106 protein-coding genes (2 of these 106 running past the window's edge) are annotated in these 115,343 nt (G+C 34.0%); 57 read left to right on the top strand and 49 right to left on the bottom strand.

Annotated elements, in window-relative coordinates; genetic code table 11:
• Both C1H87_RS02865 and C1H87_RS02860 read right to left on the bottom strand, forming a co-directional pair.
• On the bottom strand, positions 1 to 1,287 hold the 5' portion of the coding sequence (locus C1H87_RS02865) for a hypothetical protein (RefSeq protein WP_102754369.1). 423 nt of this gene lie to the left of the window's left edge; 1,287 of the gene's 1,710 nt are visible here — the first part of the coding sequence; the start codon lies at positions 1,285 to 1,287; the stop codon falls past the left edge of the window.
• Between the two features lie 248 nt (positions 1,288 to 1,535).
• Positions 1,536 to 3,104 (bottom strand): alpha-L-fucosidase, encoded by a 1,569-nt coding sequence (locus C1H87_RS02860; protein ID WP_102754368.1) that lies wholly within the window; start codon positions 3,102 to 3,104, stop codon positions 1,536 to 1,538.
• 283 nt (positions 3,105 to 3,387) lie between these two features.
• Here C1H87_RS02860 and C1H87_RS02855 point away from each other — a divergent pair, with 283 nt between their 5' ends.
• The 4 genes from C1H87_RS02855 (at position 3,388) to C1H87_RS02840 (ending at position 6,752) form a co-directional block, all read left to right on the top strand.
• On the top strand, positions 3,388 to 4,794 hold the full coding sequence (locus C1H87_RS02855) for a S41 family peptidase (RefSeq protein WP_102754367.1): 1,407 nt from the start codon (positions 3,388 to 3,390) through the stop codon (positions 4,792 to 4,794).
• A 341-nt stretch (positions 4,795 to 5,135) separates the two neighbouring features.
• Complete coding sequence (locus C1H87_RS02850; protein ID WP_102754366.1) at positions 5,136 to 5,711, top strand: RNA polymerase sigma factor; 576 nt, start codon at positions 5,136 to 5,138, stop codon at positions 5,709 to 5,711.
• Complete coding sequence (locus tag C1H87_RS02845) at positions 5,708 to 5,893, top strand: hypothetical protein (protein WP_233783317.1); 186 nt, start codon at positions 5,708 to 5,710, stop codon at positions 5,891 to 5,893. The genes C1H87_RS02850 and C1H87_RS02845 overlap by 4 nt, the downstream gene beginning before the upstream one ends.
• A 31-nt stretch (positions 5,894 to 5,924) precedes the next feature.
• Complete coding sequence (locus C1H87_RS02840) at positions 5,925 to 6,752, top strand: mechanosensitive ion channel family protein (RefSeq protein WP_102754364.1); 828 nt, start codon at positions 5,925 to 5,927, stop codon at positions 6,750 to 6,752.
• A 97-nt stretch (positions 6,753 to 6,849) separates the two neighbouring features.
• On the opposite strand, the gene C1H87_RS02835 is transcribed toward C1H87_RS02840, so the two are convergent.
• Both C1H87_RS02835 and C1H87_RS02830 read right to left on the bottom strand, forming a co-directional pair.
• On the bottom strand, positions 6,850 to 7,566 hold the full coding sequence (locus tag C1H87_RS02835; protein ID WP_102754363.1) for a LytR/AlgR family response regulator transcription factor: 717 nt from the start codon (positions 7,564 to 7,566) through the stop codon (positions 6,850 to 6,852).
• Positions 7,567 to 8,298, bottom strand: a complete 732-nt coding sequence (locus C1H87_RS02830) for a sensor histidine kinase (protein ID WP_233783315.1) — start codon at positions 8,296 to 8,298, stop codon at positions 7,567 to 7,569.
• Between the two features lie 520 nt (positions 8,299 to 8,818).
• Between C1H87_RS02830 and C1H87_RS02825 the strand changes: the two genes are divergently transcribed.
• The 3 genes from C1H87_RS02825 to C1H87_RS23525 all read left to right on the top strand — a co-directional run bounded on the left by C1H87_RS02825 (position 8,819) and on the right by C1H87_RS23525 (position 10,840).
• Positions 8,819 to 9,367, top strand: coding sequence for a hypothetical protein (locus C1H87_RS02825; protein ID WP_102754361.1), 549 nt, complete (start codon positions 8,819 to 8,821; stop codon positions 9,365 to 9,367).
• An 11-nt stretch (positions 9,368 to 9,378) separates the two neighbouring features.
• Positions 9,379 to 9,795 carry a MotA/TolQ/ExbB proton channel family protein gene (locus tag C1H87_RS02820; RefSeq protein WP_102754360.1) on the top strand — a complete coding sequence of 139 codons (417 nt, stop codon included), beginning with the start codon at positions 9,379 to 9,381 and terminating at the stop codon, positions 9,793 to 9,795.
• 787 nt (positions 9,796 to 10,582) lie between these two features.
• Positions 10,583 to 10,840 (top strand): MotA/TolQ/ExbB proton channel family protein, encoded by a 258-nt coding sequence (locus C1H87_RS23525; RefSeq protein WP_233783313.1) that lies wholly within the window; start codon positions 10,583 to 10,585, stop codon positions 10,838 to 10,840.
• 231 nt (positions 10,841 to 11,071) lie between these two features.
• On the opposite strand, the gene C1H87_RS02810 is transcribed toward C1H87_RS23525, so the two are convergent.
• Positions 11,072 to 12,424 (bottom strand): DEAD/DEAH box helicase, encoded by a 1,353-nt coding sequence (locus C1H87_RS02810; protein WP_102754358.1) that lies wholly within the window; start codon positions 12,422 to 12,424, stop codon positions 11,072 to 11,074.
• A 39-nt stretch (positions 12,425 to 12,463) separates the two neighbouring features.
• The gene (locus tag C1H87_RS02805) at positions 12,464 to 13,351 is read right to left on the bottom strand and encodes an aldose 1-epimerase family protein (protein WP_102754357.1); all 888 of its coding nucleotides are present in this window, start codon (positions 13,349 to 13,351) and stop codon (positions 12,464 to 12,466) included.
• A 95-nt stretch (positions 13,352 to 13,446) separates the two neighbouring features.
• Here C1H87_RS02805 and pabB point away from each other — a divergent pair, with 95 nt between their 5' ends.
• The 5 genes from pabB (at position 13,447) to C1H87_RS02780 (ending at position 19,560) form a co-directional block, all read left to right on the top strand.
• Complete coding sequence (gene pabB / locus C1H87_RS02800) at positions 13,447 to 14,757, top strand: aminodeoxychorismate synthase component I (protein ID WP_102754356.1); 1,311 nt, start codon at positions 13,447 to 13,449, stop codon at positions 14,755 to 14,757.
• A gap of 90 nt (positions 14,758 to 14,847) precedes the next feature.
• On the top strand, positions 14,848 to 15,201 hold the full coding sequence (locus C1H87_RS02795) for a four helix bundle protein (RefSeq protein ID WP_102754355.1): 354 nt from the start codon (positions 14,848 to 14,850) through the stop codon (positions 15,199 to 15,201).
• Between the two features lie 31 nt (positions 15,202 to 15,232).
• Positions 15,233 to 16,543 carry a tRNA lysidine(34) synthetase TilS gene (tilS, locus tag C1H87_RS02790; RefSeq protein ID WP_102758159.1) on the top strand — a complete coding sequence of 437 codons (1,311 nt, stop codon included), beginning with the start codon at positions 15,233 to 15,235 and terminating at the stop codon, positions 16,541 to 16,543.
• A 158-nt stretch (positions 16,544 to 16,701) separates the two neighbouring features.
• Positions 16,702 to 18,321 (top strand): adenine deaminase, encoded by a 1,620-nt coding sequence (ade, locus tag C1H87_RS02785; protein ID WP_102758158.1) that lies wholly within the window; start codon positions 16,702 to 16,704, stop codon positions 18,319 to 18,321.
• 276 nt (positions 18,322 to 18,597) lie between these two features.
• Positions 18,598 to 19,560, top strand: a complete 963-nt coding sequence (locus C1H87_RS02780) for a YheT family hydrolase (RefSeq protein ID WP_102754354.1) — start codon at positions 18,598 to 18,600, stop codon at positions 19,558 to 19,560.
• A gap of 118 nt (positions 19,561 to 19,678) precedes the next feature.
• On the opposite strand, the gene C1H87_RS02775 is transcribed toward C1H87_RS02780, so the two are convergent.
• A complete protein-coding gene (locus C1H87_RS02775; protein WP_102754353.1) occupies positions 19,679 to 20,140 on the bottom strand; it encodes an Lrp/AsnC family transcriptional regulator in 462 nt (153 codons plus the stop codon).
• A 163-nt stretch (positions 20,141 to 20,303) separates the two neighbouring features.
• On the opposite strand from C1H87_RS02775, the gene C1H87_RS02770 reads away from it, so the two are divergent.
• The 4 genes from C1H87_RS02770 to C1H87_RS02755 all read left to right on the top strand — a co-directional run bounded on the left by C1H87_RS02770 (position 20,304) and on the right by C1H87_RS02755 (position 25,431).
• Entirely contained in the window at positions 20,304 to 21,302 is a 999-nt protein-coding gene (locus C1H87_RS02770; RefSeq protein WP_102754352.1) for an NAD-dependent epimerase/dehydratase family protein, read from the top strand.
• The gene (gene kbl, locus C1H87_RS02765; RefSeq protein WP_102754351.1) at positions 21,287 to 22,474 is read left to right on the top strand and encodes a glycine C-acetyltransferase; all 1,188 of its coding nucleotides are present in this window, start codon (positions 21,287 to 21,289) and stop codon (positions 22,472 to 22,474) included. The genes C1H87_RS02770 and kbl overlap by 16 nt, the downstream gene beginning before the upstream one ends.
• 343 nt (positions 22,475 to 22,817) lie before the next feature.
• Complete coding sequence (locus C1H87_RS02760; protein WP_102754350.1) at positions 22,818 to 23,444, top strand: tellurite resistance TerB family protein; 627 nt, start codon at positions 22,818 to 22,820, stop codon at positions 23,442 to 23,444.
• Between the two features lie 49 nt (positions 23,445 to 23,493).
• Positions 23,494 to 25,431 carry a CASTOR/POLLUX-related putative ion channel gene (locus tag C1H87_RS02755; RefSeq protein ID WP_102754349.1) on the top strand — a complete coding sequence of 646 codons (1,938 nt, stop codon included), beginning with the start codon at positions 23,494 to 23,496 and terminating at the stop codon, positions 25,429 to 25,431.
• A gap of 172 nt (positions 25,432 to 25,603) precedes the next feature.
• On the opposite strand, the gene C1H87_RS23685 is transcribed toward C1H87_RS02755, so the two are convergent.
• Positions 25,604 to 26,197 carry an acyl carrier protein gene (locus tag C1H87_RS23685; protein ID WP_102758157.1) on the bottom strand — a complete coding sequence of 198 codons (594 nt, stop codon included), beginning with the start codon at positions 26,195 to 26,197 and terminating at the stop codon, positions 25,604 to 25,606.
• Positions 26,198 to 26,341: 144 nt separating this feature from the next.
• Positions 26,342 to 27,475 (bottom strand): sodium:calcium antiporter, encoded by a 1,134-nt coding sequence (locus C1H87_RS02745; protein WP_102754348.1) that lies wholly within the window; start codon positions 27,473 to 27,475, stop codon positions 26,342 to 26,344.
• A gap of 186 nt (positions 27,476 to 27,661) precedes the next feature.
• Here C1H87_RS02745 and C1H87_RS02740 point away from each other — a divergent pair, with 186 nt between their 5' ends.
• The 5 genes from C1H87_RS02740 (at position 27,662) to C1H87_RS02720 (ending at position 34,528) form a co-directional block, all read left to right on the top strand.
• On the top strand, positions 27,662 to 28,123 hold the full coding sequence (locus C1H87_RS02740; RefSeq protein WP_102754347.1) for a (2Fe-2S)-binding protein: 462 nt from the start codon (positions 27,662 to 27,664) through the stop codon (positions 28,121 to 28,123).
• 21 nt (positions 28,124 to 28,144) lie between these two features.
• Complete coding sequence (locus C1H87_RS02735; protein ID WP_102754346.1) at positions 28,145 to 30,361, top strand: xanthine dehydrogenase family protein molybdopterin-binding subunit; 2,217 nt, start codon at positions 28,145 to 28,147, stop codon at positions 30,359 to 30,361.
• Positions 30,362 to 30,370: 9 nt separating this feature from the next.
• A complete protein-coding gene (locus C1H87_RS02730; RefSeq protein WP_102754345.1) occupies positions 30,371 to 31,390 on the top strand; it encodes an XdhC family protein in 1,020 nt (339 codons plus the stop codon).
• Between the two features lie 11 nt (positions 31,391 to 31,401).
• The gene (locus C1H87_RS02725) at positions 31,402 to 32,022 is read left to right on the top strand and encodes a nucleotidyltransferase family protein (RefSeq protein ID WP_158655104.1); all 621 of its coding nucleotides are present in this window, start codon (positions 31,402 to 31,404) and stop codon (positions 32,020 to 32,022) included.
• 211 nt (positions 32,023 to 32,233) lie between these two features.
• The gene (locus tag C1H87_RS02720; protein WP_102758156.1) at positions 32,234 to 34,528 is read left to right on the top strand and encodes an FdhF/YdeP family oxidoreductase; all 2,295 of its coding nucleotides are present in this window, start codon (positions 32,234 to 32,236) and stop codon (positions 34,526 to 34,528) included.
• On the opposite strand, the gene C1H87_RS02715 is transcribed toward C1H87_RS02720, so the two are convergent.
• Together C1H87_RS02715 and C1H87_RS02710 are read right to left on the bottom strand one after the other, a co-directional pair.
• Positions 34,509 to 34,838: a type II toxin-antitoxin system RelE/ParE family toxin gene (locus tag C1H87_RS02715; RefSeq protein ID WP_102754343.1), complete on the bottom strand. Its 330-nt coding sequence runs from the start codon at positions 34,836 to 34,838 to the stop codon at positions 34,509 to 34,511. The two genes, C1H87_RS02720 and C1H87_RS02715, sit on opposite strands and share 20 nt — an antisense overlap.
• A gap of 5 nt (positions 34,839 to 34,843) precedes the next feature.
• The gene (locus C1H87_RS02710) at positions 34,844 to 35,086 is read right to left on the bottom strand and encodes a hypothetical protein (RefSeq protein ID WP_102754342.1); all 243 of its coding nucleotides are present in this window, start codon (positions 35,084 to 35,086) and stop codon (positions 34,844 to 34,846) included.
• 221 nt (positions 35,087 to 35,307) lie between these two features.
• Between C1H87_RS02710 and nirB the strand changes: the two genes are divergently transcribed.
• The 6 genes from nirB (at position 35,308) to C1H87_RS02680 (ending at position 42,012) form a co-directional block, all read left to right on the top strand.
• On the top strand, positions 35,308 to 37,827 hold the full coding sequence (gene nirB / locus C1H87_RS02705; RefSeq protein WP_102754341.1) for a nitrite reductase large subunit NirB: 2,520 nt from the start codon (positions 35,308 to 35,310) through the stop codon (positions 37,825 to 37,827).
• A gap of 144 nt (positions 37,828 to 37,971) precedes the next feature.
• A complete protein-coding gene (gene nirD / locus C1H87_RS02700) occupies positions 37,972 to 38,349 on the top strand; it encodes a nitrite reductase small subunit NirD (protein ID WP_102754340.1) in 378 nt (125 codons plus the stop codon).
• A gap of 12 nt (positions 38,350 to 38,361) precedes the next feature.
• Entirely contained in the window at positions 38,362 to 38,946 is a 585-nt protein-coding gene (locus tag C1H87_RS02695; RefSeq protein WP_102754339.1) for a DUF4202 domain-containing protein, read from the top strand.
• Between the two features lie 11 nt (positions 38,947 to 38,957).
• Entirely contained in the window at positions 38,958 to 40,763 is a 1,806-nt protein-coding gene (locus C1H87_RS02690) for an ATP-binding protein (RefSeq protein ID WP_102754338.1), read from the top strand.
• A gap of 157 nt (positions 40,764 to 40,920) precedes the next feature.
• Entirely contained in the window at positions 40,921 to 41,310 is a 390-nt protein-coding gene (locus tag C1H87_RS02685) for a RidA family protein (protein WP_102754337.1), read from the top strand.
• A 48-nt stretch (positions 41,311 to 41,358) separates the two neighbouring features.
• A complete protein-coding gene (locus C1H87_RS02680; protein WP_102754336.1) occupies positions 41,359 to 42,012 on the top strand; it encodes a response regulator transcription factor in 654 nt (217 codons plus the stop codon).
• Positions 42,013 to 42,124: 112 nt separating this feature from the next.
• Here the strand turns inward: C1H87_RS02680 and C1H87_RS02675 are convergent, their stop codons facing one another.
• From C1H87_RS02675 to C1H87_RS02585, 17 genes are all read right to left on the bottom strand, one after another.
• Positions 42,125 to 42,505: a VOC family protein gene (locus C1H87_RS02675; protein ID WP_102754335.1), complete on the bottom strand. Its 381-nt coding sequence runs from the start codon at positions 42,503 to 42,505 to the stop codon at positions 42,125 to 42,127.
• A 46-nt stretch (positions 42,506 to 42,551) separates the two neighbouring features.
• Complete coding sequence (locus C1H87_RS02670) at positions 42,552 to 44,060, bottom strand: serine hydrolase domain-containing protein (protein WP_102754334.1); 1,509 nt, start codon at positions 44,058 to 44,060, stop codon at positions 42,552 to 42,554.
• 122 nt (positions 44,061 to 44,182) lie between these two features.
• Complete coding sequence (locus tag C1H87_RS02665; RefSeq protein WP_233783309.1) at positions 44,183 to 44,554, bottom strand: n-acetylglutamate synthase; 372 nt, start codon at positions 44,552 to 44,554, stop codon at positions 44,183 to 44,185.
• Between the two features lie 233 nt (positions 44,555 to 44,787).
• Positions 44,788 to 45,741: a DUF2961 domain-containing protein gene (locus C1H87_RS02660; protein WP_158655103.1), complete on the bottom strand. Its 954-nt coding sequence runs from the start codon at positions 45,739 to 45,741 to the stop codon at positions 44,788 to 44,790.
• 368 nt (positions 45,742 to 46,109) lie between these two features.
• Positions 46,110 to 46,784: a ZIP family metal transporter gene (locus C1H87_RS02655; protein ID WP_102758155.1), complete on the bottom strand. Its 675-nt coding sequence runs from the start codon at positions 46,782 to 46,784 to the stop codon at positions 46,110 to 46,112.
• Positions 46,785 to 46,827: 43 nt separating this feature from the next.
• On the bottom strand, positions 46,828 to 47,253 hold the full coding sequence (locus C1H87_RS02650) for a nuclear transport factor 2 family protein (protein WP_102754331.1): 426 nt from the start codon (positions 47,251 to 47,253) through the stop codon (positions 46,828 to 46,830).
• A 33-nt stretch (positions 47,254 to 47,286) separates the two neighbouring features.
• Complete coding sequence (locus C1H87_RS02645) at positions 47,287 to 48,366, bottom strand: zinc-dependent alcohol dehydrogenase (protein WP_102754330.1); 1,080 nt, start codon at positions 48,364 to 48,366, stop codon at positions 47,287 to 47,289.
• A 201-nt stretch (positions 48,367 to 48,567) separates the two neighbouring features.
• Positions 48,568 to 49,143: a Crp/Fnr family transcriptional regulator gene (locus C1H87_RS02640; protein WP_102754329.1), complete on the bottom strand. Its 576-nt coding sequence runs from the start codon at positions 49,141 to 49,143 to the stop codon at positions 48,568 to 48,570.
• Positions 49,144 to 49,510: 367 nt separating this feature from the next.
• Positions 49,511 to 51,370, bottom strand: coding sequence for a hypothetical protein (locus tag C1H87_RS02635; protein ID WP_102754328.1), 1,860 nt, complete (start codon positions 51,368 to 51,370; stop codon positions 49,511 to 49,513).
• A gap of 95 nt (positions 51,371 to 51,465) precedes the next feature.
• Positions 51,466 to 52,257: a helix-turn-helix domain-containing protein gene (locus C1H87_RS02630; protein WP_102754327.1), complete on the bottom strand. Its 792-nt coding sequence runs from the start codon at positions 52,255 to 52,257 to the stop codon at positions 51,466 to 51,468.
• 73 nt (positions 52,258 to 52,330) lie between these two features.
• A complete protein-coding gene (locus C1H87_RS02625) occupies positions 52,331 to 53,017 on the bottom strand; it encodes a hypothetical protein (protein WP_102754326.1) in 687 nt (228 codons plus the stop codon).
• A 438-nt stretch (positions 53,018 to 53,455) separates the two neighbouring features.
• Positions 53,456 to 53,734, bottom strand: a complete 279-nt coding sequence (locus C1H87_RS02615) for a hypothetical protein (protein ID WP_102754324.1) — start codon at positions 53,732 to 53,734, stop codon at positions 53,456 to 53,458.
• A 72-nt stretch (positions 53,735 to 53,806) separates the two neighbouring features.
• On the bottom strand, positions 53,807 to 54,988 hold the full coding sequence (locus C1H87_RS02610; RefSeq protein ID WP_102754320.1) for an integrase core domain-containing protein: 1,182 nt from the start codon (positions 54,986 to 54,988) through the stop codon (positions 53,807 to 53,809).
• Between the two features lie 238 nt (positions 54,989 to 55,226).
• On the bottom strand, positions 55,227 to 55,937 hold the full coding sequence (locus C1H87_RS02600; protein ID WP_102754322.1) for a DUF4386 domain-containing protein: 711 nt from the start codon (positions 55,935 to 55,937) through the stop codon (positions 55,227 to 55,229).
• 154 nt (positions 55,938 to 56,091) lie between these two features.
• Positions 56,092 to 57,171, bottom strand: coding sequence for a serine hydrolase domain-containing protein (locus C1H87_RS02595; protein ID WP_102754321.1), 1,080 nt, complete (start codon positions 57,169 to 57,171; stop codon positions 56,092 to 56,094).
• Positions 57,172 to 57,279: 108 nt separating this feature from the next.
• Positions 57,280 to 58,461 (bottom strand): integrase core domain-containing protein, encoded by a 1,182-nt coding sequence (locus tag C1H87_RS02590; RefSeq protein WP_102754320.1) that lies wholly within the window; start codon positions 58,459 to 58,461, stop codon positions 57,280 to 57,282.
• 203 nt (positions 58,462 to 58,664) lie between these two features.
• Complete coding sequence (locus C1H87_RS02585) at positions 58,665 to 58,877, bottom strand: SymE family type I addiction module toxin (protein WP_102754319.1); 213 nt, start codon at positions 58,875 to 58,877, stop codon at positions 58,665 to 58,667.
• Positions 58,878 to 58,973: 96 nt separating this feature from the next.
• Between C1H87_RS02585 and C1H87_RS02580 the strand changes: the two genes are divergently transcribed.
• Complete coding sequence (locus tag C1H87_RS02580; protein WP_102758154.1) at positions 58,974 to 59,189, top strand: helix-turn-helix domain-containing protein; 216 nt, start codon at positions 58,974 to 58,976, stop codon at positions 59,187 to 59,189.
• Between the two features lie 6 nt (positions 59,190 to 59,195).
• Here the strand turns inward: C1H87_RS02580 and C1H87_RS02575 are convergent, their stop codons facing one another.
• Positions 59,196 to 59,528, bottom strand: coding sequence for a hypothetical protein (locus C1H87_RS02575; RefSeq protein WP_102754318.1), 333 nt, complete (start codon positions 59,526 to 59,528; stop codon positions 59,196 to 59,198).
• 198 nt (positions 59,529 to 59,726) lie between these two features.
• Positions 59,727 to 60,176 (bottom strand): cytochrome c oxidase assembly factor Coa1 family protein, encoded by a 450-nt coding sequence (locus C1H87_RS02570; RefSeq protein ID WP_102754317.1) that lies wholly within the window; start codon positions 60,174 to 60,176, stop codon positions 59,727 to 59,729.
• A gap of 287 nt (positions 60,177 to 60,463) precedes the next feature.
• Here C1H87_RS02570 and C1H87_RS02565 point away from each other — a divergent pair, with 287 nt between their 5' ends.
• The 3 genes from C1H87_RS02565 to C1H87_RS02555 all read left to right on the top strand — a co-directional run bounded on the left by C1H87_RS02565 (position 60,464) and on the right by C1H87_RS02555 (position 67,008).
• Positions 60,464 to 61,885: an MFS transporter gene (locus tag C1H87_RS02565; RefSeq protein ID WP_102754316.1), complete on the top strand. Its 1,422-nt coding sequence runs from the start codon at positions 60,464 to 60,466 to the stop codon at positions 61,883 to 61,885.
• A gap of 171 nt (positions 61,886 to 62,056) precedes the next feature.
• Positions 62,057 to 65,578, top strand: a complete 3,522-nt coding sequence (locus C1H87_RS02560; protein WP_102754315.1) for a nitrate reductase — start codon at positions 62,057 to 62,059, stop codon at positions 65,576 to 65,578.
• The gene (locus C1H87_RS02555; protein ID WP_102754314.1) at positions 65,578 to 67,008 is read left to right on the top strand and encodes a rubredoxin; all 1,431 of its coding nucleotides are present in this window, start codon (positions 65,578 to 65,580) and stop codon (positions 67,006 to 67,008) included. The genes C1H87_RS02560 and C1H87_RS02555 overlap by 1 nt, the downstream gene beginning before the upstream one ends.
• Before the next feature lie 412 nt (positions 67,009 to 67,420).
• Here the strand turns inward: C1H87_RS02555 and C1H87_RS02550 are convergent, their stop codons facing one another.
• Complete coding sequence (locus C1H87_RS02550) at positions 67,421 to 67,879, bottom strand: RNA methyltransferase (protein ID WP_102754313.1); 459 nt, start codon at positions 67,877 to 67,879, stop codon at positions 67,421 to 67,423.
• 239 nt (positions 67,880 to 68,118) lie between these two features.
• On the opposite strand from C1H87_RS02550, the gene C1H87_RS02545 reads away from it, so the two are divergent.
• The 10 genes from C1H87_RS02545 to C1H87_RS02500 all read left to right on the top strand — a co-directional run bounded on the left by C1H87_RS02545 (position 68,119) and on the right by C1H87_RS02500 (position 79,012).
• Positions 68,119 to 68,529, top strand: coding sequence for a response regulator (locus C1H87_RS02545; RefSeq protein ID WP_102754312.1), 411 nt, complete (start codon positions 68,119 to 68,121; stop codon positions 68,527 to 68,529).
• A gap of 52 nt (positions 68,530 to 68,581) precedes the next feature.
• Complete coding sequence (locus C1H87_RS02540) at positions 68,582 to 69,121, top strand: heme NO-binding domain-containing protein (protein ID WP_102754311.1); 540 nt, start codon at positions 68,582 to 68,584, stop codon at positions 69,119 to 69,121.
• Positions 69,121 to 71,205 (top strand): ATP-binding protein, encoded by a 2,085-nt coding sequence (locus tag C1H87_RS02535; protein WP_102754310.1) that lies wholly within the window; start codon positions 69,121 to 69,123, stop codon positions 71,203 to 71,205. The genes C1H87_RS02540 and C1H87_RS02535 overlap by 1 nt, the downstream gene beginning before the upstream one ends.
• A gap of 496 nt (positions 71,206 to 71,701) precedes the next feature.
• On the top strand, positions 71,702 to 72,835 hold the full coding sequence (locus C1H87_RS02530) for an FIST signal transduction protein (protein ID WP_102754309.1): 1,134 nt from the start codon (positions 71,702 to 71,704) through the stop codon (positions 72,833 to 72,835).
• Positions 72,835 to 73,878 (top strand): sensor histidine kinase, encoded by a 1,044-nt coding sequence (locus C1H87_RS02525; protein WP_102754308.1) that lies wholly within the window; start codon positions 72,835 to 72,837, stop codon positions 73,876 to 73,878. Before C1H87_RS02530 ends, C1H87_RS02525 begins: the two co-directional genes overlap by 1 nt.
• Positions 73,879 to 73,880: 2 nt before the next feature.
• Positions 73,881 to 74,198, top strand: a complete 318-nt coding sequence (locus C1H87_RS02520) for a histidine kinase (protein ID WP_102754307.1) — start codon at positions 73,881 to 73,883, stop codon at positions 74,196 to 74,198.
• A 13-nt stretch (positions 74,199 to 74,211) separates the two neighbouring features.
• On the top strand, positions 74,212 to 74,925 hold the full coding sequence (locus tag C1H87_RS02515; RefSeq protein ID WP_102754306.1) for a LytR/AlgR family response regulator transcription factor: 714 nt from the start codon (positions 74,212 to 74,214) through the stop codon (positions 74,923 to 74,925).
• 149 nt (positions 74,926 to 75,074) lie between these two features.
• Positions 75,075 to 77,657 carry a DUF6923 family protein gene (locus C1H87_RS02510; RefSeq protein ID WP_102754305.1) on the top strand — a complete coding sequence of 861 codons (2,583 nt, stop codon included), beginning with the start codon at positions 75,075 to 75,077 and terminating at the stop codon, positions 77,655 to 77,657.
• Between the two features lie 387 nt (positions 77,658 to 78,044).
• Positions 78,045 to 78,401: a hypothetical protein gene (locus C1H87_RS02505; protein WP_102754304.1), complete on the top strand. Its 357-nt coding sequence runs from the start codon at positions 78,045 to 78,047 to the stop codon at positions 78,399 to 78,401.
• 89 nt (positions 78,402 to 78,490) lie between these two features.
• Entirely contained in the window at positions 78,491 to 79,012 is a 522-nt protein-coding gene (locus C1H87_RS02500; protein WP_102754303.1) for a hypothetical protein, read from the top strand.
• An 86-nt stretch (positions 79,013 to 79,098) separates the two neighbouring features.
• On the opposite strand, the gene C1H87_RS02495 is transcribed toward C1H87_RS02500, so the two are convergent.
• The gene (locus C1H87_RS02495; protein ID WP_233783307.1) at positions 79,099 to 81,159 is read right to left on the bottom strand and encodes a tetratricopeptide repeat protein; all 2,061 of its coding nucleotides are present in this window, start codon (positions 81,157 to 81,159) and stop codon (positions 79,099 to 79,101) included.
• 131 nt (positions 81,160 to 81,290) lie between these two features.
• Here C1H87_RS02495 and C1H87_RS02490 point away from each other — a divergent pair, with 131 nt between their 5' ends.
• The 3 genes from C1H87_RS02490 (at position 81,291) to C1H87_RS02480 (ending at position 83,582) form a co-directional block, all read left to right on the top strand.
• Positions 81,291 to 81,590, top strand: coding sequence for an STAS domain-containing protein (locus C1H87_RS02490; protein ID WP_102754302.1), 300 nt, complete (start codon positions 81,291 to 81,293; stop codon positions 81,588 to 81,590).
• A 28-nt stretch (positions 81,591 to 81,618) separates the two neighbouring features.
• Complete coding sequence (locus C1H87_RS02485; protein ID WP_102754301.1) at positions 81,619 to 81,927, top strand: hypothetical protein; 309 nt, start codon at positions 81,619 to 81,621, stop codon at positions 81,925 to 81,927.
• Positions 81,928 to 82,364: 437 nt separating this feature from the next.
• Positions 82,365 to 83,582, top strand: a complete 1,218-nt coding sequence (locus C1H87_RS02480; RefSeq protein ID WP_102754300.1) for a glycosyltransferase — start codon at positions 82,365 to 82,367, stop codon at positions 83,580 to 83,582.
• A 324-nt stretch (positions 83,583 to 83,906) separates the two neighbouring features.
• Here the strand turns inward: C1H87_RS02480 and C1H87_RS02475 are convergent, their stop codons facing one another.
• A complete protein-coding gene (locus C1H87_RS02475) occupies positions 83,907 to 85,043 on the bottom strand; it encodes a response regulator (protein WP_102758152.1) in 1,137 nt (378 codons plus the stop codon).
• Positions 85,044 to 85,381: 338 nt separating this feature from the next.
• Here C1H87_RS02475 and C1H87_RS02470 point away from each other — a divergent pair, with 338 nt between their 5' ends.
• The gene (locus C1H87_RS02470; protein ID WP_199769325.1) at positions 85,382 to 86,626 is read left to right on the top strand and encodes an oligosaccharide flippase family protein; all 1,245 of its coding nucleotides are present in this window, start codon (positions 85,382 to 85,384) and stop codon (positions 86,624 to 86,626) included.
• A 48-nt stretch (positions 86,627 to 86,674) separates the two neighbouring features.
• Positions 86,675 to 87,868 (top strand): glycosyltransferase, encoded by a 1,194-nt coding sequence (locus C1H87_RS02465; RefSeq protein ID WP_102754299.1) that lies wholly within the window; start codon positions 86,675 to 86,677, stop codon positions 87,866 to 87,868.
• Here the strand turns inward: C1H87_RS02465 and C1H87_RS02460 are convergent.
• Genes C1H87_RS02460 through C1H87_RS02450 form a run of 3 tightly spaced genes read right to left on the bottom strand, consistent with a single transcriptional unit; the run spans position 87,865 to position 93,685 of the window.
• On the bottom strand, positions 87,865 to 89,382 hold the full coding sequence (locus C1H87_RS02460) for a glycoside hydrolase family 2 TIM barrel-domain containing protein (protein WP_102754298.1): 1,518 nt from the start codon (positions 89,380 to 89,382) through the stop codon (positions 87,865 to 87,867). The two genes, C1H87_RS02465 and C1H87_RS02460, sit on opposite strands and share 4 nt — an antisense overlap.
• Positions 89,379 to 90,596, bottom strand: coding sequence for a hypothetical protein (locus C1H87_RS02455; protein WP_233783305.1), 1,218 nt, complete (start codon positions 90,594 to 90,596; stop codon positions 89,379 to 89,381). Before C1H87_RS02455 ends, C1H87_RS02460 begins: the two co-directional genes overlap by 4 nt.
• On the bottom strand, positions 90,596 to 93,685 hold the full coding sequence (locus tag C1H87_RS02450; protein WP_102754297.1) for a hypothetical protein: 3,090 nt from the start codon (positions 93,683 to 93,685) through the stop codon (positions 90,596 to 90,598). The genes C1H87_RS02455 and C1H87_RS02450 overlap by 1 nt, the downstream gene beginning before the upstream one ends.
• Before the next feature lie 175 nt (positions 93,686 to 93,860).
• Between C1H87_RS02450 and C1H87_RS02445 the strand changes: the two genes are divergently transcribed.
• On the top strand, positions 93,861 to 94,667 hold the full coding sequence (locus C1H87_RS02445; RefSeq protein ID WP_102754296.1) for a glycosyltransferase: 807 nt from the start codon (positions 93,861 to 93,863) through the stop codon (positions 94,665 to 94,667).
• Positions 94,668 to 94,754: 87 nt separating this feature from the next.
• Here C1H87_RS02445 and C1H87_RS02440 read toward each other — a convergent pair whose 3' ends face one another.
• From C1H87_RS02440 to C1H87_RS02430, 3 genes are all read right to left on the bottom strand, one after another.
• On the bottom strand, positions 94,755 to 95,315 hold the full coding sequence (locus tag C1H87_RS02440) for a hypothetical protein (protein ID WP_102754295.1): 561 nt from the start codon (positions 95,313 to 95,315) through the stop codon (positions 94,755 to 94,757).
• A gap of 22 nt (positions 95,316 to 95,337) precedes the next feature.
• Positions 95,338 to 96,078, bottom strand: a complete 741-nt coding sequence (locus tag C1H87_RS02435; protein WP_102754294.1) for a methyltransferase family protein — start codon at positions 96,076 to 96,078, stop codon at positions 95,338 to 95,340.
• Positions 96,079 to 96,180: 102 nt separating this feature from the next.
• Positions 96,181 to 97,050, bottom strand: coding sequence for a helix-turn-helix domain-containing protein (locus C1H87_RS02430; RefSeq protein ID WP_102754293.1), 870 nt, complete (start codon positions 97,048 to 97,050; stop codon positions 96,181 to 96,183).
• Positions 97,051 to 97,192: 142 nt separating this feature from the next.
• On the opposite strand from C1H87_RS02430, the gene C1H87_RS02425 reads away from it, so the two are divergent.
• Both C1H87_RS02425 and C1H87_RS02420 read left to right on the top strand, forming a co-directional pair.
• Positions 97,193 to 98,320, top strand: coding sequence for an acyl-CoA dehydrogenase family protein (locus tag C1H87_RS02425; RefSeq protein ID WP_102754292.1), 1,128 nt, complete (start codon positions 97,193 to 97,195; stop codon positions 98,318 to 98,320).
• A gap of 239 nt (positions 98,321 to 98,559) precedes the next feature.
• Positions 98,560 to 99,075: a hypothetical protein gene (locus C1H87_RS02420; protein WP_102754291.1), complete on the top strand. Its 516-nt coding sequence runs from the start codon at positions 98,560 to 98,562 to the stop codon at positions 99,073 to 99,075.
• 18 nt (positions 99,076 to 99,093) lie between these two features.
• Here C1H87_RS02420 and moaA read toward each other — a convergent pair whose 3' ends face one another.
• The 10 genes from moaA to C1H87_RS02370 all read right to left on the bottom strand — a co-directional run bounded on the left by moaA (position 99,094) and on the right by C1H87_RS02370 (position 106,516).
• Positions 99,094 to 100,098 (bottom strand): GTP 3',8-cyclase MoaA, encoded by a 1,005-nt coding sequence (gene moaA, locus C1H87_RS02415; protein ID WP_102754290.1) that lies wholly within the window; start codon positions 100,096 to 100,098, stop codon positions 99,094 to 99,096.
• 103 nt (positions 100,099 to 100,201) lie between these two features.
• On the bottom strand, positions 100,202 to 101,113 hold the full coding sequence (moaCB, locus tag C1H87_RS02410; protein WP_102754289.1) for a bifunctional molybdenum cofactor biosynthesis protein MoaC/MoaB: 912 nt from the start codon (positions 101,111 to 101,113) through the stop codon (positions 100,202 to 100,204).
• A gap of 79 nt (positions 101,114 to 101,192) precedes the next feature.
• Positions 101,193 to 101,558 (bottom strand): four helix bundle protein, encoded by a 366-nt coding sequence (locus tag C1H87_RS02405; RefSeq protein WP_102758149.1) that lies wholly within the window; start codon positions 101,556 to 101,558, stop codon positions 101,193 to 101,195.
• Positions 101,559 to 101,597: 39 nt separating this feature from the next.
• The gene (locus C1H87_RS02400; protein ID WP_199769324.1) at positions 101,598 to 102,041 is read right to left on the bottom strand and encodes a molybdenum cofactor biosynthesis protein MoaE; all 444 of its coding nucleotides are present in this window, start codon (positions 102,039 to 102,041) and stop codon (positions 101,598 to 101,600) included.
• A gap of 72 nt (positions 102,042 to 102,113) precedes the next feature.
• The gene (moeB, locus tag C1H87_RS02395; protein ID WP_102754288.1) at positions 102,114 to 103,181 is read right to left on the bottom strand and encodes a HesA/MoeB/ThiF family protein; all 1,068 of its coding nucleotides are present in this window, start codon (positions 103,179 to 103,181) and stop codon (positions 102,114 to 102,116) included.
• Positions 103,182 to 103,395: 214 nt separating this feature from the next.
• Positions 103,396 to 103,629, bottom strand: a complete 234-nt coding sequence (locus tag C1H87_RS02390) for a MoaD/ThiS family protein (protein WP_102754287.1) — start codon at positions 103,627 to 103,629, stop codon at positions 103,396 to 103,398.
• A complete protein-coding gene (gene mobA / locus C1H87_RS02385; RefSeq protein WP_158655102.1) occupies positions 103,613 to 104,197 on the bottom strand; it encodes a molybdenum cofactor guanylyltransferase in 585 nt (194 codons plus the stop codon). The genes C1H87_RS02390 and mobA overlap by 17 nt, the downstream gene beginning before the upstream one ends.
• A gap of 1 nt (position 104,198) precedes the next feature.
• On the bottom strand, positions 104,199 to 104,939 hold the full coding sequence (locus C1H87_RS02380) for a sulfite exporter TauE/SafE family protein (protein ID WP_102754285.1): 741 nt from the start codon (positions 104,937 to 104,939) through the stop codon (positions 104,199 to 104,201).
• 50 nt (positions 104,940 to 104,989) lie between these two features.
• Positions 104,990 to 105,328, bottom strand: a complete 339-nt coding sequence (locus tag C1H87_RS02375; protein WP_102754284.1) for a winged helix-turn-helix domain-containing protein — start codon at positions 105,326 to 105,328, stop codon at positions 104,990 to 104,992.
• 9 nt (positions 105,329 to 105,337) lie between these two features.
• Positions 105,338 to 106,516: a molybdopterin molybdotransferase MoeA gene (locus C1H87_RS02370; RefSeq protein WP_102754283.1), complete on the bottom strand. Its 1,179-nt coding sequence runs from the start codon at positions 106,514 to 106,516 to the stop codon at positions 105,338 to 105,340.
• Between the two features lie 216 nt (positions 106,517 to 106,732).
• On the opposite strand from C1H87_RS02370, the gene C1H87_RS02365 reads away from it, so the two are divergent.
• The 8 genes from C1H87_RS02365 to nrfA all read left to right on the top strand — a co-directional run.
• Positions 106,733 to 106,969: a hypothetical protein gene (locus C1H87_RS02365; RefSeq protein WP_102754282.1), complete on the top strand. Its 237-nt coding sequence runs from the start codon at positions 106,733 to 106,735 to the stop codon at positions 106,967 to 106,969.
• A gap of 7 nt (positions 106,970 to 106,976) precedes the next feature.
• Positions 106,977 to 109,304 carry a molybdopterin-dependent oxidoreductase gene (locus C1H87_RS02360; protein ID WP_102754281.1) on the top strand — a complete coding sequence of 776 codons (2,328 nt, stop codon included), beginning with the start codon at positions 106,977 to 106,979 and terminating at the stop codon, positions 109,302 to 109,304.
• A gap of 2 nt (positions 109,305 to 109,306) precedes the next feature.
• Complete coding sequence (locus C1H87_RS02355) at positions 109,307 to 109,996, top strand: multiheme c-type cytochrome (RefSeq protein ID WP_102754280.1); 690 nt, start codon at positions 109,307 to 109,309, stop codon at positions 109,994 to 109,996.
• The gene (locus C1H87_RS02350) at positions 109,986 to 110,615 is read left to right on the top strand and encodes a cytochrome c3 family protein (RefSeq protein ID WP_102754279.1); all 630 of its coding nucleotides are present in this window, start codon (positions 109,986 to 109,988) and stop codon (positions 110,613 to 110,615) included. The genes C1H87_RS02355 and C1H87_RS02350 overlap by 11 nt, the downstream gene beginning before the upstream one ends.
• Before the next feature lie 34 nt (positions 110,616 to 110,649).
• Positions 110,650 to 111,780, top strand: a complete 1,131-nt coding sequence (locus C1H87_RS02345; protein ID WP_102754278.1) for a 4Fe-4S dicluster domain-containing protein — start codon at positions 110,650 to 110,652, stop codon at positions 111,778 to 111,780.
• Positions 111,781 to 111,836: 56 nt separating this feature from the next.
• Positions 111,837 to 113,054, top strand: a complete 1,218-nt coding sequence (gene dsrP / locus C1H87_RS02340; RefSeq protein ID WP_102754277.1) for a sulfate reduction electron transfer complex DsrMKJOP subunit DsrP — start codon at positions 111,837 to 111,839, stop codon at positions 113,052 to 113,054.
• Positions 113,055 to 113,381: 327 nt separating this feature from the next.
• Positions 113,382 to 113,981 (top strand): cytochrome c nitrite reductase small subunit, encoded by a 600-nt coding sequence (gene nrfH / locus C1H87_RS02335; RefSeq protein ID WP_102754276.1) that lies wholly within the window; start codon positions 113,382 to 113,384, stop codon positions 113,979 to 113,981.
• Positions 113,982 to 113,994: 13 nt separating this feature from the next.
• Positions 113,995 to 115,343: the 5' portion of an ammonia-forming cytochrome c nitrite reductase gene (gene nrfA, locus C1H87_RS02330; RefSeq protein ID WP_102754275.1), read on the top strand. It continues 148 nt past the right edge of the window; the window shows 1,349 of its 1,497 coding nt (coding positions 1-1,349); its start codon is at positions 113,995 to 113,997; its stop codon lies beyond the right edge, outside the window.

Genomic DNA, 115,343 nt, shown 5'->3' with positions numbered 1-115,343 from the left:
AAGCTCTAATAATTCTGCTTTAGCGTTATCTAAATTACCTTTTCCTAAATGCGCCATACCTTCAGCATAATGTCTAATCGCTTTAGGATATTTTAAATCATAGTTTTTTAGTTTCATATTTAAAATAGTATCCCATTTTTTAAATTTTACTGCCACATAATAAGGAATGGTATAATAATGTTGTAACGTGCCCCAACCTGGTTGTTTCATAATTTCGGGATGTACATGCTCCGATACTTTATTGGCGCCAACCATAGCCCAATGGCTATTCCCTTCGAGTGTTGCTGTGGCAGCCATAAAATGATAATTATGCGGATAATAGGCGAGTGGATAAGCGCCTTGTGCATGGCAGGTTGTAACATAAGCACTATCTGCTTTAACAGCCGCGATGTTAGACAGGGTGCCTTTGTGGTACTCGCCGGTTCTTATGTATGTATGTGAGGGCATATGCAGTAAATGTCCCGAACCGGGTACCAGGCCATCATCAAAAGCTTTGGCAGATATGTTAGAGCGCTCCGGTGTTCTGGAAGCCTCAACAGCATGAATATAAAAGTGGTGCGCCCCGGGGTGTTTAGGGTTTTGGGCTATTAGTTTTTCCAAAAGCGCTACTATTTCTACAGTCCATGGTTTTTCCGTACCATCCTTTTCATTTAAGTCCCACGGATGCAAGTTCATAAGCGATTCTGCGTATAAAGCACTAATTTCTGTGTCTTCAGGATATTGGCTGTATAAAGCCTTCATGGCTTCAGAGTATTTGGTATCCAATGTCGTTCTATCTTCGGGAGGTTCCGGAGCATAGCGTAACGCCATAGCGTTAATAAATTGCTTTTCCTTTTCGGAGGCATTTTTAGATAGTGCTTTTGCTTTTTGTATGGCTTCGTATGCACGTTCATAGTTGTCATCCTCCATTCCGGCATTGTAGTTTGGTCCCAGTACATATGCATATCCCCAAAATGCCATAGCACAATTCGGGTCTAATTTTGTGGCATAATAAAAAGAACGAGCAGCTTCTGCATGATTAAAGCCATAAGCCAATGTCATGCCTTGATTAAAATAACGTTGCACTAAAGTGTTTTTAGTGGTAATGGGATAGTTTACAACATCATAACCTTCTAAAAGAGGCGCTATGTTATCTTTTTTATACCATTCTGCATCTGTAACTTGTGGTACACAGGTATATTTGGATGACACAGTAGTTTTACTAATAAATTCTTTGGGTTGTTCATTTGTCTTTTTACAAGAAAAAAATAGATTTAGAGAGATGATTAATAAAATACCTTTTTTCATTTTGTAAAGTTTTGTGTTTCATGAATTTAATTCATACAATTTACTAAACTTTTAAATGTGTTTAAGGTGATAAAGACATAATTTGGTTTTTTAGCGTAATTCTTTCAAAGAATATTCTTGTTCATATAAATAGTGTCCTAATACATTCTTTGTTTTTTTGCTGTATTGAAAATATTGATTTATTAGTGTTTAGCCCTTGTTTGTTTTACGTTTTCATTTATACAATGAAGTTGCTAAGAACCTTCATGTTATTTAAATTCCAATTTAATAACGGTGGCTATTTCATTCATATCAGAACTTTGGGGCGTAGTAATTGTAAGTGTTTCATCATTCCTCAACCATTTTAATTGTGCATTGCTACCTACAATGGAAACATTTTTGATTGTTGCTGTTTTATTTGAATCGAAGACATGTTCGAGTTGTATGTCTGAATTTGCTTCTGGGAGACCTAAAATATAGGTATAGACTGTATTACCATCTTTAGAGGTCGTAAAACGAATATCATTTTTACTATACTCTACTACAATTGATTGTCCGCCATGATTTCCTTTCCCAGTGTTAGCATTTCCATAACCGTATGTAGCATGCACACGTGTTTCATAAACAGCTTCTTCATGTCGCTCAATCCATTTCCCGATTGCTTTAAGAATATCACGTTGTGCTTGATCAATAACTCCTGCAGCAGTTGGTGAAATATTTAAAAGAACAATTCCTTTTTTACTCCATACATCAATCATATTCCTAATAACCAAAGATGGTTCTTTGTAGTCTCTGTCATCAACATGGCTCCAAGCCCCGTCAAGGTTAATGGTGATATCTGTCATCCAGTAGTCTTCAGATATTTCGGTTTTGCCGCCTTGTTCTACATCTAAGATACTTACGGATAAAGGCAAATCTTTCTGTTTGTGAATTACCAAAGGTTCTTGATTTCTATTTACAGCAGTATTAAAATGGTGGGCAACCATCTGTTGTCTGTAATTTTCAGGAATACGATCCAACCATGAATCAAACCAGATAATGTCTGGAGCATAGTCATCAACGACCTCCTTGATTTGGTCGAGCCAATATTGATTAAACTCATCAATTTCCATATTTCCATATAGTTTTCTCAATTTTGGATCGGTGGTAGATGTAATATAGTCTGGATGATATGGATAATTGCTATCTACGCCAACATCTGGTCCATTTCCAGCCCAATTGGTGGAGTCTTTGGCATACTTTTGCCCCAAGCGTGAATGGTGAAAGGTTGCGATGGTTTTGATATTTTTTTTACCAAGGGCTTGAAATAATTCTTTTGTAATATCTTTCTTTGGTCCCATATCCTTTGAGTTCCATGGGTTTACTTTACTACCCCACATAGCAAAACCGTCATGATGTTGTGCAACCGGTCCCGCAAATTTGGCACCTGCATCTTTAAATAGGCTTGCCCAATTATCAGCATCAAATTGTTCTGCTTTAAACATGGGAATAAAATCGTGATAGTTAAATTTATCTACGCCACCGTATGTTTTTTGATGATGTGCAAAAACCTCTCCACCCCATTTTTCTCCACGATCTGGATAATACATCCATCTTGGATACCATTCGCTATCAAATGCTGGTACAGAATAGACTCCCCAATGGAAATAGATCCCTAATTTGGCATCTTTAAACCATTCTGGTTGAATTTCTATTTTTGAAAGGGATTCCCAATTTTCCTCAAATTTCAAAGGAGCTGTTTCTTTTTTTGATTCTTGTGTGGCATTTTTGGATATATCCTTACAGCCCATTAAAATGGCAACTATTCCAAATACTATAACAACTTTATTTATTTTCATGTACTATCTATTTTTTTAGCTTGGTGATGGAAGCAAACAAATGAATAAACATATATGTGTTTCCTTTTTAATATATACAAATATCATGTCTACTCATAAGTTTAAAGGGGGCTTATAGTTCAAAAAAAGGGCATATAAAAACTGTTTTGTGAAAAGGGGCTTTTTTAGTTGTTACTATATCAAAAAGCATTGTTTATTTATGTAAATGATCTCCTGAAGCAACCTCTTGATTTTTTAATTGTCATATAGATAGCAACAAATCATTAATAAAAAAATCGAGATTATGAAAGTACCTATTTTTAAGAAAGAAATGATTATAACAACAACAATAAAAATGTCCTTATGCCTGTTATTGTTTTTTTGTTTTGCCTGTAAATCGGATGATAATGGCACATTTATACCTCATAAAGACCTATTACATGGATTTTGGTTCGTGGCAGACAAAGGTTATGTTATTGAATTAGCAGAAAATAAAAACGTTATCTATAATATTTCCTCAGCTGGATGTACAGTTCTGGATAATGATTTCAATATAGAAGAATCTGGTATAGAACTAAAGGTTGTAAATGCTAACGAACTTACCGGGGTTTCTCAAATGTCACTTTCTAATCTAAAACTTACCCGATTACAAGACTTAAATGCTATTTGTCTTCCAGACCAAATTTCTAAGACGGAAGATCCAAAAATTAATTTTGAACATTTTTGGAGTTTTTTTAATGATTATTATGCCTTTTTTGACTTACGAGGTGTGAACTGGTCGACCTATAAAAATTATGGTAATCAGATTACAAAAGATAATTTTTATGATGTTTTAGAAGATTTAGTTCTATTATTTGAGGATGGCCACGTAAGTATCAGTGACGACAAAAATGATATCGATATTGAATCAGGAATACCTGTTTTAATTGAACGTTTGAATGTTAATCTGAGTGGAGACCTCATTATAGAGAGTGAAGAAGACCTTGGCGTTATTTTAGGTCAAAAAGCAACAACCATTGTAGAAAAATACCTTGAAGGAACGTTTGAAGAAGATAAAGAATGGAATATGCTATGGGGAACTATAAACAATGATATAATGTATTTAAATATTTTAGGAATGAGCGGATATGGTACCGAATTGAGTAATGAACTATCTAGTCTCAATTTAGCATTAGATGATGTAATGAATGCCATTAAAGATTCGGGGATCTCTAAGCTGATTATTGATATCCGAACCAATCAAGGAGGCTTTGATAAGGTTTCATCAGATATCGCTGCACGTTTTGTAGATCATGAACGTAACGTATTTTCAAAAAAAGCACGATTAGGAAATAGTTTTACAGAAGATCAAATAATTTCGCTAGGGCCTAAAGGTGATTTTCAGTTTACTGGTGATATTGTACTTCTTACGAGTCCTTTAACTGCTAGTGCTGCCGAAATTTTTACTTTATATGTAAAAGATCTGCCCTATGTTACCATTGTAGGAGAACATACAAATGGTGGTTTTTCAGATATATTAACGCATGTATTGCCCAATGGTGCAGAGATAGGTTTATCTAATGAAGTATATAGCGATACCAAAGGTGTTGTCTATGAAGGAATAGGAATAGGTCCTGCTGCCGAAAATAAGATCCCATTTTTATCTAATGATGATTTTATTAATGAAAAAGATAGTGGTATTGAAAGAGCAATTGAATTGTTGAATAAATAATCCATCAATTTTTAGATTAATCTTTTATGTATTGTAGCATTATTTAAGGTCAATACACAACAAGATGGTTTTTTTGTTTCTAAAATGATGGTTGAAAAGCGGCTATTATTAAGGTTAAAAGTAGATTTTTCATTTTTGTTGTTTTTGTTAATTCGCTTGATTTTAATGGCGTGTTAGTTCTTAGTAAACGGAAGAACTCAATTTACTAAACTTTTAAAATACATTTAGGACAAAACTTACTTAATTTTGTTTTACATTTATAACCCAAATTAATGAACGTTACTTTTTAAATAGTTATGTGTCTTAAATTATAACCAAACTAAAATAGCGATAAGCTACATTTGAAAACCTTAGAAGACATTAATAATCTATCCGATGAAGATCTGGTAAAAGCAATTGTAAAAGACAATAACACATTGCTGTTTGAGATATTATACGATAGGTATGCTAGGTTGGTATATAACAAATGTTTTGGTTTTGCAAAAGATGAAGATGAGGCTGAGGATTTAACACAAGATGTCTTTTTAAAGCTTTTTGTTAAGTTGGGGAGTTTTAAAGAGAAATCGAAGTTTTCCACATGGTTATATGCCTTTACTTATAACCACTGTGTAAATTACGTAACCAGAAATACAGCTAAAAAATTAGAGAAACAATCTGTAGATTATAAGGATATTGAAAACCTTTCGGAAGACGATGATGATGATCATAGTTTTCTGGATATGAAAGTTGATAAGCTAAAATTAGCTTTAGAACTAATTTCTCCAGCGGAGAAAATGATTTTGTTACTAAAATACCAGGATTTTCTTTCTATTAAAGAAATTGAAAGTGTTTTAGGAATTGGTGAAAGCGCAGTTAAAATGAGAATTAAACGTGCTAAAGATAAGTTGATAACAGTGTATAACGATAACTTTAAATGATGGAATATAACCCGTTTAAAGACATAAACAAGCCTCTTAAGCAAGTTCCAAAAGAACTTAAGTCGAAGGTTATGCGTGATATTGCCATGGCTAAATTGCTTATGGACCTGGCAGAACTGTTCTCTTACAATATCGGCGATCTTATTGAATCTGTTATGAAACAAAGAAATAATAACAAATAGCCAAACTAATAAAACCCTCATAATATTAAAAATGGAAAAAGCAGGTAGATGGAAAGATATAGCCATGGAATCTCTAAGTAAAATGTGGCTCGAAATAACCGACATATTCCCCAACATAATAGGAACCATCATAGTTCTTTTAATAGGTTGGTTGATTACTAAGCTTCTTGTAAAAATTATAAAGAAAGCTTTAAAACTAGCAAAAGTTAATAAGCTAGACAATGCTATAAATGATATTGAAATTGTTGAGGGTAAAAAACTGAATTTCGATACGGTAAAGGTCGTGTCGAGTTTTGTAAAATGGGTGATGTATATCATGCTATTGATCATGGCATCTGATATTATGAATTTAACCATGATTTCTGAGCAAATAAGTAATCTTTTGGGTTACTTGCCACAGCTGTTTACCGCATTGGTAATATTTACTGTTGGTTTAATTTTAGCAAATGTTATCAAGAAAGGTTTAAAAGCGTTTTTTGAATCTATGGATCTATCAGGGGCCAAAATTATAAGCCAGGTCGTATTTTTTATTATATTAATTTTTGTATCGATAACAGCTCTTAATCAGGCAGGTGTAAACACCGAAATTATTACAAGCAATTTAACCATGATTTTGGCAGCATTTTTGCTGTCTTTTGCTTTAGCATTCGGGTTTGGCGCACAAAAAGTTGTGGGTGAGGTTTTAAAAGCCTTTTATGCTAGAAAAACTTACGAAATAGGACAGGTTATCGAATTTAACAATATTAAAGGTGAAGTTGAGACAATAGATAGTATAACTATTACGTTAAAAACAAAAGAAGGGAAAATAGTTATTCCCATAAAAGATATTATAGAGAGCCAAGTGAAAATACAGGATTAACTTTAGTTAGGGTTAAAGTTTTGGTTGGTTACTTATCCGAAATTTTTAGCAACTCTCTATTCGTCCCTTTTCATCACAAGTGAAAAGGGACTTTTTTTTAGTACTTTTCCAAGGCAAGCAACACCTCTTTTTTATAACTCCGACTAATAGGTAGCGATTTTTTATTAATCACTATTTCTTCGTTTGTGAATGAGGTAATGTTCTTTATTGATATGATATAAGACCTGTGAATTCTAAGAAACTTTTTAACAGGTAGTTTGGCTTCTATAGCACTAATGGTTTCTCTGGTTACTATCGCTTTATTCGCTAAATGAATTTTAATGTAATCGCTGTAGCTTTCAATATAAATAATAGCATCAAAATCTATTTTAATCATCCGTCTTTCAGATCGAACAAACATAAAATCGCTACTATCTGTATTTTCTATTACCACGTTTTTTGGTTCACTATATATGTCAAAATAATTATTAACAGCTTTTAGTAAACGCTCAAACGAAATGGGTTTTAGTAAATAATCTACTGCTTGTAACTCAAAACCTTCTACAGCATAATCCCGATACGCTGTTGTAAATATAATTTTAATGTCTTTGTTAATTGATTTTGCAAAAGAGATTCCAGATATCTCAGGCATATTAATATCTAAAAAAACCAGATCAATACTATTGTTTCTTATATAACTAAAAGCCTCAATGGCGCTTCCGCAGTTACCCACTATTTTAACATCAGGTACTTTTTTAAGATGGGTTTCTATAATTTCTCTGGCTATAAGTTCGTCATCAACAATAAGGCAAGATATGTTTTTGTTTTGTGTCAATTAATCAGAGGTATTGGTATTTAAAACTAAATTTACTTTAAAAAAGTTAGTATTCTTAGTAATATCTAATATATAATTATCCTTATATAATAAGTCTAACCGCTTTTGTATATTCTCCAATCCGATACCGTTTTTATGGGGTTCAGATTGTGTACTTGTATTCTCAATATCAAAAAGAAGCATTTTGTCTTTACAGGTTAGCGTTATTTTAATTGTTAACATGCCATTTTTTATAGCGCCATGCTTAAAGCTATTTTCAATAAAAGGCAGTAAAAGCATGGGGGCAATTTTAATGTCTTTAGATATGTTTTTTGTTAAAAAAGAAATGCTAAGGGTTTCGTTAAATCGCATTTTTTCTAACTCTATATAATCTTCAATATGATCGATATCGTCGGTTAGTAAAACAAAAGGCTTGTCAACTTTATAAAGTAGATAGTCTAATAAATTGGAAAGTTTTAAAATCATTTCCGGTGCTTGATCTGCTTTTTTTAGAGCAAAGCCATACATGGTATTTAATGTGTTAAACAAAAAATGGGGATGTATTTGCATCTTTAAATAATCAAGCTGCTGTTCTTTTAGTTTAAGCTGTGTTTCTAAAATTTTGTTTTCAAGTTTATTGGTTTGTTCAACGTGTTTTAAATTAAGCTTTAACAGTTTAAATCCGCTTACAACAATAACTACTAAGTATACTGCTATAGCAACCAATAGTAAATTTCTACTAATGGGAGCCATATCTGCATACTTAAAATTTGAGAGGTAAATTAGTCCGTAAAACACAGAAACAACTATGAGGTATGCAGAAATTATGAGCGTATATAAGCTGTATAACCCAAATAGAAAGTATCGCTTTTTTATAAGGTAATCGGGTATTATCTTATAGATAAAAACGTAAGTTGTAGCAATAGTGATAGGCATTAAAAACAAAGAGAATGACAATATGTAATTAAAATCTATGCTGTCGAAACCAAAGAAATAAGTGTAAAACAAGAGAACACCACACCAAAACAATATGTGTAACAGTAATTGGCTTATTTTTTTTAATATGAAACGTTTTTTTAGCATTAACCTAAGTAACTATACAATATTAGTATATTTTTCATGAGGAGTTTGTGTTTTGTAGACGAATAACGGATTTAGTAAGGGGTTCTGCAATATGCTATATTCAATCCTAATTTGGTTATCTGTCGCATTTGGAATTTTTGAAACATAAGCCCGTATAAATTTGAGGTATTAATCATTAAACGTACAATTTATGAAACATGCACTTTTATTTCTTTACCTCATAGTGGGCTTTTCTGGGGCACAGATCAATAATATTAAATTATTAGATTCTTTTTTTGACACACTTTATTCAAATCATAAAATGATGGGTAGTGTGTCTGTTTTAAAAGAAGGAGAGTTAATATATATACCAAAATTAGAAACCGCTATAGCCTTAAATGTTAACGGCCTTGATTACGACATGATGTCGATTTTGTTTAATGCTGTAGAGGCTGTAAAGGGCAAGTACGTTATGATGCCTAATTTTAAAACTATAGAATTAACGGAAGAAGAGATAAAACAATACTCAGGCGTTTATGAGTGTAAAGGAATACCTTTTAATTTGGTATTTGAGGCTCATGGTAAAACATTAAAAGGCGGACCAGGAGGCAATGAATTACTAGAGTTATCGGCTAGACAAAAATTAGAATTTACTACACTACAGAATTTAGGAGTTGTTTTAGATTTTGATCTCAAAAATAAAACAGTGGTATTTAAGAATACCGGGCACTTACCATTATTATTCACTAAAAAACAATAAATTTAAAGATTATGAAAGCAATAATATTATTACAGAATTCAAGTATATTTTCAGAATTAGGAAAGCGTTTTAATGAAGGTGGTCCATTTTTTATGTCACTCATTTTAATATGTCTCATACTCGCGTTGGTATTTTTAGTATTAGCATTTTTAAATGTGAAAAAAGATGTAAATAAATCTAAAAAAATGATAGCTTTAGTTTCCGATGCCAGTTTGTTAGGGTTGGTTATAGGGTTTTTAGGCTCAATAATAGGTTTAATAACTGCTTTTGATACTTTTGAGTATATGTCAGGTACTACAGAAGGTGTATCTTCAGCGAGGCTGGCAGGAGGCCTAAAAGTATCATTTTTAACAACTGTATTCGGTTCCATTACTTTTATCTTGCCACGAATAGGTATCATCTTATTAAAAACACTTCAAAAGCCTTAATGCATTATCATAACATAGATTGCGTCCCTTTTTTTTTAATAAGAAGGGACATTTTTTTATACTTTTCTAAGATTTGCAATATAACTTCAGTATTAAATAACGTGAATCTTGCTTAAGAATTCAAGGTGTTCCTCCCTATTAAAAAGGGAGGAGGATCCCGATGAGATCGGGATTCGGAGGGTTATATATGTTTGTTATTTTTAATAAAACTCCTCTTTCTTCCAATTTTTATCAAAATCGAAATTCATTTCTCGGCTTTAATTTAAAGAGGAGAGCACTGTGACAGTAAAAAAATAGTTCTGAAACAAGTCTGGGACACACACCGACATAAATTCTCTTATCCAAGATTCGCGTTAAATAACAAAGCGAAAGTAGCGTTTGGTAAAAAGATAGTCTGGTATCAATTCGTATGCAGAACATAGGTTACAGATATTAAAAATGCAGAAAAAAGGAAATCAACCCTTTATAGATGAGTAGCAAGTTTAGTAAGGGTTTATACATAATGCTAAATCCGATTCTAACTTTGTTATTCGTCGTTTTTAGAATTTTTTAATGAAAATCTTGACTAGGTTTGGGTTGTATTAATTAAAAGAAATGATCAGCTATGTATTTATTCTCAATACTACTTGCACCAAAATTGTTAGTTGTAACTAATTTTTTCGTAGATAAGTTTTATGAAGGAGGGTCACTATTTATGTCATTAATTCTTATTTGTTTTTTACTATCAGTTTCCTTTATAATAACTGGCTTTTTGAGTATCAAAAAAAGTAGTTCTCTTTCTGAAAAAATGCTTAAATTAACTATGGATAGTAGCCTTCTGGGATTGGTTTTAGGTTTTTTAGGTTCTGTGATAGGAATTATTATGGCTTTTGGTTCTATTGAAGATAAAGGGGCTTTAGATTTTGTTTTTTTGGCTAGTGGACTAAAAGTATCATTAATAACAACAACATTTGGTCTTTTTACTTTTATAATATCCAGAATTGGTATTCTTGTTTTAAGAGCATTACAAAAATCTAATAAAGCTTGTATTATAAACGTATTTTAAACTCCTTTTTGTTTACGATTAAATAATTTATTGTTGATTATTCCATTTATTGTAATTCTTATCACCTTTTGGTCTTTAGGCTTTTTTGCCCTTACTGAGAAAGCAGGAATGCACTTCGAATCTAATACTTAAAAACCAATCTAAAAATCTAAATTTTGAAAACGATAATAACTGCAAACGGCCACTGAATACTGAATACTGAATACCGAGACTGAACACTAAAACTAAAAACTACTTCCGCTTATTCCGTTTATTATAATTCTTATCACCTTTTGTTTTAGGTTTTTTATACTTACTAGCAATCTTAAACTTATAAGAACCACCTAAATTTTCCTTTTGGTTTTTGGCCTTCTTTTCATGAAACGCTGGTCCCGGGGCATCTTCATCCCTTCGTTTTGTTGGATTGTTACGTTCTTTTATTTGCGGACGTTCCTCTTCAATTAGTTCAGTAGAAATTTCAACAACCTCAGGAATTTCCAATAAAGGAATCTCCATGTTCATTAAAGCTTCAATGTTTTCAATCGATTCTTGCTCAGCTTCAGTAGAAAAAGCTATCGATTTCCCTTCACGTTCTGCGCGACCTGTTCTACCAATACGATGCATGTAGTTTTCGGGGTATATAGGCGTATCAAAATTGATAACATGCGATACATTATCAATATCCAAACCACGTGCCATTACATCTGTGGCAATTAAAATACGATTGTCACCATTTCGAAACTGTTCAATACTACGTAACCTGTAATTTTGGGTCTTATTAGAATGAATCACACAGAGTTCATCATGGAATATTTCATCTAGTTTTTCAAATAAACGATCTGCCATACGTTTATAAGCAACAAAAATTAAAACCTTATTAAAGGTTTCAATATCATTTAGAAGGTTGGCTAATAAATTAACCTTAGTATAAAAATTAGGAACATTATAACGTGTTTGTAATATGTTTTCTAGAGGCGTACCCGAAACGGCAATAGAAACACGCTTGGGGCTTTTAAAGAAATCGCTAATTAAAGCATCCACATCTTCCGTCATGGTAGCCGAAAACATGATGTTTTGTCTACGTTCTGGTAGAATATCAAAAATATTGATTAATTGATGCCTAAACCCTAAATCGAGCATCACATCCACTTCATCAATAACCAATTTCTGAATCGATTTAAGCTGTAAAACCCTGCTTAAAGCCAGGTCGTATAACCTTCCCGGAGTAGCTACTAAAATATCTAAACCCTCTGCAACTGCTTGTTTTTGGGTATTAATATTAGTACCACCATAAACCCCTAAAACACGATTGTTAATGTATTTAGAAAGCTTTTCAATTTCTTCTACCACCTGTACCACTAATTCCCGTGTAGGAACCAAAACCAAAACCCGTGGGTTTTCTTGAGTGGAATACTTTAAATTTTTAAGAATAGGAAGCATATAGGCAAAGGTCTTACCAGTACCTGTTTGTGCAATACCCACCATATCTTTACCGGAACTTACTACATTAAAGGCCTGTTCCTGTATTGGTGTTGGGGTTGTAAAACCCAAATCGTCTAATGCGTTATAAAGTGGGGTGTTTAAATTTAAATCTTCGAAACTCAAAATAGTACTATTTAGTTGGCAAAGTTAAGTCTAATAAATTTATAAATGATTGTTATCAATTTCAATACTATAAGATGCCGTAAATGTTTGTTGAGGTTTTAAAGTTAAAATACCTTCCTTTTCTTTTAAGTTTTGGTTCGTGTTTTCACTGTCGGCAATACCAAGCCAAGGTTCAATGCAAACATAATCACCATCAGGTTTCGCCCAAATACCTAAATATGGAAAATCTTTATGCCTGACTGTAAGTATAGCACCGTGGGATTTACTTTTTAAAACCACCTTCTTAGATTTTAAATCTTTAAAAACAAGCGCATCTTCATTGAAAAGATCATGTTCTAACTCTAAAATATTGGTATTGTTAAAAATAGCTTTAGTCTTATTCGAAATAAGACCATTTTCCATATTTATTAAGTGTGTTTTAGAGTTTTCGGTTTGTTCGAATTCTAAGAAATAATCACTGTAATCCTCATTGTTGTAAACAGGACATTTAAAAGCAGGATGACCCCCTAAAGAGAAATACATGATTTTATCATCCAGATTTTTAATAGTGTGCGTTATGGTGATAACATTGCCAGTAAGTTGGTAGGTAATAAGAAACTCAAACTTAAAAGGATATGCCTTTAATGAATCTTCATCGTAAGCCAATTTAAAAGTTAATGAATCTTGATTTTGTTTTTGTAATGTAATTTTATCATTGTTTCTTATAAGACCATGTTTTGGTAGTTTATGGGTCTGATTTTCAAAATGATAACTACCGTCCTTTAAAGCTCCAATTATAGGGAATAAATTAGGTGCATAACTCCCCCAAACCTCTGGATTGGCATCCCACATAAAATCTATGTCCTTTTTAACCGCAGCGATTTTACATAATTCAGCACCGGTTTTTTTAACAGCTATTTTTAATTTTTCATTTTCTAAAGTGTACATAAAAGTGACATGTTATAAGTAATCAAAATGTTTAGTTTTGCAAAACTTATAATTTTTTAAGGATTCTAACTAACTTTACACATTAAATTTTATTATTGAGGACAACACAAATTCACAGTTTAGACAATGCTGACCAATTTAAAGATCAATTACTGATTTGGAGTCAGCAATTTGATGATGTCGTTTGGTTAGATTCCAATAACTACAAACAAAATCATTCTAATTACGAAGCGGTATTGGCGGTAGATGCTTTTACAAGTATTCAAACGCGTTTTGATGGAAGTTTCGACATGCTAAAAGAATATCAAACTAATGTAAACGATTGGATTTTTGGATATTTAACCTACGATTTAAAGAATGATGTAGAAAATTTAAGTTCCGATAATTTTGATGGTTTGGAGTTTCCGGATCTATACTTTTTTCAACCCAAAAAAGTGTTTCTATTTAAAGAAGATCAGGTTGAAATTCAATATTTAAACTGTGTTGATGACGAGCTAGAAGAAGATTTAAAAGAAATTCAAGGTGAAAACGAATGCCTCCCTGAGCGCAGTCGAAAGGCCACTAACGAAGCACATCAGGTAAAAATAAAACTCCGCATCCATAAAGACGAGTACTTTGAAAAAGTAAACAAAATGCTCGCACATATCCATAGAGGCGATATTTATGAAGCTAACTTTTGTCAGGAATTTTATGCGGAGAATACAGGCATTAACCCGTTGGAAACTTACACAAAACTTAACAATATTTCGAAACCACCCTTCGCTACATTTTTAAAGTATGGTGACAAATATTTAATGTCTGCATCACCAGAGCGTTATTTAAAAAAAGAAGGACATACTATAATTTCGCAGCCCATAAAAGGTACAGCAAAGCGATCGGAGAATATATTGGAAGACGAAGAGCTAAAAAAAGCCTTATCCCAAGACATAAAAGAACGCAGCGAAAACATCATGATTGTCGATTTGGTGCGCAACGACCTATCAAAAACAGCCATAAAGGGTAGTGTGGAGGTAGAGGAGTTAACTAAGGTATATACCTTCGATCAAGTACATCAAATGATTTCTACAGTAACTTCAAAAGTCGAAGAAACAACACATGCCGTCGATATTCTTAAAAGCACGTTCCCCATGGGAAGTATGACAGGAGCTCCAAAAATTTCAGCAATGCGTATTATTGAAGATTTAGAAGAAACCAAACGCGGACTATATTCCGGATCTGTGGGGTATTTTTCACCAACAGGCGATTTCGACTTTAATGTCGTTATTAGAAGTATTCTTTACAATGAAACCAAAAAGTATGTTTCCTATTCAGTAGGTAGTGCCATAACAGCAAAAAGCGATCCCTTAAAAGAGTACGAAGAGTGTCTGGTTAAAGCTAAAGCCATGCGTACGGTGCTGGAGAGTTAGTTAGTTAGTTAGTTAGTTAGTTTCTAGTCACAAGCAAAAAGGGATAAGTGAAAAAAGTTTTACAAAAGTTTAATGTTGTAAGTTTGTATTATGAAGAGTTATCGTGATTTAATTGTTTGGCAAAAATCAATGGAGGTAGTGACTTTAACATATAAACTTTTAAAACAATTTCCAGAAGATGAAAAATTTGGATTAACTTCTCAAATCAAAAGGAGTTCAGTTTCAGTTCCTTCAAATATAGCTGAAGGCTATGGGAGAAATTATAGGAAAGATTACGTTAGATTTTTAAATATTTCCAGAGGATCTCTATATGAAATGCAAACACAGTTTCAGATTGGTATGAATCTAAAATTCATAAATGAAAATGAATTAAAAGAAATAAAAGTATTATCTGTTGAGATTGAAAAAATGCTAAACTCTTTAATAAACAAACTCAAAGACTAATTTCTAATGCCTAGTGCCTATTAACTTTATTTTGTTAAGTAACTACCACAAACATATAAATAGTGAATTTCCTTTCCTAAACAGGAGCAAGCTTCTTATAGCAATTTCCGGAGGATTAGATAGTGTCGTATTAACCCATTTATGTCATCAATCAAATTTAAACATAACCCTGGCACATTGCAATTTTAACTTAAGGGGAAAAGAAAGTGATGCCGATGAAAATTTTGTGTTACAATTAGGAGAAGATTTAGGTTTAGAAGTTTTTATTGAAAGTTTCGATACCGAAAATTATTCCAAGGAAAATAAACTGTCTACCCAAATGGCAGCTCGAGAACTTCGTTATAATTGGTTTCAAGAGTTAACCGAACAACTACAATTCGATTATATTTTAACAGCTCACCATGCAGACGATAACTTGGAAACCATTTTAATCAATTTATCAAGAGGTACAGGATTGGATGGTTTAACGGGAATTCCAGAAGAAAATGATAATATTATCAGACCACTGTTGCCATTCTCAAGAGAGGCGATTGAAACCTATGCCAAAGAAAATGATTTAAAGTGGCGAGAGGACAGTAGTAACGCATCAACCAAGTATTTAAGGAATAAACTACGGCATGATGTAATTCCAGTATTAAAAGAAATCAATCCGCAGTTATTACAAAATTTCCAAAGCACACTCAATAATCTAAATGACACTAAAAGTATAGTAGATGAAAGTGTTGAACAGTTATTAAGCAAAACCCAGATAAACGAACAACATCAAACTAAGTTTAAGATTTCAGAATTTAAAAAACGGAATAACCCCAAAGCCTATTTATTTGAAGTATTTAATAATTATGGTTTTACAGAATGGAATGATATTGTTGGGTTATTAGATGCACAATCTGGAAAACAGGTATTATCCTCAACACACCGTTTAATAAAAGACAGGGAGTATCTTTTATTGAGTGAAATTGAATTGGAATCGACCGAAGATTTGGTTACCATCTTAAAAACAGATAAAAAGGTACAAACTAACTTCGGTATGCTGTATCTCGATGACGTTGATACTATTTTAGAAAAGAACAACCATACAATTTATATAGACAAGGAACGAATAGACTACCCGTTAACCGTAAGAAAATGGGAAGCTGGCGACATGTTTTACCCTTTGGGAATGTCTGGTAAAAAGAAGCTAAGCAAGTATTTTAAAGATGAGAAATTATCGTTGCTAGATAAAGAAAATATCAGGTTATTATGCTCTGGAGATGATATCGTGTGGGTAATAGGAAAACGAGCAGATAACCGTTTTAAAGTAAAAGAAAACACAAAAAGCATTCTAAAAATACAATTAAAGTAATCAGCCATGCTGAGTGTAGTCATAGTCACTGAGCGTAGTCTTGGTCACAGAGCGTAGTCTTGGTCACTGAGCGTAGTCGTGGTCACTGAGCGTAGTCGTGGTCACTGAGCGTAGTCGAAGTGAAGACAGATATAAAAAAACAATACAACACACACAATTTGAAACTACAAGGAAACATAGTCGACATTCAAAATAGTCGTATTTATAAAGGTGAAATCACTTTTCAAGATGGAAAGATTCTTTCTATTCAAGAAAAAGAACACAACGTAAACCAATACATCCTTCCAGGGTTTGTAGATGCTCATATTCACATAGAAAGTTCTATGCTGGTGCCTAGTGAGTTTGCAAGATTAGCTGTTAAGCATGGTACTGTGGCAACGGTTTCCGATCCTCATGAAATAGCTAACGTTTTGGGCGTTGAAGGTGTTGAGTTCATGATTGAAAACGGAAAAGAAGTACCCTTTAAATTCAATTTTGGAGCACCATCCTGTGTGCCGGCAACTACTTTTGAATCGGCAGGAGCTGTTATAAATTCAGAAGCTATTAAAACACTTCTTGAAAATTCGGATATCAAGTATTTGGCAGAAATGATGAATTACCCCGGAGTATTGTTTGATGATGAAGAGGTGATGAAAAAAATAGCCTGGGCAAAACATTATAACAAACCCATTGACGGGCATGCACCCGGTTTAAAAGGCGAAGATGTTACAAAATATATTAGTGCTGGTATTTCCACAGATCACGAATGTTTTACTTACGATGAAGCATTGGAAAAGCTCGAAAAAGGTATGAAAATACTAATTAGGGAAGGGAGTGCCGCAAAAAACTTTGAAGCTTTGATAGATTTATTACCAGAACATTTTGAGAAGATGATGTTTTGTAGCGACGATAAGCATCCCGACGATTTACTATTGCACCATATTAATAATTTATGTGCTAGAGCTGTCGCAAAAGGCATAGATGTTTTTAAAGTATTAAAAGCAGCATGTATTAATCCTGTAAAGCATTATAATTTAGATGTAGGTTTACTACAAGAAGGCGATTTTGCAGATTTTATAGTTGTAGAAGATTTAATCGATTTTAAAACCATTCAAACGTATATAAATGGCGAGTTGGTTTTCAATAACGAAACTTCTTTAATAAAACCAGTTGGTTTTAAGAATCTGAATAATTTCAATTGTAATAAAAAAGAAGTTTCAGATTTTAAATTTGAATCAACAGCAAAACAAATCCGTGTTATAGAAGCTCTGGAAGGGCAATTAGTAACAAACGAACTTATGGAAGAAGCTACTATTCAAGAAGGAAACTTGGTTTCAAATACAGAACATGATATCCTAAAAATGACTGTTGTAAATAGATATCAAAATCAAAAACCGGCGATTGCTTTTATTAAGAATTTTGGACTAAAAGAAGGGGCAATTGCATCTTCGGTTGGTCACGATTCGCACAATATCATAGCCGTTGGAGTTAGTGATGAAGCGATTTGCGAAGCAGTTAATTTATTAATTGAACACAAAGGAGGTATTTGCGCTGTTTCAAATTCAGAAGAAAAAACAGTGCCGCTTCCTGTAGCTGGTATTATGAGCGATAAAGATGGTGAAACCATTGGGAAACAATATGCCGAATTAGATGCTATGGCAAAGCGTTTGGGAAGTAGTCTTTACGCGCCGTATATGACATTGTCGTTTATGGCTTTATTGGTAATTCCTTCGTTAAAATTAAGTGATAAAGGATTGTTTAATGGTAGCGATTTTAAATTTACACCTTTAGAAGTTTGAAAATATGAAGTGAGCAGTATGCAGTAAGCAGTATGCAGTGGCAGTTTGCAGTTCCTATATTCAATTCATGTTATTAAGTTTTTAATAAAGAATTGCAATAGAATTTAAATCGTAGCTCAAGAAAAATACCTTTATTACTGAACACTGAACACTGAACACTGAACACTGAACACTGAACACTGAACACTGAACACTGAACACTGAACACTGAACACTGAACACTGAACACTGAACACTGAACACTGAACACTGAACACTGAACACTGAACACTGAACATGCCCATAATAGAATCAAAATACAACCCCGCTTTCTTTTTTAAAAATGGTTTCGTTTCAACGGTATACTCCGGTTTGGTTAGACGCGTAAAAGATATTAAGCAAAAGCGTGAACGCATTACTTTATTTGATGGTGATTTTATCGATTTGGATTGGAGTTTTTCAGAAGAACAAACAAACAAGCTTATCGTTTTATTACACGGACTGGAAGGAAACGGACAAAGACCTTATATGACAGGCGCATCCAGGCTTTTTAACAATAATAACGTAGATGCGGTTTGCGTAAACTTTAGAGGGTGTAGCGGAGAAGACAATTTAAAGTTTCGAAGTTACCATTCTGGAGCTACCGAAGATTTAGAAGCTGTTATTAAACACATTATTTTAGAAAAAGAATATTCAGAAATCTATCTAAAAGGCATTAGTTTAGGTGCAAATATGATTTTAAAGTATTTGGGAGAAAGAGAAAGTATTCCCAGTCAAATAAAGGCAGCCATTGCAGTTTCCGTACCATGCTATTTGGGTGGTTCGGCTAAAGCATTGCATACGTTTAAAAATAAACTGTATCACGATCGGTTTTTAAAATACTTGGTAAACCGCTTAAAAATAAAACAACAACAGTTTAAAGAAAGTATGAGTATTGAAGACATTGCTTCTATAAAAACTTTGTACGATTTCGATAATGTCTATACAGCCAAAGCGCATGGATTTAAAGATGCTTTAGATTATTATGAAACATGTAGTAGCTTACAGTTTCTATCCAACATTAAGATACCCGCTTTAATTATAAACGCTTTAAACGATTCATTTTTGTCTCCCGAATGTTACCCAGTTAAAGAAGCCAAAGAAAACCCAAATATTTATTTAGAAATGCCTAAATACGGTGGACATGTCGGGTTTGTAGATAAAAAGAATATTTACTACAATGAGAAACGAGCTTTGGAGTTTGTTAAGAATACTTGGTAGTTTAAGTTTGATTACCTTGATTCAAAAACTATGCTAATAGTTTTTATATCTGGTCGAGCGCAGTCGAGACCTGAAAACGTATTGGTTTTAAGCAGATAAATGACGTGGTTTAAGTTGTTTAAATATAAAACTCCGAAGAATTCTTAATGTCCTTTAAAACGAAAGTACTGTTCAATACTCCGATATTTTCAATTTTTGAAAGTTTATACTTTACGAAGTTATGATAATCTTCCAGCCCTTTGGTGTTTATTTTTAATATAAAATCTACTTGGCCAGCCATATGATAGCATTCCTGCACTTCATCTAAGTTCTGAATCTGTTCTTCAAACTTTTCGATAAAGGCTTCACTGTGATAGCGCATAGATACCTGACATATCGTAGTAACCGAGCGTTCAAGTAAATTCTTGTCAAGTATAGCAACATATTTTTTAATAAATCCTTGATTTTCAAGTCTACGTATACGCTCGTAAACAGGAGAAGGTGTTAAGTTCAAAATTTTAGCAATCTCTTTAGCTGTTTTTTTAGAGTCTTTTTGTAAAATCCTAAGTATCGTAATATCGGTTTGATCCAAATTTTCCATAAAGTGTTAAATAAAAATTATTGCAAAAGACAATTATTTAATTATTTAAAAGTAAATATAACTGTTTTTATGTTATATTAAAGTGTTAATTACTTAGTTTGTTTAAATTTTGTGTTTTAAAAATGGTATTCTTTAATTTTGAAAGCAAATAAAGCTTTTGAATATGGGGAAAACAGTTTTAGTTATTGGAGCTAACGGACAGGTAGGAAGTGTACTTACCGAAGCACTACAGGACAAATATGGAAAAGAAAACATCATTGCTTCAGATTTAAGAAAAAGAGAAGACTTTGATGGTATATTTGAAGTCATAGATGCTACTAACTTCGATAGAATTAAAGAAGTCGTTACAGAGTATAAGGTAACACAGATTTATCATTTAGCAGCTATTCTATCTGCCAAAGGCGAGGAAAATCCATTGAGAACCTGGGATATTAATGTAAAAACGCTTTTAAACGTTTTAGAAGTCGCTAGAATTTGTAATATTGAAAAGGTGTTTTATCCAAGTTCGATAGCTGTCTTTGGAAATAGCGCACCAAGAAATAATACGCCTAATGATGCTTATTTAGATCCAACAACTGTGTATGGTATTAGTAAAGTAGATGGAGAGAACTGGGCACAATATTATCATGTTAAATATGGTTTAGATGTTAGGTCAATTCGTTATCCGGGAATTATAGGATATCAGTCATTACCAGGTGGAGGAACTACCGATTATGCCGTAGATATTTATCATAAAGCAGTTTTAAATGAAACATTTACCTGCTTTTTAAATGAGGATACAGCATTGCCTATGATTTTTATAGATGATGCTATAAGAGCAACCATAGAGATTATGGAAGCGCCAGCAGAACACATAAAAATAAGGACATCGTATAATGTGGCAGGCATCAGTTTTTCGCCAAAAGATGTTGCATTAGAAATTAGTGAGCTATGCCCTGGCTTTAAAATTGATTATAAACCAGATTTCAGACAAGATATAGCAGATAACTGGCCAAAATCTATAGATGACTCTGAGGCACGCATGGATTGGAACTGGAAACCCGATTATAATTTATGTTCTATTACAGAAACTATGATTAGTAAGCTGAAAGAACAATATAAAGACCATTTAAATTTAACCGAAGAATCAAAAAAAAAACTTGAATCATGTACTCAAATATAAAACAGGATTTACAAAACGAAATAGAAGAGATAAAAGCTGCCGGACTGTATAAGACAGAACGTGTAATAACGACGCCTCAAGGCTCGGAAATAAGTACAACAACATCATCAGAAGTGCTTAATTTTTGTGCTAATAACTATTTGGGGCTATCGTCTCATTCAGAGGTTATTGAAGCAGGTAAAAATGCCATTGACTCTCATGGGTATGGTTTGTCTTCTGTACGTTTTATTTGTGGTACACAAGATATTCACAAAACACTAGAGCAAAAAACAGCAGACTTTCTTGGCATGGAAGATTGTATTTTATATGCAGCAGCCTTTGATGCTAATGGTGGGGTTTTCGAACCTATTCTAACAGCAGAAGATGCTATTATTTCAGATGCTTTAAATCATGCCTCTATTATCGATGGGATTCGTTTGTGTAAAGCAAAACGTTTTCGATATGCCCATAACGATATGGCGGATTTAGAAACACAGCTAATTCAGGCTCAGGATTCTCGTAGAAAATTAATCGTTACAGACGGTTCTTTTTCGATGGATGGTACCATTGCACAGCTTGATAAAATTTGCGATTTAGCCGATAAGTATAATGCCTTGGTCATGGTTGATGAATGTCATTCTACAGGTTTTATGGGCAAAACAGGTCGTGGTACGCATGAATACAAGAATGTTATGGGGCGTGTAGATATAATAACCGGAACGTATGGTAAAGCTTTAGGAGGTGCGTCAGGAGGATTCACGGCTGCAAGAAAGGAAATCGTTGATTTACTTAGACAGCGTTCCAGACCTTATTTGTTTTCAAATACAGTGGCACCATCAATAGTGGGAGCTTCCATTAGGGTATTAGATATTTTAAGTGATTCTACAGAACTTCGCGATAAATTAGAAGAAAACACGAAATACTTTAGACAAGAAATGACTACTGCTGGATTCGATATAGTTCCGGGAGATCATCCTATAGTGCCGGTTATGTTATATGAAGCTACGTTAGCACAGGAGTTTGCTTCAAAATTATTAGAAGAAGGTATTTATGTGATAGGTTTTTTCTATCCAGTAGTGCCAAAAGGAAAAGCAAGAATACGTGTGCAATTATCCGCGGGGCATGAACGCCATCATTTAGATAAAGCCATTAAGGCCTTTACCAAAATAGGTAAGGAGCTTAATGTAATTTGATTTACCGAATTAAAAATATAGTTTAGCCTTCTATTTTGGTTTATTGACCATTTATTATAGATGTTCTTGCCAAATAAGCTAAGTATAGGGAAGTGAAAGGTATAACCTTATTGACTAAAATCAATAAGGTTTTTTAGTTTATGGCATTTTGTCGATTAATTAACCAGATGACTTATTCGCTTTACCAAAAAGCTAATGAATATGGGATGTGTAAAGAGGAAATACAGTCGTCGAAATAAAAAAAATACGTTGATGTTTATTAGTTAAGTGTCTATATTTTAGTTTTTTAAGTTAAGATTACTATATTTAAACCAAATTTAATTTAACCCAAACTACTACTACTATGATTATTTTTGGAACTAGGGGGGTGCGCTCTACTAAAGCAACAGGAACATTTAATTGTCCGCAATGTGAAGATAATAGAGGCTACAGACACCGAAAAGTCACTCAGTTTTTTACTTTATATTTCATTCCATTAATTCCGCTAGGAAGTAAAGGCGAATATGTAGAATGCGACTATTGCAAGGGGACTTTTATCACAAAAGTTATAAATAATACAACTTCTAGTGATAAAGAAGCATTTATGGCTATGTATGAGCAGGCTATACGACACGTTATGGTGAAAATCATGTTAGCAGATGGTGTTATAGATAATAATGAAAGGGCCATGGTGCAAAATATCATCAATAAATATGGACACAATGATATGTCTTCATTCGAGTTAGATGATTATATAAAAGAAGTACAAGCAGATTCTAGCGATATTTCTACCTATTTAAAAAATATCGGACCCTCGTTAAACGAACATGGTAAAGAACTTTTAATTATATGTGCGTTAGATGTTGCCTATGCAGATGGTCATTTTGACGATTCGGAAAGAAAAATGATTATGGAAATGGGAGCCATCATGGAAATGTCTTCGGCTCATATTAAAGGTATTATGGCAGAGTTTTTAGAACGGCTTAATTAACTTAATTATTCCCCAATATATATTAACACTCTAACAACCTACTCACCTTATGAAAAATTCTTTCAGGGAACGTTTAAACTATAAAGCAGAACGTTTTTTAAGCAAAGGAGGTACTTCTATATTTAAAAGTCTTTTAATTCTCTTTATAGTTGTATTTGTAGTACTTACAGGACTACGATTAATACTTATAAACATGTTCCCAAGTCTGGATTATACAGGCAATATTTTCAGGGATATTTGGATCACGTTTTTAGAAATGACAGATCCTGGAAATATGAACCAAGATAATGAAGCTCCAACTTACCTTAAGATTTTAACAATACTCTCCGGTTTAACAGGCGTCATTTTATTATCGATGCTAATTGGTTTTATAACTACAGCATTAGATACGATGCTTTACGACTTTAGAAAGGGTAGAGGTAAGGTTATAGAAAGTAACCATACTATTATTTTAGGTTGGAACGAGCGTGTAGTGGATGTTATTAGAGAGCTTATTTTAGCAAACGAAAGCGAATCTAAAGCCTCTGTGGTTATTCTGTCTAGAGAAGATAAAGAGGTAATGGATAATCTCATTACCAAACGGCTTCCCGAAACATTAACAACAGAAGTTATTACCACTCAGGGGGATTATGCAAATATCAATGAATTAAAGCGTGTAAATTTAGAATCTGCACGGTCTATAATTATATTGGCAAATTGTTCGGAAAGTGCTACGGCAGATAAAAAAATAGCTAGCGATGTGCAATCTGTTAAGTCTATATTGGCTATTACTGCATGTCAGGATGGGAAAAACCAGCTGCCAATAATAGCAGAAATTTTCACTAAGGAGAAAAGAGATATCGTCAGCTTTTTCGAAGATGATAATATTATCGCCATAGACAGTTGGGACATTATGGGTAAACTGCTTATTCAAACCTCCTTAACAAGTGGGTTAGATACTGTTTATAAAGAAATTTTATCCTTTGACGGATGTGAGATTTATTTTTATGAAGACGATTGGAATAACACGAATTTTTATGAGTTAAGTTATCACATGGAAGATGGTATTCCCTTAGGAGTCTATTCCGATGAAGCAGGACTGGTACTACGACCACCTAACGATACTGTACTTAAAGATGGCGATACCATTGTTGTTTTAGCAGAAGACGATTCTACAATAGCTTTTGATAATAAGCAATACTTCTTTCCAGACACCTCTAAAACCATTATAGATAAACGATTAGAACAAAAAAAGAAGCGCATCCTTATTTTAGGATGGCACAAAGTTGCTGAGGTCTTTATAGAAGAAGCTTCAGATTATTTATTAGAAGGCTCGGATTTTGATATTATGTTCGATGCACCTACAGAAGAATTACAGGCTATCATTGATGGTATAAAACCTAAATATGAAGGTTTTAATATTAACCTTCACGATTCCAATCCGTTGGATTTAGAAAAATTACAAGCTAAGAATCCGGAAAGTTATGATACCGTGGTTATTCTATCGCAGAGTATGGAAGAACAATCTGCAGATAAAATTGATTCAGATACACTTATTATTCTTTTACTGTTAAGAAAAGTAGTAAGTAAAGATAATGGATTACACATTATCACACAGGTTTTAAATTCTGAAAACCAAGAGATTATTACTCAAACGAACGTAGACGATTTCATTATTAGTAATAAGCTCATCACTATGATTTTAGCCCAGTTAAGTGAAGAGACTTTAATGAAAACCTTTTACGACGATATTTTCTCAGAAGATGGCAGCGAAATATATGTGAAACCAGCAACCTTGTACTTTGACACGTTCCCGCAAAAAATAACATTTGCAGATGCTATTTTCTGTGCGCACCAGCGTGACGAAATTTGCCTGGGAATTAGAAAAGGAGACTTAAGCAAATCCTTGGACGATAACTTTGGTATTAAACTTAACCCGGATAAAAACATGACTATAGAACTTACTGAAAATGATTTCTTAATTGTTTTGAGCGAAGATGAGTTATAGATGATAGTTTATCGGGTTGAACTTTGAAAAAAATGAAGTCGTCTGTATAATAATTTATAGACGATTTTCTTTTTGTTGTACTATTAGATTTCAAAACTCCTTAAAAGTGATCTTTTGAGTTAAGATTTTTTTAGGGTTTTGATCAACAATTACTTGTGTTGTAATGTTTTATTTAGTCAATTCCTAAATCGTTTGTAATTGAGTGTCTTAATTCAATTTCACTTATCGGAATTCCCATATTCTCACTTATTATTCCAGAAATAATTCTTTCAACCTCATATTTGTTAGTAATCTTTTGAATGTCAATTGTATTTTCGAAATTCAGAGATATTGTCCAATCAATTAATTGTCTTATTGTTCCTTTTGTTACAGGTAGTGTTCTTTTAATAGTCCGAAAGCCTAAAAATTTTAAATGAGAATCTAAATTCGGATTAAAGTCAAGAGTAACTAATTCAGGTAATTTAAGTCTAAGTTCAGTTTCTAATAGATTCCAACTTTCTTTTAATTCCAATTGAGACAACAAGTCCGATATCTTGGTATTGGACATTATTTCCTTGTTGGTAAAATTCAAATTCTGGAATGCTCTTCTAATTCGGTAAAAAATGATTTGAGTTAAACATTTGTCAGTAGGATTAACTGAAATTATTTTATAAACCGTATCTGCAAAATCTTGGACAGTATAAATCTGTTCACATTCAGCATCCGGGATTCTAATTCCAAATTTATCTTCTACAGACATTATTAATTCTACAGAATCTAATCCCATATAGAAATACATTTATTTAGGATAAATATACATATAACTCCTATCAAATAAAGTACGATTTTAATAGAATTATAACTATTGATAGTTACCTCCACCTCTTAGTTGTAAGATAGTTGAGTCTGCCTTTAGTAGAAAAAATGTTACTTAAATTTTAACCCAACCGGATATTTTAAGCAGAAAATCAGATATTTCGCTAATAACAGGAATATCATCACTTATGCCTTTTCCTATAGAATAGGCAACAAACAGCGCATACAATAGTAATAGTAGTTTGGCATGTAAACGTCTGACTCCATTTTTTGCAAAGACAAAAATAAAAAAAACGAGTACAGTAAAAATAAGCAGTAAAACACGTAACTGACTCACATTTTCAATGGTATGGGCGCTCATTTCAATAGGTCCATAAATAAGCGTGAATAAGAACAACGGAAAACCAAGAGCAAAACACACATCAAAAATATTACTTCCTAAAGCATTAGCAACTGCATCATCGTAATTACCTTTCATGGCATCTTTGTACGAGATAATGGTATCTGGTACACTAGTAGCGGCAGAGGCTAGAATTACAGAAACAAAGTAAATAGGCATTCCAATGGCATTACCAAATTGCTCGCAAGCTTCAACCAGCCAAAAACAAGCTAAACCAATAAAAAGAACCGAAACAACTAATAAAGCAATGGCTTTAGTCTTATTGATCTTAGAATCACCCAAAACAACAGTAGCCAAATCACCTTTAAATAAAGCTACAGTTCTGTTACCGCCATCAGCAGCGTCATCATAATCGTTTTCAATATCTCCAGCGCCTTGACTCATTAGCATGTAAGCGACATACACAAAGTATAACACCATTAAAATGAGTCCGTGAGTCCAGTTTAAAGACGTGCCGGTAATTACAAAAATCAATGCCAGTTCAGCAATAATTAATGATATACCATCACGAAGAATGACTTTTCTGGAGATTTCAATTTTAGAAGAAATACCTTTACCAATAACCACTAAAATAACAACAGCAGGAATAATCATAGCATTAAAAACCGCACTTCCTGCAGTAGTGCCAATGCCACCCGAAAAACCATCCCTATCTTTCAACACAAACAAGAAAAAAAGCGTGGTAAACAATTCAGGCAAACTACTCCCAATAGCGTTAATGGTGGCCCCTTTAACACCTTCTTTCATATTTCTGCCTAAATAGTTCGAAGCCATTTCAAAACCATCACAAGCTTTCCATATAATAATACAAGTAATTAAAATAAGACCTAGGGAAGAAATTATTATCATAAGTAGTTATTGTATTTGGCAAATCTAAAGATTTAAAAATAAAACTGGTTTGAGATTAAAAGATTATTAGTGCTTTTCTTATGGTATATTAAAACAATGTTAAAACGATGCGAATAGCTTAAGGTCGCTTTTATTTTTTTGTACTTTTAAAAATATCACACCCATTTTAATATAAATACTTCATTTATGGCTACTTACAATTTAAATGTTAATAACGAAAAACATACTGTTCAGGCAGATGCAGATACACCGCTACTTTGGGTCTTAAGAGACCATATAAATTTAGTAGGAACTAAGTATGGTTGCGGAATTGGTCAATGTGGTGCCTGTACGGTACACGTAGATGGTAACGCTATGCGAAGTTGTTTGCTTCCTGTATCTCAGGCAGTAGGAATGAAAATAACAACTATCGAAGGACTTTCAGAGCATGGAGGTCATCCTGTGCAGCAAGCATGGAAGGAGATTGATGTACCTCAATGTGGTTATTGTCAATCTGGACAAATTATGACAGCTTCAGCTTTTTTGAGCCAAAATTCAAACCCAAGTAGTTCAGAAATAAGAAGCGCTATGCATGGAAATATATGCCGTTGTGCGTCGTATAACAGTATAGAGAAAGCAGTTAAAGTAGCAGCAGAGAAAATAAAGTAACCCCAATAAATAAGAAACAAAATGAATCTTTCAAAACAGCAAACATTTAATAGAAGATCGTTCTTAAAAACTTCAGCATTAGCGAGTGGAGGGATGCTTATTAGCTTTAATTTATTTACAGCATGTAAAGAAAATGTAAAGCCGCCAATAGATCTTAGTCAGTTAAACTTTAACGATTTTAATGCCTTCATAAAAATTTCAGATGAAGGTAAGGTCACTATATTTTCACCAAATCCGGAAATTGGCCAAGGTGTAAAGACTTCGATGCCTATGATTATTGCAGAAGAATTGGATGTGCCTTGGGAAGATGTTTATGTTGAGCAAGGTAAGCTCGATACCAAAAACTACGCAAGACAAGTGGCGGGAGGTAGTCAGTCAATCCGATACAGTTGGGAACCGTTAAGACAAACGGGTGCCACGGCAAAGCAAATGTTAGTAAATGCCGCAGCAGCAAAATGGGGTGTTTCGGCTTCTGATTGTAAGGCTTCTCAGGGAATTATTACAAATGCTAACGGTGATACATTTGGTTATGGAGATGTTGTAAAAGAAGCCGCTTTGTTGGAAGTGCCAGAAGACGTTAAACTTAAAGACCCAAAAGACTTTACGATTATTGGCAAAGGAACAACTAATGTCGATCTTGATAAAATCGTAACCGGAAAGCCACTTTTTGGGCTGGATTATAAAGAAGAAGGTATGGTTTATGCTTCAATTTTAAGACCGCCCGCTTTTGGACAAGAATTAGAATCTTTTGATGCCAGTGCAGCTAAAGCTTTACCTGGTGTTATTGACGTTGTAACAATTGGAGAAAAAGTTAGAGCATATAATAAACAGGAAAAACGAAGTTGGACAGCGAAACTAAGTGCCAGCGATAAAGTTGTGGTCGTAGCAAAAACGACTTGGGATGCTATAAAAGGTGTAAAAGCGATTAAAGCAACCTGGAAAAACAGCTCGCCACTAGAGAGTACAGAAACGCACGATAAAGCATTATTCGATTTATTGGATGGCAATGAGTTTAATACCAGACGTTCTGACGGTGACGTAAAGAAGGCATTTGCAGAAGCAGATAAAGTTCTAGAACGTACTTATGAATCATCCTTTTTACCACATAATTGTATGGAACCCATGAATTTTTTCGCAAACATTACAGAAGAAAAAGTTCATTTAGTAGGACCTACACAAACTCCAGAAGCAACAGCTAATGGGATAGCGGTCTTTTTGGAAAGGGATATAGAAGATATCGAGATAGAAATGACAAGAATGGGAGGCGGCTTTGGCCGACGACTTTACAGCGATTTTGTTTATGAGGTCGTTGAAATTGCCAGTATGATTAAAAAGCCAGTTAAAATGGTGTCTACTAGAGAGCATGATATGGCAACAGGTGTGTATCGTCCAACAACAAAATACAGAATAGCGGCATCGATTAAAGATGGCAAATTAACAGGATACCATTTAAAAGAAGCTTGTGTTAATGGGAATATGTACGGATTGATCCCTAATTTCTTTCCGGCTGCAGCGATAGAAAACTATCAGGTAGATACCGCTAATTATAAAAGTAATATAACCACAGGAGCTTGGAGAGCGCCTTACACGAATTTCCTGGCAAGTGCTGAGCAAAGCTTTTTTGATGAATTGGCTGAGGTTATGGAAGTGGATCGTATTCAGTTGCATATGGATTTACTGGAAAATGTTAAAAAGAATCCAGAACCTAACATAGAGTACAGCCCAGAACGTTTACAAGGGGTGATAAAATTAGTGGTAGATAAGTCCAATTGGGGGAAAACCAAAGCGGATGTTTATCAAGGATTCTCGGTGTATTATTGCCATAACACCCATGTTGCAGAAGTAGCAGATATTGTTATGGAAAATGGTAACCCGATAGTTAAAAAAGTAACCTGTGCGGTAGATTGTGGTATCGTAGTAAACCCTTTGGGCGCATTAAACCAAATAAAAGGAGGTGTTATTGATGGTATAGGTCATGCTATGTATGGCGAATTAACATTCAGTGATGGTGTGCCTCAATCTAATAATTTCAACAGCTATCAATTAATAAGAATGGGGCAGACGCCACATGTAGATGTGCATTTTGTTGAAAGTGATATAGCGCCAACAGGATTAGGAGAACCTACATTACCTCCGGTAGGAGCTGCTGTAGCCAATGCGATTTATAAAGCTACTGGAAAAAGGTTAACTAAACAGCCCTATATGAATAATATGGATTTAGAAAAAGTGATAGGGTAATTTCTGTATATGACACATGAGTTTAAAGATATAGTCAATCAGGCTGAAATAGCTAATAAATCAGGAATTAGATCTGTTTTGGCCTCTGTTGTAGCGCTTGATGGTTCTTCCTATAGAAAACCCGGAGTACGCATGCTTATTCTTGAAGATGGCAAAATGATAGGTGCAGTTAGTGGAGGCTGTGTAGAAAAAGAGATTTTACTGCAGTCGGAAACTGTGTTTAAAACAGGAGCATCTAAAATAATGACCTATGATGGCAGATATAGATTGGGGTGCGAAGGTGTTTTGTATATTTTAATAGAATTATTTGAACCAGAAACAGCTTTTAAAGCAGCATTTTATAACTGTTTAAAGAAAAGAGATACATTCAGTATACATTCATACTATAATAAAAAAGAAGGTGTTTTTCCTCAAATAGGCTCTTGGATTAAAATTAACGACAAGCTTTTTTCACTGCAAAATAATAGGGAAGAGCCAGAAGTAAACACTTCGCTAGCCTTATTTAAACAACAGATGCCCCCTTGCTTTAAACTAGTTATTATTGGAGCAGAACATGATGCCGTACAGCTATGTAAGTATGCAGCCTTAACAGGGTGGGAGGTTACTATTGTTTCTGGACCATCTGACTCTAAATCGATAGTAAATTTTCCGGGAGCTGTTAGTTTTCAGGCTGTTTCGCCAGAGCATATGGAAGTATCATCTATCGATAACCAAACGGCTATAGTGTTAATGACGCATAATTTTGCAAACGATTTAAGGTATTTAGTCCAACTAAAAGATACAAACCCTGTGTACATTGGTTTATTGGGACCAACAAAACGACGCGAAGATTTACTATCTCAGTTTATAGAATACTGTCCAGATATAGATGATGCTTTTTTAGAGACCGTTCATGGACCTGCAGGGATAGATATAGGTTCTGAAACACCGCAGGAAATAGCGGTTTCCATTGTGTCTGAAATATTAGCAATCACCAGAAAACGAGAATCCATATCGTTGAGCAAAAAAGCAGGGAAAATTCATTCTTAAACATATTCATAGTGGCTAACCACTCCTTAAATATTCCTATAGTTATATTGGCTGCCGGCGCATCAAAGCGTATGGGAACCGTAAAGCAGTTACTTGTTTGGGGGAATACTACGCTTTTAGGGCATACCATTCAAACCGCATTAAAAGCCAACACCAATGATGTTTTTGTAGTGTTAGGAGCTCATTATACCGCAATTAAAAATGACATAAATAAATTTCCAGTTAGTATTATTAAAAATAAAGATTGGAGATTGGGTTTAGGAAAATCTATAGCCTGTGCTGCCGATCACATTATAAATTTAAAACCAGAGATTGATGCCGTACTTATATGCTTAGCAGACCAGCCATTTATAGATGCCAATTATTTAAACACTTTAATTGATAATTTCAGTCCTGGGGAAAATCAAATTATAGCTACTTCGTATAAAAGTGGTGTTTTAGGAGTGCCAGTAATTTTTGATAAAACATACTTATCAGAACTATCAAAATTAGGAGATGATAAAGGGGCAAAACAAATTATTCATGCCTATGCATCTTTTGTAAAAACTGTTGTACCCTCTTTTCAGAATATAGATTTGGACTCAAAGGCAGATTATGACGCTTTTTATAAACGTGCATTTGATGATTTCTAAATTAAATAATGTCAATTTGTACTATATGAAGGATTGCGAAAATCTTTATAAAAGCCAATTTTAAATAGAATATCTGTACAGTTTTAATGTATAAGGTTTTAAGAATCTATTTAATTAGTTATAAATATGATAATCTTATAGTAACTTAGAGCTACTATTTAAAAAAAAATTATTTTTACCGATGTCAGGTATTAAATATAGCAAAGGTTTTATGAGTAAATCCCCCATAGATAAGGCAAACACGCCAGAAGAATTTACAAATCTAAAAGTAACCAAACCAGCAAAGAATAGCGGTGGTTTTAAAGCGTTAAAATCCGCGGTCAATCATGCTTCAAAATATCTGAAACCATCAGACGCCATTAAAATTTCTACCAAAATAAACCAAAAAGGAGGATTTGATTGTCCGGGTTGCGCATGGCCAGATCCAGACGATGAACGCTCATCATTAGGCGAATACTGCGAAAATGGTATGAAAGCCATGTCGGAAGAAATGCAAAAAACAACCATAGGCTTCAAGTTTTTTGCAGACCATTCTGTAGAAGAACTGGCTAAATTATCCGATTTCGAAATTGGTAAATCTGGGCGTCTTTCAGAACCTGTGTTTTTGGCAGAAGGCGCTACGCATTATCAGCCCATATCCTGGGAAAGTGCCTTTAAAAAAGTGGGGAAGCATTTAAATGCTTTAAACGATCCGGATGAAGCCGTGTTTTATACATCAGGAAGAACAACTAACGAAGCCGCTTTTTTATACCAGTTGTTTGTTCGTGAATTTGGAACAGCCAATCTTCCAGATTGTTCTAATATGTGTCATGAAGCAAGTGGTAGTGCGCTATCCGAAACATTGGGTATAGGCAAGGGCTCGGTAACTCTAGATGATTTATATAAAGCAGAATTAGTTATGGTTATTGGTCAGAATCCCGGAACCAACCATCCAAGAATGTTAACAGCCCTGGAAAAATGTAAAAGAAATGGTGGAAAAATTATAGCCATTAATCCTTTACCGGAAGCAGGCCTTATTAAATTTACCAACCCACAAAACCCAGTTAAATTATTAACGGGAGGTACTAGGCTGGCAGATATATTTGTACCTATTACCATTAATGGAGATGTTGCGCTTATAAAGGCCTTATTACTTAAATTATTAGAAAAAGAGGAATTAGAGGGCAATGTGTTCGATAAAGATTTTATTAATGAGCATACTCATAGCTATGACGCTTTTATTTCAGATTTAAAACAGTATGATTTTAGTGATTGTTTGGCATTAACAGGCATAGATACACCTACTTTCGATGCTGTTTTCGATCTGGTTTTAAATAAGAAAAAGATCATCATTTGCTGGGCAATGGGACTTACACAACATGAAAACGCGGTAGATAACATACGTGAATTGGTAAATCTATTATTGCTAAAAGGGAGCATAGGAAAAGAAGGCGCAGGAACGTGTCCGGTAAGAGGACATTCTAATGTGCAAGGAGACAGAACCGTTGGTATATGGGAAGCAGCACCCCAAGCCTTTTTAGATAAAATTGAAAATAAATACGGTTTCAAACCTACGACCAAACATGGATACTCGGTAATAGATGCTATTAAAGCCATGAACGAGAAAAAAGCCAAAGTGTTTTTCGGGTTGGGAGGTAATTTTATCTCTGCAGTTCCAGATACTAATTACTCGGCAGAAGGATTAGCTAATTGTAACCTAACCGTTCATGTAAGTACGAAGTTAAATCGTTCGCATCTGGTTACCGGTAAAGAAGCTTTAATACTACCTTGTTTAGGGCGTGCAGAAAAAGATTATCAAAAAACAGGCGTGCAATTGCAAAGTGTCGAAAATTCCATGGGTGTAGTATCCTCTACTAAAGGTATTTTAGAGCCTTGCTCAGATAAATTATTAAGTGAAGTAGCAGTAGTTTGTAATATAGCACATGCCACTTTAAAAGAACGTTCCAAGATTGATTGGTTGCAATATAAAGATGATTATAACCTGGTTCGTGATGATATTCAGGAAGTTGTTGATGGATTCCAGGATTACAACAAAAGAATTAAAAAACCATCAGGTTTTTATTTACCTAACGGAGCCAGAGAAAGAACATTTAAAACAAAAACAGGAAAGGCTAATTTTTCTTTAAATAAATTGCCTGAGTGGAAGCTAAAAGATTCAGAATTAATCATGATGACGATACGTAGTCATGACCAATTCAATACTACGATTTATGGTTTAAACGATCGCTACCGTGGTGTTTTTAATGAAAGGCGTATTATTTTCATGAACAGGGAAGATATGAAGGCTAGGAATCTGGAAGAACATCAGATTGTAAACCTGACTTCTGAATTTAATGGTAAAGTTAGAAAAGCTAATAATTTTAAAGTGGTTGGTTATGATATCCCTAAGAACTGCTGTGCCACCTATTTCCCGGAAACTAACGTGTTGGTGCCTATAGATAGTTATGCGCATACTGCAAAAACACCGGCTTCTAAGAGTATTATTATTACTGTAGAAGCAGGTTAGATTTTACTTTTAAGTTTTTAATAGCCTTTTCCAAGTTTTCAGGATTTTGCTTGTTGTTCCAGAGGAGTAATAATTCTAGTGTTTTTTCATTTAAAACCCTATAAATTAATGTGGTTTGTTTTGAAATAACCAAATACATATTATCATTTTCAAAGAGCCTACCTAATAAAGGAAATTTTTTGAGTTGTTCTAAAACTTCTTCAACTAGATTAATAAAGGATGTAGCTTCTTTGTTTGTCCATTTTTTAAGAATAAAGTCTATTTCAGCTTCAAAAGATAATTCAGCTGTTTGGGTCCAAACAATTCTCATAAAGTTTAGAAAAGATTGTATTTAGTTTTGATATTAGCCATCACTTTTTTGTGAGGGCTAACTCTACCTTGCTCAGAATCTTCTATGCTTTGAGATATAAGTCTTTGGATAGGCTCAGGTAATTCAGAAACCGAAATCTGTTGACCTAGATCTTCATTTATAACTTGTTCAAGTTTATATAGGGTTTCTACATCTGAAACTTTCATCAACTTTTCAACTATTTTATATTTCCTTGCTTCTAAATCCATAACGACCAAGTATACATACAAATATAAGAAAAATACCCAAAAATTACATGAAATGAATTGGAATGACGCCATTAAGTTGATTGATTCATACCCCATATTTTAGGTATTAATCAATTTATATAGTATCAATTTGAGAAATCTTTAATAATTCATACTAATGTAAAATTCATGTTATATATTTAAGTATAATTACTTAGTTTTGTATTTAAAATTACGTAGATATGAAAAACATTGTTGTAGTAGGTAACGGTATGGTTGGCTATAAGTTTTGTGAGAAATTCGTAGCTCAAGCACCAGAGAACCAATTTAAGATTACCATTTTTGGAGAAGAACCCAGACCGGCATACGATCGTGTACACCTAAGTGAATTTTTTGATAATCAAGATGCTAAGGCATTGGAAATGGCTCCGAGGGAGTGGTATGAAGAACATGGGATTGAATTGATTACCAACGAGCGCATTACAGATATTCATAGATCGTCGAAAAAGATAACTACAACAAAAGATTTACACTATAAATATGATTATTTGATCTTAGCGACCGGTTCCGTTCCTTTCGTCCCCAACATTAAAGGCATTGAGAAAAAAGGCGTTTTTGTTTATCGGACTATTGAAGATTTAGAGGCTATGCTTGCTTATGCCGAAACCATTCAAAAAGGTAAAGAAGAGACAGTAAAAGCGGCTGTGCTAGGTGGAGGGCTTTTAGGTTTGGAAGCGGCAAAAGCTGTCATGGATATGGGCTTAGAACCTCATGTGGTAGAGTTTGCACCAAAATTGATGCCTAGACAATTGGATATAAGATCCAGTAAGGTATTGCAAGAAAAAATAGAATCTATAGGTATTAATGTACACCTTTCTAAAGCAACCAATAAGATTTTAGGAGATGATGTCATTACAGGTATGGAGTTTGGGGAGTACGATAAGATTGATGTAGAAATGCTGGTCATTTCGGCAGGAATAAGACCTCGCGATGAATTAGGGAAAACGTGTGATCTGGAAATGGGAACACGAGGAGGTATTGTGGTAAATAACAAAATGCAAACTTCAGATCCTGAAATATATGCTATTGGAGAAGTAGCACTTTATAACAACATGATTTACGGTTTGGTAGCCCCTGGTTACGATATGGCAGATGTTGCAGTAAACCAAATTATAGGGAATGCAGATGTTGTTATGGCGGAAGATATAGACATGTCTACCAAACTAAAATTAATAGGTGTAGATGTAGCGAGTTATGGCGAACCGTTTATGCCGGTTGAAAAAGGATATTCCATTGTTTTTGAGAATAAAACAAAGAACATGTATAAGCGTATTAATGTTAGTCATGACGGTAAAAAATTACTAGGAGGTATTTTGGTTGGTGATGCATCCGATTACAATATGCTACATCAAATTTACCTGAATGGCTTACCTATTCCCGAGGATGCAGAAGAGCTTATTGTAGGAGCCAGAGGCGAAGGTGAAGGCGGATTTGGTAGCGTTATGGATATTCCAGACGCTGCACAAGTATGCTCTTGTGAGAGTGTTACCAAAGGCGATATTTGCTGCTCTATAACCGAAGGCGATTGTAATGATTTAGGGGACGTTATAACCAAAACAAAAGCTACAACAGGCTGTGGTGGTTGTAAACCTATGGTTGTAGATTTGGTTAACGAAACTCTAAAATCGTTAGGTAAAGAGGTTAAGGAAACGATTTGTGAGCATTTCGATTTTAACAGACAAGAGCTTTACGACTTAATAAAAGTAAATCAAGTAAAAGATTATCAAGAAACCTTAAATCTGTTTGGAGAAGGGCATGGCTGTGAGATTTGTAAACCGTTGATAGCTTCAATATTTGCAAGTATCCATATGGAAACGCCTAACCGCCAAGTGGGTATTCAAGATACAAACGATCGGTTTTTGGCCAACATCCAGCGTAACGGAACGTATTCTGTTGTGCCAAGAATAGCAGGAGGAGAGATTACTCCAGACAAATTAATCGTTATAGGAGAAGTCGCTAAAAAATACGATTTATATACAAAAATAACAGGAGGTCAGCGTATCGATTTATTTGGTGCAGAGTTGCACCAATTACCGCTTATTTGGAAAGAACTTATCGATGCTGGTTTCGAAAGTGGACATGCCTATGGTAAATCACTACGTACAGTAAAAAGTTGTGTAGGATCTACTTGGTGTCGTTATGGTATGCACGAAAGTGTAACGTTTGCTATAGAAATTGAAAACCGTTATAGAGGATTACGTTCACCGCATAAATTAAAAGGAGGTGTGTCGGGTTGTATTCGCGAATGTGCAGAAGCCAGAGGAAAAGATTTCGGATTAATTGCCGTTGAAGGTGGATGGAACTTATACGTATGCGGAAACGGAGGTGCGACTCCTAAGCATGCCGTATTGTTTGCCGAACAATTGGATGACGAAACAGCTATAAAATACTTAGACAGATTCTTAATGTTTTATATCCGTACCGCAGGACCATTGGTAAGAACAGCACCATGGTTAGATAAGTTGGAAGGTGGTATAGAATATTTAAAACAAGTTGTTATTGAAGATTCTCTGGGGATTGCTGAAGAATTAGAATTGGAAATGCAAGGTTTGGTAAACAAGTACGAATGTGAATGGAAGCAAGCCATTGAAAATCCAGAAATGATGAAGCGTTTTAAACATTTTGTTAATTCTGATGATACCGATGATAACTTGGTATTTGTACCAATGCGTGATCAAAAAATGCCGAAAGCTTGGTTTTGATTGTTTAGGATTTAATGCGTTTAAATGTTGAATTGTTGAATTGTGTCAATGAAGAAACTAACGATTAAACGCATTAAATCCTAAACAATTAAACATATACAAGTTTGTAGGTGAAATCAAAAAATAATATAACATACTATAAAGATGCAAAATATACTTGATCAGTACGAAACAGTAACAGAAGCTAATGTAAAAGAATGGTTTCATGTTGGAGAAGTTTCCGATTTTCCAGAAAATAGTGGCGCTTGTATTAAATATAAAACGAAACAGATAGCGGTTTATAATTTTACAAGAACCTCCAAATGGTATGCTACACAGAATTTATGTCCGCATAAAATGGAAATGGTATTGTCCTTAGGAATGATAGGTGATAAGGACGATATTCCTAAAGTAGCTTGCCCGATGCATAAAAAGAACTTTTCTTTAGAAGATGGTTCAAATCTAGCCGGAGAAGATTTAAAAATTGCGACCTATCCCGTTAAAATTGAAGCCGGAAATGTGTATATTGGCTTTTCAGATTAATATATACATTTTATGAAACCGACCCGATTTGAAACTGCCATAGCATTAATAGATAAAGCCAACTCCGAAGATGTTAATACTTACAGTGTTAGTGGGGTAGATTACCCAAAGGAGTTACTGTATTCGCAGCGTATGACGCGCAAGTTATTACAGTTTGAGCCAAATGCTTCAAAGGCACTACAAATTGCTGCCAGAGCGCAACACATATGCAGATGGAAAATAGCCAGAGATGAATATCCGATGGATCGTGTGGGCTATTTAAAATGGCGGGAAACCTTAAAAAAGATGCATGCCGAATTAACTACAGAAATTTTAAATTTAGTAGGTTACGATAAACAGTTTACCGATAGGATTACGCTGTTAATAAGTAAAAAAGGCATTAAGAAAAATGAAGAATCCCAAGCTTTAGAAGATACAGTTTGTCTGGTGTTTTTAGACTATTACTTCGAGGAATTTGCAGCAAAACATGATGACGAAAAAGTGATCGATATTCTTAAAAAAACCTGGGCAAAAATGTCCGATAGAGGGCATGAAGCTGCTTTAAAGCTCAATTTTTCAGATAAAAGCTTGTCTTTGATAAAGCAGGCGATTGCTTAAAACGAAATGACATGACTAAAAACGGTAATTCATTAGATCAACGTACGTTTGATAAGCTAAGCCGTTTGTACATCATTGCATTAAGTGCTATTGCGCTTTCGGTTATTATTAGCCAAATTCTTATTAGGAAACATTTAAACGTTCAACAAAGCGATTCTACGGTTATAAATATTGCCGGGAGACAACGTATGTTGAGTCAGAAATTGACAAAAGAAGTTTTTTCAATTTCTATAGAAACCGGTAAAGATAAGCGTGTTGAGTTAAAAAATGAACTGAAAAAAACGCTCAACCTTTGGGACCTGTCCCATCATGCACTTCAAGAAGGAAATGATAGCCTTGGGTTGCCAGGAAACAATAGTGATGCTATCTCTATGATGTTTAAAGACATTGATTTGTCTTTCAATGCTATGAAAGGGGCATCCTCTTCAATTATAGATAGCATTGAAGCAGATTCGATTTCAGAATTTACAGAAGAGATAAAAACGATTCGGCAAAACGAAGGCGTGTTTTTACAGCAAATGGATCAAATAGTAAATCAGTTTGATCTAGAAGCCGAGGAAAGAGTAGGTTGGTTACGTAAATTAGAAATGGTTTTAATGACCATTACCTTACTACTTTTATTGGCAGAATTCCTTTTTATATTCTGGCCAACAGCAAAAACCGTTAAGAATAGTCTTTCTGAATTATTAGAAGCTGAGAAAAAAGCTAAAAAAATGGCTTTTGATGCTGATGTTTTAAGTGAAGCAAAAGAAAAATCGATTAAGGAGTTGCGAGCTCTAAGTCATGCCATTGACGAAACATTATTGTTTGCTCGAATTGCCCCCAATGGGGTTGTTAAGCACATGGGAAACAAGTTTTCTCGTTTGTTTAAGTTTAGTAAGTTTAATACCAATGCGCTTTTCTCTAGAGTGCTATCCATACATGAAAATGAGCAAACCATTATAGACGATATTGTTTCTAATCATAAAAAAACGGGTTGGCAAGGTGAGGTAAAAGCAACAACAAAAGAGCATGTAGAGGTTTGGTTGGAAATGTCTATCATTCCTTTTAGTCCGATTGATGAAAAATCGGAATTATTAATTATAGCATCAGACATCAGTTCTAAAAAAGCTGGACAAATAGAAATAGAACGGTTAACAAAAGCTAGTTTTGAGGAGAAAATGAACCAGCAAAAAACCATTTCCAGTAAGATTATAGAAAATCAGGAAAAGGAACAAAACAGGATAGCTAAAGATGTGCATGACGGTATCGGACAAATGCTTACCGGGCTAAAATATAATCTTGAAAGTATTGATATTAAGGATATTGATAAAACTGCCGTAAAAATTGAACATTTAAAAGAACTAACATCTAATATTATAAAAGGAGTAAGAACGGCAACATTTAATTTAACACCTCCCGAATTGGCTGATTATGGTATTGTGCCTGCGATTACTAAACTTACACAAGAGCTCTCTAAACTCACAGGGAAAGATATTGTATTTTATAATAAAACGGATTTTGTGGATAGATTGGATTCGCTAGCAGAAATTAATGTCTATAGAATCGTGCAGGAAGCCATTAACAATGCTATAAAGTATGCAGAGTCCACACATATTGTAGTGTCGCTCTCGCATAGTAAAGATATGCTTAGCATTGTTGTTGACGATGATGGTAAGGGATTCGAACCGAGCAAGGTTAAAAATGTAAAAAATGGAGAAGGCGGTATGGGAATGACCTTTATGAGAGAACGTATAAAGTATATTAACGGTCGATTGTTCCTTAATTCAGAAAAAGGTAAAGGAACTCGGGTTACTTTGAATATTCCTCTAGTGTAAGTGTTGGTAAAAGTAGAGCTTGCGTGAAGTTATCATTATTTATTATAAAGAAGATATCGACTACGATCGGTATTACATTATGATTATGAGACCTGTCAGGTTATAAAAACCTGACAGGTCTGGAAAACCTTTAAGGACTAAGAACTAAATTTTAAATATGAAAAGAAAACTAATAAGTTCAGGATCTACTTTCGAAGCCAACATAGGATATTCCAGAGCAGTTGTGCAAGATAATTGGGTATTCGTTTCTGGAACTACAGGTTACGATTATAGTACCATGACAATAAGCGACGCAATTACAGAGCAAACAGAGCAATGTCTAATTAATATAAAGCATACTTTAGAACAAGCAGGCGCCAGTTTATCGGATGTGGTACGTGTAACTTACATTTTACCAGACGCTAATGAGTTTGAAAATTGTTGGCCGGTATTAAAGAAATATTTTGGTGAGATTAGACCGGCTGCCACTATGTTTTCGGCAGCACTTGCCGATGACAAAATGAAAATAGAAATTCAAGTGACGGCTTTAAAATCTAAAAATACGTAGTATTACTTAAAATTGTTATTTTTGTAGTTATAAATCAAGTTTACAGATATGATTAATGTAGTTTTGGCAGATGACCATGAATTGGTGAGGAATGGTATTAAAGCGCTTTTAGAAGATGAGCAAGGCGTTGAGGTTATAGATGAAGCATCAGATGGTAAGGAGGCATTGGAAGTTTTAACACGAACCAATCCGGATTTGTTAATTGTGGATATAAGAATGCCAGAACTTAATGGCATTGAAGTGGTTACAGAGGTAGCGAAAAAACATAAAAATGTAAAAACGTTGGTCTTATCCATGCACGATTCGGAAGAATACGTAGTTAAAGCGATTCAGGCTGGAGCTGATGGTTATTTGCTAAAAGGAGCCAGTAAAGAAGAGTTTTTAAAAGCGATTACAAAAGTAGCTTCTGGGGGTAAATATTTTACAGGGGATGTGTCTGCTATTATCATGAACAATTTTGTGAATGGAAATGCCAGCACCAAGTCAAAGAAAGAATCTGCAAAAGATCCATTTAATCTTACCAAAAGAGAAAAGCAAATACTGAGTTTAGTTTTACAGCTTAAAAACAATAAAGATATAGCCGACGAGCTTCAGATTAGTCGAAGAACAGCCGAAGTACATCGTTTTAACTTAATGAAAAAACTAGAGGTTAAGAATATTATGGAACTTAGTAATAAAGCTAAGGAATATCAGTTGGTTTAAGTTAAAGTACTGTTTTAATTTGAGTTTTGTATAGCTAGCCTGATAAATTTCTTGGTACAATTCAGGGGTGAAAAACTTTATATAACAAGTTTCGTTTTAATCTATTTATTTGTTAGTATTCTACTAATTCTATTTCTACACCATTTGGATCGTAAAAATAAATTCGAAGACCTGGATCATAATCTTCATCTATATGAATGTTTATATTTAGCTTATTAAGCTTTTTTCTATATTCGGATAAGTTGTCGACTACAAATGCAAAATGATTAACTCCATTTATACCATAATTTGGCTTGTATTTTCCAGTTTTTTCAGCTTCGAAAAATGATAGATAAATATCACCAAGGCCAACATGGCAAGCTCTAACTTTACCTATTTCTGCAACTGCAGTTCCTTCCCATTTTTTCTCAAAACCAAACAGTTTAAAATAGAAATCACAACTTTCCTCAATATTAGATACGGTAATGTTTACGTGTTCAATTTTTTTTATCATAAATAAAAAGTTCTTATTATATAGTTTTCATTTTTGTCAAAATACTTTATTTCATAGTTTTTCCCTCGAGTGGCTTCTGTTTGGTCTCCCCAAAAAACACATTTAGTTCCCGTTCCATGGTCATTTTATTTTCACCAAATGAAACCTTAGCAGTATAGGCGTGCGGTGTTTCATCAATATACATCATGAGTTGCAGCGTGTCTTTAGTTATCCATGCTGCCGAGGTAGCTACTGACTGTTTACCTATCTCGGAGAATTTGTAATAACCTTCTTGATATTCACCAAAACCTATGGGTAGGGTATATGTACTATCTGCACTTTTAAATACTATAGATTTTTCGTCACCGGTCATATTAAACGTAATGTTTTGTAAGCCCCAGTTATTGTTATCTAAAGTGTAAGTTTCTCCGGAAATCTCTTCCGCTTTGGACGAGGTTTTTTCTCCTTCTACAGGAGAGAGTTTCAGATTAGCTGTTTTCTCCCGTAAAATTTGCAATAAAGAGTCGTTCTGTTTTAAAGGTTCATTCTTAAAAGCAGGTAAAAGATGGTCCCAAGCGAGGTTCATAATCTTCTTCATATTTTGGGTGCCAGAAGTCATTGCTAAAACGGCGTCCTGCTCTGGCATAACAATGCAGAATTGCCCAAAAGCACCATCTCCGCGATAAAATCCGTGGCGACACATCCAGAACTGATAGCCGTAGCCTTGTTCCCAGTCACTGTTAGGATCGCTACCATTAGAGGTTTGAAAGGACGTGGCTTCTTCTACCCAGGCTTCTGGAACAAGTTGTACATCATTCCATTTGCCTTTTTGAAGGTATAGTTGCCCGAACTTAGCAATATCTTCTGTACGTAGATGTAATCCCCATCCACCAAAGTCGATACCGTTTACATTTTGATCCCACGTTGGGTTTTCGATCTTCAATGGATCAAAGAGTCTTGGCATTAAATAATCTCTTAGTCGCTCTCCAGTTACTTTCGTGATGATTGCAGATAGCATAAATGTAGCCATGCTGTTGTAAACAAAGTGAGTACCTGGTTTGTGTTCTACTTTGGCAGAAAGGAATCCTTTTACCCAGCTTTCTTTATTTTGTGTAGTGGCAGCCCAAGGTTCTAGGTTATGACCACTGTTCATTTTTAGTAAATCCCGAATGCGCATGGCTTTTAAATTTGGCGAAATACTATCGGGAGTTTCTTCTGGAAAAAAGCTAATAACAGAATCGTTAATAGAAAGTAATCCTTCTTCTTGTGCTATTCCAATGGCGGTAGAAGTAAAGCTCTTGCTTAAGGAATATAAAGAATGGGGGGCTTCTTGTTCATACGGATCCCACCATCCGCTCGCTACTTCCTTGCCATGACGTAGCATGTAAAAACTATGCAGGCTATTAGGAAGTTCTTTTTCGGCAGCGTTAATAAAATCAAGAATTGCCTGAGAAGAGATACCAAGGGATTCTGGAGTAGCGTTCTCTGTTATTTCAGTTTTTTTTTGAGATGGATTTTTGCAACTTATAAACCCTAAGATAATTAGTAGAAAAAATGTATGACAAAAGTATTTCATTGCTATGGATTTGGGTTTAAATAAAAATAAGTAAAAAGCTACGCTAATTTAATGAATCAAATCCAAAGTTTACTATCAATAATTCATAAGTTGGGTGACAATAAATAATTAGGACATTCATCTTAAATCTCAATTAATGTTGAGTTACCAGAACTATTGTCTTTGCAGGTCCATTGCCATATTTCTTTTAATCTGATTTTTCCATTTTCAGTTTTTTCAGGGTATGATTTGCAGTTTCCAGTCATTAGTTCATTTTCTTTGTTTATATGCTGGTATACAAATTCTATATGGTTATCAATAACTTTTCCAATAATATTACCTTTTACAATTTGCCCACCACTATATTCTGCCCAAATGATATTATCTTTTTGATTATAAGAAAATATGGTTTGGTCTGAAACCTCCCCATTTTTAGAATTGAATTCAGATTTGAATTTTTTATTATTTAGGTTGATATTCATTTTCGTATTACTCAAATGTTCGTTAAGGGGCATGGTTTAGCATTTAGCCAAATTTACAATTTTACGGTTATTTTTCTTTTAAATGTCAAATTGTAAATTTGGTAGACTTTGTTTAAGGTCCGTATTAATTATAGGACACGATATTGGCAGTAGTTGTTTTTTATTCAACCAATTCAATTGCTTCAATAGCAATTCCTTTACCACAATATTCAGATTCATCAGACCAATTCAGTTGAACAGATAAAGGAAATGTTGAGTTTTGTAAATCAATATTTTCCTTTTAGATTGAATTCATTTGAGGGTTCATTAAGATATAAGAAAGAAGTAGTCGTCCAATTACCACTTTCTATCTTTTGGTTACCCCAATTCCAGTTTTTCCCTATTTCAATTTTGATACTTTCTTTAAACCATAGAGGTTCTTGAATGTGGTATCTGTATAGAACTATCTTCAAATTATTATGCTTATCAGTTTCAACTAAAGGTCTGCCAATATATTGATAAGTATATGTATTATGTTCATCTTCTCTGTCCCACCAAGCCGAACCAAAAAAATCATCAAGTGTTTTAATATATAAACTGGGTTTTTGATTGTTTGATTTAGAATCTAAAAAGATGGTAACAGGTCTTGTGTACCAAGGCCAATTTTTAAAGGGGTTTCTCTGGTATAGTGAAAGATGTGTGCCCAAATACCTTCCTTTGCCATTTAACTCAGGCAGTATTAAGAATGGTTCATCTGCTGATAAATCAATTGAGTTTTGCCAATAAGTATGTAAGTACATTGCATCTTTTTCAATTACTTTGGATTCAATATCAATTCCGAAAAATAACTCGAACTCCTTATCTAAACTATTCTTTACCTCCAACCTTGCCGTTTTTCTAAAAGGCATTGGGATGGTAGAAGCAAATAATAATTGATTGTTTGTAGAGTGAAAAAAATGATTTTCTATGGCTTGAAGTTTTAAAGGTTGACAGAAAAAATCTGCAAGAGGAACTGAAACAGCTGCGCTTTCACTGTTTTCCCAATATATGTTGATGATTACGTTTTTGGCCAGTTCAATATTTTCTTTATCATTTGAAGGAAAAGTAGTTAACCAAAGTTTTTTAATAATTCCTGGTCCTTCGATTTCAGTAAAAACCTTACTTGAATTAGCTTTCACAATTGTTGATTCCCAAATACTTTTGGTTTTCACATCTTCTTGATAATTATAGATTTGTCCCATTACATTTAAATGACAGAATATTACTAATACTGAATTTATTAGTATGAATTTCATGTTTATTCTTTCTTAAGGATTTTTTTAAATTTACTTCTAACTAACGTGTTCGTATATGGTTTGTAGTGTTAGGAGGTAAGTTAGCAAAAAATAACAAGAGCTCGAAAATTCTACAGAATTTCCTAAACTATCTTTTAAATACTACGAACTATAAGATACTTTGTTGTAGCACGTTTTATATGAATTAGCATTATATTTATTTGATTATTTCGAAAAGTGATTCTTTTATCTTATTTACTTACTGCAGTTGTTGATTGATTTTGGTCTTTTTTGCAACTATTACCGTAATTACCTTCACCCTTCTTTGAGAACTTTTATATCAAATTAGCAATTAAGACACCGAAACATATCATTACCAGCTTTGGTAAATTAAACTTATGACCTTCACCAGTTTCAAATAAAATAGTTGTAGCAATATGTAAAAAGATACCGATCACTATAGCATTAACTATATCTACATATTCAGTAGCTAAGACAGTATTATTAGATATGTAGGTACCTAAAGGTGTCATTGCCATAAATACTACCAAGAAACCAATAATTTGTACTTTACTATAGCTAGATTGTAATAAAAAGGTAGTTATTAATGTCGCTATAGGGATTTTATGAATTAATACTCCATACACCATATCGTTGTGATGATGAATAGGAAACCCTTCTAAAAAACTATGAATACAAAGGCTTATAAATAGTACCCAGGGAAATTCTTTATCTTCTTTATGTGTATTTACATGGCCATGTTCTATGCCTTTAGATAAAAATTCTAAAATAATTTGCAATAAGATACCGCACATTATAAAAAGTCCGGTTTGCTTGGCACCTAAATGATGATATACTTCTGGCAATAAATCCAAGAGTGTTAATGCTAGCAGAAATGCGCCACTAAATGATAATAAGAGTTTAGTGCCTATTGATTTTTGTTTTTTGGTTACAAAAGCAATAATTACACCGATAACAATGGCAAAAACTGGAAGTAAATACTTATTCATAATTATATCTGTAAAAATTATACCTGGGTCTATTCTTATTTTTCTATTCTTTATTACTCTTCGTTTTTGTAGAATAAGTTTTACTAACAATTTTCCACTTCCCGTCAATTTTTAATAGATGCATAAAGTCAATATAAGAAAAGGTGTCATATTCCAGTTCTAACTGAGCGTTGGCAGCATCTCCTGCTGTATTTATAGCCATAATACTGGTTTTTGTTTTTACAGGATCATTTGCGTTGACATACGCGCTTAACGCTTCAATAGCATTTACTTCTTCATATTTTTTGTCTATCCACTTCATGGTGGCATTTGGATGAAATGCTTTTTCAAAAGACTTTGCATTGTGCTTAGTCATTCCATCGAGGTAATAATTGATCGTTTTTTCAATCAATTGTATATCGTTATTTTGTGCTTGTACTTGAGTCATAAAAATTGTGATTAAGATGAATACGAAAAATATTTTTTTCATGATAAATTATTTTAAATTTCTGATGCTAAAATGTTAAGGACGTAATGCAACTTTAAGCGTTCCAGAAGAACGATCACGCATCAAATCATACCCTTTTTCTGCCTCTGATAGAGGTAAAATATCAGTAAAAATCTTGCTTGGGTCAATAACACCTCTTTCTACTATTGGAAGTAATTTTTCCATATATGCTGCTACATTTACAACACCAGTATGAATGGTTATATTTCTAAACAAAGCTGATGAATAGGGTTGTTCAACTGGTTCATAAAGATGTCCAAATCCTAGAACACTTATCGATGCACCAGCTTGAGTCATTTCCATACCTTGTGTAATTGCTGTTTTATTACCTACAGAATCGATCACAGAATTTGCACCTCGTCCATTTGTAAGTGATTTTACAAATTCTACAGGGTCTTCATTTTTTGAATTCACTACATGGGTTGCTCCTATAGTTTTTGCTAATTCTAATCGACTATTATGTCGTCCTACTAAAATAATAGTAGATGGGCCGAATAATGTAGCAGCCATTATAGCGCTTAAACCTACTGCGCCATCACCAATAACTACTACGGTTTCTCCTGTCTTGATATTCGCATTTAATGCACCATGATAACCGGTAGCAAAATTATCTCCTAATGGAAGCACTTTTGTGTCATGCTCATCTCCAGTTAAACCTTCTGGAAGCTTAAATAGTGAAGAATTACCGTAAGGAACACGTATAAATTCGGCTTGGCCTCCCTGAATATCATCACCTCCATGTTGAGCAAATAGGGGAGTTCCAAATAAACCTCCATGATCACATGCTGAAGGTAAATCGCGCTTGCAATAGTAACAATCTCCGTCAACAAACATTGCTGAAGCTATGACACGGTCTCCAACTTTTAACGAATGAATATCTTTACCTACTTGGTCTACGACGCCAACAAATTCGTGACCTATCCGCATCCCTTCATATAACCCCATTTCTGGTCCGTTTTGGGTAAATTCTAAATCTGCACCGCAAACACCTGCAAGTGTAATACGTACAATAACATCATCATCTTTTAATAGTTGGGGTTTTGGTATGTCTACAACCTCAATTTTTGCTCGTTCTTTATAAACAACTGCTTTCATAATAAATTATTTACTTTTTTTATTTTTTAAAAGAATACGGTTTGGTTTTATAGAACTAATGGTTGAATAAAATGTAAACCAGTATCTGTCAATTATTGACATGACAAAGTTGCGTCATAATTGAATAAGCAAATATGATATGTGTTAAGAAAAAAGCTTGACCTTTATCAAGGAATAAAATTGATATAAATCAATTTTTATTTATGACCGTGAGCGAATTCTACTTATTGATTCTGGAGAAATGCCTAAGTATGATGCTAAGACGTACTGCGGTACTCTGTTTGCTATTTGAGGATATTTATTAACGTATTCCCAATATCTCTCTTCAGAGGTTTTGCTAATATTAGAAATGGTTCTTTTGTAAGAATAGGACATAGATCTTTCTGTAAATAATCTAAAATATTGACATAAAGAATGTATTCTACTACATAATTCTTCAACATCTTCATATTTCATTTGTAAAATTAAAGAATCCTCAAGTGCTTCAGCATAATATTCTGCAGGAGTTCTGTGTATATAACTGTAAAAGTCTGTAAAAAACCAATCTTCGACTGCAATAATTACAGTATGTTCTTTTCCTAAATCATCTAAATAAAAAACTCTAACCGCACCTTTTACAATATAGTTTCGATATTCGGATACAAACCCTGGTTGTACAACAAATTGTCTTTTCTTTATTCTAGTGGTCTTTAATATGGAAGTAAATTGCTTTATTTCATCATCAGATAGTTGAACATATCTGGCTATGTTATCCAATATTCCTTTGTATATACTCATCGATTTATGTTTTTGACTCTTGTCAATGTCTAGGTTATGGGTAGTACGGAAATTAAAAGTAGTAAACTTTCGATTAAGCACTTAGCCAAAACTTATTATTTTGTTTTATCTTTTTCTTTATATATCCATACCAAAAGATTCGGCGGACTTCATTTAAAGCTCTAAACTTTGGATTAAACACCAAAATTCGTATTAATCATAGCCATTGCGCCTGTTGCACAAGCACTATGTAAATATAAAGAAATTACGTATTTTGTGTTGTGCAAGGCAAGAAAGAATACCAAGAAAAATTATTCGCTCAGTTCCAACTAAGCGAACGTATTCCCAAGGAGAATTTTTATAGAGCTTGTGCAATTAACAAACGTTTTTATTTATTCAAAGGGTCTACTTGTTTATAACATTCCTTTATTTGATTGTTGGTCAATAGATAAAGTTGAGAAAACGCTGATTTGTTATCTGAGTATCCTGAAATGTGTTCTTTGTTCTCCTTTATCCATTCAATGGCCACATCTACAATCCTTTTATTTGCTTTGATATGCCCATAATCGCCAATAATACTGGTTACCATTCCAGATAACTCTAATCTAGGTTCCGGTGCAAAAATAATTTGCGAAAGTTTTCCTCGGAATTCTCGTATTTCATTGCTCCAACCTTCAAACTCTTCTGGCATATACTTTTGGTCAATGCTGTGCCTACCTTCATGTGCAAGCATGGAAGCTTCCATTCTATATTGCTCGTATTTCGACAAGAATGCCAACTTTAAAGCTTTCCCTGATAAGTCTTTTGAGACAAGGCCGTTATAGAGATCATTTATGGCATCGAATCTTAATTTTGCAGCTAAACCTTTTGCGGTTTCTAACTGATTTTCAGTCGAATTATCCAAGAACTCATTGATTATCTTTTCTGTCTTACGCCGTTCAACAGAATCCGTGGCCGTTTTCCAAGCATTGATGGGGCCACTCAAATAGACTTCCCTTACCCGTATTATTTCATTATCTGTGGCCCACCCACCGATGGCTTTATGTTCCCAAAACCAGCTTGAAAAACCATTTGAAACCATCATATCTATTTGAGTATAGGTAAATTCGGGTTGATAACCATATTGCTCCACTTTTGCTTTTTCCTGATTTACGATGTGACCAAGCGCTAAAACGTAGCCACTATAATTGCCAGTACCGCCGGTAAATCCTCTGGCACCAAAATGTTCTTCTGTTTCTTTTAAAAAATCTTCTTCGCTATATTCGTTCTGAGCAGTAAAGGAGAGTTTGTTCCAAAGTTCTTTTCTTTTATTGTTTAACCATTCTATATAGGCGGTTTCATTTTCTTGCGCAATGGCAATTAGGCGATAGTATTCATTGGTTTCTTTTTCGACTTCATTCAGATATTGTGAGTATGTAATGGCATCTCTTGTTTTTGGAGTATAGCACGATTCATCACAATTTTTTTTGACATAAACTGGTATAAATTCATAAAACCTCGATGAGGAAAGCGCATCGATTAACACTTCTTGATTTGAAACAGATAACGTATTTCCATTCCAATTTTTACAAATCTGATTTAGCTTTTTGGCCGGATCCTTTAAATATGGACTAACCTGTTGAATATCCTGAATTTGAAAGTAAGACTGCCAAGCCTTTATAACATTATCACCATCATTATTCAATAAAGCTATACCCAGTAAGAGTTTAGAAGGTAGGGGCAAACCGGCATCAGTTTCTAAAACTTTGGAAAGTAGTGTAGTGGTTTTCATTAGCAAACTTGTATCAACTGAGCCACTTTTAGTTAGTTGGTGCATAGAAGAAGTGTATACGGCATTGGCATATTCGGTATTTGCCTTATTTACTTCATTTTCTGATTGTGCAAATTCTTTGGCATTAATTGCAGCATATAACGCATCATTAAAATGTTGGGATGCTCTTTCAATTCTGCTAAGGAGCATCCAAGTTTCGTATTTTTTACTGCCAATGGTATCCGCTTTTTGTAATCTTTCTTTTGCTAAATCATAATTTTGATAATATTTCCAGTCCTGATGTGCCAATCTTCTTAATGCTTTACACTTTTGTTCATCCTGAATCGTATCTACAGTAAGGATCGATTCTAATATTGAATAGGACTCTATTAAGTTGAAATGGTCGTAAGCTGCATCTGAAGATGCTATTGTGCTTTCCTGCGCCTTTAGTACGCAACTGGTTGAAAATAAAAAGAGGAAAAAGAGTAATTGCTTCATCTTGGCATTATTAATATTTTTTTTTGAACATCCATTATGGATGAATAGTTGACAAAGTAACTCTAATTGAATAATCTAAAATTGTATCAGGTTAACTATTTTAAGAGCATTCTAAATTGATGTGGCGTAATCCTATTAGAAGCTTTGAAAGTCTTTATAAAGTGTGATTCATCAAAAAAACCGCATTCCGAGGCAATTTGTGCAATAGAGCTCCTCTCAACAAATAGTTTTTTTGTAGCACTCTTAATTTTACACTCCATTTGGTATTGCCCTATGGTAATGCCAAAATGCTCCTTAAAGACTCTGGACATGTAATTAGGATGAACAAACACGCGCTCAGATAAAGTTAGTAAAGAATGGTTTTTCTCAATTTCGTTGTCCAGAATCCGAACTAATTTACCTAACCAAGGTTTTCTTAAAGGACTAATTGCCTTTTCTCCACTGGTTATCAATTGCATCAGTAGCTCCTCAAAAAAATCAATTTTCTGATACTTTAAAAAGTCTATAAGCAAGTGTAGTGCCGATGGATGGTTTTGTATGTTTTTGATTTGGGGCTTGATCTTTTTTGAATCTATTTGGTGTTTATCAAACCATCTAGGATCAAACTCGATGTTCAAGCATTTGGTTTCTTCTGTTATAAATTGGTTTTTATGTTCGTGATGCGCTGGTCTATATAGAACATTGCTGGGAAAAACAATTTTTTGAGAATCTAGGGTTGTCTCGGAATATCGTCCAGAGAGTAGAATACTCAAATAAGCATTGCTATGTGCATGGAATTTTGATTTGGACTTTTTATGAAGCGTACTTTTTACCGAAATCATATCGGTCTCATAGGATTTTATAGTTTGTCCTAAGTATTGCCCTTCATATAGTATATGTTCACGCATTAAAATGTTTGCTAATGGTTAGTATAAATGGTCGTTTTAATGCCATTTATACCTTGTTGTATCCAGTTGCTTTTTAGAAATCAGCTTCATATCCATGTCCGTTTTTTCCATAAAAAATCAACCAATTTGCAAGTGAATATATTAGGTGTAGTCTACTTTTTATGTGTCCAGACCATTCATCTGGAGCTTCTCGTTGCTTTTTTAGATAAATCAAATCATGTTTTTTAGCAATTTCATCAGCTTTATTGATCAATTTATATCCATATTCTAATGTTCCTTCAGCTAAACTTGATCCGTAAATGCCATATACAAGATCACCTATTAAGTCTTCACAATTCCGCAGGTATTCCCCTCTAAATCCATTTCTATATCCTGCTCTAGCACAATATTTACCAATGGGAACACCTTCTATTTCCTTTGCAAGTTCTATAACATAAAAGCCTTTATTTTTTTTAATTAAAGTTTTATCTGATAATTTTTCATTATCAGTTTTGTTGGATTTTAAAAACCAATTGTCAGCTTCATCATCATAACCAACCCTAGGCGCTTTGATAGTATCGAAAGAGCTAATAGAGTTTTGATGCCATTCTCTCAATAACTTTCTTTGCAATCGATATTTCTTTTTAATGAATAATTCAATAATGGATGGAGATTTTGAATAATCCTCATCTTGCATATCCTTTAGAATATTAAATATTTCTTTAAATCTATCTTCATAACCAAGCTTAGGTTTTGGAAGAGGTGTTAAATCTAATCCCATATTTATTTCTTATTGGCTACAACGGTTTTCTTTATGATTTCGTTGCGTGTTTCAGTAACTAATTTAGCAAATACAAACCGAATAGAAAATCCGCGAGGATTTTCGTAAGTAGGCGAGTACTAGCAATGAATTATACACGTTTTTGTTGTGCTTTAGTGCTTTTTCGTTTTTTTATTTTCCAAATTATATGTGTCGTAATTCCTGTGATTGTTCCGAAAATCCAAAATCCGAGTGTTATTCCGAGTATTGGCATTCCGCAATTAATTCTGTCTGTTCTTGGTTCTGGGTAAAAGAATTTTGGAAAAACAAAAAAATAACAGATTAGTAAAATCAATAGAATTAAAAAATTCGGAAGTTTAGTTTTGTATTTATCGTTCAAATAATACAATCCAAATTGAATTAATGAAATTCCGATGATAAAAAGTAAAATCATTTAATTCAGCTTTTGTTAATATAAAATCCTTTTTCTTTAGTTTCAAGATTTTCTATTATTAATTCTTTGCCATAACAGAAAATCACCTTCGCTTTTCCTTGATTTGTTTCAATTATTCTATTGTTAATTTCAAAAGAGTTTTTTGCTAACCAATCTCCAATATGAGTTCCTTCAGCGTATTTCCAGTCTTGTTTTTCAATAAAAGACGAAGAATTACTGTAAAATCCTAAAATCAAAACAATTCCGATTATTACACCTAATATTTTAAAAATCCATTTTTTCATTTTTCCGAAATTGTTCTTTTGAGTTCTTTTGTTCGTTAAGAGACATGGTTTACACAAGTTAAAGATTAGACTTTACACTAAATTAGTTTCTAACCTTATGTTAGTTTTTTTATTTCTTAATTCATTTTCATTAAAGAAACCTAAAAATACGTTTCTGTAAAACACTTTCCAAATACCGTTACCAAGATTTTGGATTCCTACATATTTACCTTTTAGAGCACTTGTTAAATATACCCAATAATAGGACCTCCATCTGATAGCTCCGTTTTGAGTTACTTTAAGAACTTTATGGTCTAAATCATAATCAAAGAGAGGTGTTTTTTCGGGAAAAGGTCTGGTCTCAAAATTATGGACAGAAGCGGGTGTTTTCATGCCTAAAGCCTCATGGGGTCTTATGTGATTATATTCCTTTACAAAATGGTTTAATCTGCGTTGTTGGGCTTTTAGATCATAAGCAGAAGGTCTGGCACATGCCGCCTTTAAGTCACGGTGCATGCGTTCGTGCCTTCCGTTTTGCTCAGGGTGGGCAGGGTCAGAAAACACAGGGGTAATCCCAAGTTCAATAAACCAATAAGAGAGTTGGGTATAGCGTTGGATGGCTCTTACAGAACCAAAGGGGCTACCGTTATCTGTATGGATTTGTTTAGGCATACCATACTTTCTAAAGACCTTTGTAAACTCAGTTTTAGCAGACTTTAAGTTTTCCTTATAATGCCCTTTAGCCGTAAACAAAAAACGACTTTTGGAATCTGCAATGGTTAGCGGGTGACAATAGATCTTATTGCCCATTAAAAACTTTCCTTTATAATCTGCACTCCATACTTCATTACATGATTTGGGGTCGAAAATAGGGAACACAGGTTTGACCCTTCTCATTCGTTTTTGAGGACAGACCAGACCATTTTTCTTGAGTATGTTGTGGACAGTAACCACAGAAGGAACTATTTCTTTATTGAAATCGTTAAACAAAAGTATTCTGATTTTTTTAGCTCCCCAACGTGGATATTTAGCCTTTAATTTAATAATAGCTTTAACAATATTCTCACCCGTAGCGTTAGGATGTTCTCTGGGTGCTCTTGACTGCTCTTTTAGACCGTCATAACCTTGATTTTCGAATCTGGAAATCAGCTTGTAGGCTGTTGGTCTTGAGATTCCAAAGTTTTTGCATAATTCTGTGATGGTATATTTCCCAGTTCTCCATTCACAGATAAATTCAATTTTTTGTTCCATAGTTGTAGTTGCTTTCCAAGGCATGATAATTTGATTTTTATCTCAAATTACAACCTAAAAAAGTGTAAACTATGTCCCTTTAACTTTGTAAACTATGTGCCTTTACCATACCCTTTTTATGATTAACGGTTCGGCTATGAGTAGTTGCGAGGGTTAGCACTTAACTTTGCAAGTACCCACCAAGTTGGGAATACCATAGGAATTTCCAAAGTAGGCGAGAGCAAGCAATTACTTATAACCATTGTTGAGCTTTCGTTTTTTATTATTTATTATATAATTCTAAGTTTTTTAGTCTCGACCCTTTTATTAAAAGCCACAGCATAAATGCTAATTCCCCCATTGTAAGAAAGAACAAAAATTGAGTGTTTAAATTCGGAAAAAAGAATATGCTCAGATTGTCTACTACCCAGCTCAATCCTGCAACTATTAAAATTATTCCAAATGCTTTTGGAATGTATGTCGCTTTATACACCAAATAACCAAGTAAAATAAGATAGATTCCAAAAAATATTAGTCCAAAAGAACCCTCAACTCTAAAGGCTTTAAAATACAGCAAAATACTGTCATTTATTTGCTCTATTCTTGTATGCTTTATATTCTCAAGAGAATTAATTACACTTAATATGCTTAAAAGGTTATACATAGCACTGAAATACATAGCTGTATAAATTAACCTAAACCACGCGGTTAATAAGGATAAGCTTTTGTTTACGGGCTTCAATAAAAAATATAATGCCCAAGATGCTGTAATATCAGCAATCAGAGTCAATAGAATTAGAAATATCGCGGTACTAAACAGGTACTTATTATTTATAATATTTTCAGCGGTAATTGTAGGATTTTCATAATCGATAAGTTTTGGGAATATTGAAAATTCCGCAAATGGAGTAGTCAAAACCATTATAAGTAAACTGATTCCAGCAATTAAGGCTGAATTTGAAAGTGACAACTCTTTTCCATTATAATTAGCCATTGATTCTATAGTTTATATTCTTTTCAATGAGACGATTTTTCAGAAAACTTGTTACAAGAGATAAAATTCATCCGTGTTCTAAAATGAAGCACAACGTTCTGTGTATGGTACGTATCCCAAAGGGTATGTACTATACACCACTTGCTTACAGTTATTATTCATTTTTTTCTAAAGCTTGAATTACTTTTCCTAAAATTAAATAAGCTCTCTGATGAGGAAACCAATTTCCATATGCACCAGAAGTCATTGCTATGACCATATTTTCTTCAGGTACAATAACTAAATGATTTCCGCCATTTCCTGATGCCCATAGGTATTCTATTTCTTTTGTTCCGAACTTTCGTTTAGATTTATACCACAACATTCCATATCCATCTGCCAGCGGATTGTAATCTCCAATTGCATTTGAATTTTCATTGATTAAACTATTTATATAATCAGAATTCACAATTTGTTTGCTGCCCCATTTTCCTTTATTTGAAATTAAATAACCAAGTTTAGCAAAATCGAGCGCAGAAATGTAAAGATTGCCTGCCGCTCCTGTTTGGTTTGAAGCATTTGTATACCAATAGAATTCTTCTATTTCCAATAGGTCAAAGACGTGTTTTTTGGCAAAATCCCTTAAACTCATTCCTGTTCTTTCTTCGATAATTGCTCCAATTAGAACTGCGTTTATATCCGCATAAACCCATTTCGATTCAGGTTTTCTGACTAATGGAATACTTAACAAATAATTCACCCATTCGTCTTTATCTATCCAATGGCCCGCATTTCCAGGTGTATTAGAACTATCGGAATCTGCATCTAAACCCGAAACCATATTTAACAAATGAATAAGCTTCACTTTCTTATAGTCTTCGTTAATTGATGGGTATTTATTTTTTGGAAAAAAAGAATAAACATTTTGGTTTAAATCTTCAATGTAACCCTCTTGGATTGCGACTCCTAACAGTAAAGATGTAATGCTCTTTCCCGCAGAACGTATATCGTGAATATGCTTTCTCCAAAACGAATTATAGTAATATTCTATTCCTAATTTATTGTCTTTAATAACTATTAGTGCTCGATAATCTCTTTGTTTAAAGTTATCAATGAAATCATCGAGAACATTTAATGAATCTTGATTGAAGCCAACTTTTTCTGGATTAATAGAAGGAAGGTTTATGATTGGTTTTCTTTGGGCAAACAATGATATAGAAAGTAGTGCTAAAACTAAAAAGATTATTAATCGCATTGAAAATTTTATTGATTGGTAGTTTAAAAATTACTTTAAATGTATTTTGTTACAGTTTTTCCTAATGTTCGTTAAGAGACATGGTTTACACAAGTTAAAGATTAGACTTTACACTAAATTAGTTTCTAACCTTATGTTAGTTTTTTTATTTCTTAATTCATTTTCATTAAAGAAACCTAAAAATACGTTTCTGTAAAACACTTTCCAAATACCGTTACCAAGATTTTGGATTCCTACATATTTACCTTTTAGAGCACTTGTTAAATATACCCAATAATAGGACCTCCATCTGATAGCTCCGTTTTGAGTTACTTTAAGAACTTTATGGTCTAAATCATAATCAAAGAGAGGTGTTTTTTCGGGAAAAGGTCTGGTCTCAAAATTATGGACAGAAGCGGGTGTTTTCATGCCTAAAGCCTCATGGGGTCTTATGTGATTATATTCCTTTACAAAATGGTTTAATCTGCGTTGTTGGGCTTTTAGATCATAAGCAGAAGGTCTGGCACATGCCGCCTTTAAGTCACGGTGCATGCGTTCGTGCCTTCCGTTTTGCTCAGGGTGGGCAGGGTCAGAAAACACAGGGGTAATCCCAAGTTCAATAAACCAATAAGAGAGTTGGGTATAGCGTTGGATGGCTCTTACAGAACCAAAGGGGCTACCGTTATCTGTATGGATTTGTTTAGGCATACCATACTTTCTAAAGACCTTTGTAAACTCAGTTTTAGCAGACTTTAAGTTTTCCTTATAATGCCCTTTAGCCGTAAACAAAAAACGACTTTTGGAATCTGCAATGGTTAGCGGGTGACAATAGATCTTATTGCCCATTAAAAACTTTCCTTTATAATCTGCACTCCATACTTCATTACATGATTTGGGGTCGAAAATAGGGAACACAGGTTTGACCCTTCTCATTCGTTTTTGAGGACAGACCAGACCATTTTTCTTGAGTATGTTGTGGACAGTAACCACAGAAGGAACTATTTCTTTATTGAAATCGTTAAACAAAAGTATTCTGATTTTTTTAGCTCCCCAACGTGGATATTTAGCCTTTAATTTAATAATAGCTTTAACAATATTCTCACCCGTAGCGTTAGGATGTTCTCTGGGTGCTCTTGACTGCTCTTTTAGACCGTCATAACCTTGATTTTCGAATCTGGAAATCAGCTTGTAGGCTGTTGGTCTTGAGATTCCAAAGTTTTTGCATAATTCTGTGATGGTATATTTCCCAGTTCTCCATTCACAGATAAATTCAATTTTTTGTTCCATAGTTGTAGTTGCTTTCCAAGGCATGATAATTTGATTTTTATCTCAAATTACAACCTAAAAAAGTGTAAACTATGTCCCTTTAACTTTGTAAACTATGTGCCTTTACCATACCCTAATTGTGCCTAACGTTTTGTATATGAAAAGTAGTGGATTTTTGAACACTAACTTTTCAAGTTTACATTGACCATAAATTTATGAAATTCAATTTCGTTTAAGCACTTAAACCACTATTTTTTATATACTTTGTTATGCTCTTTTTCTTTTCTCATTGTTATTATCAATTTGTTCTTTTTCTGTTCGATTAATACTTCTTTTCCTTTTTCAAATCCTAATTGTTCGAGCCATCTCCCTTCGAGTCTAATTTCAGGTACAGTGTAATTATTGCTCCATCTACGATAACGAAACTTACTGTATATTTTTAAAATCCTGAACTTACTCAACTGTCAACTATTTATATGACAAACATAAGAATTTAAATCGATTTGTCAAATTTTTGTATGACAAAATTGTCGTATAATTAATTGACATTTGTTATTGTGAATAAAGAACAACTAAAAAAGAAAGTTGGTCAGCGCATTGTTGAGCTGAGAAGTCAGAAGGGTTGGAGTCAGTCCGATTTGGCTAGAGCTTGTGATAAGGACAGACAAGCGCTTGAAAAGTTGGAGAATGGAAAAGTCAATCCGACTATTTATTCGCTTTTAGAAATCGCAAAGGCTTTGGAAGTTCCTTTGAAGAAATTGGTTGATTTTTAATCAGTTCTACACTTTTTTCAATTTGTTCTGAATATGGTCAATCGAAATATTCATTTTTTTGCTTAGTTCCATCATTAATTCTGATGAGGATTTAGTCATTTCAATTTCCGTTTCATTTACCATATATAGAATATGTTCAAATGCTAATCCAAATTCTCCAACAGAGTTATATTCGCTAATTATTTCAAATCCATTTTTCATTCCTTCTTGGTTCAAAGGACTATTACTATCAGGTGCGTAATTGATTTTTTGAAATTCTAAATCAATCAACGATTGGGCTTCCTTACCAACTGTTGCAATCTTTTTTGCTATGTTGTTTTTAAAAATTCCTAATCCCATAGTTTCTTGATTTAATTGAGCATAACGCCAAATATATGAATCGGAGCAAGGCAAGCAAGCCTGAACCAATTGATCTATCTGCGCATTTTTATTTCTTGGTTTAATTCATAAAAATCTAGCGCCGTAGCAAAAAGGAAATGACCTTATGATCTAGCACTAAACTTTGCTCTGATTTCATATATGATGTTACCAGTTTTTTTATTCCGATTGACTAATTATTTCAATTGTCTGCTTTTCCTCAATGGGTTTTTTAATTCGGATATTGATTTTGTTATAATTCCATTCTCCGTTTATTCTGTTAGCAGAAATATCCATAGAAGCTTTTCTTTTACTTCCTTTAACACGAATAGATAAATCAACCGACTTATTATCTTCAGAATAACAAACTTCACCTTCCAAAATAGCTAAATTATCTATAGGTTCTAATTCACCCAACAGATCAGTCACTCTTTTATTCCGTTGAGCTTTTTCAAGTGCATTTTCATAAAGTTCCGTATCCGCGTATGCTTGAGCAAAATCAGTCATATGTCCTCCCATTCCAGAAGAGAAAAATAAAACTATAGAAATCAAAGTAAAACTCATAAGCGGCAAAAACCACTTCCAATTCCGTTTCCACCAACTTTTTCTCTCAATTATTTCGTTATTCATTTCACTTTTTTGAATTACTGGTAACAAAGATATATAGTTAATATTAACTATATATCTTTTATATCAACGAATATAACGAATCTTTTATGTTAATATCCATTAGCCATATTTGAATTTCTATAATTATTAATTTCAACAAATTCATCGCTAATATTTTTCCTTTTTTATCAAATCCACAAAATCCACTTTCAATAATTATCAATCTGATATTTATTTAAAATTACGTATTTGAATATTTTAAAATTACGTATAAATACTTAATTTTGTACGTATAAAAATACTTAATTATGAACACTCCAACGCAAACTAAGTCTACAAATTTAAATTTATTGAATTTAAAAAATGTATCAATACGTACATTTTGGATTACAGCTATATCCTTTTTCATGTGCTTTTTTTCATGGTTTGGTATTGTACCTTTTATGCCAGACGTTGTTAAGGATTTAGGGTTAACGCCAGATCAGAAATGGAATTCTATCATTTTAGCAGTTTCAGGAACCGTATTTGCTCGTTTACTTATTGGTAAACTATGCGATAAGTATGGTCCGAGAATGTGTTATACCTGGTTATTGATTTTAGGAGCTATACCAGTTGTATTATGCGGATTGGTACAAACACCACTTCAATTTTTAATCTGTAGATTATTTATTGGTTTTATTGGGGCGTCGTTTGTAATTACCCAAGTACATACATCTTTAATGTTTGCTCCCAATATTGTAGGAACAGCAAATGCAACATCTGCAGGATGGGGTAATTTAGGAGGAGGTGCTAACCGATTAGGTATGCCATTAATTGCAGCTGCTGTAGTAAGCTTTGGAGTAGCCGAGGCAGATGCATGGAGATACTCTATGGTCGTAGCCGGCGTTATTTGTTTTATTATGGGGGCTGTGTATTATTTCTTTACCCAAGATACTCCAGAAGGAAATTTAAAAGATTTAAGAGCAGTAGGTAAAACTGTTGAAACTAAAAAAGATAAAATAAGCTTTTTACAAGTACTTAAAGATTACAGAGTTTGGATACTTTTTATAGTTTATGCAGCTAGTTTTGGTATTGAACTAACGGTTTATGGTACAATGGACGATTACCTTCAAAACACGTTTCAATTAGAAAGACTTACAGCAGGTAATATTGTTTTGTCATTTGCATTAATGAACATTTTTGCACGTACACTAGGTGGATTCTTTGGTGACAAATTCGGGAAACTAAAAGGATTACGAGGTCGTGTGTTATTTCTATCGTTTATATTAACGCTTCAGGGCATTATGCTTGTTACATTTTCATTAACAACTAGTATAGTTATCGGCTTTGTGTTTTTAATTCTATTTAGCTTATCAGTTCAAATGGCAGAAGGTGCAACCTTTTCGGTAGTCCCCTTTATAAATAAAAAAGCCATTGGTTCTGTTTCCGGTATCGTAGGTGCTGGTGGAAATGTAGGAGCGTTTTTAGCAGCATTGTTACTTAAATCTAAATCTGCTGTAGCAGAAAAAGCAGCCATTGCTGCAAATCGAGGCATGGGTGAAGATGTTATAAACAGTGCGCAAGCAGCGGCATCATCTGCAGCAGTATCCCAAGGATATTTATTAATTGGTTTTGTAGTTGTAGTAACTGGAGTTGTAGCGCTTTCTATTAAGTTTTCAAATGAAGATGAAAAAACAGCAAACAAAGAGTTGGAACAATCTCTAGGAAAATTGGCACCAGCGAATAGCTAATGCCAAGTGCTCCCGATAGGGGTTTTTAATATTATCATTCCCATTAAAACGGGAATGTAAAATTATCATTTTACGAATATCGGTATTGATTTTTATGGTATTCAGAATAATTAAAACACAAGTTGTATTCTGTTGTTTTATTTTATTAATTAGTATAAAATGTTATGATGCATGAGTAAGAACGAAGTAAAAACAACATGCTCTTATTGTGGCGTTGGATGTGGTATTATTGTTAAAAAGGATATAAACAATAAGGTTTATGTTGAAGGCGATAAAGACCATCCTGTAAATAAAGGTATGCTCTGTTCTAAGGGTATGAATTTACATTACGTAGTAAACGATACTTCCGATAGAATTTTGTATCCCGAAATGCGATGGAGCAGATCGCACCCACGTGAACGTGTAAGTTGGGATGATGCATTAGATAGAGCAAGTAGTGTTTTTAAATCAATTATAAAAAAGCACGGTCCAGATAGCGTCGGGTTTTATGTATCCGGACAAAGCCTTACCGAAGAATATTATATTGCCAATAAATTAACCAAAGGATTTTTAGGAACGAATAATATAGATACAAACTCACGTTTGTGTATGAGTTCTGCTGTAGTAGGTTATAAAAAAACTTTTGGAGAAGATAGTGTACCAATTTCTTATGAAGATATCGAGTTAGCAGATAGTTTTTTAATAACAGGAGCTAACCCCGCATGGTGCCATCCTATTCTTTTTAGACGTATTGAAAAGCGTAAAGAAGAAAATCCCGATGTTCAAATTATAGTTATAGATCCCCGAAAAACAGATTCGGCCAATTTCGCAGATTTACACCTTCAATTACTTCCGGGAACAGATGTTATACTTTATAACGCCATAGGAAGACGTTTGTTTGAACGTGGTTATATCGATAAAGATTTTATTAAAAATCATACAGAAGGTATCGCCCCCTATAAAGAGCTGATTTTTAAAACCTCTATAAAGCAAGCTTCAAAATTATGTGGTGTTCCAGAAAAAGATATTAAAAGAGCAGCAGATATTATTGGACGTTCTAAAGGCTTTATAAGTATGTGGGCTATGGGACTTAACCAAAGTGTGGTTGGAACCAATAAGAATGTATCGCTTTTAAACCTATCGTTAATAACAGGACAGGTTGGTAAACCGGGTTCTGGACCATTTTCGCTTACTGGGCAACCAAATGCCATGGGAGGGCGAGAAGTAGGAGGGATGGCTAATTTATTAGCCGTTCATAAAGATTTAATGAATGAAGAGCATAGGCGTGAAGTCGCACAGTTTTGGGGTGTTGATAGCATATCGGACAAACCCGGTTACACAGCTACCGAAATGTTTGACGCTCTGGAAAGTGGCAAGCTAAAAGCCATTTGGATTGTTTGTACCAATCCGTTGGTAAGTATGCCGAATACACACCAAATAGAGCGTGCCATGAAAAAGGCCAAGTTTGTTGTGGTTCAGGATATTTCGTATAAATCGGATACGGTAGACCATGCCGATTTGGTGTTACCAGCGGCCGGATGGTTAGAGAAAGAGGGTACCATGACGAATTCTGAACGCCGTATTTCGTATTTACCAAAAGAAATAGATCCGCCAGGAGAAGCAAGACCAGATGTAGAAATTCTTTGTGAGTTTGCACAAAAAATGGGCTTCCGTGGATTTAATTACAATAGTGCCGAGGAGATTTATAGCGAATATAGTGCTATGACCAAAGGGACTAATATAGATGTATCGTTTTTAAATTACGACAGACTTAAAACCGAAGGTACATTCCAATGGCCAGTTCCGGAACATAGACACCCAGGAACACCAAGGCTATTTCAAGACAAGCAGTTTTATACACCTTCAAAAAAAGCCATATTTAATATCCCAACCGGTATAGAAAACACATCGTTTAAACCTACCGAAGAATTCCCGTTAATACTTACAACCGGGCGTATTAGAGATCAATGGCACACCATGACTAAAACGGGTAAAGTATCGCGATTAAAAACGCATTATCCAACTCCGGTTTTAGAAATTAACCCTGTTGATGCCTATTTAAATAAAATTAAAGAAGGCGATATTACAGAGATAAAGAGTAAAAATGGCGTAGTTAGGGTGCGAGCAAAAGTAACCGAAACCATTAAAAAGGGTGTTGTGTTTTTACCAATGCACTGGGGTAAGCAGTTGCAGAACGATTTAAACCGGGCAAATAATTTAACGAATACGGAAGTAGACCCTATTTCAAAAGAACCAGACTTTAAGTTTACTTGTGTGTCTGTTCAAAAATATACAAAACCCGTAGAGAAGATTATTATTGCAGGAGCAGGTGCGGCATCATTTAGGTTTATTCAGAATTACAGGGAACATAATGAGGTAGACGAGATTCATGTATTTTCAAAAGAACCTAATCTGTTTTATAACCGAGTGTTATTGCCAGAATACGTTACCGAAGAGCTAACCTGGGAACAGCTTTTAAAGATTAAGAATCTTGAGTTAAAAAAGCTTAATGTAAAACTGCATCCAGAAACGCTTATAGCAGATATAGATAGGGATAAAAAAGAAGTTACCGATAGTAATGGTGAATCGCATACGTTCGATAAGCTAATTCTTGCTACCGGAAGTCGTGCCTTTATACCTAAAGGTGTTCAGTTGGATTTACCGGGACGTTTTACCATGCGAAACAAGATTGATGCAGATAAGTTTAAATCGTACTTAGATGCTACAAACCTACCTCCGGAAGAGCAACATGTGGTTATTGTTGGTGGCGGGTTACTTGGCTTAGAGTTAGCAGCAGCCTTAAAACATAAACAGGTAAAAATTACCATTGTTCAACGTGCATCCAGACTTATGGAACGTCAATTGGATAAAGTTTCCAGTAAACTTTTGGCTTTAGATGTGCAGGAACGTGGTATTCAGATATATTTTGATAACGAAGTGAGTACGGTATTTGACGATGAGGAAACAGGTGAGCTTAATATCAATTTAAAAAGTGGTAAGCTCATTACGGCCAATGCGATAGTTTATGCCATAGGAACAATTCCTAACGTAGAAATAGCCAGAGAAAATGGTATTGCATGCGGAAGGGGCGTAAAGGTAAATCAGCATTTACAATCGTCGCATCCAGATATATTTGCCATTGGTGAGATTGCAGAGTATAACAATCAGTTATTTGGCATTACATCGGCAGCAGAAGAACAAGCTACCATTCTGGCAAACTTTATAGCTGGCGATATTAGCTGTTCATACAATGGTTCGGTACTAATGAATATTTTAAAGTTTAACGATTTAAACCTTTGTAGTATTGGGGATATTGATGTTCCGGACAATGATGATAGTTACGAAGAAATCATTTTTACAGACCTTAAGAAACGTTATTATAAAAAATGTATCGTTAAGGACGATTTATTAGTTGGAGCGGTTTTAATGGGCGATAAAAATGAGTTTGCCGAATTTAAAACCATGATAGAAAGTAAAATTGAAATGGCCGAAAAGCGTGACACGCTACTTCGAGGTGCTTCAAACGATACCCCAGTTATAGGAAAGCTTGTATGCTCATGCAGTCAGGTAGGTGTGGGCAATATAGAAGAAGCCATCGCAAAAGGTTGTACCGATTTTACAGAACTGTGTAATAAAACAGGTGCAGGTATTGGCTGTGGAAGTTGTAAAACTGAAGTTAGGGAAATACTTCATAATTCAAAAGTATTAGCATAATGGAGGAACCATACAGATTAAGGATAAACGGTGGGGTGTTATCTCCCGGAGAGTTAAAATACATTTGCGAAACAGCAGAAGGTTTGGGTTTAGATGCTATATCGTTTGGTTCTAGACAAGATATTATTTTTCCAGAACAAATAGATGATAGCAAGTTCGATCAATTTGATAAAGTACAATTTGTAAGACCTAAACACGATGCTGTTGAAAATATAGCGTCATCTTATGTTTCGGCAGAAATATTACCCAGTACCTCTTGGCTTACCAGTGATAAGTATTTGTATATTTTAGAGCAGTTTAAGCATAAGTTAAGCTTAAGAGTTAATGTTACCGACCCGAAACAACGGTTGGTACCTTTGTATACAGGAAATGTGAACTTTATTGCATCAGAGCATGAAGATTATTGGTACTTATATGTTAGACTTCCCGGTTGGGAAAAAACAGAAATGTATCCAGCACTAATCTTTAGTTGGGATATGGATAAGATAGAACTGGCTATAGAAAATGCTTTGCAGGAAGAACCAGAAACTATTGAAACACTTTTTGAGCTGGTTAGCGATTCGGCCGATACGAATAACAGAACCGTAGATAAGCCTTTGGAGGTTCCTTTTTATCCGTTTCCATATTACGAAGGAATGAATCGTATAGGAACCGACAGATATTGGCTAGGATTGTATTGGAGAAACAACAGATACGATTTAGCTTTCTTAAAAGCGATGTGCGACCTATGTTTTGAAAATAAGATCGGTAAAATTTCAATTACCCCTTGGAAATCTTTTATAGTAAAGGGCATTCCATTAAAAACAAAACTGCAATGGGAAAAGCTTTTGGGTAAATTCGGTATAAATGTACGCCATTCAATGTTGGAGATGAATTGGCATGTCCCGGTAAACGATCCAGATGCCTTAAACTTGAAAAAGTATTTGGTAACCAATTTCGATCAGAATGATATTAGTACGTATGGGTTAACCTTTGGTATTACTAGTTATGAAAGCGATACTTATAATTTCACTTCTATTGTTATAGAAAAAAATAAACAACCCGAAGCTATCGGTGATTTTAAAATTAGAGATACCTACAATTTATTATATGCTAAGAATTTCGATCCCAATACGCTAGAATATATCATGCATGTTCAAGATGTAGATAAGGTTGAATTACCGGGACTATTAATGGAATTAAGTCAGTTGTATTTTGAACAGTTGGGAACAGAGCGTGAAGAAGAAAAAGCAGTTGAAGCCGTTAAAGAGAAATTTGAGGAAGAAGTATACCAATGTAAAGATTGTTTAACCGTTTATAACGAAGTTTACGGAGATGTTACCCAAAGTGTAGCGGCTAATACGCCTTTTGAAAGCCTTCCTGAAACTTATGAATGTTCACTATGTGAGGCACCTAAAAGTCATTTTAAGAAAAAAGTGTTGGTAAAGTAAAAATGGTGTTTAAGGCGAGTTTTAAAGAGCTAGTCACGAATACACGAAATTATGCACTAAGCCACAAACGAGTACTCCCAACTGTTTACTGATCACTGAACACTGATGACAGAACACTGATCACTAAATCTCTCAAAAAACCGCTAAGGCATAAAGAGAATACTGTAAACTTTAAAAACTAAGATATTTACTTAAATGTAAACAGTATTTACTTTATATTAAACACGGTATTCGTAATTTTAATGCAACCTAGTATTTCGTCGCTAGTGGTAAAGATGCAAAGCAATATTGTTAACTGTGACTGCACACTGCGACTGAATGATTTCTAGCAAAGAAGCTAAGCCACAAAGAGAATAATTTTTACATGTAGCTAATTACTGTTTACTGCCACTGAATACTGAATACTATTGAACTAAGACCTAGGTTTACTCAACCCTCTGTCGTACATTACAATGCTCCCTGCAATAGATACATTTAAGCTCAATTGAGATTTAAACTTAACCAGAAAATGACTTTTCTCTATAGCTTGATTGGATAAGCCATGATCTTCGGCACCCAATAAATAAACACAACGTCTTGGATGGTGAAAGGTTTCTAAATCTTCTGCTTCATCGGTTAATTCTACACCTACTATTCTAGCACCTTTAGGTAAGTTTTTAAAAAAGGCATCAAAGTTTTCATAATGAAAATAAGGCATAGATTTTACAGCATTATGTGTGTCGCAAGCTTGTTTGGCATATCTGTTACCAATGGTAAAGATAAAACTGGCACCAAGATTTTGGGCAGACCTCCAAAGTACACCAAGATTTTCAGGTGTTTTTCCATTCTGTATCCCTATCCCAAAGAATTCGTTTTCGAAGTTGTCTATCATAACCCCAAAAATAAGTATTCTCAAGATTTACCGAAAACTTGATACTCCTAATTCTTTTAAAATAGTTTTATTGGTATTTCTTGTTAAACCTAAGCCTAGCATTGTTTTTTAAGCGATAAAAACCATTCGTCGACACTTAATTACCATTCACCTATACTAAGTTTTGATCAACCGAAACTTGTCTCATTTCCAGTTCTTTAGTCTTTACCTTTCGACTATCAACAAATCCAAAATAGCACATGAAAAATTTAAATATACTTCTTATAGAAGACGACATGATAGAAGTTATGAAACTAAACAGGGTAGTTTCATCTTTAGAATTAAAGCATAATATAACAGAAGCTAATAACGGCGAGGATGCCCTTAAGGTTTTAGAACAAAAGGACAGATTGCCCGATATTATTCTACTGGATTTAAATATGCCAAAAATTAACGGCATAGAGTTTTTGTCTATTTTGAAAAATGATAGCCGTATGAAATATATACCGACGATCGTTTTAACCACGTCGAGCAATCAGCAAGATTTACTGGAGTGTTATAAAATAGGTATAGCTGGTTATGTTTTAAAGCCGTTAAAATATGAAGACTACATAGCCAAAATTGAAAAGTTACTTGAATATTGGAGTGTTAACGAATTAATTAAGGCGTAAACGAATAAGATTAACAAAAATAAAATAGACAACGTATTAAAGTTTAAAATAAATGAAAGGTATTGTTTTTACAGAATTTTTAGATTTAGTTGAAGATAAGTTCGGACTTGAAATGGTTGATGAAATTATTAACAAATCCAATTTAGAGTCTGGCGGAGCTTACACCTCTGTGGGAACTTACGAGTTTTCAGAAATGTTGCAGTTACTTCAGCACCTCAGTAAAAATACCAATATACCTGTTGATGATCTGCTACTAATTTATGCCGAACATTTTTTTGGGGTTTTAAAAGAAAGTTATCCAGACCTGTTGGCTATGTACAATAATCCTATAGATATGTTGGCTTCAATAGAAAACCACATACATGTTGAGGTAAAAAAGATATATCCCGATGCCGAGTTACCAACTTTCAATATTGTTGAAAAAACAGATAGCTCACTTGTAATGATATATAAATCCAGTCGGGCCATGCATCATTTTGGCTTGGGATTAATGAATAAAACGTTCGAGCATTTTAATTCTAAAGCTACAATTGAGCTCGAAAAAATACAAGAAGATGGAACAGAAGTTAAGTTCATAATTAATCAAAACTAATGTTAGATACCAAAGTTGATATCATAGAACGTGCTCTTACGCGAGAAAAAACCGCTAGGAAGGAAGCTGAAAGGATTTTAGAAAATAAATCTTTACAGTTATACAACCTTACGGAAGAGTTAAAAGGGGCTAATGAAAAGCTGGAGCTGCTTCTTGAAGAAAAAACATCTGAACTTCAAGGTGTTTTCGAGAATATCAACGATGCGTACGTTATTATGGATTTGTTTGGCAACGTATTAAAAATGAACGACATTGCTATAGATCTTTTTGAATACGACATTAATAAAGAGCGGTTCAATATAACCGACATTATATATAAACCAGATGCTAAATATGCATTTAATTCCTTTAAAACACTACAAAAAGAAGGGGTATTTACAGACTATACGGCACGTATTATAACCAAAACCCAAGAAGTAAAATGGGTGCATGTTAATGCCAGTATTATTTATAACAACCTAAAAATTCCGGTAGGCGCACAAGGTATAATAAGAGATATCACAGAATCTAAGCATACAGCAGATCTTATCGAGCAGCAAAAGAAAGAGTTGGATGTTATTGTGGAAAACTCCTCATTAGGTATTATTCTAATTAAGGACGATAAGATTATTAGAACCAATGAAGCTATACAAAAGCTATTAGGCTATACAGAAAAAGAGTTTTCTAAACTTACTATTAATGATATTTCTTTTCCAGAAGGGCTTAAGGAGTCTAAGAAGTACCTAAAGAAAATGGAGTCTGGAAAGATAGATGAGTTTGCTATAACCAAACGGTATAAAAAGAAAAGTGGTTCGGCGCTCTGGGCGAAAACCAATGTAAATGCTGTTAGGTTTAAGTCTGGTAGTATGAGGTTTCAGGTAGCACTTATTGAAGATATAACAGCCGAGCGAAAAAACTCATTGATTATAGAAATGATCAATGATGTTGCCAAAGCGATTCTTGGTAAAATAGATATCTATGAAATTGCCTGGGAGATCGCCGATAACATTGCAGACTATTTAAATACAGATAATTGTAGCATATATCTGGTGAATCAAAAGAGTAAAAACCTGGAACAAATAGCAACCTATAATGAAAAATCAGATGTTAAAAAGGCAACATTTGCTATTGGGGAAGGTGTGGCCGGTTCTGTGGCGAAAACAGGAGAAGCAGAAATTATTAAAAATACCGATTTAGATGACAGATATGTGCCTAGAGGAAAAAAACTGTTGTCGAAAATTGCAGTTCCAATAATTAGCGACGGACAGGTTATTGGTGTTATAGATTCAGAACATAGTAAAAAGAACTATTATACCAACGAGCACTTACAGACGCTACAAAGTATAGCCAGTTTAGTAGCCATGCAGTTTAAAAGTGCTGTTAATTTAAGAGAACGCGAAAAAGCAGAATCTAAAAATAAAGATCTTCTAAATGAGTTAGCCAAAAGTAATGAAGAGCTTCAGGAATATGCCCATATAGTATCCCACGATTTAAAGTCACCACTACGTAGTATAAATACACTGGTGAATTGGATTAGAGAGGACACTAAAGGAAAACTAGATGAAACCAGTTTACAAAATTTTGGGTTAATAGAAGATACTTTAGAAAAAATGGAGCAACTCATTTCAGACGTTCTGTTGTATTCAAGTGTAGGGGTAAATTCTAACGATAAACAAACTACCGACTTAAATGAACTCATGAAAGACCTGAAGCAAATTTTGTTTGTTCCAGAAAACATCGAAATAAAAGTTTTAAATCCATTACCTAAAGTTCAAGGAGATAAGGTAAAACTTCAGCAATTATTTCAAAATTTAATAAGTAATGCCGTAAAGTTTAACGATAAAGAAAAAGGACTTATTGAAATTGACGTGGCAGAACGAAAATCGTTTTATCAATTCTCAATTAAGGATAATGGTATAGGCATTAAAAAAGAATATCACGAGAAGATCTTCAAAATATTCCATTCACTTAATGTAAGTAAAGAATCTACAGGAGTTGGTTTATCGATAGTGAAAAAAATTGTCGATATGTATCAGGGAGATATTTGGTTAGATAGTGCACCAGATAAAGGAACAACTTTTTACTTTACTTTATACAAAAAATAAACACATTAAGCATTCCCATATTTTTACTTACAATTACAGTTTTATTCAACAACCATTTTAATGGATGCATATAGCCTCCATGATCATGAATTTGCACAACTATTTTTCTTAAAAATGGACTTCGTAATTTTTAACTTTAAGAAGAATAAGCTATACTTCTAAAAAAATAACCATTTTTCTGTTTTTCTGGTAAATATTAAAAAAAGCATCAAATTTTTTAGATATTCTGCGTTTCCGAGCACGATTACTGTTTTTGGTATTTAAATGTCTTAAAATCAATGGTTTAATTGTGGTTTGTGATTTTAAAAAAGCAGTATTAATCTTCATTTAAAGAAATTTTTTCCTACATTATTTTTGAAATATTAAAAAAAGTACTACATTCGTTAAAGTGTTCGAAAAGTTAGATGAAATACACGTTTGTTTGTTTCAATGCTAAAATCGAGACATAAACTAACCCCAATTATTTATAAAAAGACAATAAATAAATTAACCAGGTATGAAAATAATTCAATTAAAAAAGCACAAAAATAAGGAGTGGGAATACCTTAGCGAGAAGCAAGATTTATCCAACCCTTTAGTTTTGATTTTTGGAAACCGTTTTATGTTAGAAGAAGCTTCTGTATTTGAAGAAATAAGAGGCATATTTCCAGATGGGCATCTAGTTTTCGGTTCTACAAGTGGAGACATTACCAGAGAGTCTGTAGATGACAACAGTATAACAATTACTGCTATAGAATTTGAAAAAAGTAACTTCATAATAAAAACAAGTAACGTTTTAACTTCAGATTTAGATAGTTATAAAACAGGAAGAGACCTTATACAGCAATTCCCAACAGACGATTTAAAGTTTGTTTTTATAGTTTCTGAAGGAAGTTTTATTAACGGCAGTGAGCTTACAAAGGGCATGAGTGCTGCAACAGAAGAAAACCTTTTAATTACAGGAGGATTGTGTGGTGATGCTGCACGTTTCGAAAAAACCGTAGCATCTTATAATGAAAACCCAAAATCGGGCGAAATCGTGGCCATTGGTTTTTACGGAGAAACCATTGAAGTGTCATTTTCTATTTATGGAGGTTGGACACCGTTTGGACCAGAACGTATTGTAACCAAATCGGAATCCAATGTTCTTTGGGAGTTAGATAACCAACCAGCTTTAGATCTTTATAAAAAGTACTTAGGAGATAAGTCTAAAGACCTTCCTGCAGCCGCATTGTTATATCCTCTAAACGTAAAAGCGACAAATGAGAAAGAATCTGTGGTAAGAACGATTTTAAATATAAATGAAGAAGATAATACCATGATTCTAGCTGGCGATATTGCGGAAAATGATAAGGTGCAATTAATGATGACCAATGTAGATAATATTGCAAATGCATCAGAACGAGCTGCCAGACAAGCTTTGGAGCTAAGGGAAAACAAACCGGAATTAGCACTATTAGTGAGCTGTATTGGTAGAAAGTTGGTATTAGATCAACGTGTTGAAGAAGAAGTAGAAGAGGTTATAGAAGTAATAGGTAAGGATGCTACTGTAGCTGGCTTTTATTCTTATGGAGAAATAGCACCTTTTCATGGGTATGTTTCGTGCCAATTACATAACCAAACGATGGCAGTAACTTTAATAAGCGAATAATGAACACACTACTAAAAAGACAAATTCGAAAATATTTGAAGGAAGATCTGGTAAGTGATTCTATATTGGATGATTTTGTTGAAGCTATTGATAAATCGTATAATAACTTTGATGAACAGTTTATAATGCTTCAACGTTCTATGGCCATTAGTTCGGAAGAATTGTATCAGGCTAATAGAAAATTACAACAAGAATCGGAAGCCCAGCAAGATGTTATTAATAAGCTAAAAAATGTTATTGATACACTTAAGTTCTATAATCTGGAAGAAAACGATACGGATAACGGTGAGTTTGATGGCTTAAAACTAATTGAGTTTATAGATCATCAAACCAAAGAAATTATAGAAATGAACAAGCAAAGGGAAATACTCATGGATGAGTTGGCGCATCAAAATCAAGAATTAAGTGATTATGCCCATATGGTATCCCATGATTTAAAATCGCCCCTTCGTAGTATCGATACATTAACAACCTGGTTAAAAGGTGACTATGAAGACCAATTGGATGAACAAGGAAAAGGGAATCTGGAATTAATACGAAGTAATGTAGAAAAAATGGATGCTTTAATTAGCGGTATTTTAGAATATTCTACAATTGGAAAAACTCAAGTCGAGATTTATGATGTAGACTTAAATATTATACTTAAAGATGTTCGAAGCATTATTACTTTACCGGAAGGGTTTGTTCTTAATATTTGCGACATGCCTACGGTTAAAGGTGATAAGTATAGATTGCAGCAGTTATTCCAAAACCTTATAGATAATGCCATTAAATATAATGATAAGGAGAAGGGAAGAATAGATATTGAAACTAAAGAGCAAGAAGACCATTGGGAATTTAGTATAAAAGACAATGGAAAAGGTATAGACGAAGAGTATCATAAAAAGATATTTAAAACCTTTGAGAAACTAGAGAACAATGTGGATTCTACCGGAATTGGATTATCTATTGTTAAGAAAATCATAGATCTTTTTGGAGGGAAGATTTGGGTTGATTCTGAAGTTGGGAAAGGCACTACGTTCCATTTTACTTTAAAAAAGTAAACATGGAACAGCCTAACTTTTCTTATATAGACACGCTTTCTGGAGGAGATGAAGCTTTTAAAAGTAAGTTAATCAATATCATTAAAACCGAGTTTCCAGAAGAGAAAGAAGTATATTTTCAAAACATAGCCATTAATGATTTACAAAAAGCTTCAGAAAATGTACACAAACTAAAGCATAAAATTACTATTTTAGGGCTTGAAGAAAGTTATAAAGTAGCCTCAGATTTCGAAAAAAGTTTAAAAGAAAATAAAGAAGTGGGAAAAGAAGATTTTCAAAATATTTTAAAAGTTATTACAGACTTTTTAGAGACCATATAATATTATTTTTTTTATGAATTGCATTATTATTGATGACGAGGCTACGGCGAGAGCTATTATAGCACAGTTGTGTGAAAGTATCCCTAGCTTGAATGTTTTGGAAGAATTTCCAAATGCTATACAAGCCATGAAGTTTTTAAATCATAATGATGTAGATTTAATTTTTTTAGATATTCATATGCCGGATTTTACAGGTATCGATTTTATTAAAACATTGAAAAATCCGCCAAAAATAATATTTACAACGTCCGATTCCCGATTTGCAATTGAAGCATTCGAATACGATTGCATCGTAGATTATTTAATAAAGCCAATAATTTTACCACGCTTTGAAAAAGCAGTGCAAAAAGCAATCCTTGCAGAATCGAAATCTGCAGTTAAGGAATCGCCATCTAAAAAAATAGATTTACCCACAGGAAATGATTTGTATGTAAATATAGATCGCAGACTTATAAAGATTGATATCCCAAGTATCTATTTAGTCGAAGCCAGGGGAGATTATATCCATGTAAAAACTGCAAACCAAAACTATACGGTACATTGTACTTTAAAAAAGATAGAAGAAAAATTACCAGATTCGTTATTCTTAAAAGTACATCGTTCCTATGTTATCAATATTAAAGAAATTATAGATATTGAAGATAATAGCGTACTCATTAAAAAAGATGTCATTCCGGTAAGTCGCTCTAACAGACCGGAGTTAATGAAACGCTTAAACCTATTATAACTCCCTCCTTAACAGTTTATTAGATAATTATTTAAAACCGTTTAACCGGTAAAAATAACCATTCGTCTATACTTGACGTGTAGCTAACGAAAAACGTAATAAAACTCATCATTCAAAAGTAATTTTATTACACAAAACCCATGCATATTATGAAAAAATTACTACCATTAATATTCGTTTTTGCGCAATACATCGGAGCACAAGATGAACCGTTTAATTGCGATTATAATGCCTACTTATTTCAATATAATGATGTTTATGCTATAGACCTTGCTTCTGGAAGTTCTTATGCGGTTGCAACAGATATTACTGAAGGTACTATTAATGCTGCAGCCTATAATCCTGCTGATGGATTTATTTGGGGCTCATTAAGTTATCCGTCTAAATCTATAGTTAGAATAGGAAAAGATTTTTCTACACTAATTTTTTATGTGGATGAATTACCAACAAGCGGACGTTATATAGGCGACATTACCGTAGATGGTGTTTATTATTTAAAAGGTGGTGGTACGACTTATTATTCTATAGATGTAGATCCGGAGTCGGAAAATTATGGAAATCATATAGCTACAGGGAACTTATCCCAAAGTTTAAGTATTCATGATTGGGCATTTAATGCCGTAGATAATAACCTGTACACAGTAGAAAAGAATTCTAATAAATTATACCGAATAGATATAAATACCGGAGCCATAGTAAATCTGGGCGAAGTCCCAATTTTATCTGGTTTAAACTATACTTATGGTGCGGTATATTTTGATGCTTCCGGACGTTTTTATGTATCGGCTAATCAAACAGGAACTATTTATGTCATTAAAGATGTACAGAATTTAGACGGTACCAACGCTATAGAATCTAATCTTTTTGCTTTTGGACCATCGAGTTCCCAAAACGATGGCGCCAGATGTCCAACAGCACCCGTGCCACAAGAAGATTGTATTAACGGTATAGATGATGACGGTGACGGTTTAGTGGATTGTGATGACCCATCGTGTTCTGGTTATGCTTCTTGTCCCATTATAGAAGCTCCTACATCTAGTGGAAATCAAGGTGGTTTGGAGAGTAATAATAGATTGTCGGAGCTAATAAACAAACGAAATTTTAATAGAGCAAAAACAAATTACAGTTTCGATAAAAGTACCGCTAAGCGATTTACAAAATCATCTAAATATGGTAAAAAGACCAGTAAAACAGGATTGGAATTATCAGATTTTGTACCGTTAGAAACTGTAAACGAAGATTATGTTGTGGAGTCTTCTCCAGCAGATTTATTAAACATTACCAATGCTACCGATATTTATTCTGTAGATTATATAAAAGCAGATAAGTCAGTTGCATCCATAATGGTACTTAAAACAGATAATGGTGTTTACGAGCATACTAAATATATCTGCGACAGATTATTAGGAGCCGAGTTAATTTCTGTATCGACTATAGAAATTAGAGAGCAAAAATTTATAAAAGCCTTGATTAGAAATGTAGATGGTTCTTTGGAATTTGTATTGAGTTTATCGGCTAAGCCTACAAATGGTGATAATAACTTTGTTGTGGAAAGTCACTGGAATTTAGATAAATATGAAAAAGATGCGTCGTTTTATAACTTCCAGATCTGGTCTAATTCGTTGGATGATCTATTACGTTTAGGTGAAGAAGTTGTTCGGTTGTTAGAAGTACAAAAAACCATTACCAGCTATAATAATTCTGCACCACCTACCGTATTCGTTAGAAAAGGTAATTATAGTAACGGAAAGTTGGATTTAGAGATCATAAATACAAATAATACGGAGTCAGTAATTTTCGATGGCGGCTTAAGAGCCACAGAAACAGATTCAATAGCACAAGTATATACAACCTTAGATCTGCAAGGCTATATTACAAATATGGAAGTAGATGCAGGAAATCTTTTCGATATTGGATTTAGAATAGGGGATGGTGTAAATACTCCAGACGATTTATTTATGTCTGATGGTTCATGGGGATATGATGATGCAGGATCAAATACCGTTGTTAATAACTATAAGGTAGAGTCTAATGGTGAGCAATTCAATGATGATGAATACCCAGTAGAAAGAAATATTGAGTTGTCAGCGACGACTAGTGAATATATTGCTACCTATAGGTCGTTAACACCAAAGTTTAATCCAATAAATTTATCAGACTATAATAGCTTACAGTTTAGAGCAAAAGGGAATGATACCTTGGTTATAAGATTAGTAAAGAAAAGTGTAAACAATTGGGAAGAACAATATAAAACAAGTGTTGTGCTAACCAATGAATTGAGAGACTATAGCATTCCGTTTGCCCAATTCGATTCTGCTAGTGGCAATGCGTTTGAAGCAGAAGACATTACATCTATAGTATTTACTATGTTAGCAGAAAACGGAGTAGAAGAAACAAAAGAAATGACTTTACAACAATTGCGTTTTTCAACCAGTAATATTGCATCTATTACAAATTTAAATACCGAAGGGTTATTTAATAACCCAATAGCGATCCCTAACCCTATGGGAGCCAGTACAAAAATTCAATTTATAACAGAAGGATCTGATGCAGTTACGTTATCCGTGTTTAATCATTTGGGTACACTTGTAAAAGAGATAAACTATCAGGCAGTAACTGGTGAAAATACCATAGAATTGAAAAAAGGGAACTTAGCTTCCGGACTCTATATCTGTAAGGTAGAAAGCAAATTATTTACAGAACATAAAGTATTAAAGCTGCTTGTAGAATAAAAAGTTAGACACCCTAACTTGTTAAAGAGGATGAATTCTAAGTTAAAATCCAAAGAATTCGCCTAATAAAGTAAAGAGGCTGACTAAAAAGTGTCATTCAGAACATAGTGAAGAATCTCTTAAAAATTAAACATTTGTTTATTAGAGTATTGAGATTTTTCGACTGCGCTCAAAATGACAATTAAAGAACTTTTTAGACAGCCTCTTTTTAATTTTATTTATCAGGTTGAGTCTTTTGACTCTGCTCAGAGTAACACCTGTCGAAACCGATGCGCTCAGCATAAACTAAAGCCGAAGGGCACAATATTAAAGAAAGAAGTATTTTTACAGATAAAAGAAGTCTCGTAGTTTTAAAAGGAAAAAACAGATGCAATTAAAAAGCGATAAATGAAAACAGTTATAATTATAGTTTTAATACTTATAATCTTTTTAGGGTATCTGGTTTTTTCTGGAAAAAAAAGAATTAAGGAGGATGAGGAAAACATAAAGCTTTTAACTATTGAGAATTATATCTTGCTTCGAGATTCCCCTCATGCAGATGCATTAAGTAAATACAAGATATTGAAGCAAGAGGATAAACTTAGGTTTACGACACAAAATGGGTATACCTTGTTTTGGTTAGAACTACATGCTGAAACACCTCATGGAGTTAAATTAAGAGGATTGGATGGTTATGGAATAAGAGATAGAGAATTTTTAAAATACACTGCAAATTTGATACGCAAAATAACTCAGGTTAAATGATCTACTTAGTATAGAATTATATTAAAATATTCATGTAGATTTTGCGCAACCAAATAACAAAATTTACATCTTCAAAATAAACATAAAATATGAAGAGTAAAATTTATTCTATTGCACTTTTGTTAGTGATTACCCTAGCGTTTTCTTGCGAGTCTGATGATTTAGCACATCAGGATGACTTTGTAAATAGTAAGATAACCTGGCTCCAATTCAAGGAGTCATCTTATAACTCGTATAAATATACAACCACTTTTTCATCATGGATTGGTACATCCTGGGAAACTACCATAACAGTGTCTAAAGGAGAAATTGTTAAAAGGCATTTCAAATATACTTTAACCAAAGGACTGCCCGATGATTTTCCTGAAGAAAACTTGGAATGGACCGAAAATGAAAATGAACTTGGTAGCAACGGATATAAACACACTCTTTTGACATTAGATGAAGTCTATGAAAAGGCTCAAAATGAGTGGTTAAAAGACAGAGAGCAAGCTCAAATATTCTTCGAAACAAAAAACAATGGATTAATTTCGACCTGTGGTTACATAGAAAAAGGGTGTCAGGACGATTGTTTTATAGGAATCAAAATAAAAAGTATTGAAGCCTTATAAGATATAATAATTCCCCTTTTTATAGTAGTAAAAAGGGGAATCTATGTTTTTAAACAATTACCTATAGATGATAAATAGTCATAACATTACTTCTTAAAAACTGGCTTGTCAAATAAATACCATTTAAATCTTAAACCAATTTCGGTAAAAGTAAATCCGGCAGCACTAGCAGAAGCAATATTACTACGGGTACCATAAACATTCAATAACGCTCTGGGCGAAAATTTATAACCTAAAGAGCCTTGTACACGGTAGGTACTTTGCTTGGCATCGTTTTCAATAAACTGAAAACCGGTAGCAGCAGTTAGCCCGTAAAACCATTCCTTAGGTTTGGCAATCACTTCATCTTTAATAATATTTATAAATATCTCGACGGCATTAAACGTAGATGGACTAAAGTAAATAGTCGGCACTTGATTCTTAAAAGTAATGTATTGGTAGTTTATACCAGCCTTAAGCGCGGGCTTTGGTAAGATGTTATAGTACAGGGAGGTAAATAATAAGTGTCTGTTGTTATCGTCGCTTTGTGAGGTATAATAGTATTGTGTAAACCACCCTAAATTAAAATTAGTACTTAGGTTGTAATTAGCATAGAAATTATTCATCACAATTTCGCGATCCAGTAAGTCTGCATTAAAGCTTTGAATTTCCCGCAAGTAGCCAATATCTAATACTTGTAACTTAAAAGGTTTGATATTAAAAGCAGCATGAACTAGTAGTTGTTTATAATCGTTAGTACTAACATTAGCTGAAGATATTCCGGCTGTGCCTTTAAAGGTTACATTTGGTAATAACTGATAGGCAAGTCCTAAGGAGAAATTGTTGGATGTGGCTTTGTTGTTCGTTACAGAGTTGCTCGTAGTTCTGTATCCATAATTAGCTAACCATTTAAACTTTATAGATGTTGGAAATTCCAGATTCGTTTGAAATGCATAGGCTTCATTATCACCATTGTCAAAAGAATAAGAACCTTTAGCCTCTAGAAAAGGTATAAAACTTGTATTTAGGTCTTTAATAAACTGCGTGGCATCTTTTTGCTTATCATAAAAGCGTAATGTATTGTTGGCCGATTGGTAAGCATCACTATAAAGCCCTAGAGCCTTTTTTGCATTGGCTTTACCTAAGTTACCATCGAAAGACGTGCTGTCATTTTCTAAAATCCGATTGTAATCTGCAATACTCTTTTTAAAATCGCTCTTATAAATATTTAAGGTAGCACGTAAAGCTAAAATCCAATTTTGGTTGGGGTGCGTTTCTATAAGTTCATCTATTAAAACCTGAGCATCCTTAAACTTTTTGTTCCAGATTAAAGCTTGTATATAACGTTCTTTAGTTTGTTTAATAAGCGTTGTGTCTTTAACATTAGAGAGACCATCGTAAGCTTGCTTGCTAATTTTAAGTGCGTCTTTTTCTTTGCTACCTAAATGAGAAACTAAGGCGAGTCCGTTTAATGAGATCAATCGGTTTTTTGAATCAGCCCCAAGCGTTTCGTATGTTGTCTTAGCTTTTTCCAATTGATTGGAAATAAGATATACGTTAGATAAATTAAGAAGGGTTTCCTTGTCGTTTTCAAAAAGTGATAAGTTTTTTTTTAGTAGCGATTCAGCCTCATCATAGTTTTGTAGCTGTTGGTTTTGGTAAGCATAACCCAAATAGATATACTTTTTAGAAGTTAAAGCATTTGGATTGCCTGGAGAAACTTCTAAAGCTTTATTCACATAAGTTAAAGCATCATCATATATTTTAAGATTGGATAACGTATTGGCATAACCCAAAAGAGCAGCAAAACTTTTGTCATTATCTTTAAGGATCCCTTCATAGTAACGTTTTGCGTCTTGATAGTTTTTACTCCAAAGTAAGGATTCTGCATAATTCAGTTTAACCTCAAAATCGTCGGGGTAATCATCCAACAAGTCTGTGAATACAGAAATGGCTTTTTGTGGGTTTCCGTTTAAGCCAACAGCACGTCCAAAACATAACTTGGCAGTCTTGTTATCCGGATAATCTTTTAATACGGTTTCAAAAAATGATTCAGCAGCTTTATAATTACCAGTTTCCAGTAAGCCAAACCCTTCCTTCATGTTTTGGGCTGCACTTAATGCACCTATAAGAAGGAGTATTGTGGTTAAATACGATTTAATAGTCATGAGCGATTTTTAGTACGCGCAATTTAAGCAATAGATTTAAACCATTCGTCTACAGCAAACTGCATTTCACCGAATTTTCCTTCTTTTTGTAGGAAATATGTTGCATATTTAAAATCATTAACCAAATCAATATGAATTTAAAGACAAAGATTATGGCACTTAGAATTACAGAACAAAACGGAATCTTTTTTCTTGAAGGAGCGATTAACGTTTCTACCACCTTAAATTTTCAAAACCACTTGGAGTCTATTTTAAACCAAAAGAAAGGGTTGACTATAGATGTTGAAAATGTTACCGAAATCGACCCTTCAGGTATGCAAGTCTTAAGGGAACTTTACAGTAAAGCACAATCTAAAAAACGACCATTTTTTGTTGTAGGTACCGGTTGTAAAGAGATTTATGATGATTTTTTGCACACATGTGCAGCGTAGGTAAGTGTTAATCTACAAATACATCATTATGAACCTCAAAATTATAAACAATAAGGGTGTTTTCGAAATACATGGCGATTTCGTTAACGAGTATACAAATGTGGTAGCTACCTTTTTCAATAAGTTACTGGATACATATTATGAAATTATAATATGTCTTAAAAATGTGAAAAAGATTGATGAAAGGGCTATAAATGTTATGAAGTTTATTTCCGATAAAGCAAAAAGAAGAAGTAAAACACTTTTTGTTCTTGGAGAGGAGAACAAAAGTATTAATAAGCAATTTGAACAAGCCAACCTTAATAGTATTTTTATTGTTGATTATGATTATAGATAAGTACCGGAAATGAAAATTTCCAGAGAGAGAGACCAATTAAGGCAGGTCACATTTTTATAATAATAGTTAGGTAGCCCTTTTTATTGGAGCTCTGTATTTAGATTTACATTTTAATGGAATCTAAATACAGAGCTTCAATTTTTTGTATAAAAGATATACTTTAAACTTACCGATTTGTCCAATATGATCTCGTTCAGGTTTATATTAAGTTCAATTGAAGGTAGCTGTGGTGTAACCATAAGTTTTATATTAAAAAGATGGTTATATGAAGTGGGAGAAGGAGGTTACTGGTTCTGTAGATATTCAAATAAACCAATAATTAAGCTAATCCAAAGTAAATTACCATTCGTCTACAGTAAATGCTGACCTATCTAAGATCAACCTTTTTTTGATTATAAAATCCTCAAATTTACATTATAATTAAAAAATTGGATCTTATGAAACTAGCCATTGTAACAGCGTATCCGAAAAGTAACATCACATTAAATGAATATGCGTATCATTTAGTAAAACACTTTAGACAAAGAGAAGATATTACAGAGTTAGTATTATTAACAGATACTACTACTGATGGAAAAAAAGATATTGAATTTACCGAATCGGGATGTAAAATAACGATAAAGGAATGTTGGTCTTTTAATAGCTACAAAAACGTATTTAGCGTTACCAGAGCTATTAATAAAACTAAGCCAGATTCTATATTATTTAATTTACAGTTTACAAAGTTTGGTAATAAGAAAGTTGCAGCGGCTTTAGGTTTAATGTTGCCATTAATCTGTAAGCTTAAAAACATACCTAGTATTGCATTATTGCATAATACGTTTGATGAGGTAGGTTTAGACAACAAAAAATTTGCAAATAGCAAGCTAATGAAAAAAATTAATGGGTTTATAGGTAAAACCTTAACCCGATTGGTTCTTCAGGCTGATGTTGTTGCGGTTACCATGAAAAAGCATGTAAAATACTTAAAGTCGGAGTATAACGCAGAAAATATAGAACTCATTCCTCACGGTACATTCGAAATTTTAGAGGAACCAAGTTTCGATATACCATTGCAACCTTTTAAGGTGTTAGCATTCGGAAAGTTTGGGACTTGTAAAAAAGTTGAAACATTAATTCAAGCGGTTGAAAAGATTAAAGCTTATTCAAACTTAAATTTAGAGCTTGTTATAGCTGGTACAGATAATCCTAGTACGCCAGGGTATTTAGAGATGGTAAAAAAAGCTTATGGCCATATAGAAGGATTAACGTTTACAGGATATGTAGAAGAAAAAGATGTACCAAAATTATTTATGGAGAGTTCGTTAATTGTATTGCCTTATACAGAAGCCAATGGAAGTTCAGGTGTATTACATCAAGCTGGAGGCTATGCTAAAGCAGTGGCCATACCCAACTTAGGAGATTTACCTCATTTAGTAAACGAAGCAGGATATAGATGTGAGTTTTTCGAACCAAAAAGTATATGCAGCTTAGCACTGGCTATTCAAAAAATTCTTGAAAACAATAGCTATAGAGCAGAATTAGAACGTGCTAATTATAAAGCAGCGACGGCTTATCCAATGTCCAGAATTACAAATATGTACGTAAATACATTTCAATCAATAATCTTAAAAAAGAAAAAAGAAAAGTTACAAGAACAACAAGCTATTGCCTAAGGATATATGTTTACAGATGCCTTTTTTGCACCAATTTTATTTTTATTCTCTCAATTTCATATCGGGAGTTTATACAAAACCAAAAACATTTTTGAAGTGTTTTTCACCAGGGAAGTCTACCTACGGCTTCCTTTGGTACGTTTATAATTTAACGAATGTTTTAAAGTGAAAAAGGGTGTACAGAGAACTATCCGTTAATATAAAGAACGGAACAGGCAACACATTAAACTTTAAAAAAGAATATAAAAACTACGTTGATTTCAAACTATAGTAATACAATCTACTTTAATCGCAGAAATGGTAAAATTAATCCCTAGTATGATATTATCTATAATGGATAGCAATTTGTCCAAGTTGTCCAACAATTTTTATAGAATCCCTCATTGATAATTTAGAACCATCTGCATGAATCCATCTTTTAAGTGGTTGCTCACAGATATACGAAACAGCCTTTTTCTTTCCGTAGTATTTTCGCATTCTTATAAAAATTTCAACATCAAAGATCCAGCGCGTAATAAATTTATCCTTGAACATTAGTTTAGCGATGTCTTTATCCATAATTTTTGCGCCACATTGCGTGTCGTTAAATGGCATACCTAAAATAGTTCTTATAATAAGGTTAATTGTTTTACTAATTATTTTACGTGCAGATTCTTTAGTGATATTCGCACCCATTCTACTCATTCTGGAACCACTTACAATTTTAAAATCTGAAGATTCTATAGTCTTTACCAGATCATCAAAATCTCTAAAGTCTGTAGATAAATCAGCATCTAAGTAGCCTATATAATCCAATTGATCGTCCTTGGCTAAATGCAATACCCCTTGTCTTACAGCTTCAGCCTTACCGCCATTTTTTTCACAATTGTAAACACTAATATTAGTCTCCCTGTTCTTACTTAAGTTGTTTAATACTTTTAAAGTATTATCTGTACTACCGTCGTTTACAAAGCACAAGTGGTAGCCCAGATTACTGTTTACAAACTCAATAAACTCTTTACTTAAAAGTCGCGTTTCTTCATTATAGCAAGGAATAACAACACCAACACAACGCTTTTGAAGCATTTGGTCCTTTGTGTCCTTGTTTTCAGATTTTATAGTTTTTATACCAAACATTCTGGATATTCTCACAGTAACTTCGTTAAGCGATACAGGCTTTTTCATATAATCATCTATACCCAATCCAAATCCATCAATAATGGTATCTTCATCTGTATTTCCGGATAATACTAAAATTTTGGTATCAGATTTTTTTTCCAATCTAATAGCTTTTACAACTTCCAGTCCAGACATGCCATCCATATTTATGTCTACAATAACCACATCTGGTTTAAATGTGTCGAAAAGCTCAAGGCCCTCTTTTCCATTGTCTGCATATTTTACATCATAACCTAAGTCAGTTAAATGTTTTTCCAATGATAGCAGTATAAGTTGTTGGTCGTCAATGGCTAAAATTTTTATCATGATACTAAGATTTTTGGTTAGTCTTTTTCTTTGTTTTAACTGGTTAATTCTTACAAATTTTATTAAATATATAAGGTTTGCTTTATTAATTATGTAGTAAATATATTATATTTTTTGAAAGAAATATAATATTTATTGCAAAAAAATCAGATAAAATGATATATTTGTTCGACAAAGTGTTCTTTTTGTTAGGAAAATACAACTTAATGAGCACGTTTTTTAAGCTGAAATTTCACATGGTTATTATTGGATTGGCTAGTGTCAAAAAATTCAATTTTTAGTACGTGAGATTTAAAAGAATAAAAAGTATATGACGTATCATTAAATTATTAGCCATGCAAATCAAATCGTTTATTCTATCTAAAAGAATTACCCCAGAACAGCTATTTATGTTAAGTGTACTTATAGTTAATGGTGGTAATTATTTGTATAACTTAATTCTTGGTCGCCTTTTAGGACCAACACAATTTGCCGATGCCGCAGTATTGGTTACATTTTTACTTGTATTATCATTTATAGCAATGACCTTTCAACTAGCAACAGCCAAGTTTTCTGTACTCTTTGAATCGGGTTTATTTAAAAGCTTTGTTCTAAGAGTTTATAAAAATGCACTTTCGGTAGGGATACTTTTAGGTCTGGCTATAATAATATTTGCACCCCAGTTACAGAAGTTGTTTAATACAACCACATCTCAAATGTTTGTGATTTTTGGTTGTGGCGTACCCTTTTATTTTTTAATGAGTGTTAACAGAGGGATTTTTCAAGGAAAAAACGAGTTAAAATCACTTTCTGTAACCTATCAAGCAGAAATGCTTAGTAGGCTTGTAATTACCTTGTTACTAATTTATGTATTATCAAGCGTATCCTTTTCTGCTCTTATTGCATTAGGTATTGCTATATCTTTTCTATTTGGCTTAATACCATTTAGTGTTAAGGACATTTCGTTTAAAGAAACGACCATTATAGATAAAACACATCTTAAGTCCATAAGGAGCTTTTTCATCTTAACAGCATTTTACGAGCTTACTCAAATAGTTATTAATAATAGCGACATATTATTGGTTAAGCACTATTTTGAGCCTTACGAAGCTGGGCTGTATGCTTCATTGGCACTTATTGGCCGCATTGTATATTTTATTGCCTGGATGTTTGTTATGTTGTTATTACCAAAGGTGGTACAACTAAAAAAAGAGAATAAAAGTGCATCAAAAGTTTTATTTAAATATGTACTATATATAGGTGTTATTTCTTTTGTAATAGTGTTGGGATGCTTTTTGTTTCCCAAAACAATTATTACCATGCTATTTGGAGAAAGCTATATATCTATGGCAAGCTTACTTTGGAAATACGGTCTTGCGACTTCCATGTTTGCGCTATCTAACATTTTTGCCTATTACTATTTGTCTCTAGATAAATACATACCTGTAATTATATCTGGTGTATTTGGTATGTTGCAAATGGCATTAGTTGTGTTTTTTCATGAAAGTTTAGAGCAAGTCGTTTATATGCAAATAATCGCTATGGTTTTACTGCTATTAATACAACTTACATTTTATAAACTGGATTATAAAAATAGATAATCATTTTAGATTCATTAAGTACTAACAATAATTATTAACCTGAATATTATGAAATTAGCAATCGTAACGGCGTATCCGCCCAGTAAAGTTACTCTAAATGAATATGCCTATCATTTGGTAAAGCATTTTAGACAAAAGAAAGACCTAACAGAATTAGTATTGTTAACAGATTATACCGAAGACAACAAAGATATTGAATTTGAAGAGTCTGGTTGTAAAGTAACAGTAAAGGAATGTTGGAGATTCAATAGTTATTCCAATATTTTTAATGTAACAAAAGCTATAGGGCAAGTAAAACCAGATGCTGTACTGTTCAATTTACAGTTTATGAAGTTTGGAGACAAGAAAGTTGCAGCTGCTCTAGGTTTGATGTTACCGTTGATCTGTAAACTTAAAAAGATACCAACCATTGCTTTATTGCATAATATTCTGGAAGAAGTAGACTTAGATAGTGCAGGGTTTACCAGTAACAAAATAATGCAGAAAATCTACGAATTTATAGGAAGTACTTTAACCCGATTAATTCTTCAGGCAGATGTTGTGGCTGTTACTATGCAGAAGTATGTAGACATTCTGGAAGCCAAATATAAAACCAACAATGTTAAGTTAATACCACATGGGACATTTGAAATTCCAGAAGAGCCAAATTCTGATATTCCTGTAGATCCTATGAAGGTTATGACTTTTGGAAAGTTTGGAACTTATAAGAAAGTGGAGGGTATGATTGAAGCAGTTGAACAGGTAAGACAGTTTACAGGATTGAATTTGGAAGTGGTAATTGCAGGAACAGATAACCCGAATGTGCCCGGATATTTAGAAAAAGTTGAAGAAGACTATAGGCATATAAAACAAGTACGTTTTACGGGCTATGTTGAAGAAAGTGAAGTGCCAACTTTATTTGAGGAAAGTGCCGTTGTTGTATTTCCATATACTTCTACTACAGGAAGTTCTGGAGTATTGCATCAGGCTGGTAGTTATGGTAAGGCCGTAGTAATGCCCGATTTAGGAGATTTAGCTTTGCTCGTTAAGGATGAAGGATATCAAGGTGAATTTTTTGATCCCACGTCGGTCGATAGTTTGGCAAAAGCTATAGAAAACATTGTAACCGATGAGGATTATAGAAAAAAATTGGGACGCATAAATTATAAAGCAGCCACAGCTTATCCAATGTCTAAAATCACAGATATTTATTTAAATACTTTTAAGCAGATTAAAGGCGGTAGAATCATGCAGATCGTTTAAGGGGTGTAAATGTATTTAAACGCTGCTTTTTTATCGCCTTTTTCATTTATAAAACCATAATACTTTTGCGGCGTTTTTCGCCAAGGGAGCATCCCGGTTACTTCGTTTGGTATATCTGTAAAATCATAAAGCGTCCAGGACATATAGTTTATGTTATTTTCACTAAAAATTTCCTGGGCTTGCTTATGGTAGGAGGCTTGGTCTTCTTCTGTTTTACCTAAAGGATTCCAAAGCCCTTTGTAAGATGACATACCAAACTCTGTAATGGCAATGGGTTTATTTGGGATACTATCTTTTAAGTCTAAATATGCTTTTTCTAGATTGTTCAAATCTTCGTAATAATGAAAGGTGATGAGATCAATTTTATCTTTTAAAATAGGAGCACTTTCTATATTGGACCAGCCTATGGTTACGGGATGAATAGAATCTATGGATTTTACAAGATCTATAGTATTGTTTAGCCAGGCTACAACTAGGTCTTTCCCCCGAGATTCAAAATCGAGATTCGGTTCGTTTTTAACGTCCCAGGCTAATAGGGCTTTATGGTTTTTTAATTTAGATACGATAGTTTCTGCATGGCGTTGATTTAATGTCCAGTTTAAAATAGAATAATCCCCATAAAAATCGAAGAGCGTTACAACAACCTTTAAGTTTTCTTCTTCAGCAGTGTCCATGACCTGTTCGAGTTTATTAAGCCTATCTGGGCTTACGTTGGCTTTACCAAAATCTTCGTAGGGCACAAAGATTCTAATACTATTTAAACCAGTATCTTTAATGAGTTTGAAGTCTCTGGCAATAGTGTCTAAATTAAACTTCTTGCCAAAAACATCCCAGGGAGAGGCTTGTGGGTAATAATTAATCCCCTTAATGTCTATGGTTTCGTCGGAAATGATTTTGTTTGCAGGATTATAATCGTCATTCGCTGTTTTTAACATGTGTCGAATACGCCAAAACCCATCTTCCAATAACATAATAATTTTATAAGTAGATACATCTTTTGTTTCCAACAGAAAAGCTTTGTCTTTGTAAATACGTTTGTACTCTACAACATCTTTATCTGTAATAATTATTAAATGACCGTCTTCACTAAAAAACTCTAAATTGGGGTGGTGTTCAAGGGAGGTACTTTTTATAGTAGTACCCATTTCGGTATTTTTATTGATAATATTATAGAGGTTTTTACGTGCATTTTTTGTGTAATAATCCTTAATTCCTGTTCTGGCATTGGTTTGGTAGGCTACATGTTTAACATACCAGGCATCTAAATAATCATTTTCAATTTCAGCAAGTGTTTGGTCGCTCATAGGTCTACCTTCATTTTCGAGAGAAGCCCACCGGATTTTTGGAAGAAATTGCTCAACCTTTTTTATTTCTGTATGTAGCATGGTGCTTCGGTCTGCTCCTGTATTCAAGTAACCAAATAAAGCGCTAAGACCGTAGGTTATAAGGCCAATAATTAAGATATAGGATAGAAAAAGAATACCGCGTATTATTTTTTTGTTGATGGATCTCATAACTTAATGTTTTCAAATGTTTTTTCAATTTTGGCAGTTTCTACAACCATTTTATAAGTGTTACTAGGAATTTCATTAACGTCCAGTTTAAATGTAACGAACCCTTCAAAAGACTCTTTTAAAATCGTTTCTACTTTTGTGTTGTCTTTGTATATATGAAGTTTTACCTGTAAACCATCTGGAATCATTTGTTCCATAAAACTTTGTAGAGGTCCCACGACAATTGTTCTATTGTTATTAGAAAAAACAACTTTGTAATCTGTTATAATTTGCTTAAAATCAAAAGATAACGTGTTGTTACTTTCAGCCATACCTTCAATGTAAGCTTTAACCATCCATGTGTCTCCATAATCGGGGTGAACCATTTTTGCAGTTGCCAAACCATTAATTGTTGGGGCTGAGGTTTTAAGAATATTTTTGTTTTTGTTGGTAATAAAAAAGGTTACTAGCGTACCATCGCTAACCATGTTACCGTTTTTATCTCGAATTTCTGAAGTTAAAAATGTGGTGATTTGATTCCCGTCGGCGTAGTTATGGTTTTGCTCGTAGGTTATATTAAAATTCGTTGGAATAGCAGGTAGTACATTGATAACATATTCTTTAGAGTTTTTATCTAAAGTTTCTGAGCTTATAAGCATCCGTCCGGTTTTTGCTTCAGAATGTAAATTTATATGCGCCACTAATTGATCGGTATAAATGATATCTTGATATTCTGAAGTTAAAAATTGATGTTTTACATTTACCTGAGTACTATCTTTTAACGGGTTGTCGTAAACATCTGTTGGAATTACGACCAGCATGGTATAATCGGTTCCTCCAGCTTCAATGGTTGGTGGCCCCAAATAAGTTTCCATGGTATTAGGGTATTGTTTCGGGTTAATAAAGAATGTACCAGATAGTTTTTCGGTATCGGCTAATAATTTCCAATTTATCAACCCAGTTTTGTTTGCTATATTTTTAGGAATTTCAAAATGTAGTGTGTTATTTTTAACAATAGGTTCTATTAAAAACGCCCCGTGACTATTAGAACAATATAGCAGGGGAGTAGCTCCGTTACTAGAAGAAAATTTTAAAACAATATTCGCACCTGCCTCAAATTGTGTTTCGGTGGTAAGAAGCTTTAAAGTGTTATCTGTACTTGTTTGGCTTACCATAGTAATAAATGAGGCAAGCATTAAAACAGTAACCAATACGTATATGTTGTTACGCGTCATTATTTAGGGTTTCCTATATAGGTGTTAATTTCAATCTTTATATAACTGTAATTGGGGTGCGAAACGGGCTGTAAAACCGATTGGGTTTGGTTAATAATTCTGTTGGGGACTATTTTATCTGAAATGGCATCGTTAGGTAAACCGTTAACAAAACAGTTGGACATATCGTCGTTGATGCATTTTGTATCGTCATTATCTAGAAGCTTGTACTCAAAATACAGCTTTCTTTGTTGCCTAATACCTTCTGCAATAAATGAATGGTCTACCCAAATCTTTTCTTTGTCTGCATTATAATATGAAACGATAAGCTGCGGAATCGTAACTTCCTGTAATCCGGAATTAAATAAGATCCCACTAACAACTCCTGAGGAGATTTTTAAATCATTCAAGGTTGTTCTTTTATACAGATCTGTTTTTGCTATGTTACCAGCTATTTGTAAGTTGAATTTAGTGGGCTGTTCTTCAAACTCAACCGGTGTAAACTCATCTGGGTTAAATGTTTTCGGGATGGAATCTTTTGTTTTAGACCAGGCTATACCTTCAAAATTAATTCTAAAAGCCGTAACCTCTTTAGGCATTATTTTATGCTTTACTTGATGCTTGGCGTTATAGGTAGCCAATTGTTTATTGTCGTCATTATAAAGCGTGCCTTTTAATACAACGTCAGCCGGTACATTATCTATATTTTGTACATCTCCAATAATGGCGTAGCTTTTTCCATGTTTTACTAATTTTGCAGAAAGTATTTCTAAAACAGGCTGCTTTAAAACATCTTCATGATAGGTTTGCTCTGTGGTAATACGTCGACGTCCTTGGTTAAAATACTCTGTAACATTTCCCGAGTATAATTGGTCTGGAGGTAAATCTGTAGTAACATCTTCTGGTAATAAAAACCATTTGCCCTTTTTCTTTACAAGCGATTTGTATGTAAACGTATTCATTCTTTCCAAGGGAGTAATCCATTCCATGTCCACTTTCATTGTCGCCAGACTATCCGTTTGGGTTATCATGGTTGTTCTAATACCATCCATTTTAGCATAAGAACTTAATAATCCGTCGGTAACAGAAACCTGTAACATATATTGAGCGATACTAATACCACTATCGGGATCGATTAAGCTATGTGCTTTTTCAAATCTTTTAAAATCCAGGGCATCGTAATAAGCTATAACAGCATTTTCTGGAGAATGGTGCGAATCGTTTTTTATGTAGAACAGATAGATGCCATAGAATATACAAATTGCTATAAGAAAGGACCAAACATGAGTGAATTTTACAAGCCATTTAGGAAACTTTGTATAATTGTTTTGAAACTTCATGTATGCCGGAACCTCCTTTTTCTTGGTTTTTAAGAGTCTTATCCATAACATTTGAATATTCAGCATAAAAGCAACAAGAACCGTTGTTAAGGGCATCATGCCCCAAAGTACTTTTAGCCAAAGTGCCACATCTTCTTTTGGTAAAATTGAAGGCACGGGAGCTACATTTAGTTTTTCCCAAACCATAATACCATTTTCCAATTGTTGTAAACGTTGCCAGCCACAGAAATACAGAATAGGATCGTAAAACTTGTCGTTAGAAAAAATATACTTTAAATGGTATTTTTCTGGAGTTGTTAAAAATTGTTGTAATGAACCAATACCTTCTAAGCCTCTAAATTTTGAGTTTTCTAAACGCTCAATGGGGCGTGTTGTTAGTTCGGGCAACCGTCGGGCAGAATGGTAGTTACCATCTACAGACATGGCTTTGGTTTGTGCCGATAACCATGCCATTTGATCACCAAACCCTAAGGTCATATAACGCCAATGGTCATGTTGATCCTGATATAGGAAGTTAACAATAGGAAGCATTTTAATCTTTTGTGGCTGAGAAGGTCTAAAATAGCCCAGACTCATCGTAAAGATGGTCATGAACAAATATAGACTGGCTAGAATACCACCAAGAATTCTATGATACACAGAGCCGAGCCAATTTTGTATGAGGTCTTTTAAATCGCCTTCCACAAAGCGGTATGCAAATTCCCCAAACAGAGGTAGGGACATAATGGAAGCCCAAAGTGTGAATCTATCTAATGTTAAAATATTGAATGCAGTTTCTCCCAAAACTTTTAATGGAATGGGAGTAGTGCCTCCTGTTCCCAAAACAGTGGAAACGGTTATAGATAAACCGAAAAACCAATAGCGTTTGCTGTAATATCTATAGAAAATATAAGGTAAAAGGATGAGCATAAGCCCCCATGGAATTAAAAAGAATACCAGCCCAGATGATGTTACTTCTAGAAAATTGTCTCTGGAACCATGTGGGATAGGTACTTGGGTAATGGGGTTTTTCTTGGAATTAATCCAATAAGGGAGAATACATACAATAATTATAAATAATGCAGAGAATCCAAAGCCTACTATACGTTTAAAGAGTTTAAAAAAAGTGGCAATAAAAACTTTAATAGTTACGTCTTTCACAGAACCTACCTGTTCGGTTGAAGCATCCATAATAACCGTACCAATTAGAGGGAATATAAAGAACACCATTCCAAAAATTGGTGTTACATGATGAGACGTAACGGTTACAGATATTAGCGATAAACATGTAAAGTAGTATCTGTATTTACCGGTTTTTAACCACAAGTAAATTTCCGGGAGGGCGTGCATTAAAACAGACACCCCAACAATGCTGGGAAGTTGCCCGAATAGATGCAAGGTTTCAACAAACGATGATGATAAAACAGCTAAGATAGACGCATAACCGGCAACCTTTCTGTTGGACGTCATTAATAAAGAAAACCTGTATACACCCGTAACGAATAGTACAATAGCGATGAAGGCAACAGTAAACAGCCCGAATTTTAATCCTCCTATTAACGATAAAGCCCCAATAGCCTGATGTACTAATGGCGGATAGCTCATAACTGTAAAGCCTGTGTACCAGGAATAGTTCCACGGTTCGAGCCAGCTCGTGGCGTAATGGTTGGCAAAGAATAAATGTATTAATGCATCGTAAGTACTCTCTATAGTAAAGAATACCGAGGTACCATGAAACGCTAACCCTAAAAGAATGGCAGTAATTAAGTACTTGTTCGACTTTTCACGCATTAATAGTAATCTATTTTCTACGTTTTAAATATATAACAAAGTTTTGTATAGACGAATAGTATTTATCAACAGAGATAATTAATTCACCTACAGAAGTGTACCAACCACCGAATTTTACCCGGAATAAATAATAGTCATAGCTAAATTTGGATAAGAACTTAAAAACGAATGTGTCATGAAAACGGGGATAATAATACCATGCTATAACGAAGGAAGTCGATTGAATGCCAATGCTTTTATTGAATTTATAAAATCGCATAAAAAATATCACCTGTGTTTTGTTAATGATGGAAGCAAAGATGACACATTGGAGGTTTTACACGATATCCAAAAGGAAATGCCAAGAAGAGTAAGTATTTTAAATTTGAAAAAGAATGTTGGTAAAGCAGCGGCTGTAGGAGCTGGAGCGCGTTACTTGTTTAACAGGCAGAATATAGAGTATATAGGCTTTATTGATGCCGATTTATCTACTGGATTTAACGACTTTGAAAAGATGGTAGACACGTTGCATAATTACGATAATTTGTCGTTGGTATATGGTTCTAGAAGAAAAGGGTTTATTAGAAAAAATTTGTTTAGGAATCTATTCTCCAGATTGGTGAAATTAATAGTATTTCTAATATTGGAATTACCTATTAAAGACACGCAATGTGGTGCGAAGGTTTTTAGACGAGACATCATCCCCATTATATATAATAAAGCATTTTTAACAAAGTGGTTGTTTGATGTAGAGATTTTTATAAGATTAAAAAAATACTTTGGTTCAAAGGATATAATGAACAGGGTGTTTGAGCAACCTCTGGAAAAATGGATACATCGAAGAGGTTCTAAATTAACGATGAAAGATATTTTACGCATTCCGTATATGTTAATAAGTATTTGGGCTTTTTATAGTTTCTTATCGCTTTCTGGCGACGCTATAGAAGTTGACAAAGCGGAATCTTTTGATAATATTAAGACGATTGATAGCAACGATGCCTAGTTTGATTAATACTTTGTTTAGTTTAAAGAGGCTGCCTTAAAATTTCATTTAAAATGATATTTTTCCAGGCAGCCTCTTTTTATAACTTCATTTTATAAGCTTAAATGCTTTATTGAATTTTAAGGTTTTAGTTTTTTTGCCTTTTCTTATTTTTATAGTATACGTTTTTTCTACATGTTTGTTTTTAACATACAAAACTGAACATGTATTACTTGCAAAGGACCATTTCGGATAGCTTTTTGATATCATGACCCTTAATTTATAAGGGATTTTGATGTTTTTAAATTGTTCTTTTGAAGATAAAATGTCTCCAGCATTGTTGTAAACCACCGTTATTTTACCTTGTTTTTTCTTAAATACAACTCGATAAGTGGCTTTTTCCGAATCGTCATAAATAGAATGGTTTTTAATGTTATAGTTAAGAACCTGATGTTCTAGTTTTTTTACTTCGGTAGAAGTTTCTTTTGCATATACTTTTTTCAGATAACCTGAATTTGCTCTTTTGTCTTCACTGTTTGTTAAAGTGTTACTTTCTTTTTCAAATTGAAAATCGACAGTATTTATATCTAAAAAAGCAATACTGTTTTGCTGAGCATTTATAGTGATTACAGCCAATACACTAACGATTAATAAAAATAGATTTTTCATGTCTTTATACTTTTAATTGATTTTAACTTTTGTTTCTTTTAATAAATGGAATTAACATAGGAGTTTTAGCCTGGTAAGATTTATAAAGCTCCCCAAATTCCTTTTTTAGGTCACGTTCTTCAAATAGAGTTCCAATAACAAAATATGAGGTTAATGCAATAGCGAATATTAAATGGGTCATGGTCATAGTTGGTGTTGCCCATAAACCTAAAATACCCCCAAAATAGAGTGGATGACGCACATGCTTATAAAATGAAAATACTTTGAACTTTAATTTTGTGTAGGGTTTATTTTGAAGTTCTAAATAGGTTTGGCGAAGTCCAAACAAGTCAAAATGATTAATTAAGAACGAACTAATAAATAGGATTGCCCAGCCTGTAAAGAATAAAACATAGATAACATAAAATAGTACAGAACCAGATGTTACTTCCCAAACGAGTCCTCCCATAGGTTCCCATTGATTAACTAATAGAATGAGCAATAAACCGGAGATTAAAACGAAGGTACTTCGTTCAATAGGCCTAGGAATGTATTTGGTTAAAAATGATTTGAATGATTTTCTAGCCATAATACTATGTTGTAAACCAAAGAGAGCTACCAGGCTAAGATTTTTTAATAGGGCAGGAAAGAATGCCATTCTTTGAGGTTGGTCTATAGAAATTTCCGGTACTAAATGACTAACCGATACGATCCATAAAAGAAGAGAGGCAAAGCCTATGATATAGGCTATTATTGAATAAGAGAACATTAATACTTTTTTCATGACGTAATAGTTTTAAATTATTTGTCAAAAGTATTATCGGATTAAGACTATGGATTTTCTTAAAAGTTCAACTTTGTTTCTGTAAAGTTCAGAGCTTAAAAACTATGGAGTAAGATGCATTTTTCTATATTGATTAGGAGGGTAACCAAATTTTTGTTTAAAACTGCTATTAAAATGAGACGTGTTTTTAAAACCACTTTCGTAACATACTTCATTAATATTTAACGTAGAGTTTTGAAGTAAGGTTTTGGCATAATCCAAACGTTGATTGTTTAACCACTTGCCTGGAGTTTCATTAAAATGTTCCTTAAAGTCTCTTTTAAACGAAGACAGACTTCTGCCGCACAAGCGCGCAAAATCTTCTAATTGCAAATCAAAATGAAAGTTTTTCATCATAATGTCATTAATATTTGTTTTTTCAACTTGTTTAAGAGAATTAAAAAAACAAACCAGATCATTGTTAGATGGATTTAGAGCAATATTAAAAAGTAACTCATTAAACTTAATTTCAACTAAATCTTTAGGAATTTTATCTCCCATGCTAAAATAATTGAATACAGAAAGAAACAGGGAGTTTAAGGACGTGGTAACATCAATAGGAAAGATTAAACTATTAGCCTGTTCGGCTTTTTTTTGTTTGATTAATGCCTCATTTTTTGTTATAAACCGCCTAATAAAGTCTTCGGTTATAAAAAACAAAATGGTGCAGTAGTCATCCTCAAAGTATTGTTTGGTATTGTAAACACCTTTCCTAACAAAAAGCGCATCACCAGATGTTATAGCATAGGTTTTATTTACCGAGGTCCAATCCTTTTTACCACTAATTACATAAGTTATAAAAGGGGTATCTGTCCATAATTTAAATTTTTCTACGTCAATAGGGCATTTGTATTCAACAAATAAATAGTCGTTACCTATAAGCTTGTTGTATTTAGGCTGGTTTAAGAAAAACTTGTAAACATCTAATAGCATATGTTACAAATTTAATAAATATTGCCTTAAGTTCCTCTTTGAAAGGAATTTGAACCTAAAAATAAACTTATTGAACTTTTTAGAAAACTTACTTCTTTTTTTCAGAATGATATTTGCAATGTTAATTTAAAATATATACATCATGGAAATATTGGAGCAACCTAAAATTGATTATTCAAAGTTAATTCACGAACTGGGAAAGTCGTTTGCAGAACGAGCAAAAGTACATGACGAAGAAGGCTCGTTTGTACACCGTAATTATGAATCGTTGAAGGCGCATAATTTGTTTTCTGTTATGATTCCTAAAGAACTTAATGGAGGAGGAGCAACACATTCAGAAGTGTGTGAGCTTATAAAAATTATGGCAGGTTATTGCGCCTCTACAGCTTTAGCTTTCGCCATGCATCAGCACTTAATAGCGGCATCTGTATGGAAATACAAGCATAAAGGCGTAGGGGAAGCGATGCTAAAAAATGTGGTTAAACATCAATTGGTGTTAGTGAGTACTGGGGCTAGAGACTGGTTAGGCTCTAATGGCGAGATGAAAAAAGTTGATGACGGGTATCTCTTTAGTGCCAAAAAGCATTTTGCAAGTCAATCTGTTGTCGGAGATATTGCTGTAACGAGCGCACCATTTTTAAATGAACAAGGCGAATGGAAAGTATTGCATTTTCCAGTTAAATTGAATACAGAAGGTGTATCGACTTTAGATGATTGGGACGTTATGGGGATGCGAGGAACAGGATCTCAAAGTCTTGTTTTTGAAGAGGTATTTGTTCCGGAAACTGCTATAGCGTTAGAAAGGGATAGGGATATATTTCACCCAGTTTGGAATGTTGTTTTAACAGTGGCCATGCCGTTGATTATGTCGGTATACGTAGGTATAGCAGAAAAAGCTATGGAGATAGCAGTAACAAAAGGAAAAACATACCAAAGAAATCAAGAGCATATAAAGTATATAATAGGTAAGCTTTACAACAAATTTATTCAGGCAGAAATGCAGTGGCGTGCCATGTTAGAAATAGCAAACGACTTTGAGTTTACAATAGATCAGGATAACTCGGTAGATATTTTAAGCTTAAAAAGTAATATAGCTGATGCTTGTATTGAAACAGTAAGCGAGGCTATGGATGCTATTGGAGGGCAAAGTTTTTATAAATCGGTGGCGTTGGAAAGGCTCTTTAGAGATGTACAGGCAGCTAAGTTCCATCCGCTACCAAAATGGAACCAATATGCATTTACGGGAGAAAAGTTATTGAATAATAGTTAGGCTTAAACTAAAAACAGCAATTAGTATTATAATTACCCGCTTTAAAGTATGATTAGTCTAACTGCCAATAGTAATCATACTTCTATTATTGTTATTTCTTTCAATAAAAAGTTTGTAACTAATTAACTCTATACATTTGGTAGTACGCTTCCTAAATGCAACTTGACAGTTGTTTCCGATGAATTATTGCTTTACATTTGAAACCTTATTATTCAAGTTTTATGGTTAATATACAATAGATGAAAACCATTTTTTTAGCGCTTATATGGTTTGTTTCTTTTTTTTGCTTTTCTCAAGACTATGAGAATGGAAGTGTTGATTTTGGTTTGGGTGCTGCAATTAGTGTCGGCTTGCAGGAAGAAGTAGGTTTTGATATTAGACTTCAGTATCAACCTTCAATAAAAAAAAGAACTTATATAGCTGAGTATAATCGATTTTTTATAAAAGAATTCGAAAATACAGAAGTTTATAATGAGTTTGGCGTTACCTATAATATACGTTTGATGCATTGGGAAGCATTAAGTATAACTGGGGGCGTTGGATATATTGTAAACGACTATAAAGTATTAAGTAGAGCGGAAGACACCTCTTCATTCTTTTTCTCTACAGGTAGTTTTAATCATGCTGCCGCACTTAAATTTAGAGGATTGTATCATATAAATCCGATACAAGTGTTTGTAGAGCTTAACCTAAAGAGTTTTGGCAAACGATATGATACACTTATTTTTGGGCTTACATATTCTCTAGGGGTTTAGCTTTGATGTAATAACCCCTTACCCTCCAATAGTAATCATACTTCTGTTCTTGGAGTGCAATTTTGGTTCTTGTAATTTTTTTAAAGTATCCATACCTCCACGGACTTTAAATTTAGCTTGTATGGCCTTTTGAATGATTGGTTCAATAGGTTTGCCAGATCGAAGCGTAGTCAGTAAATCAGATTCTGTAGATGAGAACAAACAGTTTTTTAGTTGTCCGTTTGCAGTCAGTCTAAGTCTGTTACAGGAATCGCAAAACGGGTTAGTAACCGAACTTATAATAGCAAAGGAGCCTTTGTAGCCTTTTATTTTATAGTTTTTCGAGGTATCGTTTGGTGCATCCTGTAAACGTTCTATCTCAGTTTCGGGAAAAGCTTCGTTTACATGCTGCATGACTTGTTTATAAGATATCATTTTACTCATATCCCATTTGTTCCCATCAAAAGGCATGAATTCAATAAATCGAACGGAAATAGGTAAGTCTTTGGTGAAATTTATAAAATCTATAATTTCATCATCATTAAAATTTTTCATTAAAACGGCATTTAGCTTAACAGTAAAGCCTTCCTTTATTAATAATAAAATATTGTTATAAACCCTTTTAAACTCATGTCTTCTTGTAATGTGTTTAAACTTGTTTTCATCTAAAGAATCTAAACTCACATTAATTTTATTAACACCATAAGCTTTTAAAACGTCAATGAATTTATCAATAATAACAGCATTGGATGTAATGGATAACTCCACAGGTAGCGTTGCCAGTTTTTCTAAAATAACAGGAATATCCTTTCTAACCAAAGGTTCTCCACCGGTTAGCCTGATTTTGGTAACACCATGATCTACAAAGGTTTTAGCGATTTCGTAAATTTCTTCGTAAGTCATTAAATGACTTTTAGGTGATAGTGGTACACCTTCCTCGGGCATGCAATAAGAACAACGTAAATTGCATCGCTCTGTTAAAGAGATACGCAAATACGTGTGGTCTCTACCGTGTGAATCTTGTAATATTTTTTTATCTTTCATTTTAAATCCTATAATTATTAAGCGATCTAAAAAAGTCAATATGACGTAAAACTTACTTTTTCAGACACCTTCCGAATTGCTATTTTGCAATTTAGGGAGGTGCTTAATCGTGCCTTGCACCTTTTAATATTCTAAAAATATGTAGTACCGATGGAAATATAGCATCCATCGACTCTTTTGCTCCGTTTGTTGAACCTGGAAGCGCTAATACTAATGTGTCGTTTATCGTTCCAGCAACACTTCTGGATAGCATTGAAAATGGGGTTCTATCTTGTCCGTAGTTGCGAATAGCCTCTTCTATACCGGGAATCCTCCTGTCTAAAAGCGGTATGATGGCTTCCGGAGTAACATCCCTAACAGAAAGTCCAGTACCTCCCGTATAAATAATTAAATCAACATTTTGTTCCTGATAGCTTTTTGCTTTCTCTTGAATGATTTCTTTTTCATCTGGAATAATGATGTAATCTTCAATTGTTACATCACTGTCCTCTAATTTCTTTATAATAGCTTTCCCAGCTTTGTCCTCTTTATGTCCTGCCGAAATCGTATCAGAGCACACAATCACAGCTGCTTTTAAATCTTTTCTAAAACGATCTCTAAAATCGGATTTTCCACCTTTTTTATTGAGTAGTTTTATTTCATGTATTTCGATACCCTTATCAATAGGCTTTAGCATATCGTACATGTTTAAGGCTACAACACTGGCACCATGCATGGCTTCAACTTCAACACCTGTTTTATAGATAGTTTTTACTGTGAATAATACCGTTATTTCTAATCCGTTTATTTCATATTCAACACCCGTAAATTCAATAGGTAAGGGGTGACAGTCTGGAAGAATGTCTGGTGTGCGTTTTACGCCTAATAATCCTGCCGCTTTGCTCATGGCAAATACGTTGCCTTTAGGTACGGTACCGTTTTTAATAGCTTGTATTGTTTCTGGTTTACTAACTTTTACTATAGCTTGAGCTACTGCGGTTCTTAGGGTTGTGCTTTTATGTGTGATGTCTACCATTTTTTGTTGATTTGTTAAATCGTTAAATCGTTAAATCGTTAAATCGTTAAATCGTTAAATCGTTAAATCGTTTAGTTGTTTAATTGTTTAATTGTGATTTTCGTAATGCATTTAGTTTATTGGAAATTTTTTCAATTTCTACTCTAATGGTTTGATAATTATTTTCATCAATAAAATTTAATTCTTTAGCTATTATAATTTGATTTAAAACTTCCATCAACGAACTAAAAGCAATTGTGGTGAAATGGGCTTTATCTTTGTTAGTATTCCTTGAAGTGCCTTCAGCTATATTTGAAGCTATAGATACTGATGCCCTTCTCAATTGATTTGTTAATCCAAATTTTTCTTCAGATGGGAAGTTCTTAGTCTCTGAATAAATTAATTTCACCAATTCTTTTGAGTCAACCCAAACATTTAATTTTTCAAATGAAAATGTGTATGCCATATTTTTATTAAACAGTTTTACAATTAAACAATTAAACAATTAACTATTAACTTTCCACTGATGCGATTCGTCCTCAAACATTTCCTTTCCAAATACCGGAACATCTGCTTTTATGGCTTCAACAATAAATTCTAAAGCTTCAAAAACTACTTTGCGTCTTGGTGATGATACGAATACGAATAAGCAAATTTCACCAGCTTTTACTGTTCCTGAACTATGATATATGTGCATGCAGGTTAATTCGAATTTTTCAAAAGCAGCTTCTCTAATTTCATGAAACTTGGCATTTGCCATATCCTCATAAGCGGTATACTCTATAGCGGAAACTGTTTTGTTGTCTATAACATCAGCACGTACCTGTCCTAAGAAAATGTTGTGAGCGCCTATGCTTGTTTTAGTTTGGTGTTTATAAATAGATTCTCCAATAAATTCTGAAGAAATAGCGCCTTGTCTGAATACGTTTTTTATTTTTTTATCTGCCATTTTTTTGTGTTTTTGTGTTTCGCAGACCTGTCAGGTTTAAAAAACCTGACAGGTCTGATAGATGATTCTTTCTTATTTTATTAATTCAAGTATCTCCGGAGCCCCTTCAATAATGCTATAGCAATTGTTTATTTCAAAATCGTTTAACATTGAAACAGCTCGTTTGCTCCTTATTCCGGACTGACAAAAGATTGCTTTTTTCTTTTCCGGATTAATTTTATTTAACTGCGATTCTAATTCACTTAATGGAATGTACGTGACTTCTAAACCTTCAACTTTAGGCGTTTCATGGGGTTCACGAACATCTATAATTTGAATATTGGTTTGATCAATAACTTCTTTTATTGAAATCAGACCATGATTTACTTCGCAAAGTTCTTCAACATATTGAGTATGAAAACTATCTTTCTTCTTTAAAACAGTTTCAATTTCTGATGATGATCTGTTTATTTTTAATGTGATGGTTTGATTGTTAAGCGCATTGTAGCAAAGTAGCTCACCGGAGAGCGGCTTACCAAGCCCTAGTACAACTTTTAGAACTTCATTAGCTTGCATACTTCCAACAATGCCCGGCAATACGCCTAAAACACCTATTTCGGAACAATTAGGAACAGTCCCTTTTTCTGGTGGAGTAGGAAACAGGCAACGATAGCTTGGACCATTATTATAATTAAATACAGAAATCTGACCTTCAAACTTGTAAATAGATCCGAATACCAGTGGTTTGTTGGTTATAACCGAAGCATCGTTAACCAAATAGCGTGTGGAGAAATTATCGGTTCCATCAACAATAACATCATATTGATTAAATAAATCGATGGCATTTTTATGGGTTAACTTTTCTGGGTAAGCGATTATGGAAATACTATCGTTTAAATCTTCCAAACGTTTTTTTGCTGCTTCTGCTTTATTTTCTCCTAATGACGATGTGCCAAACAACACCTGACGTTGTAAATTGGATAGTTCAACCACATCGAAGTCTACAATACCTAGTGTGCCAATACCGGCAGCAGTTAGGTATTGTAAAACAGGGCAGCCTAAACCACCTGCTCCAATAACCAATACTTTGGCTTTAGAAAGTTTGTCTTGACCTTCCTGTCCGATTTCTGATAAAATTATATGTCTGCTATATCTACTCATTCCCGTGTAGGCAAGAATCTCATCCTGCCATTTGTTATTTTGTTTTCTATTTTATAGTTCTCGATACACCGCGCTACTAGCATTGACGTCACTTGTAAGTTTCTTTTATACAAGCAATTAATCTATGTCCGGTCGAGCGCAGTCGAGACCTTCTTAAAACCTCTCGATTTTAGTTTATGCTTCGGCTACGCTCAGTACAAGTAGGTCGAAATGACTAACCTCCTGCAAAAGGCGGTAATAATGCAATCTCATTCCCTGAAACTACGGTTTCTAAATTCACCAGTTCCTGATTTTGCGCCACTTTAAAATCCTTATCCTTTAACAGGTTGTACTTTCCATAAAGCTGTTCTATAAGCTCAGAAATCAAACCTCCCGAAAACTCTAAAGATTCTTCTTCTTGCTGAGTCACCTCTGCTATTTGCCCGAAATATTTAATGGTTATGAGCATGTTCCAATTGTTTTAATTCTTCTTTTGTATTCACGTTCATGGTTGTGTTATAATCCTTTGATTCCAAAGGAATATTTTTAACACGGCATTGATTAACAGCCACGCGTAAACGTCTTTCGTCTTTCTTTAATAGCTCATTAAAAACTATGTGACATTGTTTTTTATATAATGCTATTAGTGGCATTGTTTTTCCGTTACTTTCTATTTGAATAATATCAGCATCCGTATCTCTATTTACTATAAGTTTTTCCAGTACTTCGGTTTTAATTAACGGGATATCACAGCTTAAAACCAGATTGTAATCGGTTTTAGATGCTTCTAATCCAGAACATATTCCAGCTACTGGTCCGGCATCTTTTATGATGTCTGTTACTCTTTCGTAGCCTAAAACATTATAATCCGGATTATCCGAAACGATTATTATTTCAGACACTAAAGGAGTTAAGGCATCAATACTATGTTGTATAAAAGGCTTCTCATTTAATGTTAAAAAACCTTTATCTGTACCCATTCTGGAGCTTTTTCCTCCCGCCAAAATGATACCTGTTATGTTTTTTTTGTCTATCATTTTAAGTGAAAAATAATTTAACACAAGCAATCATTAATACGAAAGCCAAAATGTATTGTAAATTTTTATTGTTTATTTTTTTGCTACCATAATAGCCACCTAAAACCCCACCAATTAAAGCGATGACAACTAACAAAAAGGATGCTTTTTCTATGGAAACCCCACTACTTAATTGGCCTATTAAACCAGATGCAGAATTTACCCAAATAAATAGAGCAGAAACGGCTGCGGCTTCTTTCATCTTGCCCCAATGCAGTAATAAAATAATAGGTGTTAAAATAATACCGCCACCTATGCCGATGAGTCCTGAGAAGAACCCGATAACACCTCCAACAACAAGCCCTTGCCAAAGCTTTATGTCTCTGATAGAAGTGTTTTCTTTACCAAAAACATTAAGCATTTTTAATATGGCAAAAATTAATAGAACAGCTAATATCTTTTTATATATGGAGGCATCTACTTCAATCATACCGCCTATAAAGGCTAGTGGTATTGAGGCAATTGCAAACGATAAGAATAGTTTTTTGTTAAAAAAACCTTCTTTATAATAATAGTAAAACGATATACCAGCAACAAATAAGTTTAGCAATAGGGCAGTGGGTTTCATACTTTCTGGAGCAAAAGAAAACAACGCCATCAGAGCCAAATACCCGCTAGCACCACCATGCCCCACACTAGAATACAAAAACGATACTACGGGAAGTATGATTAAAAAGATGTATATGTTTTCTGTTTGTAACATTTGTTGTTTTTGGTATTCTGTATTCAGTGGTTGGTGTTTGGAATTTATATTCAGAGTCTTTCAATCTTAGCCAATTGCTTATCTAAAAAATCCCAACAATTCTTGTTAATCTCATCAAAAGCATTAATTAGTGACTGTCCGTATTCAGTAAGTTCGGCACCGCCGCCGCCTTTACCACCAATACTATTTATAGTTACAGGCTTTTTTGCAGATTTATTCACAGAATCGATAAGTTGCCATGCCTTTTTGTAGGATATGTTTAAAGATTTTGCTGCCTTTGAGAGTGAGCCTTCCTTTTGTATAGCTTTTAATAAATGTACACGACCTTCTCCCAGCAGTACGTTGTCTTCAGATTCAATCCATATTCTACTTTTTATTTTATAGCTCATAATCTTAGTTTATACTGGTAATACAATAACCTCTAATTCGTCATTTAAATTAATGATAGAAACATCTTCAGGAACAAAAACCAACGCATTTGAAAGCGCAAATGTTTGTAACATGGATGAGTTTTGTCCTTCTAATATTTCAACTTGATTATCATTATATATCGCTTTTAAAAACTGTGGTCTATCACCTCGTTTCACAAATTCAGACATAGACTTTGCTTTAATACGAGGTAATTCGATCGTATTGTAGTTCATCATTTTTTGTAGCGCGATATACACATAAGCATAGAAACAAGATAATGCAGCAGCCGGATTACCTGGCAGAGCAAATATGGCTGTGTCTTCTTTTTTTCCAAAGAATAAAGGCTTTCCTGGCTTTTGCTTTACTTTGTAAAATACCTCTTTTACTTGCAATTCTTTAAGCGCTTTGCCAACAAAATCGTAGTCACCAACCGAAATTCCACCCGTAACTATTACCAGGTCATTATTATTGATAACAGTTTCGAGTTTGTTTTTTGTTTTGATGTAATCGTCTTCAACTTTATGAATAGTAACATCGTAAAATTTAAGATTATATAAAGCATTTAAAAGCATTTTCGAGTTACTTTCGTATATTTTGCCATAAGCTAATGGTTCGCCGGCTTCAATAAGTTCATTCCCAGTAGTAATTAATGCAACAGAAGGTTTTTTGTAAACAGCAGCCTCGGTAATTCCTAATGATGTTAAATAACCAATGGCAGCGGGTGTTAATTTAGTACCTTTTTTTAAAGCAATGTCTCCAGTTTTAACTTGTTCTCCCATCGGTCTAATATTATGACCTATAGGCACATCATTTTCTATAGTTATTTTAGAGCCATTAGTAGCAACTTTTTCCTGCATCATAACAGTATTAGCAGTTTCAGGAACCGGAGCTCCTGTAAATATTCTAACTGCATCTCCTGGCTTTAAAGTAGGCTGATGATTATCACCTGCTTTTACTTCTCCTATTAATGTATACGATAAATCATTATGTAAGTTTAAAGCATAACCATCCATTGCCGATTGCCTAAAAGGAGGCATGTTTATTGGTGAAGCAATATCTTTAGACAACTGGTAGCCACCACATCTTTCTAAAGGTTTAATAGCTTCTTTTAAAAGCGGACTAATATTTATTTTAACAGCATTTAAAGCTTCATTAATAGTTATCATGTACTATAGCGTTATGTTCTGGCAAATATAACGATTCTGCTTTTTATTTGTGTATGATATTTATCAGTTTTTTTCATATCTTTAAAAGGATCCGAAGGAAGACTTATTTAGATTAAGTATAAATTACTTCACCCCATCTTTTCTATGATATTTATCAGTTTTTGTATCTCCTAATTAAGATATTTTTATCTTTTATAAAACCTAACCAAAATTATTATGCCTATAAAAAGTTATTTAGCGCATCCCCAAGAAGGTAAAAAAGATGACCTTATAAAAGCATTGTCAACATTAAAAGAATGTGAGGTTACGCCAGCTACTAACGAAGATGTTTTGGTGGTAGTAACAGATACTCCAGATGATGCTTCCGATAAAATCCTCAAAGAAAAAATAGAAAAAATAGATAGCCTAAAATTGTTAGCAATGGTTTCAGGTTTTAATAGTCCACAAAATTAACAAGCATATGTACAATTCATTATCAAACAGAAGAAGTTTTATAAAAAAGATGGCAGCGCTATCTGCTATGACGGCAGCGGCAACAATGTTTCCTGGAATATTATTTGCTAGTGAACAGGAGGAAGGTATCCCCGATGGTGCAAATCTAGATTGGAAAAAAGGTCCTTGTAGATTTTGTGGTGTAGGATGTGGTATTTTAGTAGGAACCGAAAACGGAAAAGCAGTAGCGGTAAAAGGAGATCCTAATTGTGACGTAAACAAAGGATTACTTTGTGTAAAGGGCTATCATCAAATAATGTGTACTCAAGCCAAAGATAGATTAACACATGCTCTGGTTAAGAAAAATGGAAGATACGTACAAACACCATTGAATGAAGCGCTAGATCTTGTTGCTAGCAAAATGAAAGAAACCATTGAGAAACATGGTAAAGATTCTGTAGCCATGTATACTTCTGGTCAATCTACTATTCCAGAAGGATATGTAGCTTCTAAATTAATGAAAGGCGCTATCGGTACTAATAACCTGGATTGTAACGCCCGTTTATGTATGGCAAGTGCGGTGGCAGGGTTTTTAACCACTTTTGGGGCAGATGAACCGATGGGATGTTATGAAGATATAGACTACGCGGATTATTTTATTACCTGGGGAAATAATATGGCAGAAATGCATCCCGTATTATTCTCAAGAATGCTGGAACAAAAAAATAGGAGAGGTGCAAAAATTATAGATTTCGCCACCAGAACAACGCGTTCCAGTACAGCATCTAATAAATCAATCTTATTCGAACCTCAAACAGACTTAGCTGTTGCTAATGCTATTTGTTATGAGATTATTAATAATGGTTGGGTAAACAAATCATTCGTAGAAAACCATGTGAGTTTTAATAAAGGACTAACAAACATGGGATATGGAGTAGAAGATAAATTTAAGTTTAAAGATAAGCCTACTAAAATAGATTTTGAAGCTTATAAAGAATTCTTAAACGATTATACGCCAGAGAAAGTAGCAAAATACTCTAAAGTATCTGTAAAGGATATTAAATATTTAGCTGCTATTTATGGCGATCCTAATAAAAAGGTAGTGTCTTACTGGTGTATGGGTATGAACCAGCACACCAGAGGTACCTGGATGAATAATTTAGTGTATAACATCCACTTATTAACAGGTAAAATTTCACAACCAGGAAACGGACCATTCTCTTTAACAGGTCAGCCTTCTGCTTGTGGTACGGCCAGAGAGGTAGGAACCTTTACTCATAAATTACCAAAAGGTGTTGTAATGAATGAAAAACACCGACGTTTGGCAGCTAAGATATGGAAAGTCCCTTATGAAAGAATCCCTGCTAAACCTACATACCATGCCACGGAAATGTTTAGGGCAGTAGATCGCGGAGATATTAAATTTATTTGGACACAAGTTACAAATCCATTAGTGTCATTACCAAAAACAAGTCGTTACCGTCCGGGAATGGAGAAAGAATCTTGTTTTGTTGTAGTTTCAGATGTGTTTCCAACACCAACATCGGATGTAGCCGATGTTATATTACCAGCATCCTGGCATATTGAAAAAAGTGGATTATACGGAAATTCAGAACGTAGAACACAACACTGGGATAAAATGGTTGATGGACCGGGAGAAACAACCCCTGATGCATGGATGACTATTGAGGTGGCAAAACGTATGGGATTCGGTGATTTATTTCCTTACAGTGAAGAAAATCACGTAGAAGAAATTTACAAAGAATACACTCAATTTCATGAAGGCGCAAAACATGGTATGGCACCTTTAGAAGTTCTTAAAAAGGAATCTGGGGCTATTTGGCCTTATGTAAATGGAAAATCAACGCAATGGCGTTTTAATGCTAAATATGATCCTGCTTGTAGTAACGATAAAGATTTCCATTTTTATGGAAAACCAGACGGGAAGGCTGTTATTTGGCAACGTCCGTATGAGCCTGCAGCAGAATCTCCAGATGCAGAATATCCATTCTGGTTAAATACGGGTCGTGTTATAGAACATTGGCACACAGGTTCCATGACCCGTAGAATTCCAGTACTACACAAAGCTATGCCCGCTGCCTATATAGAGTTCCATCCAGATGATGCCAAAAGTCTGGGAATTAGAAATGGAGAAAAGGTAAAGGTAAGTTCCAGAAGAGGCTCATGTGTATTGCCAGCTTCAATAAACGAAAGAGGATTGCCAACCAAAGGACAGGTTTTTGTGCCTTTCTTTGATGAAAACATGTTAATTAACGATGTTACGCTGGATGCTTTCTGTCCGATTTCAAAAGAACCGGACTTTAAAAAATGTGCTGTTAAAGTCGAAAAAGCATAACAATGAAAAAAAGACTAGGTATCATATCGTTATTTGTAATTCTATTCATAGCCTTTATTGTGGTTTGGAATTACAGTTATCAAATAGGTCTTGAAGACGCCTATATTCCCATTGAAAACAGTAATGTATCTGCTATTCCTTCAGAGTCAGGAGTTTTCAAACGTTCCCAACATGCTATAGATTATAGCAATATGCCAGTAGACAAGAACCATGAAAGGTCATTAAATACATATTACAAAAACAGAGCTTATCACGGTGCGCCACCCAGTATTCCTCATCCGGTAGATGAGCATCAAAACATGGGAGGGCAAAGCTGTTTAAAATGTCATGAAAATGGCGGGTTTACTGAAAAATTCAAAGCCTATGCACCCGTAACGCCGCATCCGGAACTGGTAAACTGCAAACAATGTCATGTAGAGCAAAATACGCAATCATTATTCAAGTCGGGTACTTATGCAAGTGTTGTGGCTCCTAAAGCAGGTGTTAATAATGCTTTACTAGGAAGCCCTCCAATGATTCCACATCAAATTCAATTGCGGGAAAATTGCTTGTCTTGTCATGCAGGACCAAGTGCTCCAAGAGAAATAAGAGTGTCGCATCCAGAACGTGTTAATTGCAGACAATGTCATGTGCCAAACACAGATGAGATGACAGCAGTAGCAACATTTAAAAGAGCTGGTAATGAAGAATAATATAAATAGTATGAATAAAATAGTTTGTTTATCGTTTTTATTACTTGCGTTTTTTTCCTGTAAGCACCATGAAAGCGAATATCACAGCATTACAGATAAAATTGAAGCAGAAAGCAAAGATTATAAAGGTACTTCAATATCATCTGAAGCCTATATAGGTGATATAAAAACCATTGAAGTTACCGAAGGCGAACACACCTTTTTAATTCCAGAGCGAAAAAGTCAGATAAAATCCTATAACTGTACCGAGTGTCATACGAAACCCGTATCGCAAATGCATAGTAAAGATATTAAAAAAGCGCACTGGGATATTAAATTAGATCATGCCAATGCGAACACCATGAACTGTATTACTTGCCACGACGGAAGTAATATGGATAATTTAACCAGTTTAACAGGGAATACTATAGATTTTAATAGAAGTTATAATCTGTGTAACCAATGCCACACCAAACAATTTGAAGATTGGAAAGGCGGTGCACATGGTAAACGTATTGGAGGATGGGCACCACCAAGAGCATCTATGACCTGTGTGAATTGTCACGATCCACACAAACCTCATTTCGAGTCGAGGTGGCCGGCACGTTTTAATACCCAAAAAGTAAAAGAAAGAAATTAGTAAACACCATTTATGGCATTAATAATATTTAGGTATGAGTGATAATAACAAAAAATGGTTTTCATTAAATCTTGGTAGGAAGACAAAAGAAGCTTCAGGCTCTTGTAGTTGTGGAAAAACTTCAGGAGGTTGTGGTTCGGCATCAGATTCTCTCCATCATATGACGGATGAAGAATTTACCACTGCTGCAATAAACGCTTCTATTGGAGAAGAAAGAACCAAAGATGGGTTCGACCAGGTTTTTGATGTAAAAATGGACAGACGCTCCGCTTTTAAAAAGTTAACAGCAAGTTTACTAATTGGAGCAGGTGCGGTAAGTACGTCCTGCAATGTAATTAGTGGAGATGAAAGTAAAGAAAAAGCACAAATAGATTGGGAAGAACAATTTAAAGGAAACTATAAATTGATGACCGATGAAGAAAAAGGAGCAACTGTAGATAGATTGGTGCGTTCGTATCAATTAAGAACAGGAAAAACCATTAATATGTCTTCTAAAAATGCAGAAGAAGATGTGTTGTTTGGTTATGCTTTTAATATTTCGAAATGTCAAGGGTACATGGATTGTGTAAATGCTTGTGTTGAGGAAAATAACCAAGACAGAAACTCACAGATGCAATACATTAGAATTCATGAAATGAAAGATGGTAAAGGTTTCAATTTTAATGAAGCTGATGACAATTACTATCATGAAGTACCGGCACAAGGGCATTTTTATATGGGAACACAATGTTTCCATTGCGATAATCCACCATGTGTAGAAGTATGTCCCGTGCAAGCAACCTGGAGAGAAGATGATGGTTTGGTAGTAGTAGACTACGATTGGTGCGTAGGTTGTAGATATTGCATGGCTGCATGTCCTTATGATGGCAGGCGTTTTAACTGGAGCAAACCAGAAGTGCCAGAAGCAGAGATTAATAAAAATCAACATTACTTAGGAAACCGTATGCGTAAGAAAGGAGTCATGGAAAAATGCACTTTCTGTGTACAACGATCTAGAGCTGGTAAAAATCCGGCTTGTGTTGAAGCTTGCCCTACTGGTGCCCGTATTTTTGGTAACCTGTTAGACCCAAATAGTACCATTAGATGGGTTTTAGAGAACAAGAAAGTATTTAGATTAAAAGAGGATTTAGGTACAGAACCTAAGTTCTGGTATTTCATGGACTAACATCATTTAAGTTAGACAGATAGGTCTAGCCTAATTAAAAAAATAAATAAAAACAGATGAAACGATTAAAAGTTTTTGGAAGTTTAATTAAAGACAGTTTAGATACTATTACACATGGTTCTAAAAAATACCATTTATGGATGGCATTTTTAACTTTTGTTATGTTGGCCGGAATGTATTGCTATTCCATTCAGTTAGAGCATGGACTTAGTGTTACCGGTATGACAGATCGAGTGAGTTGGGGATTGTACATTTCTAATTTCACTTTTTTAGTAGGTGTAGCCGCTGCAGCAGTAATGCTCGTCATGCCAACCTATGTTTTAAAAGATATAGACTTTAAACAAGCCGTGCTTATTGGCGAGGGATTAGCTGTAGCCGCACTTATTATGTGTTTGGCCTTTGTAATTGCAGATATGGGAGGACCTTCGGTATTATGGCATATGATTCCGGGTATTGGAGTCTTTAATTTTCCAAACTCTATGTTAACTTGGGATGTGTTGGTACTTAACGGCTATCTGTTTTTAAACATAACCATTCCGTTTTATATTTTATTCAGACATTATCAAGGTAAAGAATCAAAACCGAATGTTTATATCCCAGGAGCAATTTTATCTGTTTTTTGGGCTGTAGCTATTCACTTGGTAACTGCTTTCTTATATCAAGGGTTACAGGCGCGTCCGTTCTGGAATAATGCTTTGCTTGGACCTCGATTTTTAGCTTCGGCATTTGCAGCAGGTCCGGCACTAATTATACTGGTTTTAGCCATTATTAGAAACTTTACGGAATTTAAAGTTAAAGACAAGACCATCAAAAAGATAGCGATGGTAGTTACCGTAGCCGCTCAAATAAATTTAATTATGCTAATTTCAGAACTATTCAAAGAGTTTTATGCACCAACACATCATAGTGAAAGTGCCTACTATCTATTCTTTGGATTAGATGGTAAAGATGCATTACTACCATGGATCTGGACAGCCATTCCTTTAAATGTACTGGCAACCGTTTTGTTAACATTCCATAAACTTAGAAACAACTTTAAAGTATTATTTTTCTGCTGTTTTATATTATTTATTGCCATTTGGATCGAAAAAGGATTCGGACTTATTGTACCGGGCTTTATACCTGGGCCTTATGGGAAAATAGCAGAGTATACACCCACTGGTATTGAAATAGGGGTTACGTTAGGAATTTGGGCACTTGGAGCCTTTGTATTTACAATACTAGCTAAAACAGCTATAGGTATAGAATTAGGAAAATTGAGATATAAAAAATAAATGTGAAAAATGTTTCGTATTTTTAGAAAATAGGGCAGGGTAAAGCGTTAAAAAATATCACTGAATATGATATATGTCAGCTTATTTATTTTAAAAAAACAAGAGATTTACACCTAAGTTTAAATGTGTATTTTATGCTTATAAAAAATTACTTAAACCACCTTCATCATGTCAAAAAAATGACACAATTTAAAGTTTTGTTTGAAGATAGTCATCGATTTTTTCCGGTTGAAAATTTAAATTTCATTATTCCGGAAGCTGATTTATTAGTTAAACCAACTTTATAGTTATAGAGCAAAATCATTTACTTAAAAATATATACATAGAGTGAACCTCAAAAAAAACATATTACCAGATAAAAAATCGCGATGGAGAACAGTTGCGGTTTTTTTAATAGCAGTAATTACCGGGTTAGGCTTTTTTATGGCAAAAGAAGCCGAGGTGGTTTCTTATATGTCAGACAATCCCCTAGCTTGTGTAAACTGCCATGTTATGACACCCGTTTATAATAGTTGGATGCACAGTTCGCATAGAGAATGGGCAAATTGTAACGATTGTCATGTACCACATAACAATGTATTTAACAAGTACTATTTTAAGGCAAAAGATGGTTTGTTTCATGCTTCCGTATTTACTTTAAGAGCAGAACCGGAAGTGATGTTTATGAGGGAGGAGTCTGAGGAAGTTGTGCAAAATAATTGTATTCGTTGCCATGTACAACAAGTAACACAAACAAAGTACGACGGTTGGATTGATGATCATGCAAAAAACAGGACAGAGAGAAAATGCTGGAGCTGTCATCAAGAAGTACCGCATGGTACAGTACACGGAATATCAACAATTAGAAATAATATAGCACCAATTCCAACAGACACAGACGAAACCGTTATACCAGATTGGTTAGAAAAACAAATAGCAGACAAATAAATTTACAACAAAAATGAAAAACAAAGTATTATTTATCGTTACCGCAGTAGTCGTATTTCTACTAGGGTTGTTAGCATCTAGTATTGTTAACAGAAAAAACGAAGCCAAATACAAATACGTACCGCAAGTTGAAATTAGCGAAAACGAACCTAGAAACGAAGAGTGGGGTAAAAATTACCCAGCCGAATACCAATCGTTTTTGCAAACAGCAGAAACAGATTTCGCTTCGCAACAAGGAGGCTCTGCTATGAGAGATGTATTGCATGAAGATTCACGTTTAGTCGTACTTTGGGCTGGATATGGATTTGCAAAAGACTATAACCAGGGTAGAGGACACCAATATGCTATTGAGGATTTAAGAAATTCTTTAAGAACAGGAGGTCCTAAAGGAAAAGGAGATGGTCCTATGCCAGCTACTTGTTGGACTTGTAAAAGTCCGGATGTACCGCGTTTAATGAACGAAAATGGTATCGATGAATTTTACTCAGGAAAATGGGCCGATAAAGGAGCTGAGGTCGTTAACCCTATTGGTTGTGCCGATTGTCATGATTCTAAAACTATGAAGTTAACCATTTCTAGACCAGCGTTAGTAGAAGCGTTTGAAGAAATGGGTAAAGATATCAATCAGGCCACCCATCAGGAAATGCGTTCTTTGGTATGTGCACAATGTCATGTTGAGTACTATTTCGATAAGAAATTACCAGGAAAAGAAGGTATTCCTTATTTAAAATTCCCTTGGAAGAATGGTATGTCTGTTGAAGCCATGGAAAAATATTATGACGATATAGGGTTTAAAGATTGGACACACAAGTTAAGCCGTGCACCAATGCTTAAAGCGCAGCACCCAGGTTACGAGACTTATTTAACAGGTGTGCATGCCGATAGAGGAGTATCTTGTGCAGATTGCCATATGCCTTATAAGAGTGAGGGTGGACAAAAATTCACAGATCACCATATCCAATCACCTCTAAACAATGTGGCTAATGCATGTCAGGTTTGTCATAGAGAAGATGCAGATAAGTTAAAAGAAAACGTTTACGAGCGTCAGCGTAAAGCAGCAGAAAACAGATTAAAATTAGAAGATTTCATTGTTAAGGCTCATATAGAAGCTAAAAAAGCTTGGGACTTAGGAGCAACAGAAGAGCAAATGAAAGATATCTTAATGGATATTCGTCATGCGCAGTGGCGTTGGGATTATTCTGCGGCAGCACACGGAGCATCGTTCCACTCTCCAGTAGAAACAGCTCGAGTAATGGGTAGTGCATTTACGGTTATTCAAGAAGGACGTTTAAAACTTGCACGTTTATTATCTGAACTTGGACATAACAAACCAGTAGAGATGCCGGATATTTCAACTAAAGA

The sequence above is a fragment of the Flavivirga eckloniae genome (assembly GCF_002886045.1).
Taxonomy (GTDB): Bacteria; Bacteroidota; Bacteroidia; order Flavobacteriales; family Flavobacteriaceae; genus Flavivirga; species Flavivirga eckloniae.
Note: the sequence above shows the minus strand (reverse complement) of the source record. Positions and strands in the feature narration are given on the sequence as shown.

Excerpts from the sequence above, each read along its gene's own strand:
- C1H87_RS02860 (WP_102754368.1), bottom strand. The coding sequence starts at position 3,104 with ATGAAAATAAATAAAGTTGTTATAGTATTTGGAATAGTTGCCATTTTA.
- C1H87_RS02855 (WP_102754367.1), top strand. The coding sequence starts at position 3,388 with ATGAAAGTACCTATTTTTAAGAAAGAAATGATTATAACAACAACAATA.
- C1H87_RS02845 (WP_233783317.1), top strand. The coding sequence starts at position 5,708 with ATGATGGAATATAACCCGTTTAAAGACATAAACAAGCCTCTTAAGCAA.
- C1H87_RS02840 (WP_102754364.1), top strand. The coding sequence starts at position 5,925 with ATGGAAAAAGCAGGTAGATGGAAAGATATAGCCATGGAATCTCTAAGT.
- C1H87_RS02830 (WP_233783315.1), bottom strand. The coding sequence starts at position 8,298 with ATGGCTCCCATTAGTAGAAATTTACTATTGGTTGCTATAGCAGTATAC.
- C1H87_RS02825 (WP_102754361.1), top strand. The coding sequence starts at position 8,819 with ATGAAACATGCACTTTTATTTCTTTACCTCATAGTGGGCTTTTCTGGG.
- C1H87_RS02820 (WP_102754360.1), top strand. The coding sequence starts at position 9,379 with ATGAAAGCAATAATATTATTACAGAATTCAAGTATATTTTCAGAATTA.
- C1H87_RS23525 (WP_233783313.1), top strand. The coding sequence starts at position 10,583 with ATGCTTAAATTAACTATGGATAGTAGCCTTCTGGGATTGGTTTTAGGT.
- C1H87_RS02805 (WP_102754357.1), bottom strand. The coding sequence starts at position 13,351 with ATGTACACTTTAGAAAATGAAAAATTAAAAATAGCTGTTAAAAAAACC.
- C1H87_RS02795 (WP_102754355.1), top strand. The coding sequence starts at position 14,848 with ATGAAGAGTTATCGTGATTTAATTGTTTGGCAAAAATCAATGGAGGTA.
- C1H87_RS02780 (WP_102754354.1), top strand. The coding sequence starts at position 18,598 with ATGCCCATAATAGAATCAAAATACAACCCCGCTTTCTTTTTTAAAAAT.
- C1H87_RS02775 (WP_102754353.1), bottom strand. The coding sequence starts at position 20,140 with ATGGAAAATTTGGATCAAACCGATATTACGATACTTAGGATTTTACAA.
- C1H87_RS02770 (WP_102754352.1), top strand. The coding sequence starts at position 20,304 with ATGGGGAAAACAGTTTTAGTTATTGGAGCTAACGGACAGGTAGGAAGT.
- kbl (WP_102754351.1), top strand. The coding sequence starts at position 21,287 with ATGTACTCAAATATAAAACAGGATTTACAAAACGAAATAGAAGAGATA.
- C1H87_RS02760 (WP_102754350.1), top strand. The coding sequence starts at position 22,818 with ATGATTATTTTTGGAACTAGGGGGGTGCGCTCTACTAAAGCAACAGGA.
- C1H87_RS02755 (WP_102754349.1), top strand. The coding sequence starts at position 23,494 with ATGAAAAATTCTTTCAGGGAACGTTTAAACTATAAAGCAGAACGTTTT.
- C1H87_RS23685 (WP_102758157.1), bottom strand. The coding sequence starts at position 26,197 with ATGGGATTAGATTCTGTAGAATTAATAATGTCTGTAGAAGATAAATTT.
- C1H87_RS02745 (WP_102754348.1), bottom strand. The coding sequence starts at position 27,475 with ATGATAATAATTTCTTCCCTAGGTCTTATTTTAATTACTTGTATTATT.
- C1H87_RS02740 (WP_102754347.1), top strand. The coding sequence starts at position 27,662 with ATGGCTACTTACAATTTAAATGTTAATAACGAAAAACATACTGTTCAG.
- C1H87_RS02735 (WP_102754346.1), top strand. The coding sequence starts at position 28,145 with ATGAATCTTTCAAAACAGCAAACATTTAATAGAAGATCGTTCTTAAAA.
- C1H87_RS02730 (WP_102754345.1), top strand. The coding sequence starts at position 30,371 with ATGACACATGAGTTTAAAGATATAGTCAATCAGGCTGAAATAGCTAAT.
- C1H87_RS02720 (WP_102758156.1), top strand. The coding sequence starts at position 32,234 with ATGAGTAAATCCCCCATAGATAAGGCAAACACGCCAGAAGAATTTACA.
- C1H87_RS02715 (WP_102754343.1), bottom strand. The coding sequence starts at position 34,838 with ATGAGAATTGTTTGGACCCAAACAGCTGAATTATCTTTTGAAGCTGAA.
- C1H87_RS02710 (WP_102754342.1), bottom strand. The coding sequence starts at position 35,086 with ATGGATTTAGAAGCAAGGAAATATAAAATAGTTGAAAAGTTGATGAAA.
- nirB (WP_102754341.1), top strand. The coding sequence starts at position 35,308 with ATGAAAAACATTGTTGTAGTAGGTAACGGTATGGTTGGCTATAAGTTT.
- nirD (WP_102754340.1), top strand. The coding sequence starts at position 37,972 with ATGCAAAATATACTTGATCAGTACGAAACAGTAACAGAAGCTAATGTA.
- C1H87_RS02695 (WP_102754339.1), top strand. The coding sequence starts at position 38,362 with ATGAAACCGACCCGATTTGAAACTGCCATAGCATTAATAGATAAAGCC.
- C1H87_RS02690 (WP_102754338.1), top strand. The coding sequence starts at position 38,958 with ATGACTAAAAACGGTAATTCATTAGATCAACGTACGTTTGATAAGCTA.
- C1H87_RS02685 (WP_102754337.1), top strand. The coding sequence starts at position 40,921 with ATGAAAAGAAAACTAATAAGTTCAGGATCTACTTTCGAAGCCAACATA.
- C1H87_RS02680 (WP_102754336.1), top strand. The coding sequence starts at position 41,359 with ATGATTAATGTAGTTTTGGCAGATGACCATGAATTGGTGAGGAATGGT.
- C1H87_RS02675 (WP_102754335.1), bottom strand. The coding sequence starts at position 42,505 with ATGATAAAAAAAATTGAACACGTAAACATTACCGTATCTAATATTGAG.
- C1H87_RS02670 (WP_102754334.1), bottom strand. The coding sequence starts at position 44,060 with ATGAAATACTTTTGTCATACATTTTTTCTACTAATTATCTTAGGGTTT.
- C1H87_RS02665 (WP_233783309.1), bottom strand. The coding sequence starts at position 44,554 with ATGCCCCTTAACGAACATTTGAGTAATACGAAAATGAATATCAACCTA.
- C1H87_RS02660 (WP_158655103.1), bottom strand. The coding sequence starts at position 45,741 with ATGGGACAAATCTATAATTATCAAGAAGATGTGAAAACCAAAAGTATT.
- C1H87_RS02655 (WP_102758155.1), bottom strand. The coding sequence starts at position 46,784 with ATGAATAAGTATTTACTTCCAGTTTTTGCCATTGTTATCGGTGTAATT.
- C1H87_RS02650 (WP_102754331.1), bottom strand. The coding sequence starts at position 47,253 with ATGAAAAAAATATTTTTCGTATTCATCTTAATCACAATTTTTATGACT.
- C1H87_RS02645 (WP_102754330.1), bottom strand. The coding sequence starts at position 48,366 with ATGAAAGCAGTTGTTTATAAAGAACGAGCAAAAATTGAGGTTGTAGAC.
- C1H87_RS02640 (WP_102754329.1), bottom strand. The coding sequence starts at position 49,143 with ATGAGTATATACAAAGGAATATTGGATAACATAGCCAGATATGTTCAA.
- C1H87_RS02635 (WP_102754328.1), bottom strand. The coding sequence starts at position 51,370 with ATGAAGCAATTACTCTTTTTCCTCTTTTTATTTTCAACCAGTTGCGTA.
- C1H87_RS02630 (WP_102754327.1), bottom strand. The coding sequence starts at position 52,257 with ATGCGTGAACATATACTATATGAAGGGCAATACTTAGGACAAACTATA.
- C1H87_RS02625 (WP_102754326.1), bottom strand. The coding sequence starts at position 53,017 with ATGGGATTAGATTTAACACCTCTTCCAAAACCTAAGCTTGGTTATGAA.
- C1H87_RS02615 (WP_102754324.1), bottom strand. The coding sequence starts at position 53,734 with ATGAAAAAATGGATTTTTAAAATATTAGGTGTAATAATCGGAATTGTT.
- C1H87_RS02610 (WP_102754320.1), bottom strand. The coding sequence starts at position 54,988 with ATGCCTTGGAAAGCAACTACAACTATGGAACAAAAAATTGAATTTATC.
- C1H87_RS02600 (WP_102754322.1), bottom strand. The coding sequence starts at position 55,937 with ATGGCTAATTATAATGGAAAAGAGTTGTCACTTTCAAATTCAGCCTTA.
- C1H87_RS02595 (WP_102754321.1), bottom strand. The coding sequence starts at position 57,171 with ATGCGATTAATAATCTTTTTAGTTTTAGCACTACTTTCTATATCATTG.
- C1H87_RS02590 (WP_102754320.1), bottom strand. The coding sequence starts at position 58,461 with ATGCCTTGGAAAGCAACTACAACTATGGAACAAAAAATTGAATTTATC.
- C1H87_RS02575 (WP_102754318.1), bottom strand. The coding sequence starts at position 59,528 with ATGGGATTAGGAATTTTTAAAAACAACATAGCAAAAAAGATTGCAACA.
- C1H87_RS02570 (WP_102754317.1), bottom strand. The coding sequence starts at position 60,176 with ATGAATAACGAAATAATTGAGAGAAAAAGTTGGTGGAAACGGAATTGG.
- C1H87_RS02565 (WP_102754316.1), top strand. The coding sequence starts at position 60,464 with ATGAACACTCCAACGCAAACTAAGTCTACAAATTTAAATTTATTGAAT.
- C1H87_RS02560 (WP_102754315.1), top strand. The coding sequence starts at position 62,057 with ATGAGTAAGAACGAAGTAAAAACAACATGCTCTTATTGTGGCGTTGGA.
- C1H87_RS02555 (WP_102754314.1), top strand. The coding sequence starts at position 65,578 with ATGGAGGAACCATACAGATTAAGGATAAACGGTGGGGTGTTATCTCCC.
- C1H87_RS02550 (WP_102754313.1), bottom strand. The coding sequence starts at position 67,879 with ATGATAGACAACTTCGAAAACGAATTCTTTGGGATAGGGATACAGAAT.
- C1H87_RS02545 (WP_102754312.1), top strand. The coding sequence starts at position 68,119 with ATGAAAAATTTAAATATACTTCTTATAGAAGACGACATGATAGAAGTT.
- C1H87_RS02540 (WP_102754311.1), top strand. The coding sequence starts at position 68,582 with ATGAAAGGTATTGTTTTTACAGAATTTTTAGATTTAGTTGAAGATAAG.
- C1H87_RS02535 (WP_102754310.1), top strand. The coding sequence starts at position 69,121 with ATGTTAGATACCAAAGTTGATATCATAGAACGTGCTCTTACGCGAGAA.
- C1H87_RS02530 (WP_102754309.1), top strand. The coding sequence starts at position 71,702 with ATGAAAATAATTCAATTAAAAAAGCACAAAAATAAGGAGTGGGAATAC.
- C1H87_RS02525 (WP_102754308.1), top strand. The coding sequence starts at position 72,835 with ATGAACACACTACTAAAAAGACAAATTCGAAAATATTTGAAGGAAGAT.
- C1H87_RS02520 (WP_102754307.1), top strand. The coding sequence starts at position 73,881 with ATGGAACAGCCTAACTTTTCTTATATAGACACGCTTTCTGGAGGAGAT.
- C1H87_RS02515 (WP_102754306.1), top strand. The coding sequence starts at position 74,212 with ATGAATTGCATTATTATTGATGACGAGGCTACGGCGAGAGCTATTATA.
- C1H87_RS02510 (WP_102754305.1), top strand. The coding sequence starts at position 75,075 with ATGAAAAAATTACTACCATTAATATTCGTTTTTGCGCAATACATCGGA.
- C1H87_RS02505 (WP_102754304.1), top strand. The coding sequence starts at position 78,045 with ATGAAAACAGTTATAATTATAGTTTTAATACTTATAATCTTTTTAGGG.
- C1H87_RS02500 (WP_102754303.1), top strand. The coding sequence starts at position 78,491 with ATGAAGAGTAAAATTTATTCTATTGCACTTTTGTTAGTGATTACCCTA.
- C1H87_RS02495 (WP_233783307.1), bottom strand. The coding sequence starts at position 81,159 with ATGACTATTAAATCGTATTTAACCACAATACTCCTTCTTATAGGTGCA.
- C1H87_RS02490 (WP_102754302.1), top strand. The coding sequence starts at position 81,291 with ATGAATTTAAAGACAAAGATTATGGCACTTAGAATTACAGAACAAAAC.
- C1H87_RS02485 (WP_102754301.1), top strand. The coding sequence starts at position 81,619 with ATGAACCTCAAAATTATAAACAATAAGGGTGTTTTCGAAATACATGGC.
- C1H87_RS02480 (WP_102754300.1), top strand. The coding sequence starts at position 82,365 with ATGAAACTAGCCATTGTAACAGCGTATCCGAAAAGTAACATCACATTA.
- C1H87_RS02470 (WP_199769325.1), top strand. The coding sequence starts at position 85,382 with ATGCAAATCAAATCGTTTATTCTATCTAAAAGAATTACCCCAGAACAG.
- C1H87_RS02465 (WP_102754299.1), top strand. The coding sequence starts at position 86,675 with ATGAAATTAGCAATCGTAACGGCGTATCCGCCCAGTAAAGTTACTCTA.
- C1H87_RS02460 (WP_102754298.1), bottom strand. The coding sequence starts at position 89,382 with ATGAGATCCATCAACAAAAAAATAATACGCGGTATTCTTTTTCTATCC.
- C1H87_RS02455 (WP_233783305.1), bottom strand. The coding sequence starts at position 90,596 with ATGACGCGTAACAACATATACGTATTGGTTACTGTTTTAATGCTTGCC.
- C1H87_RS02450 (WP_102754297.1), bottom strand. The coding sequence starts at position 93,685 with ATGCGTGAAAAGTCGAACAAGTACTTAATTACTGCCATTCTTTTAGGG.
- C1H87_RS02445 (WP_102754296.1), top strand. The coding sequence starts at position 93,861 with ATGAAAACGGGGATAATAATACCATGCTATAACGAAGGAAGTCGATTG.
- C1H87_RS02440 (WP_102754295.1), bottom strand. The coding sequence starts at position 95,315 with ATGAAAAATCTATTTTTATTAATCGTTAGTGTATTGGCTGTAATCACT.
- C1H87_RS02435 (WP_102754294.1), bottom strand. The coding sequence starts at position 96,078 with ATGAAAAAAGTATTAATGTTCTCTTATTCAATAATAGCCTATATCATA.
- C1H87_RS02430 (WP_102754293.1), bottom strand. The coding sequence starts at position 97,050 with ATGCTATTAGATGTTTACAAGTTTTTCTTAAACCAGCCTAAATACAAC.
- C1H87_RS02425 (WP_102754292.1), top strand. The coding sequence starts at position 97,193 with ATGGAAATATTGGAGCAACCTAAAATTGATTATTCAAAGTTAATTCAC.
- C1H87_RS02420 (WP_102754291.1), top strand. The coding sequence starts at position 98,560 with ATGAAAACCATTTTTTTAGCGCTTATATGGTTTGTTTCTTTTTTTTGC.
- moaA (WP_102754290.1), bottom strand. The coding sequence starts at position 100,098 with ATGAAAGATAAAAAAATATTACAAGATTCACACGGTAGAGACCACACG.
- moaCB (WP_102754289.1), bottom strand. The coding sequence starts at position 101,113 with ATGGTAGACATCACACATAAAAGCACAACCCTAAGAACCGCAGTAGCT.
- C1H87_RS02405 (WP_102758149.1), bottom strand. The coding sequence starts at position 101,558 with ATGGCATACACATTTTCATTTGAAAAATTAAATGTTTGGGTTGACTCA.
- C1H87_RS02400 (WP_199769324.1), bottom strand. The coding sequence starts at position 102,041 with ATGGCAGATAAAAAAATAAAAAACGTATTCAGACAAGGCGCTATTTCT.
- moeB (WP_102754288.1), bottom strand. The coding sequence starts at position 103,181 with ATGAGTAGATATAGCAGACATATAATTTTATCAGAAATCGGACAGGAA.
- C1H87_RS02390 (WP_102754287.1), bottom strand. The coding sequence starts at position 103,629 with ATGCTCATAACCATTAAATATTTCGGGCAAATAGCAGAGGTGACTCAG.
- mobA (WP_158655102.1), bottom strand. The coding sequence starts at position 104,197 with ATGATAGACAAAAAAAACATAACAGGTATCATTTTGGCGGGAGGAAAA.
- C1H87_RS02380 (WP_102754285.1), bottom strand. The coding sequence starts at position 104,939 with ATGTTACAAACAGAAAACATATACATCTTTTTAATCATACTTCCCGTA.
- C1H87_RS02375 (WP_102754284.1), bottom strand. The coding sequence starts at position 105,328 with ATGAGCTATAAAATAAAAAGTAGAATATGGATTGAATCTGAAGACAAC.
- C1H87_RS02370 (WP_102754283.1), bottom strand. The coding sequence starts at position 106,516 with ATGATAACTATTAATGAAGCTTTAAATGCTGTTAAAATAAATATTAGT.
- C1H87_RS02365 (WP_102754282.1), top strand. The coding sequence starts at position 106,733 with ATGCCTATAAAAAGTTATTTAGCGCATCCCCAAGAAGGTAAAAAAGAT.
- C1H87_RS02360 (WP_102754281.1), top strand. The coding sequence starts at position 106,977 with ATGTACAATTCATTATCAAACAGAAGAAGTTTTATAAAAAAGATGGCA.
- C1H87_RS02355 (WP_102754280.1), top strand. The coding sequence starts at position 109,307 with ATGAAAAAAAGACTAGGTATCATATCGTTATTTGTAATTCTATTCATA.
- C1H87_RS02350 (WP_102754279.1), top strand. The coding sequence starts at position 109,986 with ATGAAGAATAATATAAATAGTATGAATAAAATAGTTTGTTTATCGTTT.
- C1H87_RS02345 (WP_102754278.1), top strand. The coding sequence starts at position 110,650 with ATGAGTGATAATAACAAAAAATGGTTTTCATTAAATCTTGGTAGGAAG.
- dsrP (WP_102754277.1), top strand. The coding sequence starts at position 111,837 with ATGAAACGATTAAAAGTTTTTGGAAGTTTAATTAAAGACAGTTTAGAT.